At 44.8% G+C, this 115,343-nt stretch carries 112 protein-coding genes, 3 tRNA genes and 3 pseudogenes (2 of these 118 running past the window's edge); 58 read left to right on the forward strand and 60 right to left on the reverse strand.

Translation table 11 applies throughout. The features are described from left to right. The 4 genes from rapA to ACRRS0_RS19320 all read left to right on the forward strand — a co-directional run. Positions 1 to 1,742 carry the 3' portion of an RNA polymerase-associated protein RapA gene (gene rapA / locus ACRRS0_RS19305; RefSeq protein WP_432455961.1) on the forward strand. The gene continues 1,177 nt to the left of window position 1, outside the view, so the window shows 1,742 of its 2,919 coding nt (coding positions 1,178-2,919); its start codon lies off the left edge, out of view; its stop codon occupies positions 1,740 to 1,742. Positions 1,743 to 1,813: 71 nt separating this feature from the next. Beyond that, entirely contained in the window at positions 1,814 to 2,464 is a 651-nt protein-coding gene (locus tag ACRRS0_RS19310; protein ID WP_432455960.1) for a pseudouridine synthase, read from the forward strand. Between the two features lie 64 nt (positions 2,465 to 2,528). Then, entirely contained in the window at positions 2,529 to 3,296 is a 768-nt protein-coding gene (locus ACRRS0_RS19315; protein ID WP_432455959.1) for a DUF3530 family protein, read from the forward strand. 65 nt (positions 3,297 to 3,361) lie between these two features. Further along, entirely contained in the window at positions 3,362 to 4,309 is a 948-nt protein-coding gene (locus tag ACRRS0_RS19320; protein ID WP_432455958.1) for a D-2-hydroxyacid dehydrogenase, read from the forward strand. Between the two features lie 6 nt (positions 4,310 to 4,315). Here ACRRS0_RS19320 and djlA read toward each other — a convergent pair whose 3' ends face one another. Genes djlA through ACRRS0_RS19335 form a run of 3 tightly spaced genes read right to left on the reverse strand, consistent with a single transcriptional unit; the run spans position 4,316 to position 6,792 of the window. Then, entirely contained in the window at positions 4,316 to 5,122 is an 807-nt protein-coding gene (djlA, locus tag ACRRS0_RS19325) for a co-chaperone DjlA (RefSeq protein ID WP_432455957.1), read from the reverse strand. Between the two features lie 9 nt (positions 5,123 to 5,131). Beyond that, positions 5,132 to 5,806, reverse strand: coding sequence for an N-acetylmuramate alpha-1-phosphate uridylyltransferase MurU (gene murU, locus ACRRS0_RS19330; protein WP_432455956.1), 675 nt, complete (start codon positions 5,804 to 5,806; stop codon positions 5,132 to 5,134). After that, positions 5,803 to 6,792, reverse strand: coding sequence for an aminoglycoside phosphotransferase family protein (locus ACRRS0_RS19335; RefSeq protein WP_432455955.1), 990 nt, complete (start codon positions 6,790 to 6,792; stop codon positions 5,803 to 5,805). Before ACRRS0_RS19335 ends, murU begins: the two co-directional genes overlap by 4 nt. Positions 6,793 to 6,940: 148 nt before the next feature. Between ACRRS0_RS19335 and lptD the strand changes: the two genes are divergently transcribed. The 6 genes from lptD (at position 6,941) to ACRRS0_RS19365 (ending at position 13,593) form a co-directional block, all read left to right on the forward strand. Next, positions 6,941 to 9,214: an LPS assembly protein LptD gene (gene lptD / locus ACRRS0_RS19340; RefSeq protein WP_432455954.1), complete on the forward strand. Its 2,274-nt coding sequence runs from the start codon at positions 6,941 to 6,943 to the stop codon at positions 9,212 to 9,214. A 61-nt stretch (positions 9,215 to 9,275) separates the two neighbouring features. Then, positions 9,276 to 10,553 (forward strand): peptidylprolyl isomerase SurA, encoded by a 1,278-nt coding sequence (surA, locus tag ACRRS0_RS19345; protein ID WP_432455953.1) that lies wholly within the window; start codon positions 9,276 to 9,278, stop codon positions 10,551 to 10,553. Further along, a complete protein-coding gene (gene pdxA, locus ACRRS0_RS19350) occupies positions 10,550 to 11,548 on the forward strand; it encodes a 4-hydroxythreonine-4-phosphate dehydrogenase PdxA (protein ID WP_432455952.1) in 999 nt (332 codons plus the stop codon). The genes surA and pdxA overlap by 4 nt, the downstream gene beginning before the upstream one ends. After that, the gene (gene rsmA / locus ACRRS0_RS19355; protein WP_432455951.1) at positions 11,541 to 12,371 is read left to right on the forward strand and encodes a 16S rRNA (adenine(1518)-N(6)/adenine(1519)-N(6))-dimethyltransferase RsmA; all 831 of its coding nucleotides are present in this window, start codon (positions 11,541 to 11,543) and stop codon (positions 12,369 to 12,371) included. The genes pdxA and rsmA overlap by 8 nt, the downstream gene beginning before the upstream one ends. Beyond that, positions 12,364 to 12,747, forward strand: coding sequence for a Co2+/Mg2+ efflux protein ApaG (gene apaG, locus ACRRS0_RS19360; protein WP_432455950.1), 384 nt, complete (start codon positions 12,364 to 12,366; stop codon positions 12,745 to 12,747). The genes rsmA and apaG overlap by 8 nt, the downstream gene beginning before the upstream one ends. 15 nt (positions 12,748 to 12,762) lie before the next feature. Beyond that, positions 12,763 to 13,593 (forward strand): symmetrical bis(5'-nucleosyl)-tetraphosphatase, encoded by an 831-nt coding sequence (locus ACRRS0_RS19365; RefSeq protein WP_432455949.1) that lies wholly within the window; start codon positions 12,763 to 12,765, stop codon positions 13,591 to 13,593. Here the strand turns inward: ACRRS0_RS19365 and folA are convergent. The 6 genes from folA to rplU form a co-directional block, all read right to left on the reverse strand. After that, entirely contained in the window at positions 13,590 to 14,078 is a 489-nt protein-coding gene (gene folA / locus ACRRS0_RS19370; protein WP_432455948.1) for a type 3 dihydrofolate reductase, read from the reverse strand. The two genes, ACRRS0_RS19365 and folA, sit on opposite strands and share 4 nt — an antisense overlap. A 31-nt stretch (positions 14,079 to 14,109) precedes the next feature. Continuing rightward, complete coding sequence (locus ACRRS0_RS19375; protein WP_432455947.1) at positions 14,110 to 14,577, reverse strand: threonine/serine exporter family protein; 468 nt, start codon at positions 14,575 to 14,577, stop codon at positions 14,110 to 14,112. 1 nt (position 14,578) lies between these two features. Beyond that, positions 14,579 to 15,403 carry a threonine/serine ThrE exporter family protein gene (locus ACRRS0_RS19380; RefSeq protein WP_432455946.1) on the reverse strand — a complete coding sequence of 275 codons (825 nt, stop codon included), beginning with the start codon at positions 15,401 to 15,403 and terminating at the stop codon, positions 14,579 to 14,581. A 37-nt stretch (positions 15,404 to 15,440) separates the two neighbouring features. Continuing rightward, the gene (gene cgtA / locus ACRRS0_RS19385; RefSeq protein ID WP_432455945.1) at positions 15,441 to 16,607 is read right to left on the reverse strand and encodes an Obg family GTPase CgtA; all 1,167 of its coding nucleotides are present in this window, start codon (positions 16,605 to 16,607) and stop codon (positions 15,441 to 15,443) included. Positions 16,608 to 16,728: 121 nt separating this feature from the next. Beyond that, the gene (gene rpmA / locus ACRRS0_RS19390) at positions 16,729 to 16,986 is read right to left on the reverse strand and encodes a 50S ribosomal protein L27 (RefSeq protein WP_248712985.1); all 258 of its coding nucleotides are present in this window, start codon (positions 16,984 to 16,986) and stop codon (positions 16,729 to 16,731) included. 18 nt (positions 16,987 to 17,004) lie between these two features. Beyond that, complete coding sequence (gene rplU, locus ACRRS0_RS19395; RefSeq protein WP_248715663.1) at positions 17,005 to 17,316, reverse strand: 50S ribosomal protein L21; 312 nt, start codon at positions 17,314 to 17,316, stop codon at positions 17,005 to 17,007. A gap of 243 nt (positions 17,317 to 17,559) precedes the next feature. On the opposite strand from rplU, the gene ispB reads away from it, so the two are divergent. Then, positions 17,560 to 18,531: an octaprenyl diphosphate synthase gene (gene ispB / locus ACRRS0_RS19400; protein ID WP_432455944.1), complete on the forward strand. Its 972-nt coding sequence runs from the start codon at positions 17,560 to 17,562 to the stop codon at positions 18,529 to 18,531. 67 nt (positions 18,532 to 18,598) lie between these two features. On the opposite strand, the gene ACRRS0_RS19405 is transcribed toward ispB, so the two are convergent. The 11 genes from ACRRS0_RS19405 to ACRRS0_RS19455 all read right to left on the reverse strand — a co-directional run bounded on the left by ACRRS0_RS19405 (position 18,599) and on the right by ACRRS0_RS19455 (position 30,078). Further along, positions 18,599 to 19,894, reverse strand: coding sequence for an adenylosuccinate synthase (locus ACRRS0_RS19405; RefSeq protein ID WP_432455943.1), 1,296 nt, complete (start codon positions 19,892 to 19,894; stop codon positions 18,599 to 18,601). Positions 19,895 to 19,981: 87 nt separating this feature from the next. Next, a complete protein-coding gene (locus ACRRS0_RS19410; RefSeq protein ID WP_432455942.1) occupies positions 19,982 to 20,170 on the reverse strand; it encodes a DUF2065 domain-containing protein in 189 nt (62 codons plus the stop codon). 38 nt (positions 20,171 to 20,208) lie between these two features. Next, positions 20,209 to 21,081, reverse strand: coding sequence for a protease modulator HflC (gene hflC / locus ACRRS0_RS19415; RefSeq protein WP_432455941.1), 873 nt, complete (start codon positions 21,079 to 21,081; stop codon positions 20,209 to 20,211). Positions 21,082 to 21,084: 3 nt separating this feature from the next. Continuing rightward, on the reverse strand, positions 21,085 to 22,272 hold the full coding sequence (hflK, locus tag ACRRS0_RS19420; protein WP_432455940.1) for an FtsH protease activity modulator HflK: 1,188 nt from the start codon (positions 22,270 to 22,272) through the stop codon (positions 21,085 to 21,087). Positions 22,273 to 22,300: 28 nt separating this feature from the next. Next, positions 22,301 to 23,593 carry a ribosome rescue GTPase HflX gene (gene hflX, locus ACRRS0_RS19425; RefSeq protein ID WP_432455939.1) on the reverse strand — a complete coding sequence of 431 codons (1,293 nt, stop codon included), beginning with the start codon at positions 23,591 to 23,593 and terminating at the stop codon, positions 22,301 to 22,303. Between the two features lie 50 nt (positions 23,594 to 23,643). Continuing rightward, complete coding sequence (hfq, locus tag ACRRS0_RS19430) at positions 23,644 to 23,892, reverse strand: RNA chaperone Hfq (RefSeq protein ID WP_432455938.1); 249 nt, start codon at positions 23,890 to 23,892, stop codon at positions 23,644 to 23,646. An 86-nt stretch (positions 23,893 to 23,978) separates the two neighbouring features. After that, positions 23,979 to 24,905 (reverse strand): tRNA (adenosine(37)-N6)-dimethylallyltransferase MiaA, encoded by a 927-nt coding sequence (gene miaA / locus ACRRS0_RS19435; RefSeq protein ID WP_432455937.1) that lies wholly within the window; start codon positions 24,903 to 24,905, stop codon positions 23,979 to 23,981. Beyond that, positions 24,898 to 26,745: a DNA mismatch repair endonuclease MutL gene (mutL, locus tag ACRRS0_RS19440; protein ID WP_432455936.1), complete on the reverse strand. Its 1,848-nt coding sequence runs from the start codon at positions 26,743 to 26,745 to the stop codon at positions 24,898 to 24,900. The genes miaA and mutL overlap by 8 nt, the downstream gene beginning before the upstream one ends. Before the next feature lie 4 nt (positions 26,746 to 26,749). Continuing rightward, positions 26,750 to 28,099 (reverse strand): N-acetylmuramoyl-L-alanine amidase, encoded by a 1,350-nt coding sequence (locus ACRRS0_RS19445; RefSeq protein WP_432455935.1) that lies wholly within the window; start codon positions 28,097 to 28,099, stop codon positions 26,750 to 26,752. Then, the gene (gene tsaE / locus ACRRS0_RS19450; RefSeq protein WP_432455934.1) at positions 28,089 to 28,559 is read right to left on the reverse strand and encodes a tRNA (adenosine(37)-N6)-threonylcarbamoyltransferase complex ATPase subunit type 1 TsaE; all 471 of its coding nucleotides are present in this window, start codon (positions 28,557 to 28,559) and stop codon (positions 28,089 to 28,091) included. Before tsaE ends, ACRRS0_RS19445 begins: the two co-directional genes overlap by 11 nt. Next, positions 28,540 to 30,078, reverse strand: a complete 1,539-nt coding sequence (locus ACRRS0_RS19455) for an NAD(P)H-hydrate dehydratase (RefSeq protein ID WP_432455933.1) — start codon at positions 30,076 to 30,078, stop codon at positions 28,540 to 28,542. Before ACRRS0_RS19455 ends, tsaE begins: the two co-directional genes overlap by 20 nt. Between ACRRS0_RS19455 and queG the strand changes: the two genes are divergently transcribed. Together queG and ppgK are read left to right on the forward strand one after the other, a co-directional pair. Next, positions 30,077 to 31,210: a tRNA epoxyqueuosine(34) reductase QueG gene (queG, locus tag ACRRS0_RS19460; protein WP_432455932.1), complete on the forward strand. Its 1,134-nt coding sequence runs from the start codon at positions 30,077 to 30,079 to the stop codon at positions 31,208 to 31,210. The genes ACRRS0_RS19455 and queG overlap by 2 nt on opposite strands. A 58-nt stretch (positions 31,211 to 31,268) precedes the next feature. Then, complete coding sequence (gene ppgK / locus ACRRS0_RS19465) at positions 31,269 to 32,006, forward strand: polyphosphate--glucose phosphotransferase (RefSeq protein ID WP_432455931.1); 738 nt, start codon at positions 31,269 to 31,271, stop codon at positions 32,004 to 32,006. A 93-nt stretch (positions 32,007 to 32,099) separates the two neighbouring features. Here ppgK and ACRRS0_RS19470 read toward each other — a convergent pair. From ACRRS0_RS19470 to orn, 4 genes are all read right to left on the reverse strand, one after another. Continuing rightward, a tRNA-Gly gene (locus ACRRS0_RS19470) sits at positions 32,100 to 32,175 on the reverse strand. A gap of 465 nt (positions 32,176 to 32,640) precedes the next feature. After that, positions 32,641 to 32,716 (reverse strand) — tRNA-Gly (locus ACRRS0_RS19475). Between the two features lie 216 nt (positions 32,717 to 32,932). After that, positions 32,933 to 33,008: transfer RNA gene (locus ACRRS0_RS19480), tRNA-Gly, on the reverse strand. A 365-nt stretch (positions 33,009 to 33,373) separates the two neighbouring features. After that, positions 33,374 to 33,928 (reverse strand): oligoribonuclease, encoded by a 555-nt coding sequence (orn, locus tag ACRRS0_RS19485; RefSeq protein WP_432455930.1) that lies wholly within the window; start codon positions 33,926 to 33,928, stop codon positions 33,374 to 33,376. A 90-nt stretch (positions 33,929 to 34,018) separates the two neighbouring features. Between orn and rsgA the strand changes: the two genes are divergently transcribed. The 4 genes from rsgA to ACRRS0_RS19505 all read left to right on the forward strand — a co-directional run bounded on the left by rsgA (position 34,019) and on the right by ACRRS0_RS19505 (position 41,085). Then, a complete protein-coding gene (gene rsgA, locus ACRRS0_RS19490) occupies positions 34,019 to 35,068 on the forward strand; it encodes a small ribosomal subunit biogenesis GTPase RsgA (RefSeq protein WP_432455929.1) in 1,050 nt (349 codons plus the stop codon). 12 nt (positions 35,069 to 35,080) lie between these two features. Then, positions 35,081 to 35,932: an archaetidylserine decarboxylase gene (asd, locus tag ACRRS0_RS19495; RefSeq protein WP_432455928.1), complete on the forward strand. Its 852-nt coding sequence runs from the start codon at positions 35,081 to 35,083 to the stop codon at positions 35,930 to 35,932. A 115-nt stretch (positions 35,933 to 36,047) separates the two neighbouring features. Further along, positions 36,048 to 39,335 (forward strand): miniconductance mechanosensitive channel MscM, encoded by a 3,288-nt coding sequence (gene mscM / locus ACRRS0_RS19500; RefSeq protein ID WP_432455927.1) that lies wholly within the window; start codon positions 36,048 to 36,050, stop codon positions 39,333 to 39,335. 346 nt (positions 39,336 to 39,681) lie between these two features. Further along, positions 39,682 to 41,085, forward strand: coding sequence for an SLC13 family permease (locus tag ACRRS0_RS19505; RefSeq protein ID WP_432455926.1), 1,404 nt, complete (start codon positions 39,682 to 39,684; stop codon positions 41,083 to 41,085). 91 nt (positions 41,086 to 41,176) lie between these two features. On the opposite strand, the gene ACRRS0_RS19510 is transcribed toward ACRRS0_RS19505, so the two are convergent. Both ACRRS0_RS19510 and epmA read right to left on the reverse strand, forming a co-directional pair. Continuing rightward, positions 41,177 to 41,524 (reverse strand): hypothetical protein, encoded by a 348-nt coding sequence (locus ACRRS0_RS19510; RefSeq protein ID WP_432455925.1) that lies wholly within the window; start codon positions 41,522 to 41,524, stop codon positions 41,177 to 41,179. A gap of 127 nt (positions 41,525 to 41,651) precedes the next feature. Then, the gene (gene epmA, locus ACRRS0_RS19515) at positions 41,652 to 42,626 is read right to left on the reverse strand and encodes an elongation factor P--(R)-beta-lysine ligase (protein WP_432455924.1); all 975 of its coding nucleotides are present in this window, start codon (positions 42,624 to 42,626) and stop codon (positions 41,652 to 41,654) included. Between the two features lie 196 nt (positions 42,627 to 42,822). On the opposite strand from epmA, the gene frdA reads away from it, so the two are divergent. Genes frdA through frdD form a run of 4 tightly spaced genes read left to right on the forward strand, consistent with a single transcriptional unit; the run spans position 42,823 to position 46,107 of the window. Further along, positions 42,823 to 44,616 (forward strand): fumarate reductase (quinol) flavoprotein subunit, encoded by a 1,794-nt coding sequence (frdA, locus tag ACRRS0_RS19520; RefSeq protein WP_432455923.1) that lies wholly within the window; start codon positions 42,823 to 42,825, stop codon positions 44,614 to 44,616. Position 44,617: 1 nt separating this feature from the next. Next, positions 44,618 to 45,352 carry a succinate dehydrogenase/fumarate reductase iron-sulfur subunit gene (locus ACRRS0_RS19525; protein ID WP_432455922.1) on the forward strand — a complete coding sequence of 245 codons (735 nt, stop codon included), beginning with the start codon at positions 44,618 to 44,620 and terminating at the stop codon, positions 45,350 to 45,352. Positions 45,353 to 45,354: 2 nt separating this feature from the next. Continuing rightward, a complete protein-coding gene (locus ACRRS0_RS19530) occupies positions 45,355 to 45,744 on the forward strand; it encodes a fumarate reductase subunit C (protein WP_432455921.1) in 390 nt (129 codons plus the stop codon). Between the two features lie 9 nt (positions 45,745 to 45,753). Beyond that, complete coding sequence (gene frdD, locus ACRRS0_RS19535) at positions 45,754 to 46,107, forward strand: fumarate reductase subunit FrdD (RefSeq protein WP_432455920.1); 354 nt, start codon at positions 45,754 to 45,756, stop codon at positions 46,105 to 46,107. An 18-nt stretch (positions 46,108 to 46,125) separates the two neighbouring features. On the opposite strand, the gene ACRRS0_RS19540 is transcribed toward frdD, so the two are convergent. After that, on the reverse strand, positions 46,126 to 46,344 hold the full coding sequence (locus ACRRS0_RS19540) for a hypothetical protein (protein ID WP_432455919.1): 219 nt from the start codon (positions 46,342 to 46,344) through the stop codon (positions 46,126 to 46,128). A gap of 355 nt (positions 46,345 to 46,699) precedes the next feature. Beyond that, complete coding sequence (gene efp, locus ACRRS0_RS19545) at positions 46,700 to 47,266, reverse strand: elongation factor P (protein ID WP_432455918.1); 567 nt, start codon at positions 47,264 to 47,266, stop codon at positions 46,700 to 46,702. 34 nt (positions 47,267 to 47,300) lie between these two features. Here efp and epmB point away from each other — a divergent pair, with 34 nt between their 5' ends. Then, complete coding sequence (gene epmB, locus ACRRS0_RS19550; protein WP_432455917.1) at positions 47,301 to 48,323, forward strand: EF-P beta-lysylation protein EpmB; 1,023 nt, start codon at positions 47,301 to 47,303, stop codon at positions 48,321 to 48,323. Positions 48,324 to 48,409: 86 nt separating this feature from the next. Then, complete coding sequence (locus ACRRS0_RS19555) at positions 48,410 to 48,724, forward strand: hypothetical protein (protein WP_432455916.1); 315 nt, start codon at positions 48,410 to 48,412, stop codon at positions 48,722 to 48,724. A 219-nt stretch (positions 48,725 to 48,943) separates the two neighbouring features. On the opposite strand, the gene ACRRS0_RS19560 is transcribed toward ACRRS0_RS19555, so the two are convergent. Continuing rightward, positions 48,944 to 50,848: a putative bifunctional diguanylate cyclase/phosphodiesterase gene (locus ACRRS0_RS19560; RefSeq protein WP_432455915.1), complete on the reverse strand. Its 1,905-nt coding sequence runs from the start codon at positions 50,846 to 50,848 to the stop codon at positions 48,944 to 48,946. Positions 50,849 to 50,859: 11 nt separating this feature from the next. Further along, complete coding sequence (locus ACRRS0_RS19565; RefSeq protein WP_432455914.1) at positions 50,860 to 51,351, reverse strand: molybdopterin-binding oxidoreductase; 492 nt, start codon at positions 51,349 to 51,351, stop codon at positions 50,860 to 50,862. A gap of 288 nt (positions 51,352 to 51,639) precedes the next feature. Between ACRRS0_RS19565 and ACRRS0_RS19570 the strand changes: the two are divergent. Then, a pseudogene (locus tag ACRRS0_RS19570) lies at positions 51,640 to 51,829 on the forward strand (IS3 family transposase); the annotation flags it as partial. Positions 51,830 to 51,906: 77 nt separating this feature from the next. Here ACRRS0_RS19570 and ACRRS0_RS19575 read toward each other — a convergent pair. The 3 genes and pseudogenes from ACRRS0_RS19575 to ACRRS0_RS19585 form a co-directional block, all read right to left on the reverse strand. Beyond that, positions 51,907 to 52,044 (reverse strand): annotated as a pseudogene (locus ACRRS0_RS19575) (hypothetical protein); the annotation flags it as partial. A gap of 330 nt (positions 52,045 to 52,374) precedes the next feature. Further along, on the reverse strand, positions 52,375 to 54,030 hold the full coding sequence (gene groL, locus ACRRS0_RS19580) for a chaperonin GroEL (protein WP_432455913.1): 1,656 nt from the start codon (positions 54,028 to 54,030) through the stop codon (positions 52,375 to 52,377). Positions 54,031 to 54,077: 47 nt separating this feature from the next. Beyond that, positions 54,078 to 54,368: a co-chaperone GroES gene (locus ACRRS0_RS19585; protein WP_432455912.1), complete on the reverse strand. Its 291-nt coding sequence runs from the start codon at positions 54,366 to 54,368 to the stop codon at positions 54,078 to 54,080. A gap of 327 nt (positions 54,369 to 54,695) precedes the next feature. Here ACRRS0_RS19585 and ACRRS0_RS19590 point away from each other — a divergent pair, with 327 nt between their 5' ends. Further along, on the forward strand, positions 54,696 to 54,878 hold the full coding sequence (locus ACRRS0_RS19590; RefSeq protein ID WP_432455911.1) for a hypothetical protein: 183 nt from the start codon (positions 54,696 to 54,698) through the stop codon (positions 54,876 to 54,878). Between the two features lie 55 nt (positions 54,879 to 54,933). Here the strand turns inward: ACRRS0_RS19590 and ACRRS0_RS19595 are convergent, their stop codons facing one another. Then, on the reverse strand, positions 54,934 to 55,416 hold the full coding sequence (locus ACRRS0_RS19595; protein WP_432455910.1) for an FxsA family protein: 483 nt from the start codon (positions 55,414 to 55,416) through the stop codon (positions 54,934 to 54,936). A 408-nt stretch (positions 55,417 to 55,824) separates the two neighbouring features. Here ACRRS0_RS19595 and ACRRS0_RS19600 point away from each other — a divergent pair, with 408 nt between their 5' ends. The 6 genes from ACRRS0_RS19600 to ACRRS0_RS19625 all read left to right on the forward strand — a co-directional run bounded on the left by ACRRS0_RS19600 (position 55,825) and on the right by ACRRS0_RS19625 (position 61,498). Then, positions 55,825 to 57,612 (forward strand): protein-disulfide reductase DsbD, encoded by a 1,788-nt coding sequence (locus ACRRS0_RS19600; protein ID WP_432455909.1) that lies wholly within the window; start codon positions 55,825 to 55,827, stop codon positions 57,610 to 57,612. Between the two features lie 110 nt (positions 57,613 to 57,722). Beyond that, positions 57,723 to 58,499: a substrate-binding periplasmic protein gene (locus ACRRS0_RS19605; RefSeq protein ID WP_432455908.1), complete on the forward strand. Its 777-nt coding sequence runs from the start codon at positions 57,723 to 57,725 to the stop codon at positions 58,497 to 58,499. Between the two features lie 171 nt (positions 58,500 to 58,670). Beyond that, positions 58,671 to 59,567, forward strand: a complete 897-nt coding sequence (locus ACRRS0_RS19610; RefSeq protein WP_432455907.1) for a LysR family transcriptional regulator — start codon at positions 58,671 to 58,673, stop codon at positions 59,565 to 59,567. A 70-nt stretch (positions 59,568 to 59,637) separates the two neighbouring features. Next, on the forward strand, positions 59,638 to 60,012 hold the full coding sequence (locus ACRRS0_RS19615) for a DUF5522 domain-containing protein (RefSeq protein WP_432455906.1): 375 nt from the start codon (positions 59,638 to 59,640) through the stop codon (positions 60,010 to 60,012). A 150-nt stretch (positions 60,013 to 60,162) separates the two neighbouring features. Then, complete coding sequence (locus ACRRS0_RS19620) at positions 60,163 to 60,771, forward strand: LysE family translocator (RefSeq protein WP_432455905.1); 609 nt, start codon at positions 60,163 to 60,165, stop codon at positions 60,769 to 60,771. Positions 60,772 to 60,838: 67 nt separating this feature from the next. Further along, positions 60,839 to 61,498, forward strand: a complete 660-nt coding sequence (locus tag ACRRS0_RS19625; protein WP_432455904.1) for a response regulator — start codon at positions 60,839 to 60,841, stop codon at positions 61,496 to 61,498. 50 nt (positions 61,499 to 61,548) lie between these two features. Here the strand turns inward: ACRRS0_RS19625 and ACRRS0_RS19630 are convergent, their stop codons facing one another. Continuing rightward, on the reverse strand, positions 61,549 to 65,082 hold the full coding sequence (locus ACRRS0_RS19630) for a PAS domain-containing hybrid sensor histidine kinase/response regulator (RefSeq protein WP_432455903.1): 3,534 nt from the start codon (positions 65,080 to 65,082) through the stop codon (positions 61,549 to 61,551). Positions 65,083 to 65,388: 306 nt separating this feature from the next. On the opposite strand from ACRRS0_RS19630, the gene ACRRS0_RS19635 reads away from it, so the two are divergent. The 4 genes from ACRRS0_RS19635 to ACRRS0_RS19650 all read left to right on the forward strand — a co-directional run bounded on the left by ACRRS0_RS19635 (position 65,389) and on the right by ACRRS0_RS19650 (position 70,619). Then, the gene (locus ACRRS0_RS19635) at positions 65,389 to 67,188 is read left to right on the forward strand and encodes a DUF294 nucleotidyltransferase-like domain-containing protein (protein ID WP_432455902.1); all 1,800 of its coding nucleotides are present in this window, start codon (positions 65,389 to 65,391) and stop codon (positions 67,186 to 67,188) included. Between the two features lie 8 nt (positions 67,189 to 67,196). Beyond that, positions 67,197 to 67,829, forward strand: coding sequence for a 3'-5' exonuclease (locus ACRRS0_RS19640; RefSeq protein ID WP_432455901.1), 633 nt, complete (start codon positions 67,197 to 67,199; stop codon positions 67,827 to 67,829). Between the two features lie 194 nt (positions 67,830 to 68,023). Next, positions 68,024 to 69,976, forward strand: coding sequence for an acetate--CoA ligase (acs, locus tag ACRRS0_RS19645; protein WP_432455900.1), 1,953 nt, complete (start codon positions 68,024 to 68,026; stop codon positions 69,974 to 69,976). 277 nt (positions 69,977 to 70,253) lie between these two features. Continuing rightward, positions 70,254 to 70,619, forward strand: a complete 366-nt coding sequence (locus ACRRS0_RS19650; protein ID WP_432455899.1) for a rhodanese-like domain-containing protein — start codon at positions 70,254 to 70,256, stop codon at positions 70,617 to 70,619. A 148-nt stretch (positions 70,620 to 70,767) separates the two neighbouring features. On the opposite strand, the gene ACRRS0_RS19655 is transcribed toward ACRRS0_RS19650, so the two are convergent. Beyond that, a complete protein-coding gene (locus tag ACRRS0_RS19655; RefSeq protein WP_432455898.1) occupies positions 70,768 to 73,947 on the reverse strand; it encodes an efflux RND transporter permease subunit in 3,180 nt (1,059 codons plus the stop codon). 4 nt (positions 73,948 to 73,951) lie between these two features. Then, on the reverse strand, positions 73,952 to 75,190 hold the full coding sequence (locus tag ACRRS0_RS19660) for an efflux RND transporter periplasmic adaptor subunit (protein ID WP_432455897.1): 1,239 nt from the start codon (positions 75,188 to 75,190) through the stop codon (positions 73,952 to 73,954). A 174-nt stretch (positions 75,191 to 75,364) separates the two neighbouring features. On the opposite strand from ACRRS0_RS19660, the gene ACRRS0_RS19665 reads away from it, so the two are divergent. Further along, positions 75,365 to 75,994 carry a TetR/AcrR family transcriptional regulator gene (locus ACRRS0_RS19665; protein ID WP_432455896.1) on the forward strand — a complete coding sequence of 210 codons (630 nt, stop codon included), beginning with the start codon at positions 75,365 to 75,367 and terminating at the stop codon, positions 75,992 to 75,994. Here ACRRS0_RS19665 and ACRRS0_RS19670 read toward each other — a convergent pair. Then, positions 75,991 to 76,839 (reverse strand): AraC family transcriptional regulator, encoded by an 849-nt coding sequence (locus tag ACRRS0_RS19670; protein ID WP_432455895.1) that lies wholly within the window; start codon positions 76,837 to 76,839, stop codon positions 75,991 to 75,993. The genes ACRRS0_RS19665 and ACRRS0_RS19670 overlap by 4 nt on opposite strands. Before the next feature lie 132 nt (positions 76,840 to 76,971). Here ACRRS0_RS19670 and ACRRS0_RS19675 point away from each other — a divergent pair, with 132 nt between their 5' ends. From ACRRS0_RS19675 to ACRRS0_RS19725, 11 genes are all read left to right on the forward strand, one after another. Beyond that, positions 76,972 to 78,357 (forward strand): MATE family efflux transporter, encoded by a 1,386-nt coding sequence (locus ACRRS0_RS19675; RefSeq protein ID WP_432455894.1) that lies wholly within the window; start codon positions 76,972 to 76,974, stop codon positions 78,355 to 78,357. 143 nt (positions 78,358 to 78,500) lie between these two features. After that, positions 78,501 to 78,947 carry a type II 3-dehydroquinate dehydratase gene (gene aroQ, locus ACRRS0_RS19680; RefSeq protein ID WP_432455893.1) on the forward strand — a complete coding sequence of 149 codons (447 nt, stop codon included), beginning with the start codon at positions 78,501 to 78,503 and terminating at the stop codon, positions 78,945 to 78,947. Positions 78,948 to 78,984: 37 nt separating this feature from the next. Beyond that, positions 78,985 to 79,422 carry an acetyl-CoA carboxylase biotin carboxyl carrier protein gene (gene accB, locus ACRRS0_RS19685; protein ID WP_432455892.1) on the forward strand — a complete coding sequence of 146 codons (438 nt, stop codon included), beginning with the start codon at positions 78,985 to 78,987 and terminating at the stop codon, positions 79,420 to 79,422. A 12-nt stretch (positions 79,423 to 79,434) separates the two neighbouring features. Beyond that, the gene (gene accC, locus ACRRS0_RS19690) at positions 79,435 to 80,778 is read left to right on the forward strand and encodes an acetyl-CoA carboxylase biotin carboxylase subunit (RefSeq protein WP_432455891.1); all 1,344 of its coding nucleotides are present in this window, start codon (positions 79,435 to 79,437) and stop codon (positions 80,776 to 80,778) included. Between the two features lie 375 nt (positions 80,779 to 81,153). Then, on the forward strand, positions 81,154 to 81,561 hold the full coding sequence (locus tag ACRRS0_RS19695) for a hypothetical protein (RefSeq protein WP_432455890.1): 408 nt from the start codon (positions 81,154 to 81,156) through the stop codon (positions 81,559 to 81,561). Between the two features lie 98 nt (positions 81,562 to 81,659). Continuing rightward, on the forward strand, positions 81,660 to 82,040 hold the full coding sequence (locus tag ACRRS0_RS19700) for a hypothetical protein (RefSeq protein WP_432455889.1): 381 nt from the start codon (positions 81,660 to 81,662) through the stop codon (positions 82,038 to 82,040). A gap of 83 nt (positions 82,041 to 82,123) precedes the next feature. Beyond that, positions 82,124 to 83,002: a 50S ribosomal protein L11 methyltransferase gene (gene prmA / locus ACRRS0_RS19705; RefSeq protein ID WP_432455888.1), complete on the forward strand. Its 879-nt coding sequence runs from the start codon at positions 82,124 to 82,126 to the stop codon at positions 83,000 to 83,002. Between the two features lie 163 nt (positions 83,003 to 83,165). After that, positions 83,166 to 84,122: a tRNA dihydrouridine synthase DusB gene (gene dusB / locus ACRRS0_RS19710; RefSeq protein ID WP_432455887.1), complete on the forward strand. Its 957-nt coding sequence runs from the start codon at positions 83,166 to 83,168 to the stop codon at positions 84,120 to 84,122. 36 nt (positions 84,123 to 84,158) lie between these two features. Next, positions 84,159 to 84,458: a DNA-binding transcriptional regulator Fis gene (gene fis / locus ACRRS0_RS19715; RefSeq protein WP_016402072.1), complete on the forward strand. Its 300-nt coding sequence runs from the start codon at positions 84,159 to 84,161 to the stop codon at positions 84,456 to 84,458. Between the two features lie 522 nt (positions 84,459 to 84,980). Next, entirely contained in the window at positions 84,981 to 85,535 is a 555-nt protein-coding gene (locus ACRRS0_RS19720; RefSeq protein WP_432455886.1) for an SLATT domain-containing protein, read from the forward strand. A 7-nt stretch (positions 85,536 to 85,542) separates the two neighbouring features. Continuing rightward, positions 85,543 to 86,304, forward strand: coding sequence for a reverse transcriptase domain-containing protein (locus ACRRS0_RS19725; RefSeq protein WP_432455885.1), 762 nt, complete (start codon positions 85,543 to 85,545; stop codon positions 86,302 to 86,304). A 10-nt stretch (positions 86,305 to 86,314) separates the two neighbouring features. Here the strand turns inward: ACRRS0_RS19725 and ACRRS0_RS19730 are convergent, their stop codons facing one another. The 8 genes from ACRRS0_RS19730 to ACRRS0_RS19765 all read right to left on the reverse strand — a co-directional run bounded on the left by ACRRS0_RS19730 (position 86,315) and on the right by ACRRS0_RS19765 (position 94,342). Then, the gene (locus ACRRS0_RS19730; RefSeq protein WP_432452821.1) at positions 86,315 to 87,523 is read right to left on the reverse strand and encodes an IS256 family transposase; all 1,209 of its coding nucleotides are present in this window, start codon (positions 87,521 to 87,523) and stop codon (positions 86,315 to 86,317) included. Positions 87,524 to 88,415: 892 nt separating this feature from the next. After that, positions 88,416 to 89,342, reverse strand: coding sequence for a sce7725 family protein (locus ACRRS0_RS19735; RefSeq protein ID WP_432455884.1), 927 nt, complete (start codon positions 89,340 to 89,342; stop codon positions 88,416 to 88,418). Then, a complete protein-coding gene (locus tag ACRRS0_RS19740) occupies positions 89,308 to 90,186 on the reverse strand; it encodes a sce7726 family protein (protein ID WP_432455883.1) in 879 nt (292 codons plus the stop codon). Before ACRRS0_RS19740 ends, ACRRS0_RS19735 begins: the two co-directional genes overlap by 35 nt. A 114-nt stretch (positions 90,187 to 90,300) precedes the next feature. Then, positions 90,301 to 91,884 (reverse strand): replication endonuclease, encoded by a 1,584-nt coding sequence (locus ACRRS0_RS19745; RefSeq protein ID WP_432455882.1) that lies wholly within the window; start codon positions 91,882 to 91,884, stop codon positions 90,301 to 90,303. After that, a complete protein-coding gene (locus tag ACRRS0_RS19750; protein WP_432455881.1) occupies positions 91,871 to 92,137 on the reverse strand; it encodes a hypothetical protein in 267 nt (88 codons plus the stop codon). The genes ACRRS0_RS19745 and ACRRS0_RS19750 overlap by 14 nt, the downstream gene beginning before the upstream one ends. After that, positions 92,130 to 92,378, reverse strand: coding sequence for a helix-turn-helix transcriptional regulator (locus ACRRS0_RS19755; RefSeq protein ID WP_432455880.1), 249 nt, complete (start codon positions 92,376 to 92,378; stop codon positions 92,130 to 92,132). The genes ACRRS0_RS19750 and ACRRS0_RS19755 overlap by 8 nt, the downstream gene beginning before the upstream one ends. A 99-nt stretch (positions 92,379 to 92,477) precedes the next feature. Further along, a complete protein-coding gene (locus ACRRS0_RS19760) occupies positions 92,478 to 93,473 on the reverse strand; it encodes a hypothetical protein (RefSeq protein ID WP_432455879.1) in 996 nt (331 codons plus the stop codon). Positions 93,474 to 93,517: 44 nt separating this feature from the next. After that, positions 93,518 to 94,342, reverse strand: coding sequence for a hypothetical protein (locus tag ACRRS0_RS19765; RefSeq protein ID WP_432455878.1), 825 nt, complete (start codon positions 94,340 to 94,342; stop codon positions 93,518 to 93,520). Positions 94,343 to 94,538: 196 nt separating this feature from the next. On the opposite strand from ACRRS0_RS19765, the gene ACRRS0_RS19770 reads away from it, so the two are divergent. Beyond that, positions 94,539 to 95,048 (forward strand): type VI secretion system amidase effector protein Tae4, encoded by a 510-nt coding sequence (locus ACRRS0_RS19770; RefSeq protein ID WP_432455877.1) that lies wholly within the window; start codon positions 94,539 to 94,541, stop codon positions 95,046 to 95,048. Positions 95,049 to 95,054: 6 nt separating this feature from the next. Beyond that, on the forward strand, positions 95,055 to 95,273 hold the full coding sequence (locus ACRRS0_RS19775) for a hypothetical protein (RefSeq protein WP_152785735.1): 219 nt from the start codon (positions 95,055 to 95,057) through the stop codon (positions 95,271 to 95,273). Between the two features lie 6 nt (positions 95,274 to 95,279). On the opposite strand, the gene ACRRS0_RS19780 is transcribed toward ACRRS0_RS19775, so the two are convergent. Then, positions 95,280 to 96,476 carry a tyrosine-type recombinase/integrase gene (locus ACRRS0_RS19780; protein WP_432455876.1) on the reverse strand — a complete coding sequence of 399 codons (1,197 nt, stop codon included), beginning with the start codon at positions 96,474 to 96,476 and terminating at the stop codon, positions 95,280 to 95,282. A 127-nt stretch (positions 96,477 to 96,603) separates the two neighbouring features. After that, complete coding sequence (locus tag ACRRS0_RS19785; protein WP_432455875.1) at positions 96,604 to 97,215, reverse strand: hypothetical protein; 612 nt, start codon at positions 97,213 to 97,215, stop codon at positions 96,604 to 96,606. A 202-nt stretch (positions 97,216 to 97,417) separates the two neighbouring features. Here ACRRS0_RS19785 and ACRRS0_RS19790 point away from each other — a divergent pair, with 202 nt between their 5' ends. From ACRRS0_RS19790 to ACRRS0_RS19825, 8 genes and pseudogenes are all read left to right on the forward strand, one after another. Further along, positions 97,418 to 97,900, forward strand: coding sequence for a hypothetical protein (locus ACRRS0_RS19790; RefSeq protein WP_432455874.1), 483 nt, complete (start codon positions 97,418 to 97,420; stop codon positions 97,898 to 97,900). A 1-nt stretch (position 97,901) separates the two neighbouring features. Then, positions 97,902 to 98,417 (forward strand): hypothetical protein, encoded by a 516-nt coding sequence (locus ACRRS0_RS19795; RefSeq protein ID WP_432455873.1) that lies wholly within the window; start codon positions 97,902 to 97,904, stop codon positions 98,415 to 98,417. A gap of 268 nt (positions 98,418 to 98,685) precedes the next feature. After that, positions 98,686 to 99,273: an excalibur calcium-binding domain-containing protein gene (locus ACRRS0_RS19800; protein ID WP_432455872.1), complete on the forward strand. Its 588-nt coding sequence runs from the start codon at positions 98,686 to 98,688 to the stop codon at positions 99,271 to 99,273. Positions 99,274 to 99,404: 131 nt separating this feature from the next. After that, positions 99,405 to 99,836 carry a hypothetical protein gene (locus ACRRS0_RS19805; protein ID WP_432455871.1) on the forward strand — a complete coding sequence of 144 codons (432 nt, stop codon included), beginning with the start codon at positions 99,405 to 99,407 and terminating at the stop codon, positions 99,834 to 99,836. Next, on the forward strand, positions 99,836 to 100,297 hold the full coding sequence (locus ACRRS0_RS19810; protein ID WP_432455870.1) for a hypothetical protein: 462 nt from the start codon (positions 99,836 to 99,838) through the stop codon (positions 100,295 to 100,297). Before ACRRS0_RS19805 ends, ACRRS0_RS19810 begins: the two co-directional genes overlap by 1 nt. Positions 100,298 to 100,699: 402 nt before the next feature. Next, positions 100,700 to 101,691: pseudogene (locus ACRRS0_RS19815) on the forward strand (transposase). Positions 101,692 to 101,931: 240 nt separating this feature from the next. Further along, the gene (locus ACRRS0_RS19820) at positions 101,932 to 102,150 is read left to right on the forward strand and encodes a type I restriction-modification enzyme R subunit C-terminal domain-containing protein (RefSeq protein ID WP_432455869.1); all 219 of its coding nucleotides are present in this window, start codon (positions 101,932 to 101,934) and stop codon (positions 102,148 to 102,150) included. Between the two features lie 237 nt (positions 102,151 to 102,387). After that, positions 102,388 to 103,458: a Fic family protein gene (locus tag ACRRS0_RS19825; RefSeq protein ID WP_432455868.1), complete on the forward strand. Its 1,071-nt coding sequence runs from the start codon at positions 102,388 to 102,390 to the stop codon at positions 103,456 to 103,458. Positions 103,459 to 103,851: 393 nt separating this feature from the next. On the opposite strand, the gene ACRRS0_RS19830 is transcribed toward ACRRS0_RS19825, so the two are convergent. From ACRRS0_RS19830 to ACRRS0_RS19870, 9 genes are all read right to left on the reverse strand, one after another. Continuing rightward, the gene (locus tag ACRRS0_RS19830) at positions 103,852 to 104,418 is read right to left on the reverse strand and encodes a hypothetical protein (RefSeq protein WP_432455867.1); all 567 of its coding nucleotides are present in this window, start codon (positions 104,416 to 104,418) and stop codon (positions 103,852 to 103,854) included. A 39-nt stretch (positions 104,419 to 104,457) separates the two neighbouring features. Then, a complete protein-coding gene (locus ACRRS0_RS19835; RefSeq protein ID WP_432455866.1) occupies positions 104,458 to 104,685 on the reverse strand; it encodes a hypothetical protein in 228 nt (75 codons plus the stop codon). Positions 104,686 to 104,864: 179 nt separating this feature from the next. After that, positions 104,865 to 106,229, reverse strand: a complete 1,365-nt coding sequence (locus ACRRS0_RS19840) for an aminotransferase class III-fold pyridoxal phosphate-dependent enzyme (RefSeq protein WP_432455865.1) — start codon at positions 106,227 to 106,229, stop codon at positions 104,865 to 104,867. Beyond that, entirely contained in the window at positions 106,230 to 106,997 is a 768-nt protein-coding gene (locus tag ACRRS0_RS19845) for a carbon-nitrogen hydrolase family protein (protein ID WP_432455864.1), read from the reverse strand. It abuts the gene before it with no gap. A gap of 28 nt (positions 106,998 to 107,025) precedes the next feature. Then, positions 107,026 to 108,051 (reverse strand): extracellular solute-binding protein, encoded by a 1,026-nt coding sequence (locus ACRRS0_RS19850; RefSeq protein WP_432455863.1) that lies wholly within the window; start codon positions 108,049 to 108,051, stop codon positions 107,026 to 107,028. Between the two features lie 16 nt (positions 108,052 to 108,067). Next, entirely contained in the window at positions 108,068 to 108,886 is an 819-nt protein-coding gene (locus tag ACRRS0_RS19855) for an ABC transporter permease (RefSeq protein ID WP_432456136.1), read from the reverse strand. After that, a complete protein-coding gene (locus tag ACRRS0_RS19860; RefSeq protein ID WP_432455862.1) occupies positions 108,886 to 109,809 on the reverse strand; it encodes an ABC transporter permease in 924 nt (307 codons plus the stop codon). Before ACRRS0_RS19860 ends, ACRRS0_RS19855 begins: the two co-directional genes overlap by 1 nt. Next, positions 109,809 to 110,879 carry an ABC transporter ATP-binding protein gene (locus ACRRS0_RS19865; protein ID WP_432455861.1) on the reverse strand — a complete coding sequence of 357 codons (1,071 nt, stop codon included), beginning with the start codon at positions 110,877 to 110,879 and terminating at the stop codon, positions 109,809 to 109,811. The genes ACRRS0_RS19860 and ACRRS0_RS19865 overlap by 1 nt, the downstream gene beginning before the upstream one ends. Positions 110,880 to 111,082: 203 nt before the next feature. After that, positions 111,083 to 111,886: a helix-turn-helix transcriptional regulator gene (locus ACRRS0_RS19870; RefSeq protein WP_432455860.1), complete on the reverse strand. Its 804-nt coding sequence runs from the start codon at positions 111,884 to 111,886 to the stop codon at positions 111,083 to 111,085. A 165-nt stretch (positions 111,887 to 112,051) separates the two neighbouring features. On the opposite strand from ACRRS0_RS19870, the gene ACRRS0_RS19875 reads away from it, so the two are divergent. Further along, positions 112,052 to 112,261 carry a hypothetical protein gene (locus tag ACRRS0_RS19875; RefSeq protein ID WP_432455859.1) on the forward strand — a complete coding sequence of 70 codons (210 nt, stop codon included), beginning with the start codon at positions 112,052 to 112,054 and terminating at the stop codon, positions 112,259 to 112,261. A 266-nt stretch (positions 112,262 to 112,527) separates the two neighbouring features. Here ACRRS0_RS19875 and ACRRS0_RS19880 read toward each other — a convergent pair whose 3' ends face one another. The 3 genes from ACRRS0_RS19880 to ACRRS0_RS19890 all read right to left on the reverse strand — a co-directional run. After that, a complete protein-coding gene (locus tag ACRRS0_RS19880) occupies positions 112,528 to 113,442 on the reverse strand; it encodes a LysR family transcriptional regulator (RefSeq protein ID WP_432455858.1) in 915 nt (304 codons plus the stop codon). Between the two features lie 152 nt (positions 113,443 to 113,594). After that, positions 113,595 to 114,596, reverse strand: coding sequence for an isoaspartyl peptidase/L-asparaginase family protein (locus ACRRS0_RS19885; RefSeq protein ID WP_432455857.1), 1,002 nt, complete (start codon positions 114,594 to 114,596; stop codon positions 113,595 to 113,597). Between the two features lie 34 nt (positions 114,597 to 114,630). After that, on the reverse strand, positions 114,631 to 115,343 hold the 3' portion of the coding sequence (locus ACRRS0_RS19890; protein WP_432455856.1) for a M55 family metallopeptidase. Its footprint extends 109 nt past the window's final position; only the last 713 of its 822 coding nucleotides appear in the window; its start codon lies off the right edge, out of view — the gene reads right to left on this strand; it ends in the stop codon at positions 114,631 to 114,633.

Raw genomic sequence — 115,343 nt, forward strand, 5'->3', positions numbered from 1 at the left:
CGAGTTACGAACAACAGCAACAAGCACGTGAAGAATTATTACAACACCTACTCGATCGACACGGTACCGGCCGAGTTTTATTTAGAAACACCCGCAGTGCCATGCAAGGTTTTCCGCTACGCCAATTGAGCAGTTACGCCTTAACGCTACCGAGCCAGTATCAAACAGCCCTGAAAGTGCATCAAATGATGCAAAGCAAAGCATCCAATAATGTCATGCAATTAATGTTTCCAGAAGAACTGTACCAACAGTTTGAAGGAGAAGCGGAGGGTGAAGCCAGCTGGACTAAATTTGACCCGCGCATCGATTGGTTACTAGGATTTTTACTGGCACACAAGCAAAAGAAAATCTTGCTGATTTGCGCCAAGGCGGCCACCGCCCTAGCCATTGAAGATGCGGTACGCACCCGAGAAGGGATCCGAGCGACCGTTTTCCATGAAGATATGTCTTTACTGGAACGAGATAAAGCTGCCGCTTACTTCGCGCAAGAGGAGGCGGGAGCCCAACTAATGGTTTGTTCAGAAATTGGTTCTGAAGGCCGTAACTTTCAGTTTGCTCATCATATCGTGTTATTTGATTTACCAATTAACCCTGATTTACTCGAACAACGGATCGGTCGATTAGATCGAATTGGCCAAAAAAATGATATTCAGATCCATGTCCCTTATTTGGCGAAAACGCCTCAGCAAACGCTTTTACGTTGGTATCACGAAGGTTTAAATGCATTCGAGCAAACCTGCCCGGCTGGCGCCGCCATCTACGCCGAATTTGGCGAAAGCTTAAATGCCCTGCTGATACAAAACCAACCGGATGAAGCCGTTCTTGAGCAACTGATTGGTGACTGTGCCAAACGTTATCAAGCAATTAAACAAAAGCTCGATGCAGGACGAGATCGGCTATTGGAAATTCACTCTGGCGGCGGTAGTAAAGCCAACGATTTAGTCGAGAAGATCCAGGCTGCTGAACAAGATCCACACTTTGTCACCTTTAGCTTACGGCTGTTTGATACCGTTGGCATCAACCAAGACGATAAAGGCGAGAATGCTTTGGTCTTGCATGCCAGTGAACAGATGATCGTTCCCTCCATCCAAGGTTTACCTGAAGACGGTTGTACCATTACTTATGATAGAGACACAGCCTTAAGTCGCGATGAAATACAACTCATGTCGTGGGAGCATCCTTTATTGCAAAGCTGTATCGATACCATTTTGGGCGCCGACCTAGGTACCACATCAGTCGCCTTATTAAAGAATCGAGCACTACCGGTAGGTAGCTTATTTGTTGAAGGGATCTTCATTATTGAGACCAGCGCACCTGCGCAGTATCAAATCGAACGTTACTTGCCTGCCACGCCAGTGCGAATTTTGCTGGATAAAAATGGCGGTAATCTTTCAGAAAATGTGAGTTTTGATCAGTTTAATAGTCAGCTTTCGGCGGTAAATCGTCATTTGGCGGCCAAACTAGTCAGTGCATCACAAGCTCAGATCCATCCCTTATTGCACCAAGCCAACGAACTGGCTCAGCAACAGCTAGACCGTATTGTGGCGGATGCCAGCAAGACCATGCAACAAAGCTTAAATACTGAACTAGAACGACTCGAAGCATTAAGCGCCGTAAATCCCAGTATTCGTCAAGATGAACTGGATACGCTACGCGAGCTACGCGACACGGCTGATAATTACCTGCAAAAGGCGCAAGTAAAATTAGATGCTTTACGAGTGATTTTAGTGTCACATAACTAAGCATCATTTCACTGATTTATTCCAAACAAGGCCTCAGGTACACTGAGGCCTTATTTTTTAGAGCCCATGTCATGCCAAACTTTGTTTATCGTCCGCCAATGTCTCCTTATATCAGCATCGTCTATCAAGATGATTCGGTCGTAGTATTTAACAAAGCCAGTGGCTTATTGTCAGTACCAGGTCGAATAGAAAAGGATAGTTTATGGCAACGAGCTCAGCGTGTATGGCCAGAACTCAAGATAGTTCACCGCCTAGATATGGCCACCTCGGGGCTAATTGTAATGGCCCTCGGTAAACCAGCACAAAGCCATTTAAGTCGACAATTTCAACAACGTAAAACAGCGAAGACTTATTACGCAGAAATATTTGGCCACCCCCATACAACTCAGGGAGAAGTCAATCTGCCTTTACGTTGTGACTGGCCCAATCGCCCCAGACAAATGGTTGATCTTGAGCTGGGCAAAGCAGCCCTTACCAAATGGTTTCTATTGGAAAAACGCCAGCACACCTCTCTGGTGGAGTTACAACCTATTACTGGTCGAACTCATCAACTTCGGGTACACATGCAACAGATCGGCTGTCCAATAGTCGGTGATGGTTTTTATGCCAGTGCTAAGGCTATTGCACTTAGCGAACGCTTACATTTACATGCAGCGAAGCTTGGCTTTTTTCACCCCATCACTGAACATTGGCTAGAATTTGACTGTGAACCGCCTTTTTAACTAAAGCTTCAATGGTTTGCTTCCGATATAGGATCAACTCTGTTCAACCTTGGGCTGCAATCAAGTGCGGATCTACAAACTGTTTTGGTTAATCACTGTACTTAGCACCATGGCGTGGGCACAGCCTCAATCTCTGGATTTTTCGCAATGGCCTGTCAAGGGTGAGCTAAAATCACTCACCGTAGAACAACGCCAATTTGTAAGTCTATGGATAGAACAACAGACCCCACAACAGCGAGGAACGGCGATTTTGCTTCCCGACTGGGGGAACTCTCCCAGTAGCGAGGATATGATCGATAGCTTACGCCAAACGCTTCCCTCCTTAGGCTGGCAAACCGGCGCGATTCTTCCACCAGCCCCCCAAGCCAGTCTGATGCAAGACAGTGAACCGCAAGATCAACAAAACACTTACCAACAACAATTAAGCGAAGTCATCGAAGCCGCTCGACAAACCCAAGCTCAGCCATTTGGATTTCAACTGTTGATCGCGCAAGGGGTGATGGGCGCCTGGCTGGTCGAGTTGCTCGCCGAACAGCAATTAAGCCCACCCGATGGGCTTATCTTAATGAGCACCTACTACCCCAACCAAGCCCTAAATCAAAGGCTTGCCAAACAGCTCGCGCGGCTGAGCATTCCGGTACTCGACATCTATGATCCAAATTATAATCAATGGCAATTCGAAGCTGCCCAGCAACGCTTGATTGCCAGCAATAAAAGTCAGAAATTAAACTACCGACAAACACAGCTACCGGTCTCTGCCGAAACCGCACCTAACCATGCCTTACTCACGAAAAGCATTTATGGCTGGTTGAACGCCTTAGGTTGGTACTAGCCAAGCGCTTAAACGCTGGTTAAACTGAACAACAGTTTCCCCATTCACAATATGTTGATTTATCGATGAATATTGTATTTTTAGACCGACAGACCCTAACTGACGATGTAAATTTAAGGCGTCCTCGCTTCCCCCATACTTGGCAAGACTATGCCAGTACCAATCCCGAGCAGCGATTAGCCCATGCGCAACATGCTGATATTTTAATAGTCAACAAAGTAAAACTCGATGCTGCTATTCTTAAGCAGCTTCCCCGCTTAAAATTGATTGCGGTGGCCGCAACTGGCACCAACAATGTAGATTTAGCTGCCGCAGCTCAACAACAGATCATCGTTTCAAATATTCAAGATTATGCCGCCCAGAGCATCGCCGAGCATAGTATTGGCTTGATGTTTAATTTACGTCGCAATATAACCGCCTACCATCAGGCCGTTCAACAGGGACGCTGGCAACAGTCACAGCAGTTCTGCTTTTTTGACTATCCCATTGATAATTTGGCAGGTCAAAAATTGGTGATTATTGGCGCAGGCAACTTAGGTCAAGCCACTGCTAAACTTGCGAAAAGTATCGGTATGGAAGTGATATTTGCCGAACGTAAAAATCAAGCTCCCCGAACCGGAAGGGTTGATTTTATGGACGCCTTGGCCTGCGCAGACGTGCTAAGTATCCACTGTCCTCTCAGTTCCGAAACGGCAGATCTCATCACTCACACCGAATTAGCGTTAATGAAACCCAGCGCATTATTAATTAACACTGCTCGGGGCGGTATCGTGAACGAGGCCGCCTTACTCGAAGCTCTACGCTCCGGAGGCATTGCCGGCGCCGCTTGTGACGTTGTCAGTCAAGAGCCCCCTTCCAGCGACAACCCTTTATTACAAGCCCAGGCGTTAAGCAACTTTATCCTCACGCCACATGTAGGCTGGGCAAGTAGTCAAAGCATGCAAAGCCTGGCCGACCAACTGATTGACAACATAGAAGCCTTCTCCGCAGGTCAGCCTCGCAACCAAGTATAGAGTTATCTAAGCCACTTTCGCTTTGCGTTGTAGCTTAATCACTTCATAGGCACGTTGAATATCTTGAGTTCGCTGCTTAGCCAGCTCCATCATCTCCGGTGGCAGACCTTTTGCTACCAGCTTATCCGGGTGATGCTGGCTCATCAGTTTACGATAAGCGCGCTTCACTTGTTGCTCGCTGTCTTGGTCCGTGACCCCAAGAATTTGGTAGGCTTCGTCTAACTGTTTTGCACTTGACTGCGTCGATTGCTGTTGACCACCGCGACGATGGAAGTTGAGCTCGGCTTCCCAGCGAGAAATCATCGCGTCTAACTCTTGCGCAGAAAAACCTAAGGCATTTGCAACACGTTGCAATAATGCCCGTTCGCTATCATCCACCACACCATCGGCGAACACCCCCTGCAACTGAATTTCCATAAACATTTGCAATAAGTCGCGACGCCCCTGTACCACTTTTACGAAGCGGGCTACCTGTTCTTCTAGCGGAAAACTGGCATCTTTACCTTGCCGAAAAGCATCTTGAGCCTGACGGCGAGCCTCGCCTTGTAGACGCATTTGGTCCATCAAAAAATTGGCGACTTGAATTTCTTGCTGAGTCACCACACCTTTTGACTTAGCGATGTGCCCCAGCACAGCAAAAGTCGAAAACAAAAACTCTTGTTGTACCACTTGGCTATTCGCGCTAGAAAAAACGAAGCCTTGACCCATCGCCTTGTCAAAACGGTGGCCCAGCCACAAACCGAGTAAGGCGCCAAACCAACCACCAAACATCAGACCAAAAAATACTCCTAGGAGCTTTCCCCAAAACCGCATAACTATTCTCTATTTACTTGTTAATTGCTGATCTAACTGCGCCAAACGTTGTGGCGTCCCCACATCAATCCACTGACCAAACTGCTGCTGCCCTGTCACTCGCTTAGCTGCTATTGCCGTCCTCAATAAAGGAGCAAGCGCATGCCTCCCCGGAACCAGTGCCTCAAAAAAACGCTGACGATAAACCGCCACCCCACTAAAGGTCAATTCGGGGCGGTCCACCAAACGTATACCATCAATCGCAAAATCCCCCTTGGGATGATGCTCGGGATTCGCCACTAACACCAAATGTGCATCGGCATCACCAATCTGCAACGACGCAAGCCGCTGGTAATCCCAATCATTCCAAATATCACCGTTAATCACCAGAAAAGGATCTGCTTTTATTAAGGGCAAAGCCTGTAAGATCCCTCCTGCCGTTTCAAGCGCTTGAGGCTCATGACTATATAACAACTGAATCTTCCAGCGTTGGCCATCACCCAATGTTGCCTCAATTTGCTCCCCTAAATAGGCGGTATTGATAATGATCCGCTGAAAACCCACAGCCACTAGTTTTTCAATATGCCATTCAATTAAAGCTTTGCCCGCCACCTTTAACAAGGGCTTGGGACAAGCGTCGGTAAGTGGACGCATCCGCTCACCTCGCCCAGCCGCCAAAATCATTGCAGTATCTAAACCACTCATCGATGAAACCCCTTTGCGATGGGAGCCAACCATTGATTAAATGCTGAAAATTCAGAATAAGTAGCGCTCACCCGCTGGATGTAATCCAAAGTTTGCGGAATCGCTTCACGGTAGCCTTGTTTCCCATCACGGTGGGCTAAACGACAAAATATTCCAAGCGCCTTAAGATGACGTTGTAAGCCCGTCAAATCAAACCAGCGTTGCCATTGCGCCATGCTAATATCTTGATTAATGCTTAAACGGGAGAAAAATGACTGACTCAAGTGTTGCACCATCTCTTCAGGCCAAGCGATGTAGCAATCTCTTAGCAACGACACCACGTCATAACTGAGTGGCCCCAAAACCATATCTTGAAAATCGATCATCACCATTTGCTGCTGATGAAGCATCAAATTTCGACAATGAAAATCACGATGCATCGCAACATAAGGCTGTTCTTGGATGGCGACGCTGAGCTCTTCACAAAGACTCTGCCACTGCGCAGCCGCTTGCCATTCAGTTCCACTAAGCTGTAATTCTTTCGCCACAAACCACTCGGCAAAAATATCCAACTCTCGCTGAATAAAAGTCTGGTCAAAATATTCCAAAGAAGGTAGCTCAGAAGGTTTAAGTGCTTGTAATTGAACGATCAGGTCTAAGGCTTGTCTATAGTATTTGTCGGCACTATCAAGACTTAAGCAATCTTCTAACATGGTGGTGCCGAGATCTTCAATCGCCATAAAACCTTGCTTAAGATCTGCGGCTAGGATCTTAGGAACGGGGAGCTGGTGACGGCTTAGTGCCGACGCTAAATCAACAAATTGTTGGTTTTTTTCGGTAAGAGGAGGCGCATCAACCGCAATGGCGGTAGTGCTTAGATCATAATCAAAACGAAAATAGCGGCGAAAGCTTGCATCACCACTGATCATCGTTAACTGAGGAAGTCCCATGGATAAACTATTAGACAACCATTGTTGTAAAGCTGATTCGCGCACTATATTACTCATATTTCTATATTAAATGACGGCCTTTAAATAGCCGCCCACCGATAAATCCAGTATTATAAGCCGCTAACTTTAACCACAGAATTCATAAAGCACAACGTTGATACTCTCGCTTGGAATTTTAATACGTCAGGGAATGGTCCAAATTCATATGTTGTTAATTAAACGGAATCTGCCACGACTAGGATTGGCAATCTTCTTGCTAAGCCCTAACGCCAAGGCAGAAACCCCGTTAGCGCTGGCTCAGTGCCGAGCTTACATACCGGAACGTACTCAGTCAGGTCCCGTCGACCCCACTGCACCATACGTGATAGCGGCCGACTCACTACATGCAAAGCAAGGTGATAAGGCAAGTTTTACCGGTAACGTTGAATTTTCTCAAGGCCCCAGAGTACTCAAAGCTGATAACACAGTACTCGATGAGCAAGCTCAAACACTGAAGGCCGATGGTAAAATTGAGTTTCAAGATAACTTGGTCAGCGTCAAAAGTGATAGCTTCGATGCAAATTTAAAAAATCATCAGGCGAAACTAAATTCAGCTGAATATCAGTTGTTCGAGCAGCAAGGTCATGGTGAAGCGCATAATTTAATCATCAACGATGAGCAAAACTTATCCTTGGAAAACGCCAGCTACACCGCCTGTCCTCCTGGAGATGTGAGCTGGGAGATCCACGCCGAAAAAATAGATATCGACACCGAAAATCAATGGGCGACAACCAAAAACGCAACGGTAAGATTAATGAACGTCCCCGTTCTTTACTTACCTTACTTCTCCTACCCAATTGGTGGCCAGCGTCATAGCGGCTTTTTATTTCCAAGCATATCAACCTCCACCACCAATGGTATGGATATTTCCACGCCCTATTATTGGAACATTGCACCTAATTTTGATGCCACCATAACTCCGCGAATCATGTCGCGCAGAGGCCTGCAGTTACAATCCGAGTTTCGTTACTTACTTGGCCAGCAAACCGGTATCGTCAACGCTGAGTATATCGCCAACGACCGAGAGTTTGACGACTCGCGTTATTTGTTGCACTGGGATCATCAAGGTCAATGGCGACGCAACTGGCGTTTCAACACTGACTATACCCAGATTAGTGATGACAACTACTTTAACGACTTAGGCGATATTTTAGGTAAGAATAATGAGAATCAACTGCTACAAACTGGGGATGTGGGCTACCACACCCAAAACTGGTACGGCAAACTACGGGTACAAGATTTTCAAGTCTTAGGGGATACCGAGCAGCCGCACACCTTGCTCCCTCAACTGAGTTTTAGTGGCGATTGGGATCTCGACTGGCAAACATTACAATTTGGTTTTGATAGTGAACTAAGTAATTTTTCGCATAGTGATGCTAGCATGTACACCGCCAAGCGACTCCATCTAGAGCCTCATTTGCGCCTGCCTTACGTGGTACCCGAAGGTTTTTTCCAAGCCGACCTCGCCTTAATGCATACCTATTATCAACAAGATAAAGGTAGTAATCCGGACAACAACTACCTAGGTGAAGACATTCGTCGAACCCTACCTAAATTAAGCGTCAAAGCAGGCCTCAATTTTGACCGCAAAACCAGTTGGTACGGTGCGAACTATACTCAAACTCTTGAGCCGGTGGTAAAGTACTTATATATCCCCTATCGAGATCAAAGCGACATTGGTCTATATGACACCGCCAACCTACAACAAGACTATTATGGCCTGTTCCGAGATCAGCGCTATAGCGGGCTAGACCGAATCGCCGATGCCAACCAGTTAACCTTAGGGGTTCATTCTCGGTTCTTATCCGCTGAAAATAAGGAGACCTTACGCTTTAGTCTTGGACAAATCATCTATCTTGATCCAAGCCGCACAACGCTATTACCGGATAGCAAGTCATCCACCAATTCCAGTTCGGCCTTAGCATTTGAAATTGACGCGAATATTCAACAAGACTGGTATGGTCACACCGGCTTACAGATTAATACGCTCGAGGGTAAGCTTAATAAGGCCAATGCCGCTATCGAATGGCGCCCAGAAGTGCAAAAATTAGTTCAATTAAACTACCGCTACTCTCAAGCCGACGAGACAATGCTCAGTGACATAAACCAACTGGGTAGTAAAATTGCGTGGCCACTGCGAGACAATGTTTCTGCTGTTGCCAGCTATTATCGAGACATGAAGCTCGATCGAAGTGTCGAGAGTTATCTAGGACTACAGTTTAATTCCTGCTGCTGGGGGATCCGTCTTACTTACCAACGCAGCTTACAAAGTAATTATGTCGACAATACATCAGGAATTGATCGCGTTGGCGTATTTGACAGCTCCTTCCGCTTAGACTTTGAAATAAAAGGATTAGGTGGCAATGATACTAGCAGTCAAGAAAAAATGTTAGATGGTGGCAACTTTAAATACGGGCGCCCCTTTTACCTCAACAATTAAAACCTTTAGCCCAAATATGATAGAGTAAACGGCGTTTTGCTCGTAGTAATATAGGAACCGAATGAAAAAATTAATTTTGCTTAGCACCTGCATGTTGATGCTCGTGGCTGGCTTAGTTCAGGCGAAAGAACAACTGCTCGATAAGGTTGTTGCTATCGTTAATAATGACGTGATTACTCAAACCCAAGTGGATGAGCTAAGCGCCAAAGTATTACGCAATGCAAAAACCAGCGGACAAACTCTGCCTCCACAAGCAGAATTGCATCAACAAGTGATGGACCGCTTAATTACTGAAAGCTTACAGCTGCAACTCGCAGACAGACTTGGTATCAAGATCAGTGATAGTCAATTAGAAAACACGATTGATAATATTATCCAAGGCGAGAAAAAGACCCGCGACGAGTTTCTACAACAACTCAGCAGTGACGGTGTCAGCTACCAGCAATTTCGCGAAGATATACGCAAAGAAATTATTCTTGGTGAAGTAGGCAGAAGCCAGGTACAACGACGTATCAGCGTCTCTCAACAAGAAATAGATGCCTTAATGAAACTAATTGCCGAGAAAGATAAAGGCAGTATCCGCTACCATGTTGGACACATCCAATTGCGACTTGGAAGTGATGAAGTCAAAACCCAACAGCTGGCGGAAACCATAGTCAAGCAATTAAAAGCTGGAGAAAATTTTAACCAACTAGCAATGACTTATTCTCAAGGTCCAAAAGCTTTAGAAGGCGGTGATTGGGGATGGATGACTCTAGAAGAGATGCCAACTCTGTTTGCAGGCGTGGTTAATAAACAACCTAAAGATACCGTGCTCGGCCCGATCCGTACCGAATCTGGACTACACATTGTGATGGTATTAGATACCGAAGGTCTACAAAAAGTAGAAACCTTAGAGGTAAATGCACGACACATTTTGATTAAGCCATCGATTATTCTAAGTGATAAAAAAGCCCAAAGTTTACTGGCTAAATTACGCCAACAACTAGTAAGCGGAGAAGCTAGTTTTGCCGAATTAGCCAAACAGTATTCAGAAGACCCTGGCTCTGCAGTCCGTGGCGGTGAACTCGGTTGGTCGGACCCAAATGTGTTTGTGCCGGCCTTCCGCGATACAGTCAACCACTTAGCCGTGGGTGAGATTAGCCAACCTTTTCGCTCAACCTTTGGTTGGCATTTATTAGAAGTGCTCGACAAACGCACCACCGATACCACCAATAAAGCCAGCGAAAACCGAGCTTATCAAATGATTTTCAACCGTAAATTCAACGAAGAAACGCAAGCTTGGCAAGATGAGCTTCGTGAAGAAGCCTACGTTGAAATTTTGGATGGTGATTCATGAGCGACGCAATAGCAAGAATTGCGATTACCCCTGGTGAGCCTGCGGGCATTGGCCCTGATTTAGTGCTCGCAATTAGTCAGCGTAGCTGGCCGATGGAGCTAGTCGTTATCGCCGATCCTCGTTTGCTCAAAGAGCGGGCGAAACAATTGGGCATCGAAGTAAGTTTATTGTCCTACCAACCAGAGCAAGCCCCCCAAGCACAGGCGGCTGGAACTTTAACCGTGGCACCCATCGCGATGAGTGTGCCTGCAATTGCCGGCGAACTCAACGAAGCCAATGGACACTATGTATTAAATACCCTTAAATTTGCTTGTGAAGGCAATATGAATAGCCAATTTGCAGCGGTTGTTACTGGCCCGGTGAACAAAGGAATCATTAACAAAGCAGGCGTTTCATTTAGCGGCCATACTGAGTTTTTTGCTCAACAATCAAGTACTGCCGATGTGGTCATGCTGTTGGCCACCGAAGGTTTGCGGGTTGCTCTGGCGACCACTCACCTCCCGCTGGCTTATGTCGCAAAAGCGATAACTCACGAGCGGCTGTACAATATCATCACTATTTTACATCACGATTTACAAACTAAATTTGCGATTAAGCAGCCGAAAATTTTTGTTTGTGGGCTTAATCCGCATGCCGGAGAAGATGGTCATTTAGGTCGTGAAGAATTAGATATCATTATTCCTTTATTAGATGAAATGCGCAGCGAACATGGCATGAATTTAATCGGGCCACTCCCTGCCGATACCTTGTTCCAATCCAAGTATTTGGACGAGGCTGACGCGGTCTTGGCAATGTACCATGACCAAGGCCTACCAGTAATAAAATATAAAGGGTTTGGCAAATCGGTCAACATTACCTTAGGACTCCCCTTTATTCGAACCTCAGTCGATCATGGAACAGCACTTGAGCTGGCGGGCACTGGGCAAGCCGATCATGGAAGTATGCTAACCGCAATCAAACAAGCCATCGATATGGTAGAGCGAGAACATGAATAAACAAGTCCATCAAGGGCACCGCGCCCGTAAACGCTTCGGCCAAAACTTTCTGAATAACGACTCGGTCATCAGCCAAATTGTCGCCACTATCTATCCTCAGCCCGGCGAAAACTTGGTCGAAATTGGTCCTGGCCTAGGCGCCTTAACCGCCCCTGTAGCGAATGCTGCTGGTCAGCTACAAGTGGTAGAGTTGGATCGCGATTTGGCTCAACGCCTGCGCGAGCATCCAACCCTAGCAGAGAAATTGACCATCCATGAAATTGATGCGCTTAAATTCGACTTCATGCAGTTGAGTCGACCCGAGCAAAAGATGCGTATCTTCGGTAACTTGCCCTATAACATTTCTACACCATTAATTTTTCATTTGCTAAGCTTCACTAGCGCCATTTCCGACATGCACTTTATGCTACAAAAAGAAGTGGTAAAACGGATGGCCGCAGGACCTCACTCGAAGGCCTATGGTCGACTCAGTGTCATGACCCAAATACAATGTAAAGTAATGCCAGCCTTGGAAGTACCTCCAGAAGCCTTCATGCCGCCTCCTAAAGTCGACTCGGCGGTCGTTCGCCTAGAGCCTTATGCCAGCACACTTTACCCTCTGAACTCATTAAAAACCCTCGACACAGTCTGTAAAGAGGCCTTTAATCAGCGACGCAAAACAATCCGAAATGCACTCGGCAACCTGTTAAGCCTTGAGCAACTTGAGGCTTTAGGTTTACAACCAAGCTTGCGGCCAGAAAATTTAACTATTCAGCAGTTTTGTGATATTGCTAACTACATAGATAAAGAACAATTATTGCAGGCTAACGACGTTAATGAGTAACACACCTGAATACCAATTAGATATTGAAGTTGAATCTGGATTCTTGCCTGAGCACTCTGCTCCTGAGGAACATAAATTTGCCTTCTATTACACCGTTACCATTCGTAATTGTGGTAGCCAAGCACTTCAGTTAATGCGTCGTTACTGGCTGATCACCGATGGCAATGGCGATGAGAATGAAGTAACGGGAGACGGTGTGGTCGGTAAACAACCACACCTACAACCAGAAAAGTCATTTACTTATACCAGCAGTGCACTACTCGCAACCGAGGTGGGGGTGATGCAGGGCTACTATACCTTGGTGGATCCAGAAGGTAATGAGTTTGAAGCTGAGATCCCAGCTTTTCGCCTGTCCTTACCGAATAAATTACATTAACCAAGGTAAGTTGTTATGGCTACCTATTTTGTTGGTGATATTCAAGGCTGCCTTGATGAACTCAAGGCGCTACTTGAACAAGTCAAATTTTCTAAAAAACGTGATCAGCTATGGTTAGCAGGCGACTTAGTGGCCCGCGGCCCTCAATCCCTAGCCACGCTGCGTTTTGTGAAACAGCTCGGCGATGCAGCACAAATAGTACTGGGCAACCATGACCTACACTTACTCGCCGTGGCAAACGGTATTCACCGCGCCAAGCGACGAGACAAACTACAAGACTTGCTAGAAGCCCCAGACAAAGACGAGTTACTCGATTGGTTAAGAAAACAACCGCTGATAGTGAAACACCCTGAATTTGACTTAGTCATGGTACATGCAGGCATTTATCCAAAGTGGAAAGTTGGTAAGGCCTTAAAGCTCGGCAAAGAGGTACAAAAGAAACTTTCTGGTGATCACTACCTTGAGTTACTACAAAATATGTATAGTAACGAACCAGCTCACTGGAGCGACGAGCTAGTCGGTTATGATCGACTGCGCTACATCATTAATGTCTTCACCCGCATGCGTTACTGTTTTCCAGATGGCAGTCTCGATTTCGCCCTGAAAATTCCACCAAATAAAAATACTAATCCCAACTTAGTCCCTTGGTTTAATCTTCCAGGAAAGCATCTTAAGCACACCCACATTATCTTTGGTCACTGGGCGGCGTTGATGGGAGAAAGCGCTCACCCCTTGGTTGACGGGCTAGATACTGGTTGTGTTTGGGGGAATCATTTAACGATGCTGCGCTGGGAAGACCAGCGCTTTTTCACCCAAGACTGCTTAAACGAGATAAGCAAAGATTAACGCAAACGATGTAAATTTATAAATTCATAGGGGTGTGGATTTTTATCATCTGCCGGATGCTGTTCGCGAGCCATTTCTTGCCATTGATATTGGGTGTAATCAGGGAAATAAGCATCGCCTTCCAAGTCTTTATCAATCAAAGTTAGATATAACTTATCGGCCAATGCTAGGCATTGTTGATAAATATTCGCGCCACCAATAATCATTACTTCCGCTTGATCGGCCACCAATTGAAGCGCGTCTTCAAGTTGATTGACAACTGTCACGCCCTCGATGCTTAAGTGTGGATTACGACTCACCACTATATTCAAACGTCCTGGTAAAGGGCGCCCAATCGACTCATAAGTTAAACGCCCCATCACGACAGGCTTGCCCATTGTGACGGTCTTAAAGTGCTTTAAATCGGCCGGCAAGTGCCATGGCATTTGATTATCTAAGCCTATCACTCGACCCTTTGCCATCGCAGCTATCATTGCAACTTTCACGACTTAACCTTCTCCAAATCTTATAAAATCATTAAACAATAGGGCGCCCTCGATAAATCACCACCGATGGGATCGCGAGACCAAAACTCAAAGCCATTAAAATAAACATGGTTCGTAAACCATTTTCAAGAATGGTTGCTAATAACGGGTCACTATAACCATTACTATATAAACTAATAATGCCAACCATGGTGGTAAACGCATAACTCCCAGGGATCATCGGAATAATTGAAGCCACGGTAAACACTGGTCGAGGAATGATATAGCGTCGTGACCAGTAAACGCCGAGTAAGCCAACACTGGTTGATGCAACTAATGTCGCCCATTCTAAAGGCACCCCCCAATGAATACACAAAGTACGTAAGCTATGCGCAAAAGCACCACCAATCGCGCAAAAGCCAAGCATTCGTGTGGGCACATTAAAGACCATGGCAAAACCAACTGCAGGCACCGAAGCGAAGGCCGCATCTTCAAGCAGTAAGAGTATTAAATCGAGCATCTTATAACCACCCACTCACGCCAGTTGCCCACATCGATAAGGCGATCCCCATTGCAACCCCAAGCGTTAACAAGGACGCAAAAAACCAACGGGATATGCCCATGCTAATGTGACCTTTCACCATATCTGAGACCGCATTAATCAAAGGAAACCCAGGAACCAACAACAACACTGATGCAGCCATCACAGTTTGCGGTTGATTACCAATATCATAACGCACCGCTAAGCCCGCAATTGTGGTAGCAACAAATGCAGTCATACCAAAGTTAAGAATTGGATTATGATGGCGGTGCGCCATCTCTTGACGAAAAGTCATCGCCGCCGCAGAAGCAATAAATGTCATACCAAATACAGACCAATCGCCACCAAATAAATGAGCAAAACAAGCGCAAGAAAGGCCAATCATCAATACAACTAACCAGCGATTATGTTTAAACGGAACCAAGCGTTCTAAACGTTTCACCACATCATCTACATCCAGCAGTTGTTTCTCTGCCATGATGGTAATGCGTTGCACCTCACACACCATATGCATGTTAATGCCCCGATCGTAAACTCGACGCGTGGTCGTGATGCAGCGGCTTTGAGCCAAACCAGTTAAAATCAGGGCATTAGCGGTAATGGCCAACTCAACGCTGTCTAAGCCCAGCGCCTTACCTAAACGAACGATGGTTTCTTCGATCAACTTACTTTCGGCACCATGCTGTTGCATGATCCGGCCAGCCTGCACCGCAACACGACAGATCCTTGTCTGTTGCTCGTGAGTAATAACCCGTTCCGGAGCCTGAACAGGCGCCGGAGGTTTTATAATAAAAGAGCGTAACATCTAACAATCCCAGTAAACCAATTACAAAATGAGTTTACTATGGCTGGTAAATAACCTCTACACCATGATCGTCGTCATCATCATCCCAATCATCATCATCCCAGTCTTCTTGATTAGCCTGGTCAATTTGTTCTTGGTGATAATCATCCCATTGGAACTTCACTTCTTCGCGCTCGGCCATCTCTTCTTCAATCATCGGCAATGTTTCGATGAATTGACCGATAGCTTTACAAAGCTCTTTAGTGCCTTTGCCTTCAAGCGCAGACAAAGAAAACACCTCACCCTGCCAATCAAGTGCTTTAATCACCGACTGACGAATTTCTTCGGCTTCGTCTTCCAACACTAAATCTACTTTGTTGAAGATCAACCAGCGTGGTTTTTCGAATAACTTTTCACTGTATTGCGAGAGCTCATTAATAATGGTTATGGCATTCTCAGCAGGATCACTACCATCGGCCGGCAATACATCAACCATATGCAACAATACCCGACAACGTTCCAAGTGCTTCAGGAAGCGAACCCCTAAACCAGCACCTTCGGCAGCACCTTCGATCAGCCCGGGAATATCGGCAATCACAAATCCGCGATTTTCCGATTGGCGTACCACTCCAAGGTTCGGGATCAGTGTGGTAAATGGATAATCAGCAACTTTAGGTCTTGCCGCAGAGACACTACGAATAAAAGTCGATTTACCAGCATTTGGTAAGCCTAACATCCCCACATCCGCCAACAGCAATAACTCTAATTTGAGGTTGCGAACTTCACCAGGCGTACCGTTGGATTTGCGACGAGGCGCTCGATTGGTACTGCTCTTGAAGCGGGTGTTTCCCAAACCATGAAAACCACCTTTTGCCACCATTAAGCGTTGCTTGTGTTGCGTTAAATCACCTAATAATTCGCCAGTATCTTGATCGCGAGCACGAGAACCAACCGGCACTGGCAATTCTAAATCTTCACCGCGTTTACCGGTACAATTAGAGCCTTGACCATTCTCACCGCGTTCCGCTTTATGAAAACGCTCAAAGCGATAATCGATCAAAGTATTCAAATTTTCGTCAGCGACCAGATAAACACTGCCACCGTCACCACCATCACCACCGTCTGGGCCACCTCGTGGCACATATTTTTCACGGCGAAAACTAATGACGCCATTGCCACCGTCTCCGGCGTCAACCTTGATTACTGCTTCATCTACAAATTTCATAATCTACTCCAGTATTATCGCTAACTATAATGCACCGCATTTAATTCGCGACAGCAATACTTAAGCCTTAGAAAAAAAAGCCCCGCTTATAGCGGGGCTTTAAAAATATTGAGTTGGTTGTTTATTCAGCTACGATGCTAACAAACTTGCGGCTTTTAGCGCCTTTAACCTCAAATTTCACTTTGCCTTCAGCAGTTGCGAAAAGTGTATGGTCTTTACCAATACCAACATTTGAGCCCGCGTGGAATTTAGTACCACGTTGACGAACAATAATACTACCCGCTAAAACAGACTCGCCACCGAAACGTTTAACACCTAGGCGTTTACTTTCTGAATCACGACCGTTACGAGTACTACCACCAGCCTTTTTATGTGCCATGAGTATATTCCTCTAAAATTAACCGTTAATGCCTGTAATGCGAACTTCAGTGAACCACTGACGGTGGCCCTGTTGCTTACGTGAATGCTTACGACGACGGAACTTAACGATTTTAACTTTATCGCCACGACCATGAGATACAACTTCAGCTGTAACTTTGGTACCATCTACATAAGGTGCGCCAACTTGAACATCATCGCCATTAGCAACTAGTAATACGTTATCAAATTCAACTGTTTCACCAGTCTCAACGTCTAGTTTCTCAAGGCGAAGTGTTTGACCTTCGGCCACACGGTGTTGTTTACCACCACTTTGGATAACCGCGTACATTTTTTTCAAACTCCGCTGTACACCTAGTATTTCAAGGTGTATATAATTCTTAACAATGACGGCGGATTCTACGGAAAAAGATCTGTTCTCGCAAGCGGAAAATCAAAAAAGTTTAAAAATCACGCAAGGCCAAGAATTTTACCCAGCTAAAGCTGTGAATAGGCAGGAATTGCGATACTATTGCAACATTATATTATCATCATAAATTGCTGAATCATCGGCATGACAATCTAATAAGACATTATGCAATTGGATGCGATAAAAAAGCTGTCTGAACAAGACATGGCTGCGGTAAACGCACTTATTTTTAAAGAGCTAGAATCAGATGTAGCGCTGATTAACCAAATTTCATTCTATATCGTAAATAGTGGCGGCAAACGGATCCGTCCTTTACTCACCGTATTAGCGGCTAGAGCACTCGGAGACCAGCAACAGCAACATATAAAGTTGGCGGCTATCATCGAGTTTATACATACTTCTACACTGCTTCACGATGATGTTGTGGACGAATCAGAATTGCGGCGCGGTAAAGATACTGCAAATGCTCGATTTGGTAATGCCGCCAGCGTTTTAGTTGGCGACTTCCTTTACTCGCGCTCATTCCAACTAATGACTCAATTGCAAAACTTACAAGTGATGGACATTCTTGCCGACGCAACCAATGTGATTGCCGAAGGAGAAGTCTTACAGCTAATCAATTGCAATGATCCCGACACTGATGAGGCGCGTTATTTTGAAGTGATCTATTGTAAAACAGCCAAGCTATTTGAAGCTGCAACTCGGCTTGCCGCGGTTATCGGTAACCAAGATTCAACCATAGAACTAGCGATGCAAGACTACGGAAAATATCTTGGTACCGCTTTCCAAATTATGGATGATGTCTTGGACTACACCGCTGACAAAGCAGAGATGGGCAAAAATGTTGGTGACGACTTAGCAGAAGGTAAGCCAACACTGCCACTCATTTATGCAATGGAACACGCCAATCCAGCGGATAGAGAGTTAATCGCGAATGCGATTAAACATGGAGGTTCACGCGATCAACTGGAACCGATTTTGCGGATCCTAGATAAGACCAAAGCCTTAGAATATTGTCACTCTCGTGCAGCTGAAGAAGCTCAGAAAGCTATCGACGCCTTAGTGCATATAAATGACGGCGAATATAAGCAAGCCTTAATTAGCCTCGCCAACATTGCAGCTGATCGCGTCGCATAATAAAAAGGGCGACCCACAAACAAAAAAAGCTGCCAATGGCAGCTTTTTTATTCACGATTTGCCTCAACTAAGCAAACGGGTGACGTAGAATCATCGTTTCCAAACGATCAGGACCAGTAGAGATAATATCAACCGGAACTTCCAGTAATTCTTCAATCCGAGCTATATAAGCTAAAGCCGCTTCAGGAAGTTGTTCACGCGCAGTTAAACCGAAAGTATTTTCCGACCAACCAGGCATCGTTTCATAAACAGGAACAGCCACCTCATAACCTTCGGCTGCCATTGGTGGTACTTTGAGCACATCACCGTTTGGCATCTGATAACCAGTACAAATTTTCAATTCAGCTAAGCCGTCAAGCACATCAAGCTTAGTCAGACATAAACCTGAGAGGCTATTAATTTGCACTGCACGACGCATCGCGACGGCATCTAACCAACCGCAGCGACGTTTACGGCCAGTGGTAGCACCAAACTCATGTCCTTTCACACCAAGGTGCTCACCCACATCATCATCAAGCTCGGTAGGGAATGGCCCTGCCCCAACTCGAGTGGTGTAAGCTTTAGTGATACCTAATACATAATCTAAATGACGAGGACCAAAACCGCTGCCCGTGGCTACACCACCCGCTGTGGTATTAGAAGATGTCACATATGGGTAGGTGCCATGATCCACATCGAGTAAAGTCCCTTGAGCACCTTCGAACATTACCGAATCACCACGACGACGCGCCTGATCTAAGAGATCTGCAACATCGGCAACCATAGCAATCAGCACTGGGGCCATCTGAGTCATTTGCTCAAGCACTTCTTCATAACTCACGCTAGGGGCGTCATAGTAATGATTTAATTGGAAGTTATGGTATTCCATCACTTCTTTAAGCTTGCTAGCAAATTGCTCCATGTTGAACAAATCACCAACTCGCAAACCACGACGCGCCACTTTATCTTCGTAAGCGGGACCAATACCTCGGCCGGTGGTTCCGATAGCGTTTTTACCGCGAGCTTTTTCTCGTGCGATATCTAATGCAACATGGTAAGGCAGGATTAATGGACATGCCTCACTAATCACGAGTCGTTCTTTTACCGGAACGCCACGCTCTTCAAGCATCGCCATTTCTTTAAACAGAGCATCTGGAGCCAATACCACGCCGTTGCCAATTACACAGGTAACGTTGTCGCGCAGCACACCAGAAGGTATCAGGTGGAGGACGGTTTTTTCGCCGTCAATAACCAAGGTATGACCCGCATTGTGACCGCCTTGATAGCGAACCACGTAATTTGCTTTGTCAGTAAGTAGATCAACGATCTTACCTTTTCCTTCGTCTCCCCACTGGGAGCCAAGGATAACTACATTCTTTCCCATTGTCTTTTGTCGTCTCAGTTAAAAAGCGATTCTAGCAGAAATCGGACACTCAAGGGGTGCAAAATATACCGATATTAGCTTATTAGGTCAAAGATTGATCACATATATCAGTACGATTGCGGTCCCAACTAAATACAATCCAATTTTTCGGATACTGCTCGCTGGCGATTCAGAAATCATTTTTAATAGATTTTTCCATCGTTTAGGAAACAGTAATGGACCAAGCCCTTCAATTAAACAAACCAGAGCGAGTGCTAATAAAGTGGAATCTTGCATAAGAAAGCCCAGCAATAAACTGGGCCCCCATTCATAGTCTACTGATTAGGTTCTTTCATGTACTGGAAGAATTCACTATTTGGATCTAATACCATCAAGTCTCCTCCATTATCGAAGCTATTACGGTAGGCAGCCATGCTCCGCCAGAATTTATAAAACTCTGGGTTTTTCTGATAAGCATGAGCATAAATCTTGGCGGCTTTTGCATCACCTTCACCACGCATTTCTCGACCCCGCTTATCTGCATCAGCCAGTAACACGTTCACTCTGCGATCCACGTTAGCCCGAATAATCTCAGACTGCTCTTGACCTTGAGAACGATGTTCTTTTGCCACAGCTAAACGCTCTGCTCGCATCCGTTGGTAAATACTGTTACTCACTTCGTCAGGTAAATTGATTTGCTTAATACGTACGTCCGTCACTTCAATACCAATCTCTGAAGAACGCGCCATTTGTTTCAAAGCATCTTCCATTACTTGACCACGTTCGCCAGACACAATATCGCGAATCGTCCGAGCACCAATTTCACTACGTAAACCATTATTAATTTTACGCTTTAGCAAAGACTCAGCTTGTATCACCGAACCGCCAGTAGAGAGATAAAATTTAGAAAAATCTTCAATTCGCCATTTAACATAGGAATCAATGATTAAATCTTTTTTCTCCGAGGTGACAAAACGGTCAGCATTACCATCCAAAGTTTGGATCCGTGAATCCAATACTCTCACCGAATCAATAAACGGAACTTTGAACTGCAAGCCAGGCTCATACACTTTGGTTGCACCATCGTCAGTACGTTTAACTTTCCCGAACTGAATAACAATGCCTCGTTCACCTTCTTTCACAACAAAAATAGATGAGTACGCTACCAACAAGGCCAAAATCACGCCAAAAATAGTAAACTGTTTCATGGCTTAATTTCTCCCCGAATTACTACGGTCGCTGCTTCGAATTGAAGTAGGGCGAGATGGAATAGAGCTACCAGATTCTGAGTTCATCGTTGATGATTTACTCGTATTACCACTAGTGCCAGTACTGGTCGCCGGCTTTTGATTCTGCTCCATTAGTTTATCGATCGGCAAATACAACATGTTGTTATTATTTGAACCATCAATTAATACCTTGTTAGACTTCGCGTAAACTTGCTCCATCGTTTCAAGGTAGAGGCGATGACGCGTCACATCTGGCGCAGCTTCATACTCTGGGAGCAACTGTTCAAAACGAGCAACCTCACCTTGCGCTCTTAACACGATCTGCTCTTGGTAACCTTGCGCTTCTTGTTCAATACGTTGAACTCGGCCACGTGCACGGGGTTCAATTTCCCGTTGATAAGCTTCCGCCTCACGGATAAAGCGCTGCTCATCTTCTTGGGCTGAAATCGCATCATCGAAAGCATCTTTTACTTCCTCCGGCGGACGAGCTGGCAAAAAGTTAACATCAACCACTTGTATACCCAACTTATAAGGTTCGATGATTTTATCAAGTAAAGCCCAAGTCTCACTTCTCACCACTTCACGACCAGTCGTCAAAATATCATCCATGGTCGTATGCCCAATGACATATCGCAGCGCGCTATCGGTGGCTTGCGCTAAGCTATCATCTGGCGAAGTCACGCTAAACAGATAGTTCTTTGGCTCTACGACTCGATATTGCACGTCCATTTCGACCCGTACAACATTCTCATCTTCAGTCAACATAAATCCAGAAGCAGGCAATGAACGAATCGTTTCCACATCCACTGGCAGCACTTCTTGAACAAAAGTTGCTTTCCAATTCAAACCTGGCTGTACTGGGCCGGCTTCATTGTCATACTTACCGAAAGTAAGCTTTACACCACGCTCGGCTTCAGCAATGGTATAAAAGCCGCTGGCAACCCAAATAATACCAAGTATCACCAGAACTACAGCGATCCCAAAACCGCTCACACCACCACTTCCAATTGATGGTTTTTTATTTCCACCGCCAAAAATACCGCCAAACTTACGTGTAAGTTTAGTGATCACTTCATCTAAATCAGGGGGACCCTGATTACCTTTCTTATTGTTATTACCCCAAGGGTCGCGATCACCGCTACCTTTGTTGCCAGGCTCATTCCAGGCCATCTGTGTCTCCAGAAGTTAAAGTAAATGCCTACTCACATTGAGTAATAAAACTATCTAAACTATGGTCAAATTGTTTATCCAAGCGCTGCCATGAAATGGCATCTAATCGGATATCAACAACGATATTTCCAGTATCGTCTAAACGCTCACCTGCTACGCAGTCTAACTGATATAAGCGACTACGCAAGCGGCCTTCACTGGGTGGCAAACGTAAAGTGTGGTTAACCATGTCACCAACTAAACGTTCACTGATCGCCTTATACAATAAAGGCAAACCCTCTCCCGTTAACGCCGATACCCACACTTTCTGAGGTAAGCCTTTTTCGTCGCGTTCAATACGCGGACTCACATCAGCAAGTTGATCAACTTTATTGTATACCTGTAAGAATGGGATCTCACCAGCACCAATTTCGTCTAATACCAGCTCCACTTGTTCAATATTCTCAGCCACTCGTTCATCACTGCAATCGATCACGTGCAACAATAATTGGGCTTCTCGCGTTTCAGTTAATGTCGCTTTAAAAGCCGCAACTAAATCGTGAGGAAGATGACGAATGAAGCCAACTGTATCCGCTAAAATTACCTTCCCAACATCTTCTATCTCAATTTTACGCAATGTTGGGTCAAGCGTCGCAAACAACTGATCTGCTGCATATACCTTAGATTCGGTAATTCGATTAAACAAGGTCGATTTACCAGCATTGGTATAACCCGCCAAAGATACGGTTGGTAGTTCCGCCCGTTGGCGAGCTCGCCGACCTTGCTCACGCTGCTTACCCACTTTATCTAAACGCTGAGTAATTTGTTTAATACGCGCCCGTAGCAAGCGTCGATCAGTTTCAAGTTGCGTTTCACCTGGACCACGCAAACCAATCCCACCTTTTTGACGTTCTAAGTGAGTCCATCCGCGAATCAGACGTGTCGACATATGACGCAATTGGGCCAACTCAACCTGCAACTTACCTTCATGGGTACGTGCTCGCTGAGCAAAAATATCTAAAATGAGGGTGGTACGATCAAGTACCCGAGCCTCGCAAAGATGCTCTAAATTACGTTCTTGTGCGGGCGACAAGGCGTGATTAAAAATAATCACGTCGGCTTGAGCACTTTTTACAATTTCTGCGATTTCTTCGGCTTTCCCCGTCCCCACAAAATATTTGGGATGGGGAGAAACCCGACTACCGGTGATAGTAGCAACCGCATTGACCCCAGCCGAACTGACTAGCATCTTCAGTTCTTCTAGGTCCTCACGCTCATCTTCGTCATTAAAATTAACATGAACTAAGATGGCCTGCTCACCAGCTTCATAACGGTCAAACAAGCTAATTTACTCCTTGGCACTTACCAAGGCTAATAAGCCTCAGCAAATTGCTATTCTTCGTTCTTTGCTTCACTAGGTACAGGACTATGGTGTGGCACTGCGCGTGCAGGAACCACGGTGGAGATAGCATGTTTATATACCATTTGGCTGACAGTGTTTTTCAACAAGATAACAAACTGATCAAATGATTCAACTTGGCCTTGTAACTTAATACCGTTTACTAAATAAATTGAAACGGGAATACGCTCACGTCGTAACGCATTCAAAAATGGGTCTTGTAATGATTGCCCCTTCGCCATGTTATTGTTCCTTTTTTCTTATAAATTAATTGGCACAGATCAAATTCGATTATATACCACTAACTTGGAGCCTTATAGAGACATTTTCAAGTGTCACCGAGTGAATTCGCCATTATTTGGCTATTTTCCGATGCTGCACTTCGTAGCCAAGTTAGAGAAGGCCAGCTTTTTAGCCAGTTCATTTGTTTCTTAGCTAGCTGGCGTGTTGCCACAATACCGCGAAACACCATTTCATCATAATCTATTTCTCCGCTAAGGTATTGCCACATCTGGCGATAACCCACACTACGCATCGACGGCAGACTCAAATCTAAATCGCTTCGTTGCATCAGCCCTTCGACCTCAGCTTCGAAGCCAAGTTCCAACATTAAGTGAAAACGCCGCTCAATGAGTTCGTGCAATTGACTTTTTTCGGTCGGTGCAATGGCAAACTGATGCACCTGAAATGGCAAAGGTGGTAAAGGCATACGATTAATTTCGGTGAGCGACTGACCCGTTAAGCGATAAACCTCAACCGCTCGCATCAAGCGCTGATGGTCATTCACACTAATTCTTGCCGCACTCAGCGGATCATAACTTTGCAACTGTGCATGCAAGGCTTGCCACGAGCTCACCGCAGCCTCTTGTTTAATTTGTTCTCTAAGCTGCAGATCTGCTTCAGGTAAGGGCGCAATACCTTCAACCAATGCTTTGAAATACAACATCGAGCCCCCCACCAATAGCGGAATATTACCGCGTTGATGAATCGCTGCGATCTGAGTCAGAGCATCTTGGCGAAAGTCTGCTGCAGAATAGACTTCGGTAGGATCACAAATATCAATCAAAGCATGAGGTGCCAAGGCTTGCTCGGCCGCCGTAGGCTTCGCCGTACCAATATCCATGCCGCGATAGATAAGTGCCGAATCAACACTGATAAGCTCCATTCCAAACTGTTGATGAAGCTCAATGGCTAAGGCGGTTTTACCGGAAGCCGTTGGCCCCATAAGAGTCACAATCGGTAAACGCTTAATCATGAATAAATCCTGCGATAGTTTTGCTTAAATCAACAGATTGCCAAAATCGCTTCGGTAACCCTTGAGGGTACTCACCGCATAACTGCTGGCAACAGTCCAAGGCTTGTGCCCAAGTAAATTGCTGGGGTTTAAGCTGTAGCTTAATCAAGCCACTCAGTAAGGCTTCTGGCTGTTGCCACTCGTCTTGCGGTAATTGCTGCATCGCTGCCAACAAACGCGGAAGCAACTGAGCAAAATCAGCTTTTCTAAATAACTTGGGAACTTGCGTGACGATAAGCTGAGTACGATTTTGCTGATTTAAGGTAAAGCCTAAACGACCCAATACGCTCTGCTGCTGCACCGCAAGAGCACATAAATCATCGCTCATCGTTAACTTTAAGGGGAGCAATAAAGGTACGCTATCTAAACCTTGTTGCCATTGGCTCAAAGCCTGATTAAAACTGAGGTGCTGTAAACTCGCCCATAAATCAATTAAGCCTAACTGGCTGGCTTGCCGCGCTAATAAATAGCCCTCTTCAATCATATGTAATGGATGAAGGCTTAACTCATTCTGTGGCTTTGTGTTTGTCGCAACAGCGCTGTATTCGGCACTTAACTCAGCGCTACGACTGAGCCAATTCTGATTTGCAGCGACTTGACTCACACTCGGTTTATCGGCTCGTTGTAAATGAGACTGGTAGTGATGGCGATCCTCAGCGACCCGACTCGAATTGGATTCACGCACTTGCACAGGATCTGCACAGCGCTTATTTTCGCTAGCAACAGGGGTTCCTAATGATCGGTGCTCAGTCGCGCTCGCAATGTTAATATCTTGCGGTGATACGGACGAAATTGGGGGGTTCGGAACATGGCTTAAAGCTGAACCCAATACCTGTACAATATAATCATGAACTAAGCGAGCCTGATGAAAACGCACCTCATGTTTAGCCGGGTGCACATTCACATCAACCTGGTCAAGCGGCAATTCAAGATACAACACATAGCAAGCATATTGCTGTTCATCCAGATAACTTGCGAAAGCCTGGCGAATGGCGTGTTGCAATAACTTATCGCGCATCATTCGACCATTTACATAAAAATACTGCTGATCATTTTGGGCTCTCGCAGCCTCAGGTAAACCCAGCCAGCCATGTAAGCGTAGCTGATCATGTTGATTGTCAATATGCAAACAGTGATGACTAAAAGCAGGGCCTATCACCGACGCCACGCGTTTTAATTGTTTATCTAAATTATCAGCGATACGATATTGTCGGGTCAATTTACCGTTGTGCTTCAGGCTTAAAGCAACATCAAAACGGCTCAAAGCTAAGCGTTTTAGTAACTCATCTATGTGCGAAAATTCAGTTTTCTCGGTACGCAAAAACTTCCGACGCGCAGGAGTGTTAAAAAACAAATCTAAAACTTCAACCGAACAGCCCACCGGATGAGCGCAAGGTTGCAAACTAACCTCCATATCACGGCCTGCCGCCTGAGCCTGCCAAGCCTGAGCTTGTTCAGCAGTTCGAGAGCTCAAACTTAAACGTGATACCGAGCTAATACTAGCCAGAGCCTCGCCACGAAAGCCTAAGGTGGCAATGCAACTTAAATCATCCAAACTATCAATTTTACTAGTCGCATGACGGCTTAGCGCTAAACATAACTGTTGTTGCTCAATGCCTGAGCCATTATCACGGATCAAAATCCGTTTCGCCCCCCCTTTATCGATTTCGATCTCGATACGAGTAGCCCCTGCATCTAGGCAGTTCTCGATCAACTCTTTCACGACTGAAGCAGGGCGTTCCACCACTTCTCCAGCCGCAATTTGGTTGGCTAATTGTGCTGGTAATATTTGAATCGGCATCTAATCAACTATTAGGAATGGTCAAAACCTGACCAATTTTGAGCGTATTTGAAGATAACTTATTGGCTTTTTTTAAACCGGCGACGCTGGTCTTATAACGAGCGGCTAATACCGACAAAGATTCACCTTTTTTAACCGTGTGCTTTTTTACACCATAGGTTTTCGCGTACAAAGTTCCAGGTAAAGGTTTCCTCTGATAATACTTTTTAATCCCAGATACAATGGCCTTGGCAAGTTTTTGTTGATGGTTACCAGAGCGCAATAAATTCTCTTCTTTGTGATTCGTAATAAAACCAGCTTCAACCAAAATCGATGGAATGTCGGGCGATTTTAACACCGCCAAACTCGCATGTTCTGGCTTTTTCTTATGTAAAGTAGTGACCTTACCGAGTTGACTTAAGACCTGTGTTGCCACTTGATAAGCGGTATTCATCGAATAATCCATTTGCATGTCAATCAGGGCAAAGTTGAGATGCGCATCATTGTCAGTATTACTCATTAACTCACCAACCCCTCCCAATAAGTCTGATTCTGCTTCGTGATCTTCTAGATGTCTGCCTACCTCACTCTTTGCACGGCGAGTAGATACGACCCATACCGAAGCCCCCTTAGGCTGCGAAGAAGTAAAGCCGTCGGCATGAATAGAGACCAGAAAATCAGCTTTACTCTTACGTGCGATTTGCGAACGTTTATTTAAATTAACGAAGTAGTCCCCTTGGCGAATTAACACGCCCTTCAATCCCGACTCTTTATCAATTAAACGCTGTACTCGCTTAGCAATGGCTAAAGTGACACTTTTTTCATAAGTTTTACGGCGACCAATCGCCCCAGGATCTTCGCCACCATGGCCTGCATCAATCGCAATGATAATGTCTCGATTCCCTTCCAACTGCTGCTGGGTTTTAGTTTTCGAGATCTGCTGTTGTTTCTTTTCTGTGGCGGCGGAACCTACCTTGTCAGGTAAATCAATCACTAAGCGATGGCCATAATTACCCGTTGGTTTAAGCGCAAATACCACCGGCGTAACTGGCTGATTCAGCTCAACAACCAGCCGATAAGCGTCCTTTTCTTTAGGGGTACTCGCTCGAACTTTTTTAACCAATCGACCAGAGATATCGACTTTGCTCAGTTCAACCTTCATTTGGCTATTCTTTAAATCAAGCACCAAACGATCCGGCTTTTTTAAATTAAAGTAGCTAAACTCAGGTGCGGCTGAAAGGTCGAGCACGATCCGAGTATTATCTGGACCACTCCATACCCTAACCCCCGAGACGGAGCTACCTGCGTAGGCCAAGCAACTCACTAAATAGAGACTGAGCCACAACCAGCGACCAGACAAAACATTAAACCGCATCTTGACTCAACTGCTCCACGATACTCTCTCCTTGAACACTGAGGGCCTTCACTTGGACGCAACGCTGCTCCCCCTGATATGCCAACTCAACTAGCAAATCTGGCTCGGGTAAAAAACCAAGCCCTTTCTCTGGCCACTCAACGATACATAAACAATCTTCACCAAAATAATCGCGGATCCCTATAAATTCTAGTTCCTCTGGATCGGCTAAGCGATATAAATCGAAATGGTTGACTCGCCACTCACCCAGTTGATAAGGCTCAACCAGGGTGTAAGTTGGACTTTTTACCTTACCTTGATGCCCTTTACCTTGGACAAAGCCTCGCGTGAGTGTTGTTTTACCTGCGCCAAGATCACCCGCCAGATAAATCACCAAGGCTTGCTCACAAGCTTTCGCGAGGCGGACACCTAAAGCAACCGTCGCTTGTGCGTCATTTAATTCAGTTTGCCAGATTTTCATTACTATTTGGATTCACCAGTTTTCTTATATAAGGCATCAAATCGGAGGCTAACATGCCTCTTTCACCTTGCTCCGCAGCGAAGTCTGCCGCCATGCCATGAATACTAACGCCAAGGCAGGCAATATCAAATAAACCATACTGCCCACTCAATTGCGCAATCAGACCGCCGATGATACCAGACAATACGTCTCCCATCCCCCCCGATGCCATTCCCGGATTACCGAAGGTCGATATTTTTACCTTCTTACCATCACCCGCAATAATAGTACCAGCACCTTTAAGAACACAAACGCCGCCAAAGCGCTGCTGGATCTTCAGTGCAGCGGCAATCCTATCTTGTTCAACCTCCAACACGGAACACTGCAGCAAGCGCGCCGCCTCGCCTGGATGTGGTGTAAGTACCCAGTTGTCCCGCCTTTCAGGCTGCTGTGCTAACAAATTTAAAGCATCTGCATCAACCAATAAATTGCATTTCCGTGCCAAGGCTTCTGTCCATAGAAAACCAGCCCAACGATCTTGCGCGAGGCCCGGTCCAACGACCAAGCTATTTGCTTTGGCTAATAAATCTTTCAGTAATAACCTCTGTTCAAGCTCAACGCCCATCACCATCAATTCGGGTCGCCCCGCCAACATCAACGCAAGATGTTCTGGTTTAGTGAGCACATTGACCAAACCTGCACCAGTGCGCAAACTTGCTTCTGCAGCCAAACGGATTGCCCCCGGCATACCAAGGTTACCCCCCAGCAGAGCTAAGCGACCACATTGGCCTTTGTGTGCCACGCGACTGCGTTTCGTTAATAAAGTCCACAATGGAGCGGGTAAATTTCGTTCCACTCGACTGCGATTCATTTGGGAAAAATCATCTCCAATCCCCAATCCAGCGAACACCAAATCTCCCACATAATCAGCAGATTGGCCGGTAAATAAGCCCTGTTTTAAACCAACGAAACTAATCGTTGCGCTAGCTTTGAGTGCAACGCCAAAAATACGCCCTGTATTAGCACACAAACCGGAAGGAAGATCTAAGGCTAACACTGGTGCAGATAATTGGTTAATCTTCGTCAGCAAGCCTGCAATAGGTTCACGTATTTCACCGGCAAGCCCAGTTCCGAATATACCATCAACAATCACATCACATGGGCCCTCAAAGGCCGCCATAGAGTCGAGCGTTCCACCGACCGCTAACCATGCCTGTCGAGCCAATCGGGCCTCTTCAGGCAAGCGTTCGGCCAAACCAAGTTCAATCAATTGAATTTGTAAATGGGCTTGCTTCGCGAGTCGCGCTAATACATAGGCATCCCCACCATTATTACCGCCACCAGCAAATACCAATAAACGCCGTGCATTGGGCCAACGATGTTGCAGAAATGCAAAAGCTGCTTGCCCTGCACGCTCCATCAGCGTGAACAAACTAAGCCCTTGTTTTATGGCCAATACTGCTTCTTGAGCTTTCACCGCTTCGGCTGACCACAAACTTTGTGGTAAACTTGCGGTAAATAAACCGTGCTTTTGCCCCATGCCCCTACCATCCGAAATAGACCTGAATCAGCTGGTTCAACATATCAAGCTCACTGCTAAATCGCTAGGTTTTCAGCAAATTGGCATTACAGATGTGGATCTTAGTCAACATCATCAACAGCTGGAACGCTGGTTAGAAAAAGGCTACCACGGCGAGATGGATTATTTAGCGCGCAATGTCGAGCTTCGCAAGCATCCTGAGTTATTGCATGAAGGCACTATGCGCATCATTTCAGTTCGTATGGATTATTTGCCTGAACACGCCCAATTTGCCCAAAGTTTAAACCATACCGAACAAGCCTATATCAGCCGTTATGCTTTAGGCCGAGATTATCATAAATTAATGCGTAAACGACTCAATCAGCTGGGCAAGGCCATTAGCCAATATTGCGATAGTGAGCTAAACATGCGTCCCTTTGTCGACTCAGCCCCAGTTCTAGAACGTCAACTCGCCACCAAAGCGGGTTTAGGTTGGACCGGCAAGCATAGCTTACTCATTAATCAGGATGCTGGTTCTTGGTTTTTTTTGGGAGAACTGTTTATCAACCTCCCCCTGCCTTGCGACCAGGCGGTTGAACATCAGTGTGGTGATTGTGTGGCTTGCTTAACCATCTGTCCAACTCAGGCCATCGTCGCGCCCTATCAAGTTGATGCTCGGCGCTGTATATCTTATCTCACCATCGAATATGACGGCGTGATCGATGAAGACTTGCGCCCTCTTATGGGCAATCGAATTTATGGCTGCGACGACTGCCAGCTGGCATGTCCTTGGAATCGCTATGCTCAGCTAAGCCAAGAACCAGACTTTGCCAAGCGGGAACAACTCAACCAACCAGACCTCTTAGCTCTATTCGCATGGACTGAAGCGGAATTCTTAAGCAAAACTGAAGGCTCTGCCATTCGACGCATCGGCCATCAACAATGGCTACGTAACATTGCAATTGCATTAGGTAACGCGCCTTACTCCGAGCAAATATTGCAACAACTACAAAATAAACAAGGCGTCACCGAGCAAGTACAACAACATATCGACTGGGCCATCAAACAACAACAAAACAGGGCTGCCCAAGCCTCCCGCAAAACGGCCAGATTGATCCGTATTGTAGAGAAAGGATTATCTCGTGATGCCTGATGTTTCGCTTATGCAACTTCTGTTACACTTTTTGTAACCCATAGAATGGAAGCAACTCATGCATATACTTGGCGTAGATATTGGTGGCACAGGCATTAAAGCCGCCATCGTAGATTCAAAAACTGGACAGTTAATTAGCCAACGACAGCGAATCACCACACCGCAACCAGCCACACCTCAAGCCGTTGCTGCTTGCATGAAACAAATGGTAGCTTTTTTTAATTGGCAAGGACCCATTGGTTGTGGCTTTCCCGCCACCGTGCATCACGGCGTCGCCCAAACGGCATCAAACATCGACCAGAGCTGGATTGGCACCAATGTTGAGTCGCTATTTACTGAATATACCGATTGCCCCTGCTATGTACTCAACGACGCGGATGCAGCTGGTATGGCTGAAATGGCCTTTGGTGCTGGGATTCAACACCGCGGTGTCGTACTAGTCGTAACGGTAGGCACCGGCATTGGTAGTGCGGTCTTTGTCAATGGTCAGTTACTCCCAAATACTGAATTGGGTCACCTCATTCTCAATCATCAAGTCGCTGAACATTACATCAGTGCACGAGTGCGTGAGACCGAAGATTTGAGCTGGAAAAAATGGGGAAAGCGCTTCGACCTATATTTACAACGCTTAGCATTTTTAATGTCTCCCGATTGCTTCATTATTGGTGGAGGGGCCAGTAAGAAATTTGAAAAATATTCGGCTCAACTCACGGTAAAAGCGGAAGTATTATCGGCCCAAGGACTCAATCAGGCGGGGATTGTAGGAGCTGCAATGTATGCTCTGCATCAACAGTAGCAAACAAGACTGAAACCGACGTTAGCTGAACAACAGAAGCCGTTTTACTCAGGACATAAAAAAGCCCCACATCATCGATGCAGGGCTTTCATTTGGAGCGGCACATCGGGTTCGAACCGATGACCTCAACCTTGGCAAGGTTGCGCTCTACCAACTGAGCTAGTGCCGCTTAAATCTTTACCACTATTTAATATGAGTGAGTATTCAACCAAGGTTGCGCTACTCTTTATTCCCACACTGAGCGAGTGCCGCTTAAATCTTTACCACTATTTAATATGAGTGAGTATTCAACCAAGGTTGCGCTACTCTTTATTCCCACACTGAGCGAGTGCCGCTTAAATCTTTACCACTATTTAATATGAGTGAGTATTCAACCAAGGTTGCGCTACTCTTGATTCCCACACTGAGCGAGTGCTGCTTAAATCTTTATCACTATTTAATATGAGTGAGTATTCAACCAAGGTTGCGCTACTCTTTATTCCCACACTGAGCGAGTGCCGCTTAAATCTTTATCACTATTTAACATGAGTGAGTGTTCAACCAAGGTTGCGCTACTCTTTATCCCACACTGAGCTAGTGCCGCTTAAATCTTTCTTACAGCTTCAATTATCTGTAAATAACTAAAACTTTAAATTGGAGCGGCACATCGGGTTCGAACCGATGACCTCAACCTTGGCAAGGTTGCGCTCTACCAACTGAGCTAGTGCCGCTTAAATCTTTATCACTATTTAATATGAGTGAGTATTCAACCAAGGTTGCGCTACTCTTTATTCCCACACTGAGCTAGTGCCGCTTAAAACTTTATCACTATTTAACATGAGAGAGTGTTCAACCAAGGTTGCGCTACTCTTTATCCCACACTGAGCTAGTGCTGCTTAAATCTTTCTTACCGCTTCAATTATCTGTAAATAACTAAAACTTTAAATTGGAGCGGCACATCGGGTTCGAACCGATGACCTCAACCTTGGCAAGGTTGCGCTCTACCAACTGAGCTAGTGCCGCTTAAATCTTTATCACTAATTAATATGAGTGAGTATTCAACCAAGGTTGCGCTACTCTTTATTCCCACACTGAGCTAGTGCCGCTTAAATCTTTATCACTATTTAATATGAGTGAGTGTTCAACCAAGGTTGCGCTACTCTTTATTCCCACACTGAGCTAGTGCCGCTTAAATCTTTATCACTATTTAATATGAGTGAGTATTCAACCAAGGTTGCGCTACTCTTTATTCCCACACTGAGCTAGTGCTGCCTACATAAAAACGTGAACCGAAACAGTTCATGTCTTTCAGGGCTGCGAATTATACGAGGAAAATTCGCCTTTGCAATAGTTCCTCGGTAAAAAAACAGCCCGAAGCAACTGTTTGCTTAGTTTTCGCCCAGCTTGAAGAAAGTTTTTTGATAATGACGCATTTCAGCAATCGATTCGCGAATATCATCTAAGGCTAAGTGGGTGCCACTTTTGCTAAAACCATCTAAAATCTCAGGTCGCCAACGACGAGCTAATTCTTTGACCGTACTCACATCAATGTTGCGATAATGAAAAAACTTTTCGAGTTCTGGTAAATAGTGATGCATAAAACGGCGATCCTGACCGATACTATTACCGCACATCGGGGATACCCCCTGAGGCACCCATTGTTTAATAAAATCGATGGTTTGCAAGGCAGCTTGCTGTTCATCAATCGTGCTAGCTCGAACTCGTTTAACCAAACCGGAGCCATTGTGAGTATTAGTGCACCATTCGTCCATCCCCGCCAGTACCGCGTCAGATTGGTAAACAGCTATCACTGGCCCTTCGGCAAGGATATTTAATTGAGCATCGGTCACAATACTCGCAATCTCCAAGACACGATCATTCATGGGCTCGAGACCAGTCATCTCCATGTCCACCCAAATTAAATTCTGTTCACTAACAGTCATGTTGCCCCATTATATTTGGAAATATTTTCCGCAAAGCTTTGTTAAGCGGTATCATAGCGATTTATTACCCTTACTTGAATAGCAGTTTTCGTGACCAAGAGAAAGAAACTGAGCCAAGGACAACTTCGACGTGTACGAAGTAACCAACAAAAGCGCTTAAAAAAAGAAGATAATCACCAATGGTTAGATGAGCAATTAGGCTCTCAACAAGAAGGAACGATCATCAGCCGCTTCGGTCAACATGCCGATGTGGAGGCCAACGACGGAGAAATCTTTCGTTGTAATATGCGCCGCTCAATTGATTCTCTGGTAACTGGTGATGAAGTCGTATGGCGCGCCGGAAACGAAGAACAGTCTGGTATTCGAGGGGTCATTGAAGCCCGCCACGAACGACGATCGGTACTCACCCGACCTGATTTTTACGACGGTATCAAAGCCATTGCGTCCAATATCGATCAAGTCGTCATCGTCTCCGCGGTACTACCTGAATTTTCGACGAATATCGTCGACCGTTACCTTGTCGCGGTAGAAGATGTCGGTTTAGAACCCGTTATTTTACTGAACAAGATAGATTTATTAGATCCCGAGCAACAAAAAATCATCCATACGCAACTCGAGAACTATCGGCACTTAGGTTACAAAATAATTTATGCCAGTACCAAGCAAGAACAAGGCTTACAAGAGCTAGCCCAACATTTGGTCAACAAAACTAGTATTTTTGTGGGCCAGTCTGGCGTAGGAAAAAGTTCTTTAGTAAATAGTTTACTACCAGAACAAAGCATTGATACCAAAGAAGTATCCGAACAGTCTGGCTTGGGTCAACACACCACCACGACCGCGCGTTTGTATCACTTAAACTGCGGAGGAAGACTCATCGATTCTCCGGGAGTTCGCGAATTTCAACTGTGGCATTTAGAAAAAGAACGAGTGGCATGGGGATTCATCGAATTTCGTCAATGGTTAAATCAATGTCGTTTTCGAGACTGTAAGCACCAAGGAGATCCCGGTTGCGCTATACAAGAAGCCATAGAATCAGGCAAGATCAAACAACAGCGCTTTGACAGTTACCTACGTTTATTAGAAACAATGGAAAATAATAAGCCGCCTCGAACCATTCCCGGAAACAAATTCAATCAATAACGAGAACTCAGAGTGTTAGATAAAATTAAAGTTGCCGCCCAATACTGCTTCCCACAACATGGATTGTCACGTCTAGTCGGCAAGTTGGCTCAAGCTGAAGCTGGCAAATTTAGTCATTGGCTGATTAAAAAATTTATTAGTCGCTATCAGGTTGATATGCAAGACGCCTTAAACCCCGATCCCGCTAGCTATCCAAGTTTTAATGCCTTTTTTACTCGCCCGCTAAAACCTGACGCTCGTCCCATTGTAGATGGAGCGCAAAACCTTGCACATCCAGTCGATGGTGCAGTGAGTCAACTCGGGCCAATTCAGCATGGCCGAATTATTCAAGCGAAGGGTCATGACTATAGTGCCTGCGAACTACTTGGCGGAAATAAAGCCTTAGCGGAAGAATTTTCTGATGGTGATTTTGCAACCATTTACCTCGCACCAAAAGATTATCATCGTATTCACATGCCCTGCGATGGCAAACTGAGAAGTATGATCTACGTCCCTGGTCAGTTATTCTCAGTCAACCCACTAACTGCCGCCAATGTGCCCAATTTATTCGCCCGTAACGAGCGAGTGGTCGCAATTTTTGACACCGAATTTGGCCCGATGGCGATGGTCTTAGTTGGAGCAACCATTGTTGCCAGCATAGAAACCGTTTGGTCGGGAACCGTCACCCCACCTCGCGGCAAGCAAGTTTTTAGTTGGGATTACCAAGACCAAGACCTTCACTTCGCTAAAGGCGACGAAATGGGACGATTTAAGCTGGGTTCGACGGTCGTCATGTTGTTCGCTAAAGACGCCATCGAATTTGAATCATCACTGGCAGAAAGTATACCAACGGTCATGGGGCGCCATTTCGCCTCCAAAGCCTAAAATAGAAGCCAAAATATGTTTGACCAGTCATCCAGCATATTTTGGCTTTATCCCATTATTTATTCTGATTAAAAACTTAATGCAAGTTCACTTGCTTTAATCTTGGCGACCAAAAATGAATCTAACTGTTGTCACTCGCAGGCTCATCCTATCGATACTATTATTCAGCGTTAACGTGAGTGCAAATATTGGTGGTGATACTCAACTGCAAGGACTGATTAACTCGATAGACGTTCAGCCAAATAACCTCAATAACCAACAGCAACAACTCATATACGAAGAATCCTTAGCCCTATTGCATGAGGGAGACAGCTATCGCGAACAGGCCAAGCGATATCGCGATGTGATCAACAATTTTTCAAGCCTAAGGTCAGCGCTGCAAAATCAACTCAATCACTATCAAGCGCCCGAGTTCGACTTAACGATATTAGATAATAACCAGATTAATCAACAACTAAGTCAATGGCAGAATAAACTCAACCAAACAAATACTCGGATAGACGAACTAAAACAAAATCAGTATCGAATAGATTTAGACGTCAGTGAGAATCACCAGCGTAGTGGACCTCTGAAACAACAGCTTACGAACGTACGCAACAAGTTAGAAAAACTTCAATTTGGTGTACTCAGTGACATTGAAGAAGCACAACGAGTCAAAGCGCAAGTTACCGAGGCCAGTTTAACTGCCCAACTGGCAATGCTTGAATTAGCAGCGCAAAGTGCCAATCACCGCAATGAATTGTTGCAACTTGAAATTACTCTAGCGCAACGTAAACAGGTAGCCGAAAAACGCTTAGTAGAACAGCTCAAGAACCAAATGGCTATCGGGCATCGTGCAGAAACCAAGCGTCTCTCCGCCCAATTAGCTTTTGAAGCACCTGAACTGCTCAAACAGGTTTATGTAAAAGACTTAGTCGCACAAAACCAAAACCTTCAAGCCCAACTGGCCGCACTATTCGAGCAAGGCGAACAAATTGCTCAGCAACAACAAGCCGTGAATGATGAGTTAGAACATATCAAGCTCACCTTCGCCAACTTCAAAGAACAAGTCTCGTGGTTAAAAGTTACCCGTTCCTACGGAGAATATTTACGCGAGCAAATCGCCCGCTTACCCAAGCCAAAGACACTCGCGCCCATAGAGCAACAAATCGTAGACGTGCGGATCAACAAACACCGCCAACAAAATGTCTTGTATAGCCAACGAAATCAAGCAGAGGTAAGCGAACGACAAAAGGTATTAGCGCAGTTGAGCCCTTCCCTACAAGACGTCGTTAATCAACAACTTAGTCTAAATCAACAGCTATCCGACAAGTATCTCTTAGAATTAGACACTCGCCTATTTGAACTCGCTCGTTTAAAACTCGATTATTCCCGCCTCAATGATGAACTGAGTACCATTCACCAAGAAGCTAACCAAGAACTGTTTTGGACCGCGGATGTCAAAGCCATCGATCTTAGTTTTTTTACCGAGCTGCGAGATGCGGTTTTATGGTTACTTCATCCCCAGCAACGCATGCAAGTGGTTCAGGCAATACAACAATTGTCTTGGCTATGGCTAATTTGGTTAAGCACATTAGCTGCCAGCGCAGTCTATGTGGCCTATTTGAAAAAGCATTGGCTAAAAGGTTACCTGCAACGCATCGACTCAAAAACCGGCAATATTACTCGGGATAAATTTGCCTACACCCTCAGTAATATGCTGTTAAGCGCCGCCGTTGCCACGCCTCTCGCTCTATTGATTGGGAGTGTCGGCTTTGCTTTAAGCTATGACTGGCAATATGCCTTTGCTCGTGATTTTGGTAAAGGCTTAATGAGCGTTGCTACGACGCTTTGGTTATTCCATCTGGTGCAACAATTTTGCCAAAAGAATGGCTTACTTAATACCCACTTTAAGTGGCCACTGGTCAACATCAGCCAAGCGATAAACCTGATCCGTCATGTGACCTATATCAGTTTACCGCTCATATTTGTGCTAAAACTATGTATCGTGCAAACCAGCCAACCCGCTTATAGCGCCTTGGCTCGCCTAGCTTTCATCAGTCTACTCATTTGGCTTGCTTATGGCTTTCATCGACTCTATCGCATCAAGTTACCCGTCAACTACCGTTTAGATATTTTTAAGGCGCCACAATTAGCTCAGAGGCTAATTTGGGGAGCCGTCATAAGTATTCCCTTACTCGCCGCATTCGCTGCAGCGGCTGGTTTTTTTGCCACTGCATATACCGTCTATTGGCAAGTCCTTGTGAGTACCATTATCGCCAGTGTGTTCCTTCTAGCCTATTTCCTGAGTCATCGCTGGATGTTATTACAGCGTCGCAGAATTGCCTTCGAACGTGCCAAAGCGCGCCGCGTAGAGATGATCGCACAACGCCTCGCGGACCAGGGTGAAGACGAAAACCTGCAGCTATCGAATGAAGGCGCATTCGATGCAATTGAAGAGCCAGAAATCGACTTAGATACAATTAGCGCACAATCCTTAGGCCTATTACGGGCGGTACTATTACTCGCCTTGATTTTAGTGTTGCTGTGGAGTTGGTCTGAAATGACCAGTGCCTTTTCGTTTTTAGATAACATCACCCTATGGGAAAGCAATACCAGTCGTGCGGGCGTAGCGATGGTTGACCCGATCACGCTACGTTCGTTAGGCTCCGCCTTATTAGTATTTTTATTTGCAACTCTATTAATTCGCAACTTGCCTGGCCTACTAGAGCTCATGGTATTACAGCATTTATCGCTCAGCCCAGGAACTGGCTTCGCCATTACCACCGTGATCAATTACTTAGTCATTCTATTCAGTATTTTCACTGGATTTGGATTATTAGGCATCGAATGGGCGAAACTACAATGGTTAGTGGCCGCACTAACCGTTGGCTTAGGTTTTGGTTTACAAGAAATCTTTGCCAATTTTATATCTGGTTTAATCATCTTATTTGAAAAACCAATCCGCATCGGGGATACCGTCACCATTCGTGAACTCACAGGGAATATTTCAAATATTGAGACTCGCGCAACAACCATTGTTGATTGGGACAGAAAGGAAATTATCGTTCCAAATAAGGCATTCATTACCGAGCAATTTGTTAACTGGTCACTCACCGATCCCATCACCCGCGTGGTATTAACGGTGCAAGTCAAACAAGGTAGCGATAATCAATTAGTTACTCAGCTATTACAAGACGCAGTCAATCATAATAGTCTGGTACTGGCTAACCCAGCTCCCGAAGTTCACTTTACCGAGTATACAGATCATGGAATGAAATATGAGATGCGAGTCTACGTAAGTGAGATGCGTTATCGTTTACCAATGGCTCACGAGTTTTACACTTTGATCAACGACAAGTTTACGACAAATAACATCGATATCGCCTACCCACAATTAGATGTATCTCTCAATAAGCCATAAGTTGTTTGGGTAATGTAGATGCTGTTCATGGCTTCTGACACTCGATTATTCTCGGGTCGATTAACCTTTACTGGTTGTTTTTTCAGCCGTAGCTTACTCATTTTAACAAGACCGACCGATGCCAATAAGCACCAGAATGAATCGCAGAAGAACGCAGTATATATGAGCAATAAGCGCTACCCGAAGGGTTCGGCCAAAAGCGTTTGAGATCTTCACTTAAATAAGGAAGATTGAGAGGTGTTCACTTAGCTCGCTAAGTAAATATACCTGTCATTTCAAATAAGACGCTTTTATCTCGAACAAAAATTGACCTAAAAGATCAACGGCCCCGAGAGATATATAAAGTATGACCTCATCTAAAAATATAAAGCTTGTTGTTTGTTTCATCATCCCACTCATTATTTTAGCGCTCCCCACGAGCCTGATCCCACTACCTGAACTCACCGTGGTTCAACACCGTATCATCGCCATATTCGTGCTAGCAGCCTTATTATGGATTTTTGAACCGGTGCCAGTATTTGCCACTTCACTTCTAATTATTACACTAGAATTAGTGTTGATCTCCAATCAGGGGATCAGTGCCTTCATTACCGATACAGGCCCAAGCCCCATGGGTGATTTATTGCCCTACACGAGCATTTTTGGCGCTTTTTCTTCGCCCATAATCATGTTATTTATGGGCGGATTTTCGCTCGCTATCGCCGCCTCAAAGTTTGAGCTAGATAACAACCTCGCTCGAGTACTACTGAAACCCTTTGGTAAGCGGATCCCTATGATAATGCTTGGGATTATGTTAATCACTGCAGTCTTCAGTATGTTCATGAGCAATACTGCCACTACGGTAATGATGCTTGCGATTGTGGGGCCTATCATTGCCACAGCGCCACGTACCGACTTAGGGATGAAAGGCTTGGTTCTAGCCATTCCTGTTGCCGCTAATACGGGGGGAATAGGCACCCCCATTGGCACACCACCCAATGCCATCGCCCTACAATATATTCCTGAAGGGCAAATCACATTTGCATCTTGGATGGCCTTTGGCATTCCTTTTGTGGTGATCCAGCTGGCAATTGCCTGGGTCATCTTATGTAAACTTTATCCTTCTAAAACAGGGATATTAGAACTCAAGCTAAGCGGTTGTTTTCAACGCAGTGCTCGCGCTTATATTGTTTATAGTACCTTTGCTCTGACCATTTTATTATGGTTAAGCACCGCTTGGCATGGCATGAATAGTTATGTGGTCGCGATTATCCCACTCGCAATATTTACCCTCACCGGTGTGATCGGTAAAGAAGATTTGAAACTGTTCAACTGGGATGTCTTATGGCTGGTTGCAGGCGGTATCGCCATGGGAATGGCCTTGGAAAAAAGTGGTTTAGCATCCAAAATCGCCACCTCTATCGACTTCACGAGTTTGCCAACCTTAGCGGTGATTGTGGTGTTATCACTCATTTGTGTGGTCATGGCCAACTTCATGTCAAATACCGCGACAGCAAACTTAATCATGCCCATTGCTGCAGCAGTAGCCACCAGCTTAAACGGATTAGACGGCGACGCTGGTATTACAACACTGCTAATCATTGTCGCCTTATCAGCCTCACTCGGCATGATGCTTCCGGTTAGTACACCACCAAATGCTTTAGCCTACTCAACTGGCTTTATCGAAACCAAAGACCTAATTAAAGTTGGCGGGATTATTGGAGCAACCGGACTTAGCCTGCTCTACATCGCAATGATGCTGTTCCTGTAATATTAACGCCTCAAACAACGGATTGGTAAAGTTGACGGCTTTTTGGAACAAAAAAGGTGACCGCTTTACCAAGTCCGCGCGCTTTGATTTGTTACATTTTGACCGTAAAACCATTGCAAATTACCTCTAGTTGCCCGTTACCGTTAAAATTGAACTTGAAGTGTTTGCACTCTTCTTGCTCTCCGACTTCACCTTGCTTTATATGCTCAGCCAGCCAAGATGAATCTTTAATCAAATGGCTTCTATCGTATTTTTCGCCTTCGATGAAGGTTTCGATCGTTTGCCATTTAAAGGCAACAACATCAGAAAAGAAAACTTCACGTTGGACTTCTTGCCAATCTTTGAATCTCAGGACTAAATCCCCCTCAACTATATAAATGTCTGGGAATTCAGAATCAGCGGTGGAAAACCCTGAATCGATTATTTCTGCTCGTTCCATGCTCGCTCATTTTTGAAATGTAACAGCATACTTGCACGCTTCTAAAACGCTTAAACAAGTAGATAAGTACCTACCAGAATAAATATTAAACCGATAAGCGGGAATTTAAGTGAATGAGTATATTGAACTAGGCACGCTCAATACTAAAGCTTTGCACCTGCTGGATATGGGTTTGCCCAAACGCTAACATCAACAAACGGTCGATGCCCAGAGCGACACCAGCACAAGCTGGCAAACCAGCTGCTAGGCCCGCTAAAAATCGTTGGTCAAGCTCAGCTTCAGCTAAGCCATTTACTTTTCGATAAGCCTGATCGTTCGCGAAGCGTTCTGCTTGTTCTTGGGCGTCGGTCAACTCATGAAAACCATTGGCTAATTCTATCCCCTTGTAATACAGCTCAAAACGCTCAGCCACTTGCGGATCAGTACTAGATATTTTAGCTAAGGCAGCTTGTGAGGCTGGAAAATGGTATACAAAACAGGGACGCTGCTGCGCAATATGAGGCTCTACGCCGAGACTAAACAACAACTGTAAAATCGTATCGCGTTCAGGTTCTTTAGCCACCAAGTCAGCCACGCCTAATTCTTTCGCCGCCACCATAAATTGAGCGTGCTCAGCCTCCAGAGGATTAAAACCTAAGTGTCGCTCAAAAGCCTGCCGATAGCTTAAGCGCTCACAAGAACCACAGCCTAATACCAACTCCAACAACTGTTCCATTTCATCCATTAACGCGAAATGGTTATAACCAACGCGATACCACTCCAGCATCGTAAATTCAGGGTTATGGTAGCGCCCAGCTTCTTCATTTCGAAATGCCTTGGCAATTTGATAAATACAACCACTCCCCGCAGCCAGCAGACGCTTCATATGAAATTCAGGCGAAGTTTGTAAATATAAAGGCATAGTTTTTGGCGCGGCAGGGCCGCTTAAAGTGGTGCAAAAACTATGTAAATGGATATCACTCACACAGGCTTGACTCAATGCTGGAGTATCCACTTCCATCACCTGACGCTGATAAAAAAAATGTCTTATTTTACTAATAATTTCAGAACGTTGTTTTAATAATTCTACACTTGCAGAGGGTTGCCAAAGAGCTTCAGACATGCAATCTATTCCTAAAATAAGTTATTTTTTGAGCGCCATTTTCTGGCATTTTCGCATCTAAATCGGGAGTTATATCGCAAAAGCCAAATTATCTCCACTGAGCACCCAAAGTAGCGCTACTTTTTGATTTTAGTCAAACGGCAAAAACTCAATAGCTTCACAATCAACTGTAGGCTTATTTCGTATGGAGAAAAGCGTGGAAGTAATCAAAACCGATGTCGCCATTGTTGGCGCTGGGGGAGCAGGCTTAAGAGCTGCGATAGAAGTTGCCGAGCAACACCCCGAATTACAAGTAGCTTTAATTTCTAAAGTATATCCAATGCGCAGTCATACAGTTGCCGCCGAAGGAGGGGCTGCAGGTGTTGCTCAGGATCACGATAGTTTCGATAATCACTTTAACGACACCGTCTCTGGTGGCGATTGGTTATGTGAGCAAGACGTCGTCGATTTTTTCGTTGAACGAGCCCCTAAAGAGCTCACCCAACTGGAACATTGGGGTTGTCCTTGGTCTCGTCGCCCGGATGGGAGCGTCAATGTACGACGTTTCGGTGGCATGAAAATAGAACGCACCTGGTTTGCCGCCGATAAAAGTGGTTTCCATATCCTGCACACCTTATTTCAAACTTCAACCAAATATCCCAGCATTAAACGTTTCGATGAACATTTCGTGCTCGACTTAATTGTTGAAGACGGGCAAGTGAAAGGTGTCATTGCATTGGATATCGCTGAAGGTGTCGCTAAACTCATCCAGGCAAAATCGGTGATCATTGCCACTGGTGGTGCTGGCAGAGTTTATCGTTTCAATACCAATGGCGGGATTGTAACTGGCGACGGTATGGCCTTAGCCTATCGTCATGGCGTGCCGCTACGCGACATGGAATTTGTCCAGTATCACCCAACTGGTTTACCCGGTTCAGGCATCTTAATGACCGAAGGTTGTCGCGGCGAAGGTGGGATCCTTACCAATAAAGATGGTTATCGTTATCTACAAGACTACGGTTTAGGGCCAGAAACACCTGTCGGCGAACCTAAAAACAAGTATATGGAATTAGGCCCTCGAGACCGACTCAGCCAATGTTTTTGGCAAGAAGCACAAAAAGGCCGCACTATCGAAGGACCGAATGGCGACTATGTGAACCTCGATCTCACTCACTTAGGCGAAACTTACCTGCACGAGCGCCTCCCCTTTATCTGTGAACTAGCCAAAGCCTATATGGGTGTTGATCCCGTAAAAGAACCGATCCCGGTTCGCCCAACGGTGCATTACACCATGGGTGGGATTGAAACCAACGGTCGTTGTGCAACCTCCATGAAAGGCCTTTATGCCGCTGGAGAATGTTCTTCGGTTGGTTTACACGGTGCCAATCGTCTGGGCTCAAACTCTCTGACCGAAATCACCGTATTTGGCCAGGTGGCCGGTGAAGAAGCAGCCAAGCATGCAATAAGCAGTGAACATAGCGACAGCAGCAGTTTACTGGTGCAAGCGGAGCAAACGCTCGCCAAGTATCAAGCGCTAAAACAAACTCAAGGAAGTGAAAAACCAACTGATATTCGCAATGAACTAGGCAGAACCATGGAAGCGGGAGTGGGTATTTACCGCACCGAAGAAACCATGCAACAAACTATCGATAAAATTGCAGAATTAAAACAGCGCTACAAAAATATTCAATTAGTGGATGATAGTGAAGTATTTAATACCGAATGGCTGTATGCCATTGAACTGGGTTACTTACTAGACGTAGCTGAAACAATGGCGATATCTGCAATTAATCGGAAAGAAAGTCGTGGATCTCACCAACGGATCGACGGATACGAGCAGCGCGACGATCAAAACTACCTCAAACATACCCTCGCGAAATATCGTGCCGATATGGCACCCGAAATTAGCTATAGCGATGTGAAAATTACCAAGTCAGCTCCCGCGGAACGCGTTTATGGTGCGGCGGCCGATGCCCAAGATGCAGCGAACAAAAAAACGGAGGCAAACTAATATGGCTGAAGTGATGAAAATTAACATTCTTCGGTATCGCCCCGAAACCGATAACGAACCCGTGTGGCAAAGCTATGATGTTCCCTATACTCAGGAAATGTCGGTATTAGAAGCCTTGGCATATATTAAAGATGAATTGGACCCAAGCCTTAGCTATCGCTGGTCTTGCCGAATGGCTATTTGTGGTAGTTGCGGCATGATGGTCAATGGCATTCCAAAGTTAGGCTGCAAAACTTTTTTGCGAGACTACCCCAAAGGAATGAAACTGGAAGCTTTAGCGAACTTCCCAATCGAGCGCGACCTAATCGTTGATATGAGTGACTTCATCGCGAAACTTGAAGCCATTAAACCCTATATTATTAATGACCAAACTCGCGCTATTGAAGATGGTTGCCACAATCAGTCACCCAAACAAGTGGCGCAATATCGTCAATTCTCGATGTGTATCAACTGTGGTTTATGTTATGCCGCCTGCCCTCAATATGGTTTGAATAAATCCTTCACAGGACCTGCCGCTCTAGCGTTATTGCACCGCTATAACCAAGACAGTCGTGATGCAGGTAAAGCTGAACGGATGAAAATTGTAAACGCTGAAGAAGGCGCTTGGGGATGTACTTTTGTGGGTTATTGCTCCCAAGTTTGTCCTAAAGATGTCGATCCCGCAGCAGCCATTCAACTCGGTAAAGTCGACAGTGCGAAAGACTATGTCATTGCCATGTTCAAGCCAGGAGAATAGTCATGACAAAACGTAAACCTTATGAACGTAAGATGGGCGCGACCTGGTGGCTAAAAAATACCTTTCACACTAAATACATCATTCGTGAAGGCTCCAGTTTAGTCATCGCTATCTATAGCTTTGTCTTGTTATTTGGCCTATTTCGCTTAAGCCAAGGCAGCGAAGCCTTCAATGGTTGGTTGGACACCATGAGCCACCCCTTATGGCTAGCATTTCATCTGCTCACGCTGGTATGGACGCTCTACCATAGTGTGACTTGGTTTAGTTTAGCACCTAAAGCTGCAAACCTTTGGCTGGGACAGAAACGAGTACCCGACAGCTGGATCATCTCCAGCTTGTATGCTGGATTAGCCGTCGTCAGCTTAATTGGTTTAATCTTAGTTTTGATATAGGAGACAACAATGAAACGTTCAAACGAACCAGTGTTTTGGGGCATGTTTGGAGCCGGCGGCATGGTTGCAGCTCTGTTCACTCCCATCGCTATTTTAATTACCGGAATACTGGTTCCAATGGGAATCATCCCAGTCGAGCAGTTTTCCTATGAAAGACTACTCGGCTTTTCACAAAACTGGATTGGAGCAGCCGTTATTTGGCTTGTGATTAGTTTACCACTATGGCTATGTATGCACCGCCTCTACCATACCTTACACGACTTTGGTATTCATGCCGGGAACTTGGTTAAGGCGATATTTTACGGAGTGGCTTTTGCTGGCTCGGTAGTCTGTGCAACCTTATTACTACTCGGTTTGTTGTAGAAAAAGCGGGCTAATAATTTAGCCCGCCTTTATATCTCGCTGACAATTGATTTTAAGAGAGGCAATTTCCAAAGCTAACTTTCGTTCTCGCTGCTTGAGCATATCCAACTCAGCTTCCTTACAAGCTAACTGTTCAAATACTCCGGTCGGATAATCACCCGAGTAATTAGCAAAACTGATTTTATTTGAGTACCTTCTATTCACATGGCCAATGGACGAATCAGACACAACTTTCATTAGGTAACCTTTTTATCATTAAAATACCGTGAGTTAATCATTGCAGACAATGCTGAATTACGCAAAGTACAAAATTGATCTAAATCAAAAATATTTTATTCGCAAATTTTTTCAGCTGGCAAAGATAATTTTCTACTAAGAAGCCAGTTTATTTCACTAGATGTATTTATCTTTGAAGGGCATCTAACAGCGCTTAAGGCAAGGTAAATTGTGCGCGGTTCATAAGCTATCAGCAGCAAGCACCACACCGTCCGAAATTTTTTCTAAAGCATTGAATACATTATATTTAAAGAGAAACAAAAAATATAAAAAAAAGGAGCATCAAGCTCCTTTAAATCCAACCTTAAGAAGGCTCTTATTTCACTCGTCCAACATACTCAGCACTACGCGTGTCGACTTTAACCACTTCACCAATTTGAATAAACAAAGGAACTCGCACCACGGCACCCGTACTCAGGGTTGCGGGTTTGCCGCCAGTACCAGCTGTATCGCCTTTAAGGCCAGGATCTGTTTCAGTGACTTCAAGCTCCACAAAATTAGGCGGAGTCACTGCAATAGGGTTTTCATTCCAAGTCGTAATAACGCAAAGATCTTGTTCAACCAACCATTTGGCTGTATCCCCAACCGCTTTTTCGTCAGCCGCAACTTGCTCAAAAGTATCATTATTCATGAAATGCCAAAACTCACCATCGCTGTACAAAAATGCAAGCTCGTGATCCATGACATCGGCGGCTTCCACCGACTCACCTGATTTAAAGGTTTTCTCCAATACTTTTCCGGTTAACAGACGACGCAGTTTAACTCGGTTAAACGCCTGCCCTTTACCGGGTTTGACAAACTCGTTTTCCAAAATTGCATAAGGCTCGCCGTCGAGCATTAATTTTAGCCCGCCGCGGAATTCACTGGTACTATATGACGCCATTTAGTCCTCTACATACAAGGTTATTTCAAATTCAATGCTGCGAATAATAACGCGAAACGACTCAACTGTGCAGGTTAATTGGCAAAAAGAACTTGCAAATGCAGTAACAGATCCCAAACAGCTGTTGCAATACTTAGATCTGGACCCTGAAAATTACCAGCAACACTTCGCTGCACGTAAGTTATTCCCGGTACGAGTCCCCTTGAACTTTGTGAAACGGATGCAAAAAGGTAATCCAGAGGATCCGCTGCTACGTCAGGTTATGCCCTGTAGCGATGAGTTTCTCGACAGTCCAGGATTTAGCATCGATCCTCTCGGAGAACATCAAGCCGCGCTTCCCGGTCTATTACATAAATACACAAGCCGAGTGCTATTTATTGTTCGCGGTGGTTGCGCGATAAACTGCCGCTATTGCTTTCGCCGTCATTTCCCTTATCAAGATAACAGTCCTAACAAAGCAGGTTGGCAACAGGCACTTGAATACATTCGCCAAGATAGCGGAATTAATGAAGTCATTTTTAGTGGGGGCGATCCGCTAATGGCCAACGACCATCAACTGGCTTGGTTAATTAAACAACTAGAACAAATTCCACACCTTAAACGTTTACGGATCCATAGTCGTTTGCCGGTTGTGATCCCTTCTCGCATTACCGATGAATTGGTAACATTACTTGCAAGTTCTCGCTTAAGGTGCATCGTGGTAAGCCACATTAATCACCCCAACGAGCTAAACCAAGAACTCAGCCAAGCATTTTTAAAATTGCACGATGCTGGGATTTGCTTACTCAACCAAGCGGTATTGTTGAACGGGGTGAACAACGATGCGCAAGTCTTAAGTGAGCTAAGCGAAGCCTTATTTGCCGCACATATCATGCCCTACTATTTATTTTTATTGGATAAAGTCTCGGGTGCGGCCCACTTCGACGTTGACCAAGCGCAGGCGATTGCTATTATGCAGCAACTTTATCAAAGACTGCCTGGATTTTTGGTTCCACGACTCGCTCGCGAACAAGCCGGAAAAGCCAGTAAAACACCGATAGACATCGGCTTAGATTAAACAAAAACAGTGCTCGCTTTGTTGAATAGGCACATTTTAGTGCTTCAAGCTAAGCTATATTAAACACCAAGATAGTGATAAAACTCATGGATAAAACCAAGCTCATTAAACAGATCCAGCAAAATTTAAAAGATATTTACCACAAAGCCATTGATGCAGATGAACTGCTTAAGCAACAACAAGAACAAGGAAAAGCAAAGTTTAGCGCCCTCTTTAAAGAAAGTTTATTTAAACTGCAGCATCGGCATTTTCTACCTTATGTTGAAGAGCTTGCCAGTGACTTAGTGTTATTACAAGAATGCGAAGACGACGAACATTTTGTGACTCAGCTTAAACTCATCGTCGCCAAACTCGAACAACTACATAGCTTACTTGCAAAATTTAAATTCCTTACTCATTAGAGCCGTTCGCACTTTTCTGGGCATCATGGTTAGAGACAGAACAAGTTACATGTGCAGCCCCTCGAAATCAGCTAAGTCAGTACTGCTAGTTTTACCTAGGCAAGAAGTTCTAGGGCCACTTAAAATCGCACTTATAACAAGTGGCCCCATAATTTACATGTGATCTGCATGGCTTTAGCTCAATAAACTAGCCATAACAGTAAAACCAATGAGCGAGGCTCAACGGTCTGCCGTAAAATCATCACCTAAGTTAGCTTGAAACCGTTCTGCTGGTGCCCAATCCGCGAAAGCCGCACCTAATACAAAAACGTCTTTGGTTATCGCTTTTAGGTGGGCTAAATGTTGTTCATTATCAACTGCCGATACGATCAACTTCACCCCTAAACGATTCGCAAACAACACTGTCGCGGTCAGTAATGGTTGTTCATCGACAGCGCTTAAAAGCTCAGACATCAGAGACTCCGCTCCCCGTAAATATTGCACCGGAAGATGATTCAGTAATTCAAGAGGACACTCTGCACTGCCAAAGTTGTCTAACGACAAACTCACCCCTATCCGACGTAATTCACGGATCGCTTCCACACTATCCAATAACATATGTTGATTACTATCGATAATATTGATGATCAAGCGATGGGGTAAGATCCGACTCTCAACCAAGACTTTATTCACCAATACTAAAAAATCGTTATGGAGCGTACTGGATGAAATAGAAACCGCTAGCTGCAAGTTAGCACTATACTCATGTTGCCAAAGCTTCAACTGTTGGGTCGCTTCTCGAAGCACCCATGACTCTAAAGCCACCACACAACCACAGGCTTGTGCAAGCTCGAGCAATTCAGTTTGTTTGACCATCCCATAGACTGGGTGCTGCCAACGCACCTGAACTTCAGCACCAACAACCTGCAATTTAGACAAGTCAACGATTGCTTGATAAAACAAACAAAGCTGATGCTGCTCCAATGCCTCTCGTAGCTGACTCAGCAACAATTGTTCTCGCTCTTGAGCTAATTGCATCTCCCCTGCAAAAAACTGCCAAGAACTCCCACGCGACTGCTGCTTTGCCAAATACATCGCGGTATCGGCCTGACCCAGTATCGTTAACCAATCATAGTCATTCTCTAGCGCTAAACTAATGCCGATACTGGTTCCCACAAAACATTCTCGCCCTTTTAAAGACATCGGTTTTTCAATTACTTCAATTAAGCGCTGGGCAAAACCAGCGCTATCCTCTTGCAAACGCACTCGCGTTTGCACAATCGCAAACTCATCGCCTCCCAAGCGGACCGCAAAATCACACTGGCGCATTTGTCCCTGTAAACGCTGCCCGACCAAATTTAAAATCTGATCGCCGTATTGATGACCATAGCTATCGTTAATGCCTTTGAAGCCATTCAAATCCATCACCATAATGGCGTAATCACGACGATTGTTTTCCAAGCTAGTAATAAACTCGCGTAAACCAGCCCGATTAGGCAAACCCGTTAAGATGTCATGATTCGCTAAATAGCGATTCAAATGATTCTCTCGAACAATCCAAATAATCAAGATCGAGCCACAGATCAGTAAAGCACCAATCGAAAAAGACAGAATTAATTGCAACTGCAGTAAGCGAATATCCGTTTTATAATCAAATTCGCTATTACGTTGAAATTCTTTATTCACAAGAGAGTTGAGAGGTGTTGAATAAGACTTCAGGCGCTCCACCAAGCGTCCAAGTTTGGTATTATCGGGAGTAAAGGCTTGCAATAAAGGCTCAATTCGCTGGATCTCTTTAAATAGCTCTCTGACCAACTGAGTGGCATTTTGATCGCTTTGAAATCCGGCAGTTTCCTCGCCTTCCAAAAGCACAGGGATCCGACTCCATAGGATGTCATAACGCAACATCAGCTCATCTTTCTCTATCCCTCCCAAACGATAAAGCCGCAATGCGCTAATAAAGCGCCGGTGTTCGCTTTGCAACTGCACCACTGACCAAGAGGTGGTTGATTTAGGGGACTCTAATAAACGAATAATATGGCGTAGCTGGTAAACACAAACCAATGCGCTCACGATAAACAGCATAATCACCAATGATAGTAAAAAGCTCTTATACTGTTTGGGTAATCGAAGTAACCAATTCACAAGTCAGCAACTCACTTAACAATAATTTTGCGTAATTGCCAAATCATAAAATCATTATATGGCATTTGTAACAGCTCTGGATGCTGATCAATCGGTAACATTAACCATAGCGGGCCTTTCTCGCGCACTCGCATAAGATGTTCGTTATCAGACCAAGCTAAGATTGGATCAAACTGACTGATATCGGAAAAATCAATTTCCACCTCATAGTCATTTAAGGCAACCATGATCAAGCGAGTCGACTCCGCGCCAACAAGCTCAAGTATGTCCGCCACTCGAGGGCCTCGATAATGGTGACGACTTTCAACCCAAGGATTACGCGTCACGATAGAGTATTGCGGTAAGTCCTGTAACATCTTTAAATCAAAATCAGCAGCGCCTTGATTGTTACCTTGTGTAATGGCACCAGCCAGAGTCAATACCGGTGGGCCATTCGGTTTGGCTAAATCAGCAGACACCATCACTGAGTACAACAACATACTTAATGCCATCAGATATCGCATAACTCGTCCTCCTTAACGTGCTTGGTAATGCGCTTACAATATGAACTGTTTTAGCCTGACAATCCACACAGGCCGCAGTCATCGTACCATTGAGTATGGATGAACAATACTCAATAAAAAAGGCAAGCCAGCCCCTACTGAAGATTATTCATTGTTTTCCAGCAAGCGGGAGCAATGCACCACGACACAAAGTAAAATTAGCTAAGGTTAGCGCGAGTTAGGTAAACACTTATGTAAAGAGGCCTTTAAGATGAGTGAGTATAGCACTCAAAGCTGATAGGTAAGTTTGATAACTTATTAAACCAGAACTTAAATCTTGTTACAGCTAAGCAAGTTTGGACAGCACAGGAGAGGCAAGCTATTTAAGCGCAGATGAAACTTGGATGTCCTCGCTCTGGTCATCGATTTGTATTCCCGCCGTGTCGTTGCTGGGCATATTGATAAACGCATGACGATTGACTTGGTGATCTCCTCCATTTTCATTTTTTTAATCATCGCATAGACACTATCGCCAGTTTCCTCCTTGAATAAACGAGTGAAATGGAACTTCGACAAATGGCAATAGCGCGCTACATCTTCTACTTTTAATTCATTCTCAAGGTTATCAACGATGTAATCTATTCCTCTATTTACATATTTGTTTTTAATTTCCACCGGCTCTCCAAGAAAACAGTCTATTAAACTACGACGCACGCGATTAGTGACTTAGCAATATACCGCTAGCAACAAATAGAAAGAAGCGTTTCTTGAAGAAAGCAATACAACAGCAAATAGTATAAAAGGGATCAAATATAAAAGGCTCCCTCAGCAACTGAGTCAATTTATTTGACTTACTCAACATGCTTTAAGATACCTTCTGTTACCCACAGGCCGCTGGGCATTGCTAGTTCATTCTTAAAGCTTTCACTCCAGGGCACCCAGCCTTTGAAAGAGCAAAGACTTAAGAAACAAAAAAGCCCGTAAAGCAATGCCTTACGGGCTTTCTGAAACTTTATGAGTTTCTATGGATAGCTGGCGCTATGATTACATCATGCCGCCCATACCGCCCATTCCACCCATACCGCCCATGCCACCCATATCAGGTGCACCAGCAGCTTTATCTTCAGGCTTATCAGTGATCATGCACTCAGTGGTGATCATTAAGCCTGCAATCGATGCAGCGAATTGAAGGGCACTACGAGTCACTTTAGTTGGGTCAAGAATACCCATTGCTAACATGTCACCATATTCACCAGTACCAGCATTGTAGCCGTAGTTAGCTTCACCTTCTTTCACGTTGTTACATACCACTGATGATTCATCACCTGCGTTATCAACGATTTGACGAAGTGGGGCTTCCATCGCGCGAAGCGCAACACGAATACCAACGTTTTGCTCTTCATTATCACCTTTAAGGTCAATAATTTTAGCCGCAGCTCGAACCAACGCAACACCACCACCGGCAACCACACCTTCTTCAACCGCAGCGCGAGTCGCATGTAGCGCATCTTCAACACGCGCTTTCTTCTCTTTCATTTCAACTTCAGTCGCAGCGCCCACTTTAATCACGGCAACACCGCCAGCAAGTTTAGCAACACGTTCTTGAAGTTTTTCACGGTCGTAGTCAGAAGAGGTATCTTCAATTTGTTGACGAATTTGTACAACACGTCCTTCAATCGCAGCTTCTTCACCTAAACCATCAATAATGGTGGTGTTATCTTTAGTAATCACTACACGCTTAGCGCTACCAAGATCTTCTAAAGTCGCTTTTTCAAGTTCCAAACCAACTTCTTCTGAAATCACTGTACCGTTGGTTAGGATCGCAATGTCTTGTAACATCGCTTTACGACGGTCACCAAACCCAGGGGCTTTTACTGCTGAAACTTTCACAATACCACGCATGTTGTTAACAACTAGTGTGGCTAAGGCTTCGCCTTCAACATCTTCGGCAATAATCAGTAAAGGTTTGCCCGCTTTCGCCAAAGCTTCTAACAATGGAAGTAACTCACGGATGTTAGAAATTTTCTTATCAGCCAATAAAATGTAAGGGCTATCTAGCTCTACGCTGCCATTTTCTTGGTTATTGATGAAGTAAGGAGACAGGTAACCGCGATCGAACTGCATTCCTTCAACAACGTCTAGCTCATCAGTCAGAGCTTGACCTTCTTCTACAGTAATAACGCCTTCTTTACCTACTTTTTCCATTGCTTCTGCAATGATATTACCCACGGTGGTATCAGAGTTAGCAGAGATAGTCCCAACTTGAGCAATCGCCTTAGTATCGGCACAAGGTGCAGACAAGTTTTTAAGCTCAGCCACAGCTGCAACAACAGCTTTGTCGATACCGCGCTTCAGATCCATTGGATTCATACCTGCGGCAACGGCTTTTAGGCCTTCGTTAACGATACACTGCGCAAGTACAGTTGCAGTAGTTGTTCCATCACCAGCGGCATCATTGGCTTGAGAAGCAACTTCTTTCACCATTTGAGCGCCCATGTTTTCAAACTTATCTTCTAGCTCAATTTCTTTTGCAACCGAAACACCATCTTTAGTGATAGTCGGTGCTCCAAAAGATTTGTCTAAAACAACATTACGACCTTTCGGACCTAAAGTTACTTTTACTGCGTCTGCTAGAATGTTTACGCCCGCTAACATTTTGCCGCGAGAATCATTACCAAATAATACGTCTTTAGCTGCCATGATTTTTTCCTAAAATGAGTTCTGTTTTCTCTATCGAAAAAGGGAGATTATTCTACAATTGCAAGAATGTCTGATTCAGACATAATCAATACTTCTTCACCGTCAACTTTCTCAGTTTTAGTGCCGTAGCCTTCGTTAAATATAACGGTGTCACCCACTTTTACATCTAGGGCAAGTAACTCACCATTTTCTAGCATACGACCTTTACCTACAGCGAGTATTTCGCCACGGCTTGATTTTTCTGCTGCAGATCCTGTAAGCACGATGCCACCAGCTGATTTACTTTCTTGATCTTTACGTTTGATGATAACGCGGTCATGCAACGGACGGATATTCATTGCGATCTCTCCTTTAAAAAAACAATCGTGTTTTGTTCATGTATATGTAACTCAGAGTTACAAACTTAATCTTGCAAATAAGATGGGGGTCGTTAGTTGCGCATACAAGGGGGGATAGAAAATTTTTTATTTTTTTATCGAAAAAATATAACTGAAATCAATCTGAAAACATTTTCATCGACAAGTTGTACAAAAAACGCTTGAATTTAAGCTGAAATTTGAGCAGGATCACACCGACTGGTCATACAAAACATCATTTAACACAAAACTATAACAACTTAATAACAACCAGTTCAGTTTATTAGCGTAATAACGGGAGCACTAAGCATGCAGCCAATTTATATTGCCTTCGAGCGTTTAAGCGGTTTCTTTTCTAAAGAAAAAACCGTCTATGTACCTTTTCAAGGTAGCGTAGCAGAAGCGGAAGAACATCTTCGCTCCGACGAGTTTGGTAGTTTTTTGTCAACGAGCATGGGGATGAACCCTAGAGTCGTAACCACTAAACACTAACATCGATTGCTCAACCAAGCATACTCAAAAATAAGGGCTATAAGCCCTTATTTTTTTAATCATCTTTTCTTTCGAACTCACCTTCAATCACATTTCCAGACTTGTCGACATCTTTGATATTGGCTGGCCCCGTTTCTTGTTCTTGCCCAAAGTCTGGTGATTGATTTCTCATGGTTTGCATTTTTAATAGTTGCGATTTCAAAAATCGAGCCGCCAAAGCTGCGCGTAGTGGCGGGAACAATAACAATAAACCGAAGAAATCAGTAATAAATCCCGGCATCACCAACATCACGCCAGCAACAATCAGCATCAGGCCTTCAAACATTTGTTGCGCAGGTGTTTCGCCTCGCTCCATCGCCGCTCGTGCTTGGAAGGCGGTTTGTAAGCCTTGACTACGAACTAAAGAGGCTCCGACGACTGCGGTGAGGATCGTCAATCCAATCGCAGGAAGCGCTCCCATCAAACTACCCACCTTAATTAGTACAAAGATTTCAGCGTATGACAGACCCGCAAATAACAAAAAAATATATAAAAACAAGGGAGAAATCCTCTTCAAATGGCAAAGCACTAAACAATGCTTTATCTGCTAAGACTAAAATATGGGGAGCATCAGCGCAAATTTAAAGGCTGTCTGCTTGATATCGTCAGTGCTATTTATCTTGAATGATACACATTATTACGCTAAGAAATGAATACCTCGAAAAATGAACAAGCCACATTTATAAAACCAATCAGCAAAATGCAACGATTTCGAACAAAATCCTCAGCAAGCAAAAAAATCAGGGTTTGTGTTATTATTTTGTCGCAACTGAGGTCTGTCTATCATGAGTCGTAAAAAAGTACTTCCAAGACCGATGCTCTCGTAAGTATTGATTGAACGGCATACTGATTTTCGGATGACCTTTATAGGGTTGTATATTGATTAGGGAGCGAGAAAAGACCTCACATGGCAAAACGAATTTTTATCATCATACTGGCATTTTACTTCAGCTCTACACTGCATGCCGAAAGTCTGCTTAATCAATTACCAGGACTCAAGCCTTCGGTGACGAGTAATGCAGAAGAATTCTTGCCCGTCGATAGTGCCTTTGCCTTTAATTTTCTAGAACAAGATGGTGGCTTGCAACTTAACTGGCAAGTGGCCCCTCACTACTATCTTTATCAGCGGCAATTTAGCGTGAAGGTCAATGATAAGCCAATCGAGCTCAGTCACTACTTACCTCAAGCACAGCCCTATGATGACCCCTATTTTGGCCAAGTGCAGATTTACCCACAGGATGTGAGCTTCACCATCCCACTCGCACAACTCGGCGATGCCTCTCGCATTGAAGTCAGTTATCAAGGCTGTGCAAAAGCCGGTTTATGTTATCCACCGCAAATCAAAGAAGCCTTTCTTAGCAATCATATCGAGCCATCCACCACAGTTCCTGTAGCGCAAGCAACGCCAAGCCCCTCCGGCCTCAAGGTAAGTGAGCCGATTAGCCAGCAATGGGTATTGGCCGAGCGACTCACCAACAACAACATTTGGTTGAATATATTACTCTTCTTTATTTTGGGGCTCGGTTTAGCATTTACCCCCTGCGTTTTCCCCATGTACCCTATTTTAACTGGGATTATTGCTGGCCCGGGTAAACAACTTAGCACTCAGCGCGCTTTTCGCCTATCTTTGGCGTACGTGCAAGGCATGGCGCTCACCTTTACGAGCTTAGGTTTAGTGGTTGCCAGTGCTGGCCTACAGTTTCAAGCCGCGCTACAACATCCTGCTATTTTGGCTAGTTTAGCATTGTTATTTGTACTATTAGCCCTGTCCATGTTTGGCGTTTTTACCCTACAACTCCCCGGTCGCATCCAACAAAAACTCAACCAGCTCAGCCATCAGCAACAAGCTGGCTCTCTCTCCGGTGCTGCTATCATGGGCATGATATCGGGTTTAGTGGCGTCTCCTTGCACTGCTGCGCCCTTATCAGGGGTTCTCATTTATGTGGCACAAACAGGGGATCTCGCGCTCGGGGCTCTGATCCTTTATAGTTTAAGTCTTGGTATGGGCCTGCCCTTACTGTTACTAGGCGCCAGCAGTGGCAAATTATTACCCAAAGTCGGCGCTTGGATGGTACACGTGAAGACCTTCTTTGGAGTGATGTTATTAGCCGTAGCTATTTTGCTATTGGAACGCTTTATTCCCGAATCACTCGTTCAAGGGCTATGGCTGTTGCTGATTCTCGGGGCCAGTGGCTATTACTACCATCAAAATCGGCTGAGCCCGCTCAGCCCTTGGCAAACACTGCGCCAATTACTGCTTCTTGGTTGCATGCTGATTAGCCTATTGTGGGCCAGCCAAACTTGGTGGCATGAAGCGCCCAATATGCCACAGGGGAAATTTATTCAAGTGGCTAATTTGCAGGAAATGCAACAGCAGCTCGATTTAGCCGCGGCCCAGGCAAAACCAGTACTAGTTGATTTTTATGCTGACTGGTGCACCGCCTGTAAGGCCTTTGAAAAAGAGACTTTTAGTGATCCATTGGTCGCTGCACAGCTCAACAACATGGTATTGCTACAAGCCGATGTCACAACAACCGACGCCACTTCGATCAAATTACTCACACATTACCAAGTATTAGGCTTGCCCACTCTGCTATTATTTAATGCAAGCGGAGAAGAGCTACAGCAAGCGCGCATCACTGGATTTATGAACGCCGAAGCTTTTAATGCGCATTTACTGCTAAACGGCTTATAAATTAAGCTAAATGAGCAGCACAACAGCCCCGTAATGATCCGTAATTGCAGTGCAAGGGCTGTGGCGCTGGCGTAAACCAAAAGGCCGGCGCACAAGTAACAGGATGGTATATGCGCATAAAATTACTCCTTTTGATATGGCTATGCTGTAGCAATATTGCGCTGTCTGTCGCCACTGACAAACCAGGCATGCTACTGGTAACCGAGGAATGGGCTCCGTTTAATTACCAAGAAAATGGCAAACTGGTAGGCTTCTCTACCGAAATAGTAGCAGGCATCCTCAAGCTACTGAACGAAGACTATCAGATCCAACTGCTACCAAGCCTGAGGAGCACCCGCGTCCTTAATTCCCGTCCTCAAACCATGATGTTTTCGCTGTTTCGCACCCCCAGCAGGGAACAGCAATACAAATGGATTGGTCCACTCAGTGACGGCAGCATTTACTTCTATAAGCGCAGAGGCCATCGCATTCCTGTAGACAGTTTAGCCGACCTTAAACGCGTCAAACGTATTGCGACTCGCCATCAAGGCATCATCCCCAGTCTGTTATTAGAGCAGGGCTTCGAGAACCTTGACATGACAGCCACCAGCAGCATGCAGGTGTATCAGAAACTCCTGCTAGGGCGCGCAGATATTGCCATAAGCGATACCGACTTAGGGGTAAGCCATAACATGCGTATGCTGGCCGTCGATATGCGGCGCATCGAGAAAATACCGATTCAGGTATTTCGCTCCGACTTATATATCGCCGCTCACAAAGACCTGCCGGATAGTGAAATTCAGCGCTGGCAAGCCGCTCTGGACACCCTAAAAGCCAACGGTAGTTATCAAGCTATTTTTGATAAGTACATGCAAACAAGCTTAGCAACCTCTCGCCCTACTCAGTGACTGTATATTTATTTTGGCTGATGCCGTCAGGGGGCAGTCAGCTGCTTGCTTGAACAAACCAGGCGCGTGACAAGCAGCCCTAGCGAGCCACTCATTGGCGGAATTCAAGCGCACTATACAGCGAACCGCGAGCCAGTTAAGCTAAGCCCCCATCCCTACTTGAGGCGACCTATGCAACCTGGAAGAATTAATTTAAACCTGCTCAGTGCCTTATATTATCTGTTGCAAGAACAAAGTGTGACTCGTGCAGCCGAAAAAATGCACCTGAGTCAATCAGCCATGAGCAAGCATTTAGCCAAATTACGCGATGTTTTTGGCGATCCCCTATTAGTTCGGGTGCAAGGACAATTACAAACCACGCCTAAGGGCCTTGAATTAAAAGCACAAGTAGCCCCGTTATTAGATTCAGTAGAAAGCCTGTTGCATCAACAAGCCTTTGAGCCCAGCCTTTGCCAACGTACTTTTTGTATTGCAACCTCTGACTATGTCAGCGAACATTTATTACCCAAAGTCTTAAGTAAAATTTACCAGCAAGCCCCCCAACTCAATGTTGAACTATGTAACTGGGACCACACCACCAGCCGTTTATTACATAGCGGTGAAGTTGACCTAGGTTTAACCTTGCCACCACAAGATAGCAGTGAGTTGCACGCCATCACTTTAGGCAGCGATCATCTCGTCTGTTTGATGCATAAACATCATCCTTACCTCGATATCAGTTCGCCCAGCGCAGCCGATTATTGCCGTTATCCACATGCAATCATCACCACTGGCGCCGATAAAAACTCGCAAATCGACCGTTACCTCAATCAACAAGGTTTACAACGGCAAATACAGCTCAAAGCTTCATCGTACTTCGCCACCCTGCAGATCTTAACCGAGACTCGTTTCATTCTAACCATGCCAGCCCAAATTGCTGAGCAGTTAATCAAACAACGTCCGCTAGCGATTGTCGACTTACCTTTTACTGCGAGCGGCTTCGACTACTCACTGATTTGGCACCATCGTAACCATCACGATCCCGCCCATAGCTGGTTTAGGCAGCAACTACACCAAGCAATGACTTAGCCCAGAGAAGCCGTTAAGCTAAAACAAGCCACTGGGCCACATTTATAAGTTAATCGAGTAGAGAACAGATATGAGCCAGCACACTTGTCCCGGCTGTGGACAAGCCCTCAATTGCAGTGCCGACAAAAATTGCTGGTGTATGAAGATGCCCAGTATCTTGCCAGTGAGTGCCGATTTAAGTGAGCAAAGCTGTTATTGCGCCCCTTGTTTGGCTAAAAAACTCAGCCAAAAACTAGACCAATTATGCCAAACCATGCCACACCATGAGTTATTAGCCTTAGCTCAACGCTACCAAAATAATCAAAGCCCGCTACAGCAGCACATCGATTATCAAGAAAAAGACGGATTAATGGTGTTTAGTGCTTGGTATCATCTAAAGCGAGGCAGTTGCTGTGGCAGTGGCTGTAGAAACTGTCCCTATCCTAAGCGCCAACGGCCAAAATAAATACCCAGCCAACACCAACCCTCTAAGCCTCACCAAAGTATTCCAAAATGGAATACTTTAGATAGCAATAATTCCATTTTAATATTTCACTTAAGTTCTTACACTAGCCGCTGTTTCATCTGTAGCTCTTTAATTGCAAGGATTAATCCGGTGTTCGAAGCCTTAAGTGCATTATTATTAATTAACCTACTCGGCATGCTCAGCCCCGGCCCAGATATGGTGATGGTGCTTCGCCACGCGACCCAAAGTAAGCGCCAAGCCAGTCTATGTGCATGTGGTGTGTTATTAGGCTTTAGCATTCACATTTGCTTCGCTATCGCGGGTTTATCACTGCTCATCCAACAATCCCCGCTACTATTTGAAATCCTGCGTTGGAGTGGCGCAGGTTTCTTGATCTTCATCGGTCTTAAAACCCTACTCAGTCGCCCGCAAGGACTTAAAATTGGCAAAGCTTCACAGCCCCAGGCGGGTAAAAAAGTCATCCTGAGTGGCATTGCCTGTAATTTGCTAAATCCTAAAATTCTGGTCTTTGTGGTTAGTGTCTTTAGCCAGTTTATCGGTCGCGAGACCGCGTTTAGCGACAAGTTGATTTTGGCTGCCGCCTTACTACTCGAAACCAGCCTGTTGTGGTGTTTGTTGGTACATTTGTTATCTCATCATCGAGTACAAATGAAACTGCAGCGCTACCAACAATGGGTTAATCGTTTTAGCGGTTCAAGCTTACTCGGGATGGGAACTTTGCTCGGCCTTCACAGTTAACCAGTAAGCAAATTGAATCCACAAGCGCTTGGTGCTATGGTCAAAAAAAAGGCTGAAACACCTGATTATGGACGATACCTACAAGATCATTATTGCGGATGACCACCCCTTGTTTCGTAGTGCGCTGCAGCAGGCGGTGCATACCGCTGTCCCCGATGCACGATTGCTCGAAGCAGAAAACGTAAGTGATTTACTTGAATTGCTCGATAGCCAACGCGAGCCTGACTTATTATTACTCGATTTAAAAATGCCCGGAGCAAATGGTTTTTCGGCATTTACTCATTTACATGGCCAATATCCTGATTTACCGATTGTTGTGATATCTGCCAGTGAAGAAACGAGCGTTGTACAAAAAGCCAAGCAACTTGGGGCGACAGGCTTTATTCCAAAATCGACCCCCTTGCAGCAATTGGTTGCGGCGATCCAACATATTATCGAAGGGGATGATTGGTACCCCGAAGGTATTAGTTTTGCAAAAAGTGCCGAACAAGATCCACTTGCGGAGCGTTTGGCCAGCTTAACGCCTCAGCAATACAAAGTTTTGGTGATGCTCAATGAAGGCTTGCTAAATAAACAAATTGCCTATGAGCTGAATGTCTCTGAAGCGACAATTAAAGCGCACGTGACCGCGATTTTCCGCAAACTCAATGTAAAAAACCGGACTCAAGCCGTGATCGCCCTACAGCAATTAGAACTAGAGCCTAGACCCGAAGATAGCCCTCTTTAAGCCGAAGAGATCACATCCCCCAAATCATCCGACTCGATGATATTCGGGACTTAGGCATTTGGTTTCAGCCAATAGTTGGCTGCGGTTTTACTGTTCAGCAATTGTTGGCATAATTTTTTCAAACGCAAAGGTCGTAGTGGTTTACTTAAGTAAGCAAAGCCTTGAGCGCGCACCCGGTCAATCAAGTCGGTATGACGATCGGCACTAATCACGATGCCATGACAGGACAGCTTCCCTTGATGGATCAGCCGCTGTAGCGCCTCGAGACCCGTTTTATCATGATCAAGATGGTAGTCACTTAGAATCAGCTCAGGGATCCAACCATCGGCAATCAACGCTTCCGCTTCTTCGACCGCTTCACAACACAGCACTTGGTAACCCCAACGACTCAACAAACTTTCCATGCCAACTAAGATCTCGGGCTCATTATCGATGCACAGCACCTTGGCCCCTTGGGTAACATTAATATTGTCATGTTCAACGGGGCTTAATTTGTGGACATTAAGCGCCTCCACAACGGGCACTGTCACATAGAACACCGAGCCTTTGCCGGGGGTTGATTCTACCCCAATCGGAATTTCTAATAATTCAGCAAATCCTTGAGCAATCGCCAAACCAAGACCCAAGCCTTCATCTCTCGCTCGGCCCGATTTATTGAGCTGTTGAAATTCTTCAAAAATTTGCTGCTGCTTGCTTTTCTCGATACCGGGACCGTTATCCCAGACTTCCAAGCGCAGGTAATTACCTTTGCGGCGAGCGCCCAATAGTACTTTCCCTTGAGGGTTGTAACGTAAGGCATTGGTTAAAAAGTTTTGTAAGATCCGCCGCAGCAACTTGCTATCGGTACTCACCGTTAGTCTGCTGGCTTGCAACTTCAACTCAACCCCTTGTTGTTGCGCTAAAGGCAAAAATTCTGCATGAATATGGTCCAGCAAGTGGCCAACCTCAAACTGTTCATTACTCACCTCCACCCGACCCGATTCCAAACGCGAAATATCTAGTAAATCACTAATGATCTCTTCCGCCGAATACAACGACTTATCAATGCTTGCCGCTAAAAATTCAGCTTCTTTACTCATCTCTGATTCCAGTAAGGAACCCACAAATAGTTTGGCCGCGTTCAGCGGTTGCATCAGATCATGGCTGACCGCCGCTAAAAACCGAGACTTGGATTGATTCGCCTGCTCAGCCGACAGTGTTGCCTGTACCAATTGCTGGTTGATCGAAGACAATTGCTGAGTGCGCTGAGCAACTCGCGCCTCCAATATTTCATTGGCCTGCTTGAGCATATCTTCGGCCTGCCTGAAGGTTGTGATATCACTAAAGGTCATCACATAACCACCGTTAGGCATCGGGTTCCCCTGCACCTGAATCACGCGTCCGTCTAAACGGACACGTGAAGAAGTATGGCTGGAGCCACGGCGTAAATGTTCCACCCGCCGCTCAACATGTTCTTCAATATCACCCGGCCCACACAAACCATTAATCGCATTATGACGGATCACCTCTTCAATAGGACGCCCGACCACTAATAGGCCATGAGGAAATTCAAACAATTCGGTATAACGACGATTCCAAGAAACCAACTTCAACTCGATATCAACGATAGCAATCCCTTGGTCGATATGTTCTATCGCCCCCTGCAACAAATGTTTGTTGTATTGCAACAATCCAGATGCTTCTTCAGCGATTGAAGCAAACTCTTCCAGCTGAACTTGCTTCCCCTGTAATACCGAACCAAGCACTAAACGAGCCGAAGAAGAGCCAAATACCCCGCCCAACATCCGCTCCGTTTCAGCAATTAATTCTACTGGGGCCTGTTGGTTAGGGCTCAGTTGCAAGCCTCGAGAAGCCGCGTACTTTTGAAAGCTCTCGTTAACGCGCTGTGTCCCAAGGAAACGAGACGACAGCATGTGCAGCTCTTCAACACTCACCTTCGACTGATAGAGCGCCCCAGCATCATCCGTCTTACCAATTTGCCCCACAAAGCTGCTGGCCTGTAGCCATTCAGAAACCGCCGGACTGGATAATTTAGAGCCGAGTAAATAGGCCAGCAAATTACACACTAAGCTCAGTACAACCCCCCAGTTATTATTCGAGATTAAGGGTTGACCATCCCACTGTGGAGCGGTCAGTCCCTCGACAATACTCTGCATTAGCCACCAATTTGGCCATAGATGCGGCAAACTATCGGTAATATTCAATAAATTGAGCAACCACAACAGCATGCCCACCGATAAACCAGCATACACACCAGTGCGGTTGCCTTCTCGCCAATACAAACCAAAAACCAAGGGGATCGCTAACTGAGCGATTGCGGCAAACGACAAGAAGCCAATATCGGCCAAATTCCCGACCTCTCCAAGGATCAAGAATGCGCCCCAGGCCAATAACAAGATCACTAAGATAGTGGTACGGCGTACGTTTAATAACAACTCACTAAACTGAGCAAAGTTACGTTGACTTAATCCGCCTTGTTTCAGTAATAAGGGCAACACCAGATCGTTGCTTACCATAATCGCTAAGGCGATGGTCGACACCACCACCATACCGCTGGCCGCAGAAGTCCCACCCAAAAAGGCCGCCATCCCAAGGATCTTATGCCCAGCCGCCAGCGGCAGGCTAATCACAAAATTATCGGCAGGAGTTCCCGCAGGCAATAAATAGTCTCCAGCAAAAGCGATCGGCAATACAAAAACCGCCAACAGCAATAAATAAGCGGGAAATAACCAGCGTGCGGTCTGTAGGTCGTTCACCTGATTATTTTCAACCACCGTGACATGAAACTGCCTCGGCAGACAAATTACCGCCGACATAGCCAACAATGTCGCCACCACCAAATCGCTCACATTGGCGATACTCAGTTGCTGCCATTTATTGCCCATTGAGGCGCCTACCGCCTGCTGAGCCTCTACAGGTAAATCCCACAGCAGGCTAATAGCCAACAGCCCGACACAAACAAAGGCCAGCAATTTAATCAAAGACTCGAAGGCGATCGCGACAATAACTCCGCGGTGATGCTCCGTCGCATCAATATGGCGGGTTCCAAACAACATGGTAAAAATCGCCAGCGCGATGCTCACAAACAAGGCAATTTGTGAGCTACTGCCCTCACCGACCGCTTGTCGCATTGGCTCGCCACCAAACAAATCCAAACCCATCACAATGGCCCTCAGCTGCAACGAGATATAGGGCAAAATACCAATGATACAAATTAAGGAAATCACCACAGCCAGAGTTTGCGATTTACCGTAACGGGCGGCAATAAAATCAGCGATGGTGGTAATATGTTCACGCTTGGCAATTAAGATCAGCCGCGCTAACAGCTTCCAGCCAAATAGAAACAACAAGATTGGACCAAGGTAAATAGGAATAAACGATAGCAGGTTTTCGCTGGCTTGCCCCACCGTGCCGTAAAACGTCCAGGAGGTACAGTACACCGCGATCGAAAAGCTATAAAAAGCCGGTTGCCAACGCAGCCGCTCACTCTGGTTTTTATCGGTATAGTAGGCAATGACAAACAAAGCCCCCAAGTAAACCAACGACAGCGGAATCACTAACCAACCTTCGCTTACCATTTCCATCTTGAATCCGTTCCTTGTGACTCGCAGAGATCCTATCTAGCCCTAAAGCTGGCTATCTTTGGTGGTCGATTTTAATTCGACATAAAAGCACTTTTATCACGGCAAAAATGCGACGGCCTCAAAAACCAAACAAATCCCTCACTCATTCCTAACAAGGGGCAGGGGCTGGCGCAAATCGCTATCGCGCCCCCCTTTCAGGCCGCGCTTTAGCATGATTTAGACTAAAGTCGTCTAGGTAAAACTAACAAAAAAAGACATGCTTATCTGTGACCAAGACATAGAGTTATCCTACCCCATGGTGAGGCGATGAGCACAGATTTCAACTTCCAGCACCCACCTTTTGACCAACTAGAGCCTCAGCAACGGCAACTGGTCAGCAGCAATTTAGATATTCATTATTTTCAAAGTCAGCAGAAAATAGTGACTGCTGGCACCGAAGCAAAAGCGCTGTTTATTATTATTAAGGGGCAGGTTGAAGAGCGAGCTGACAACAATGATGAAGTGTTCGCTCACTATACCCATGAAGATTGGTTCGACGTACGCTCACAGTTTGGTGGTTACGCCAAACATGACTACCTCGCCTTAGAGGAAACCCTCTGTTATGCCTTGCCCAGCCGTATTTTTCGTCAGCTAGTCAGCGAAAACAGTGATTTTGGTGATTACTTTCAGCGCGATTTGGCGACTCGCCATCAATTAGTAGAATCCCGTGAAGGCAATAAAAATCTAGCCGAGTTCATTTTAACCTGCATCGATGAGCGTAACGTGCAGCCAGCGGTGGTGATTGAAGGGGAAACCTCACTCCAACAAGCCACTTTTATCATGCGTGAACAAAAACTCGAATCTCTATTAGTTAATCACGATGGTTGCTTCGGTATGTTAACCGGTACTGATTTACTACACGCTGCAGTATTAGTGCAGCAATCGCTGGATACACCAGTTAGCCAGTTAGCTAATTTCAACTTAATTAGTGTCAATAAAGGCGATTTTTTATTTAATGCCATGTTGTTGATGACTCGTAATAACATCGAACGAGTCGTGGTAAAAGATGAGCAAAAAATCATTGGCGTGATGGAAATGTCTCACCTGCTCAGCCTCTTCTCCACTCATTCCCATGTATTAGCCTTACGTATTGCACGAGCCTCAAGCATTGAAGAACTCAGCGAAGCGGCCCTCACTCTCAACCGGCTCGTGGAAAACCTTTGCAATAACGGTATTCGCACCTTATTTGTGATGAAGCTATTGGCCACCATGAATGAACAAATCATTCATCGGGTGTTTGATTTATCCATCGCCCCAGAGCATCACAGCCATGTGTGTTTAATGGTGATGGGGAGTGAAGGGCGCGCAGAGCAAATCATTAAGACCGACCAAGACAACGGTCTGGTGCTCGAAGATGGTTACGATTGGCCGGAAAAACAACAGCAGCTAGAGCAGTTCAGCGATTACCTGCTACAACTAGGTTATCCGCCTTGTCCTGGCAAGATCATGGTCAACAATCCGCAATGGGTACAAAGTCAAAGTCAATGGAGTGAAACCATCGCCAACTGGGTCGAAATTGGCCACGGTGAAGCCATGATGAACATCGCCATTATCTTGGATGCCCATGCCATTGCTGGCAATAAAAGCCTATTACGGCATATGCGTAAAGATTTAATGGCGCAAATGGCCAAACGCAGCGTGACTCTGGCGTTTTTTGCTCAACCGGCCTTAAAATTTCACACGCCACTAACCCTATTTGGCAAGATCAAATCGAAACACGCTGGTTTAGACATCAAGAAAGGCGGCATCTTCCCCATTGTTCATGGCGTGAGAGCTCTCGCCCTAGAGCAATCAGTCATCCCCACCAATACCCTAGAGCGAATTGAATGTTTGGCTCAACTTAAGATCCTAGAAGCCGACATGGCCGCTAATCTCACCGAAGCTCTCTTATTGTTTTTCAAATTACGTATTCAACAGCTATTCCCGATCGACGAAGAGCATGACTATCACACCCTTAAACTGGAACAATTGAATCATAGTCAACGGGATCTATTGCGCCACGGTTTACATGTGGTGAAAAAGTTTAAGCAGCAATTGGCCTTACACTTCAATATCCGCGATTACTAGGCGAAGTAATGCTGCAACGTTTTCTGTATCAGCGTAAATATAAACACAGCGACTTCGCCGAGTTATTTCAACGTTATCGTGGTCAGCAATATGTCGCGCTCGATCTGGAAACCACCAGCTTAGACACCCGCCAAGCCGACATTGTTTCGATAGGTGCGGTACTGATCGATGAAAATAAAATCTTAACTAGTCAGCCCTTCGAAGCGAAGATCCAAGCCACCGATAAACTGGCTGGTGACTCAATTAAAATTCACCTGCTACGTCATCGTGATTTACAGCAAGGTTGTCGTATCGAAGACGCTCTGCCAGCCTTGCTCAAATTTATTGGCCCACGAGCCATCGTGGGTTACAACATCGGCTATGACCAACGCATTCTCAATCGCCATTGTCGACAATTGTACGGTTTTAAATTACTCAATCCACTCATCGATGTGGGCAGAATGTTTGCCGACAAGGTACATGTCGAGCATGTGGGGATCAGTCCCAACCTCGACCTGGAACATATTTGTAATAGCCTGAATATTCCGCTGTCGGGACGTCATCAAGCGATTGACGATGCAATAACCGCCGCGATGATTTATTTACGTTTAACCTACGGCCCCCGCCCCACCATGGCACTCCCCAAGCTAAGGTCTGGTTAGCACCGTGAGCAGGCTCTCAATTATCACCGATAACAATCAGAAGCACTTTGATTAATAAAACATTTCACTATTCTTTACAAATAATTAACCAAAAGTCTAATTGTCGACACGCGACGTCAGTGCGAATCTTATATCAAAATCCGAAACGTCATTGACGATATCCCGCCTCATCATGAGGAAGCAAGGAGAGGAACATGAGTGAACACAAGCTGTACCCAGTTAAAGCAAATATCGCTGAAGACTGCCTACTAGACAATCAACAATACTTAGACATGTACCAACAATCAATTGAACAGCCCGAACTGTTCTGGGGCAAGTACGGTAAAGAACTGCTGGATTGGATCGAACCCTTCAGCAAAGTGAAAAATAGCAGCTTCGATCCCGGACACGTCAGCATTAAATGGTTCGAAGATGGTCTACTAAATGTCAGCGCTAACTGTATCGACCGTCACTTACAACAACGCGGTAACGAAGTCGCAATTATTTGGGAAGGTGATAGCCCAGACGAAGACAGCAAGCTCACCTACCAAGAACTCTATGAGCAAGTCTGCAAATTTTCCAATGCACTAAAAGCCCAAGGCGTAAAAAAAGGTGAAGTGGTTTGCCTATATATGCCAATGGTTCCCGAAGCCGCGGTGGCCATGCTGGCTTGTACCCGAATTGGCGCAGTACATTCCATCGTGTTTGGTGGTTTCTCTCCAGAAGCGCTTGCAGGACGCATTATCGACTCGAATTCAAAATACGTGATTACTGCCGACGAAGGTTTGCGGGGTGGTCGTGGTGTACCTCTCAAAGCAAACGTTGACCAAGCTTTGGAGCACCCCGAGTGTGAGTTTGTGAAAAGCGTGGTGGTCCTCAAACGAACCGGTGCAGAAGTCGGCTGGCACGACAAGCGCGACGTTTGGTGGCACGAAGCCTGCGAAAATCAAGCCGCCGAGTGTCCACCAGAACCCATGAACGCGGAAGATCCTTTATTTATCTTATATACCTCGGGTTCAACGGGTAAGCCCAAAGGCGTACTGCACACCACTGGCGGCTATTTACTGTATGCCACCATGACCTTTAAGTATGTTTTTGATTATCACCCAGGTGACATCTATTGGTGTACCGCCGACGTTGGCTGGATCACAGGTCACAGCTATTTGGTTTATGGCCCGCTTGCCAATGGCGCAACCACCATTTTGTTTGAAGGGGTGCCAAACTACCCAACTTCGGCACGCATGAGCGAAGTCTGCGACAAACATCAGGTAAGTATTTTATACACCGCTCCCACCGCAATCCGGGCCCTAATGGCTCAGGGCGATGCAGCGATCGAAGGCACCAGCCGCAGTAGCCTACGGATTATGGGCTCGGTGGGTGAGCCCATCAACCCAGAGGCTTGGGAGTGGTATTACCGTACCATTGGCGATCAACGCTGCCCAATTGTTGATACTTGGTGGCAAACCGAAACTGGCGGGATCCTAATTACGCCCCTTCCAGGAGCCACCGAACTCAAGCCGGGCTCTGCGACTCGCCCCTTCTTTGGCGTTCAACCTGCTTTGGTCGATAATGAAGGCAATGAGCTGAGCGGTGCCGCCGAAGGAAACTTGATCATCAAAGATAGCTGGCCAGGACAAATGCGCACCGTTTATGGTGATCATGAACGGTTTGAACAAACCTACTTCTCCACATTCCCCGGCACCTATACCACTGGTGATGGCGCGCGCCGCGACGAAGATGGTTATTATTGGATCACTGGTCGGGTCGATGACGTATTAAACGTAAGTGGACACCGAATGGGCACTGCCGAAATTGAAAGTGCCTTGGTCGCGCATCCGAAGATTTCAGAGGCCGCTGTGGTAGGTGTGCCCCACGAAATTAAAGGACAAGGCATCTATGCCTACATCACCCTCATGGCTGGCGAAGAACCCAGCGCCGAGCTACACAAAGAGGTCAAAGCTTGGGTGCGCAAAGAAATTGGGCCAATTGCCACCCCCGATATCCTGCACTGGGCAGAAGCACTACCAAAAACCCGCTCGGGTAAAATTATGCGTCGTATTTTGCGTAAAATTGCCACCAACGAAACCGACTCTTTGGGTGATACTTCAACCTTGGCGGATCCATCGGTGGTTGATAAGTTAATTCAGGAGAAATCGAACGCAGCTTAAACCTAAGTGCGATATTCAGCCGTTTGCATCGACTGCAAACGGCTTTTTTGTTCATAAGAGAAAGCCACAGCGTAGAAACTAGTATTTCTACAAAACAACCTCCTATATTTAAACGGCTCACCACTATCAACCCAAGGCTTGGGATCAAAATCCAGCGGCCAAGCTAAACCTGCTGTAGTGGAACCAGATCAAACTATCCGCGGTCACTTAAGATTAAACTGAAACCAAATCAAAATTGATGTATTTATATAGGACTCACTTCATGGTAGGGAAAAATATGAACAAGACTAAAATTGTGGCAATTCTGCTGCTGTTATCCAGTAGCGTTGTAAGCTTTACCAGCTTAGCCACTGAGCGAGCCGAGCAGGCCTGGCAATACATCACCGATAAACAGGCATTGCTAATTGATGTCCGTAGCCCTCATGAATTCCAACAAGGACACTTAAACGGCGCCCAAAATATGCCTCATCAAACTGTCGCCGCCCATATTGAACAACTCACCACAGACAGAAACCAAGCGATAGTCGTTTATTGTCGCTCAGGAAATCGGGCCAATTACGCCTTACAGGTATTACAACAAATGGGCTACCAGCAAGTGGTCAATGGCGGCGGCCTACAAGAAATGCTGGCTGAAAAGCCCTAACCGGCGTTGCTCGATAACGGCTGGTTGATTCAGTCTAACTTCAGACAATAAACCCGCTGCGCCAGTAAACCATCCTTAAAGATCAGTCGTCCAGTAATAACAAAGGCAGGCGATTTAGCCTGCCTTTAGTGAATGATACAACAAGCGCTTATTTTGCGATCAAATGAGTCTCATCGAATACTGCCGATTGACTATCCACGCTTACCTTAGGTACTCGCCGCGCGAGTAAATAGTAAAATAAGGGGGTGAGTAACAAACCAAATACAGTGACCCCAATCATGCCATAAAATACTGCCACACCAATTGCCTGACGCATCTCAGCCCCTTCTCCAGTAGAATAGACCATCGGCACCACCCCCATAATAAAGGCGATGGATGTCATTAATATTGGCCGCAAGCGCAGGTGAGCCGCTTCCAAGATGGCGTCCATCACCGTACGACCTTGATCCTGCAATTCTTTGGCAAATTCGACAATTAGGATCGCGTTTTTGGTGGCTAAAGCAACCAACACAATTAAACCTATTTGAGTAAAGATATTGTTGTCCCCTCCCGATAACAATACCCCACTAATTGCCGAAAGTAAGGTCATCGGAATAATCAAAATAATGGCCATCGGCAAGCGTAAACTTTCGTATTGCGCGGCTAATACCATAAACACCAACAAAATAACCAAGGGATAAACAAACATCGCGGTATTCCCAGAAAGCTGCTGCTGATAACTTAGCTCGGTCCACTCATAACTCATCCCTATCGGTAGCGTCTCCGCTAAGATTTTCTCAATCGCGGCCTGCGCTTCCCCCGAACTGTAACCCGCTGCCGCACTACCGTTGATTTCAGCAGTGGTATAGGCGTTGTAGTGCATCACCCGATCGGGACCCGTAACCGAGTCTATTGACATAAACGATCCAAGGGGGATCATCACACCATCACGATTACGCAACTTAAGCTGGCTAATCTGCTCTGGCGACTGCCGGAACTGCTCATCGGCTTGCATATTAACCTGATAGGTACGTCCAAATTTATTGAAATCATTCACATAGACCGAGCCCATATAAGCTTGCAAGGTAGTAAAGACCTCATCCAGAGACACTCCCAGCTGCATCGCCTTGGTTCTGTCTAAATCCAACTGTAACTGGGGCACCTTCACCTGATAACTCGAAAATATCCCCGCTAAGGCCGGATCCGCCCAAGCTTTTTGCATCACTTGCATGGTGACATTCGCCAGCGCTTCATAACCTAAGTTGGCGCGATCTTGGATCTGCAACCTAAAACCACCAATGCTGCCTAAACCTTGCACTGGCGGCGGCGGGAAAATCGCAATAAAGGCTTCTTGGATGCCCGCAAATTTTTGATTCAACGCGCCAGCAATCGCATTCGCACTCAAACTCGGATCTTGGCGTTGAGAAAAATCAGTTAAAGGCGTAAACACAATCGCACTATTCGGGCTATTGGTGAAACCATTAATACTTAAACCAGGAAAAGCCACCGCATGCGCAACTCCCGGCTGGGCGAGAACTATGTCTGTCATTTGTTTCACCACGGCTTCGGTGCGCTGTAGTGATGCCGCATCGGGCAATTGAGCAAAGGCAACTAAATATTGCTTATCTTGGCTAGGTACATAACCGGTTGGCGTATTCATAAATTGATAGCCAGTCAACCCGAGCAAAGCCACATAGATAATCCCAACCAGTGCCGCTAAGCGAATAATTTTTTTAATCATCACCGCATAGACGCTGGCACCTTTATCAAACAGTCGATTAAACGGTGCAAAAATCAATTTACCGAACAGACCGTCCATGACCCGAGTCAAACGGTCTTTAGGCTGATCATGCCCTTTCAATAATAAGGCCGACAAGGCAGGACTCAAGGTCAATGAGTTTAGTGCCGAAATAAAGGTCGAAATGGTAATGGTCAAGGCAAATTGCCGATAAAACTGTCCTGTTAAACCAGACATAAAGGCCGTCGGAATAAATACCGCCGCCAAAACCAAAGTGGTCGCGACAATCGGGCCCGTCACTTCCTTCATCGCTTGCTGAGTTGCAGCAACCGGGCTTAAGCCATTGGCAATATTTCGCTGGACATTTTCCACCACGACAATCGCGTCATCTACCACAATACCGATGGCCAGCACTAAACCAAATAAAGACAGCGCGTTTAGCGAAAAACCCAGCAAATGCATGAAGGCAAAAGTTCCCACCAGCGATACCGGTACCGCCACCAAAGGAATAATTGAAGCGCGCCAAGTTTGTAAGAACAAGACCACCACAAACACCACCAGCAACAGAGCTTCAAACAGTGTTTTAACCACCGCCTTAATTGAGCCACGAACAAATACCGTGGGATCATAAACCGTGGCGTAGCTTAAACCCTGCGGAAATCCCTTCGCCAATTCAACCATTCTCGCTCGTACATCTTCCGAAATTTGAATCGCATTGGAACCCGAAGCCTGAAATACCCCAATCGCAATAGCATCCTTATTATCCAACATCGACCCCAGCGCATAGCTACTGGCACCTAATTCCACCCGAGCCACATCTCTTAAGCGGCTAATCTCGCCCTGTTCACCCACTTTGATGATGATGTTTTCAAATTCGTCTACATTGTCTAAGCGCCCCTTCACATTGATTAACAATTGAAAGTCAGACTCGCCGCTGGGTTGTGCTCCTAAACTGCCTGCTGCAGCTTGTTGGTTTTGCTGACGAATCGCGGTGATAATTAGGCTGGGGTTTAAACCTAAAGCCGCCACTTTATTGGGATCGAGCCAAACTCTTAAACTGTATTCTCCAGCACCGAATAGACGAACCGCGCCCACTCCTTCGATGCGCGCCAGCTCATCTCGAACATTTAATGCCGCATAATTAGATAAATAGAGTAAGTCATAACGTTCATCTGGCGAAGTCAGGTGAACGACCATGGTCAGATCAGGCGAAGACTTTTCGGTGGTGATCCCTAAACGTTGCACCACTTCTGGCAAACGCGGGGTGGCTCGGTCAACCCGACTTTGCACTTGGGCTTGCGCCTGTTCGACATCACTGCCAATGGCAAAAGTCACAGTGAGGGTCATTCGGCCATCGGAGGTGGCTTGAGAAGACATATACAGCATGTTTTCCACACCGTTAATTTCTTGCTCCAGCGGAGAGGCGACAGTGTCAGCAATCACCTTCGGATTGGCACCAGGATAATTGGCCGTCACCACCACCGTAGGCGGTACAACTTCCGGATATTCAGTAATTGGCAATTGCCACACCGCAATAGCGCCCGCAATAAACACCAATAACGATAACACCGCCGCAAATATCGGTCGTTTGATAAAAAACTGAGAAAACATGGGGCTATCCTTGCTGAGCAGAAATATCAGGATTTGAACTTAAGCGTTGATACTGTTGCTGAAATAAACGCTGAGAGTCATGCAGGGTGGAGAGCACCGCTTCACTAGCCATGCTACGCGCCACCGGAGTGACCTGCATTTGTGGGCGAACTCGTTGTAAACCATTTACCACGATCCGCTCTGAGCCCGACAAACCTTGGCTGACGATTCGTAAGCCATTGATCTCTTCGCCCAGAACCACTGGACGATACTGCACCACATTGTGCTCATCTAACACCAATACAAACTGATTGTTTAAATCAGTGCCCACCGCTCTATCATCGATCAATGTTGCCTGATAACTACTGCTGCCTGCGATCCGTAAACGGGTATACATGCCCGGTAATAACGCGCCATCTGGATTCGCAAAACGAGCTCGCAAACGGATCGTACCAGTGTTTTGACTCAACGCATTATCAATAAAGTCAATCTGCCCTAGATGACTAAATTGAGACTCATTCGCCAAAGCCATTTGCACCACCGCGACACTATCTGCGTTTCCAGCTCGTGGTAAGACACCCGTTAACTGTTGATACTTAAGAAAGCTCTGTTCATCCACATCAAAGTAAGCATACATATGCTGGGTGGAGACAATACGTGTGAGTGACGTTTCACCCAAATTGACATAGTTGCCTGCCGTAATAAGAGCATTCGAAACGCGCCCCGAAATCGGCGCACGCACGTCACAAAAGGCGAGGTCTAGGCGCGCTCTTGATAAAGCAGCATTAATCGAGGCCACCGACGCAGCGCCTTGCTCTTGAGCAGAAAACCGACTGTCGAGCAATTCATCGGCTATCGCTTGTTGACGACTCAAGGCCTGCGCTCGCTGGTAGTTTTTCTTGGCTAAGGCAAAACTACTTTTAGCGCTGGCCAATTCGGCCTCTAAGCGAGCCACTTCTGCTGCAAAGACACGGGCATCAATTTTAAATAACACCTCGCCCTTTTTCACCACACTACCTTCCGTAAATAACACCTGCTCGATATAGCCAGAAACCCGTGGCATCACCATTACGGTTTGCGGCGCTTGCAGACGACCGGTATATAAGTCTGTTTCGGTAATTTTCTCTAGCAACACCTTAGCCACCTCAACAGAGGGTGGTGGAGGTGCAACATCACCTGCGGCCTCAGACTTTCCACATGCGACGAGGCTAATACTAAGTACGCCCATGCAGAACAATTTGACTAAATCGAAAACAGAAGCCATGGCAGGTCCCTCAAATAATAAATGTGGTGAGATAAATCCCTTTTGTACTGCTCGGTATAATAGTATTGAAACGTGACCGGGTTCAAGCTGTTTTTTGTACCGAGTGGTATTTAATTGTTTGAACCGCTTAAAGTGGTAAGATGAGAACGATTAATAAAAACTTAAGGATCATTGATGTCATTGAAATGTTGTGGCAATCCAGGTCGCCCCCGTAATTTTGACCCGGCGAAAGCTTTAGCCGCTGCACTACAAGTGTTCTGGGAAAAAGGTTATGAAGGCGCATCCTTAAATGAATTAACTCAGGCCATGGGGATTAACAAACCCAGTATGTACGCCACTTTTGGTAATAAAGAACAGCTTTTTTTTAAAGCCATCGAACTTTATGAGCAGCGGCCTAACGCCTATTTCTATCCGGCCTTAGCAAAAGCAACCGCTTATCAGGTGGCTGAACATATATTGCGGGGTGCTATCACCAACCTTAGCGACCCCACACAACCTCAGGGTTGCGTTGTCATACAAGCGGCCCTGTCTTGTGGACAATCAGCCAATAGCATTAAAGAAGCCCTCAAAGATCGACGTAACCAAGCAGGAGCAGCCTTATTACAACGGCTTCAACGAGCCCAACAAGAACAAGACTTAAGGGCCGACGCGAGCCCCGAAGCATTAGCGCACTATTTAGCAACAGTACTACAAGGTTTGAACGTACATGCCACCAACGGTGCCAGCATCCAACAACTAGAACTAATTGCAAAACTCACACTGGCAACCTTTCAAAACGCCACTCGAGATCCTGCTACAGACTAAGTATTCGCTTGTTTATCACGACGATAACGTCCTGGAGAAATAGCAAAGTACTTTTTGAAGCGATGTGCAAAGGCAAAACCATCTTGATAACCCAGTTGACTCGCGATGACCTCTATCGACCAATTGCTCTCACGCAATAGATATCGAGCATGCTCCAAACGCAAGCGGGTTAAATATTGCTTAGGGCTGGTTTGAAATTCTTGTTGGAATAAACGATAACAATGGGCTTCTGATACCGACAAACGCTGCGCCATATCAGTCACCGACCAAGGGTAATGTAGCGAAGAACGCAGCTGTTGCTCTAAGTTATGCAAAGGATTGGGCGCTTCGCCCTTTAGTGGTTTAAGTAACTGCAATAAATAACGCTTGAGTAGCTGAGTTAAGGCGGCCTCAACCAAAGGATCGGCCTGTTGTTTTACTTCTTCATCCAGTAATAGCTTTAAACACTGATCGATACTTTGGCCAGAATCTATTTGTATTACTTTCGCTTGCGGTGGGAAACGATACCAACTCAGATCAGCCGAAAATAATAACCAATTATGTCGCCAAAAGTGACTCGCCAGGCTAATCGAATAATGTGCTCCCGCTGGTAACAATAGCATTTCATTCGGACCGATCCGCTGCTGGCCTTGCGGGGTATGCAGGCGTCCGGCCCCCGCCATCGATAACACCAACAAATGCTCCTTGGGTGCCCGCCGACTCACAAAATATTCCCCACGAAGATAAGAAACCCCCGCTAAACTCACCTGTAATTCAGCCAACTCCGAAAATCGTTCGGTGGTGAGGAAGCGCTCGACACAACGCGGGCCGATGTCGAGCTTGTCTTGCCAATGACGAAGATTCATAAATGATAGTTTTAAACATATTATGGATAGCTTCAATTATGTGTCATGCGGAGCAAATAAGATAGGATCCTGCCGTCTATCGTTACTTGCTAGATAGCTTCAATCAGATGAAGCTCACGTTTTGAGGTTTTTATGCACACATCTCCCAATTCATTAAATCGCGCTTGGTTAGAGCAGTTTTGGCGTCTCGCTTGGCCGATTTCGCTACAAGCGGTATTGCTCAGCTTATTAAGCTTAGTCGATGTGCTCATGGTAGCGACCATCGGAGACGCCGAAGTGGCTGCGGTGGGTTATGCTGGCCGCGCTTTTTTTGTTGCGATTATTATTTTAAACGGTTTCTCTACCGCCTGTGCCACACTCAGTGCCCAGCATTGGGGCTCAAAAAACTGGCCCGCCATTGGCCGAACCGTAGCGCTGTCGTTTTACGCAGGATTACTGTTTACCGCTATCGCTCTTGGCCTCATGCTGCTAAGCCCAACAACCATTATGCAATGGGGAAGCAGCGATGCCCAGCTCATCGCAATTGGTGCCGATTACATTCAAGTCACCGCGCTGATGCTGTTATTTACCTTACCGGTCACTCTCGTTGAATCCGCCTTGCGGGCGAGCGGAAACACCAAACTGCCACTGTACATTAGTATGTTTGCGGTCGTGACTAATATCGCATTAAATCAAATATTTATCTTCGGTTTAGGGCCAATTCCAGCAATGGGCGTTGTCGGCGCAGGGATCGCCACAGTTGTCGCTCGAGCATTACAACTATTGATTCTGTCGGTTATTTTAAAGTTACAAGACCACCCGCTACTAAAGGTGAGTTTCATCGGCTTCTGGCAACTCCATAAAACCGAATGGCTCAACTATGCCAAACTGGCGGTCCCCTTAGTTATCAATTTTGGTATTTGGTCGATTGGGGTATTTGTTTATGCCACCTTATATGGGCAACTGGGAACAAATGCTCTAGCAGCGATGAGTTTAATTGGCCCGATTGAAGGGATCGCAATTTCTTGCTTTATTGGCTTTTCAGCTGCCTGCTCGATCATGATTGGCAATAAATTAGGTGTAAACCAATTTACTCAAGCATGGAAAGATGCTCGCGCGTCGCTCATCGTAAGCCCTATTGCAGCGATGGGAATTGGCGTGCTGGTATGGTTACTAAGCTATCCATTACTCAACTTATTTGGAGCCCTAGAAAGTGACACCCTAAACTTGGCTCGACAGTTAATATTAATACTCGCGACAACCACCTGGATCCGTATATTTAATATGGTGTTAATTAATGGGATCCTGCGTAGTGGTGGCGACAATGGATTTTGTCTGATGTCCGATACATTTTGCCAATGGGGCGTGGGCTTAATGGCCACATCTATTGCCATTTTAGTGTTTGATGTTAGCCTGTTAACCGCCTATTGCATCGCTCTAAGTGAAGAAGTTTGTAAGGCTCTCCTGTGTTTTTGGCGGATGAATCAGAAAAAATGGTTGCGCAACCTAACTACCGGTTCATTTGCCGAAACGAACTGATTAGACCAGAAAAATGCTGCCATTTTCTGCGAAAACACTATAATCATCGAAAATTAGAGTTAGTTAGCATATTTATTTTCAAAAAATGTGCTAATCTTTCTTAAATTACCAGTTCCATAACTTAAGTAGAATTTTCAACGAAAATGTCTAACAAATTCTCTATTTTGCTGCTCAATGGCCCAAATCTAAACTTACTCGGAAAACGAGAGCCAGAAATTTATGGCCGACAAACTTTAGACGATATTGTGCAGCTCTTACGTACCCAAGCCGAAGCGCAGGGTGCCAGCCTTGATGATTTTCAGTCCAATACTGAAGGCGAACTAATTAACCGGATCCATCAAGCCATGGGAGAAGTTGATTTTATCTTAATCAACCCTGCGGCGTTTACCCATACCAGTGTAGCACTACGTGATGCCTTGCTCGGTGTAAACATCCCATTTATAGAAATCCATCTATCTAACGTGCATGCACGTGAGCCCTTTCGCCATCATTCTTATCTTGCTGATAAGGCCGAAGGCGTGATCTGTGGTCTAGGTAGCCAAGGATACCAATTTGCTTTAACTGCTGCGCTCGCCCAGTTGCAGCAGTAGCCATTTAATTAACCTAATACGATAAAAGAGAGCCCCTATGGATATTCGCAAGATTAAAAAATTAATCGAATTAGTAGAAGAGTCAGGTGTTGCCGAATTAGAAATTACCGAAGGTGAAGAATCGGTACGCATTAGCCGCAATTTTAGTGGTGCTGCGCAACAAACAATCTATGCGCCAGCCCCCGTAGCCGCGCCAGTTTCCGCACCAAGCGCAGCCCCAGCAGAAAAAGAAGCCTCATCAGGTCATCAACTGCTATCGCCTATGGTTGGCACTTTTTACCGCTCGTCTTCTCCAGAAGCACAACCATTTGTACAAGAAGGTCAGCAAGTGAATGTGGGTGACACACTTTGCATTATTGAAGCGATGAAGATGATGAATCAAATCGACTCTGACAAAGCCGGTGTTGTGAAGGCGATATTAGTTGAAGACGGTAATCCTGTTGAGTTTGATGAACCGCTATTCATCATCGAATAAAGAGGCATTTGTATGCTAGATAAAGTTGTTATCGCTAACCGTGGTGAAATTGCCCTACGGATTTTGCGCGCCTGTAAAGAGCTCGGTATTAAGACTGTTGCCGTGCACTCAACCGCAGACCGCGATTTAAAGCACGTCTTATTAGCCGATGAATCCATTTGTATTGGTAAACCCGCTGCAAGTGAAAGTTACTTAGATATTCCACGCATTATTGCCGCAGCTGAAGTCACCGATGCAGTCGCAATTCACCCGGGTTATGGTTTTCTATCAGAGAATGCCGAATTCTCTGAAATCGTCGAGAAAAGTGGTTTCATTTTTATTGGCCCCACAGCTGAGACCATCCGCATGATGGGTGATAAGGTTGAAGCGATTAAGGCGATGAAAAAAGCTGGTGTTCCCTGTGTACCTGGCTCAGACGGCCCGCTTAGTGAAGATGAAAAGAAAAATATTCAAATCGCCAAGCGAATTGGTTACCCAGTAATCATTAAAGCCGCTGGTGGTGGTGGTGGTCGTGGTATGCGCGTGGTTCATCAAGAAAGTGAATTAGTGCAAAGCATTGCGATGACCAAAGCTGAAGCCGGAGCCGCCTTTAATAATGATATCGTCTACATGGAAAAATACTTGGAAAATCCTCGCCATGTAGAGGTTCAAGTATTATCCGACGGTCAAGGCAACGCAATTCACTTAGGTGAACGAGACTGTTCGATGCAACGCCGTCACCAGAAAGTCGTAGAAGAAGCACCAGCGCCGGGTATTACCGAAGACATGCGGCGCTACATTGGTGAACGTTGTACCCGTGCTTGTTTAGAAATTAACTATCGTGGTGCTGGTACTTTTGAATTCTTATATGAGAATGGTGAGTTCTACTTCATCGAGATGAATACCCGTATTCAGGTTGAACACCCCGTCACCGAGATGGTGACAGGCATCGACTTAATTAAAGAACAACTGCGGATTGCAGCAGGTCAACCGCTGTCCTTTAGTCAAGATCAGGTGAAAATTACGGGTCACGCCATCGAATGTCGGATTAATGCCGAAGATCCAGTAAGCTTCATTCCTTCACCGGGTCGCATTAACCGCTTCCATCCTCCGGGTGGCATGGGGATCCGTTGGGACTCTCACGTATATGCCGGTTACTCAGTGCCGCCTTATTACGACTCAATGATTGGTAAGTTGATTACCTACGGCGAGAATCGTGATATTGCGATTGCACGCATGAAAAATGCCTTATCGGAGTTAGTTATCGATGGTATAAAAACCAACGTGCCTTTACAGCAAAAAATCATGCAAGACGAAAATTTCCAATTTGGTGGTGCCAACATCCACTACCTTGAGAAAAAACTCGGTCTTCAGTAAGCGTAAACGAATAGAAAATAACAAGCCCTCGAATTAATACGGGGGCTTTTTTTTGCCAAATTCCCCCTTAAAAACATAAACTTTGATCCCATTAAAAATCGATTTACGTTGATTATATGCTGGTTATCCAAGCTTTGAACCATTGACTATTAGCTAAATAAACCAAGCCATCGGGTATACATATCGCGTGGCTAAACACTCGAGCTGCGTCGCATAAGTGTAAGGCAATTGTTACACTCAGGTTAAGCGTTATGGCATTTGTAAACGGCGGCATCTATATTTATGGCTTACACTAAGAATGCGGTAACTCAAATTGAGTGGCGCATAGATTATTGATGTTTTTATTACTGAATCAAGGACTGATAGCTTTAGGTCATGATTATTAAGCCAATATACGAAATACTGCCAAGCCTTTACCTGACTGCTGGCTCAGGTTCAGTGATCTGGCTAGACTCTACCCTTGGAATCGCAGGCGGTATATTGCTATTTTGTTTGGGGGCCATCGTTTGGGTAATGCGCTCCAACTGCCGCCGTTTAGATGAGGTAACCACTCTCTCGAAACGCATCACTCTGCCAGAGTCTTTATACGAGTTTACCCCCTTCTTTTTAATTGGTATCGCCTTAAGTCTTATTTCCAGCCAACAGCATATTTGGGCCTATATTCTTGCCGTATTTTGCTTATATCGCGGCACACAACTACTGTATCTGCGACATCGCTATCGCAGCTACGCTTGGCAGAAAGCCCAAAGCAGCTCAGTCGCAAATAAAAGAGCACAACCATAAATGAAGCAAATTTTACAACCAAGAACTGCGTACGACCCTTTTCTTTGGGAAGTACTAATATTTAAGTAAGTGTATCAACCAACAGATAGGAGTGTTCAATGCTACCCAAAGTTATATACGAATTACTTCCTAGCGGCTATTTATCTGCTGGTACCGGGTCGATCTTATTGCTAGACCCATGGTTAGCCAATCTTGGCGGTGCAATACTATTTGCCATGGGCGCTCTCATTTGGGTGATACGCTCAAATTATCGGCGAGACGACCGCGACCGCAAATCATTTATTACTAAACATAAAGTACTGCCAGAAGCGCTCTACGAATTCATCCCCTTTGCCTATTTAGCAAGCGCAGTATTGCTACTCAGTCTACTCTCTAATACTCCTTCGCTATTTTTAGCGCTCGTAGCCTGTTATCGGGGCCTGCAATTGCTTTATAAGCGCTCACAGTATCGAAACCATAGACTAAGCAGAGCCAATTAGACTGAGGCACCCACACAATTTTTAGATGCTAAGCACAATCTAACGCAGTACACTGGCCGGCTAATCGACTAGAGGAGCGGACGATGCCTTGGATCCAGCTAAAAATTAACGCCACAAAAGACAGTGCCGAACAGATCGGCGACTTATTAATGGAGACCGGCTGCCAAGCCGTCACCTTTTTAGACCGTCATGACACCCCTGTATTTGAGCCCCTATTAGGAGAAACACCACTTTGGGGCGATACCGACGTGCAAGGCTTGTATGATGCATCCGCCGACATGGCACCAGTTCTCGACTTTTTGCGTCAAGCCAAAGTCGTGGATGACAACAACTACAAACTCGACCAACTTGAGGATAAAGATTGGGAGCGCGAGTGGATGAAAGACTTCCACCCGATGCAGTTTGGCGAACGCCTATGGGTATGCCCAAGCTGGACCGATGTGCCCGATCCCAAGGCCGTTAATGTGCTGCTAGACCCTGGACTTGCCTTTGGTACAGGCACCCACCCCACCACTGCTCTCTGTTTAAAATGGCTCGACCAGCTCGATCTCAGTGGTAAAACCGTGGTCGACTTTGGTTGCGGTAGTGGCATCCTCGCCATTGCAGCCATCAAACTAGGTGCCGAGCGGGTGGTTGGCATCGACATTGATCCTCAAGCGCTGCTGGCCAGTAAAGATAACGCCGAGCGTAATGCTGTGGCCGAAAAACTCGAACTTTACCTGCCCAAAGATCAACCCAGCGACTTTAAAGCCGACATAGTGGTGGCTAATATTCTCGCTGGGCCACTCAAAGAACTTTCGGATATCATTCTTGCCTACTTAAAACCGAAGGGCAGCATTGCGCTCTCAGGCATCTTAGAAGAACAAAGCGAAGCGGTATTAGCAGCCTACCAAACACAATGTGATATGGATGCCGTTGTTCTTGATCAAGAATGGTGTCGTTTAAGCGGAATAAAGCGCTAAGTTCACCTTTTATGTGGTAGGTTCCTCGTTTTACCGAGCTTCCTGCCATATTATCCAACTAAAAATCCAGCTTTTTTTTTAAGAAATGTTCAAATAATAGCCTTTTCAGCGTGCTCAAAAAGTCGTAAACTACGCCGCCCTGAGATTGAGAAGAACGCGAGTCATGAGAATAGGTCGTTATCAACTGGACAATCCGGTGATATTAGCACCCATGGCTGGCATTACCGATCAACCCTTTAGGCGTTTGTGTTGGCGCCTAGGCGCGGGGCTTACGGTTTCAGAGATGTTGTCGAGTAACCCTCGGGTATGGAACAGCAAAAAATCGCTGAACCGAATGGTTCACCTAGATGAATGCGGCATACGCAGTATTCAGATAGCTGGAGCGGATCCAGAATTGATGGCGCTAGCTGCCCAGCACAATGTGGCAAATGGTGCGCAAATTATTGACATCAACATGGGTTGCCCAGCAAAGAAAGTAAATAAAAAATTAGCTGGCTCGGCGTTGTTACAGCAACCCGAACTAGTCGCAAAAATCCTTAATGCTGTTGTACAGGCCGTTGATGTACCAGTGACCTTAAAAATCCGTACTGGATGGTCACCCGAACATCGCAATGCTTTGGCGATTGCCAAACTTGCAGAGGCGGCGGGAATTCAAGCCCTAGCAATTCATGGTCGGACGCGAGCATGTATGTATAAAGGTTTGGCTGAATACGACACCATAAAAGCAGTAAAACAAGAAGTCTCGATACCTATTGTGGCAAATGGCGACATCACCACACCGGAGCAAGCCAAGCATGTCTTGGATTACACTGGCGCGGACGCCATCATGATCGGTCGTGGAGCTCAAGGTAACCCTTGGCTTTTCAGAGAAATTAACCACTACTTAACCAGTGGCGAGCACTTAAGTGCTCCTGCGGTTGAAGAAGTGAAGGAAGTCATGCTTCACCACTTAGACAACCTATATTCGTTTTATGGGGAGTACCAAGGGGTTCGTATCGCCCGCAAACATGTGGGCTGGTACTTGAAGCAAATCGCGGACACGGACAAGTTTCGTTGTCAGTTTAACCAGCTTGAATCAGCCCTGGCACAAACGTCCGCAATTGAGCAGTTTTTCGAATAATTGTTGATCATTAATTAAATAAAAAGAGCGTCAAGTATGTTTGATTCAAATACCACCACAAACACACTTTCTACTATGACTAGCAGTGCTACGAGTACTGAAGTGAAAGAACGTCCATTGCGCGATTCTGTTGAGCAAGCTTTGCGCAACTACTTTGCCCAGTTAAATGGCGAAGATGTGTCTGAATTGTACGAATTAGTACTATCTGAAGTTGAAGCCCCGTTGCTTGACGTAGTTATGCAATATACCCGCGGCAACCAGACCCGTGCTTCAATCATGTTAGGTATCAACCGCGGTACTTTACGCAAAAAACTAAAAAAATACGGCATGAACTAAACACCCGTTCATAAGCTATTGATTAAAAAGCCAAAGTGGTTAATTTCACTTTGGCTTTTTTGTGTTTGCTACACACGGAAAAATATGTAAAAACAATACTACTTACTGAGATCCACCTTAAGAGGCAGTTTGTGAAACTTTTAGCTCTATGTGAAAACACCAAATTGCAACCATTATGCATAGGAGCCTAACTTTGGTTTAAACACCAATTGCGGTAAGCCAATAATGTTATTCATTTAATGAAATATAAATCTGTTGTTACTCACTACAAACTAGCAAAGTAATAAACGCCATCAATCCCACAAGCCCAACTGAAATAACAAAAGTCCGAGTTCGAGCCATTGTACGCAACCAAACGAACTGCTAACATCGACTTGCCCTGCGGTGTGTAATTTACAATCCTCAATGAGGTGATTCTAATCATGAAGCGAAACTCGCTTATTTCCTATGTGGAGTAGCCCCAAGTTGTTTTAGGGGCGTTAACGGTCTTAAAGTTTTCCCGCAGGGCTTTTTGAGGATTACATGGATAAAGATAGTATTTGGTGGACCAGAAAGTCTTGGATCAATGCCGAAAGTAGACTTCTTCGCTACGCAAATTGGTCAAATATATCCCTTTTTTGGTACTCTCTTTGTGGTGTTTTCGCCTCAGTTTTACTACTGGGAGAAGAGCAGCCAAACGTAATTTCCAAAGTCTTTATTTGCTTTTCAGTTTTTGTTTTCTGCGCATCTTTGTTTACATCTTTAGGGCGATATAACGAACGAGCACGAAAATTCAAGAGTGGCTATATAGCACTACAATCTCTTTATCTAGAAGTAAAAGAACAAACTAAGTTAAATAATGACGACGCTGCTAGATATAGTAAAATCCTTGAATCTTGTGAAAACTGCTCTTGGATTGACTTTCTTAATGCTAAAGTTGAAGCTTACAATAATGCAAAAGATAAATCTTTTTTAAGTATAGATGTTAACAATAAAGATAAGGTTGTTTTCTATCTAATGAAAACTCTTAATATTTTCACATTAGCTTCTATATTGATGGCCCCTGCAGCTATAATATTTATATCTATATACAGGTAGTGTCTTAATGCTCGTAACCATATCGGAAGTATTCACACCTGATAATCTAAGAGATATTTACATCTCTAACTTTTCACAATCAAAAGTCACTGGAATTGACAATTTATTGCCGAAGCACTTTGCTAAAAAACAAAGCAAGGAAATAAACACTATAATTTCCAAAGTATTTATTGAGAATTATGCATTTTCAAGATATAGAGAAAAACTGATCTCAAAAGGCGCGAATAAATATCCTAGGCAAATTGCGATCCCAACACTAAGAGACCGGATTGTTTTAAAAGCTATAAACAACTATTTACAAAGGAATTTTTCCCACCTCCTACAAATACAAGTCCCTCAGCAGGCCACTAGAGACGTAAAACTAGCTTTAGATACAAACACCTATGAAACAGTTATAAAAATCGACATCAAAGACTTTTACCCTACCATTGAGCATCATCATTTAGAAAATCACCTTAAAAATTTGGGCGTTGAGAAAGAAGTCATAACTCTAATCAGGAGTGCGGTCACTACTGGATTTAGTAAAAACCAAGTATGTCACTCAGGGGTTCCACAAGGACTATCCATCTCTAACATTTTGGCCGAAATTTATATGTTAGACATAGATAAAGCTTTGAAGAAAGAAGATATTTTTTATAAAAGGTATGTTGATGATGTCCTCATTTTCTGCCGAGAAGATGAGTCAGGTAAAATTTACGACAAATATGTAGAAGAAACGAAATTAATAGGCCTAAAAACGCATGACGACCCTGTAAATAATTCTGTGTAACTGCTTTGGGTTACAAGTAATCAGTAAGTCGGTCTTCAAACATAATCATAAAGCGATTGAGAGCCTGTCGCCAGTTTCTTATTGGCATCGACCAGCGTTTCGATGCATCCATAATTGCAAGATAGACAACTTTCCTCGCTGATTCATCCGTGGGGAATAGCTTACGCTTCTTTGTCGCTTTGCGTATCACACTGTTCAAGGACTCTATCGCATTCGTCGTGTAAATGGCTTTACGAATGTCCTGAGGGTAGCTGAACAATGTATTTAAATTATCCCAATGCGCTGTCCAAGAGCGGCTTATCTGTGGGTATTTATCATCCCACTGGTCACCAAATTGTTCGAGGGCCAGAAGCGCTTCTTCCTCGGTATTCGACTGGTAAATACCTTTGAGATCTGCCGTTACAGCCTTGTAGTCTTTCCAAGGGACATACTTCATTGAATTGCGCACCATGTGGACGATACAGAGCTGTATTTGGGTTTTTGGGAATACGGCATTAATAGCATCTGGAAAGCCCTTCAAGCCATCAACACAAGCGATAAGAATGTCGTTGATACCTCGAGTCTGGAGTTCAGTGAGAACGCTGAGCCAGAACTTCGCACCTTCCGTTTCAGATATCCACATCCCTAAAAGTTCTTTCTGACCTTCGATATTTACGCCCAGAGCCAAGTAAATCGCCTTATTGACGAGCTGTTTGTTTTGGCGGATTTTCACCACGATGCAATCAAGGTAGACGATGGGATAGACTGCATCCAGTGGCCGTGATTGCCATTCAACAACCTGCTCTAGAACTGAGTCGGTAACTTTAGATATGAGGCTTGCAGAGACATCAGCATCGTACATTTCTTTGAACGTAGCGACGATTTCACGAGTTGTCATGCCTTTGGCGTAAAGGCTTAATATCTTGTCATCCATCGATTGAAATCGAGTTTGATGCTTACGAACAAGCTTCGGTTCAAACGAGGCATCTCGGTCTCGAGGTACATCCAGTTCAATCTCACCATCGTCGGTGATCAAGGTCTTGGATGAATAACCATTACGACTATTCTTATCGGGCTTTTCAGCGTGTTTCTGATAACCGAGGTGGTCATCAAGCTCAGCATTTAACGCTGTCTCAACAGTCACCTTGGTTAACATTTTACGAAAGTCATCTAGATCTGAAGGGGTCTTGATTGACTTAGCGGCTTCACGAGCAAATGCTTCGAGAACTTTCTTATCCATGTTGCTTATCCTTAGCCTGTTCAGGCCTAATTATAAGCAATTACACAATTTAATTTACAGGCTCCGCATGACACCGACCCTAGTTCAGATAAGACAATTGTAAAGCCTATATCTAGTGAGTTCTCCTACCTTGGTTACGTCTATAACCCAAAAAAATACGCTGGTGATGTAAGTATTTCAATAAGAGAAATAAGTAAAAAAAGGTTTCAAGATTCTATCGCCGCACTATTTACCTCGTATTCAAACGCGGGGAGAAAACGCTCTAAAGCATTACTTTTCTGGAAACTAAATTTAAGGATTACCGGTTGTATCGCAAACAATAAATGCAAAGGGTGGCTGTTCTTTTTCTCAGAAATTGATGATATGAGAATGCTCTTCGAATTAGATTGTATGATAAAAAAGCTATGCTATAGACATCGAATCGAATACAAGGGCATAAAAAAACTTACAAGAGCCATCCACGAAATAAAGCACAATAAATGGAGTAACAATTACTTCCCAAATTTTGATTCATATAATGACAAAAGCATGAAGGAAGTCGTCTCATATGATAGAGGCATTCCCATGCACAAACTAAAGCTGTCTGACCAAGACATTATCACTGCGTTTTGGGGTATAATTAATCGAGAGGTTAAATCCATGGAAACAGATATAGCCACAATATCTTAAACCATGAACATTTTAGAGCATAAACTCTGATAATCGAATTTCATATATTCCAAATTTGTTCATTTTCTTGCCATCTTTCCACTCCGTACTTATGCACTAGCACTAATTAATTAAATTTCCATCAATAATGCTAACATCATTAACTACCATTATGGTTAACGGGATAAGCCTGAATTCGTCGAAAACAACGAACCCAAGTTTAGACTTGTATTAAGAAGTGGCTCTATAGAAAGCTCGATATTGACTCTATATGGTGCATTATCGAATATTCTTTTACTGGCCCCAAGTTTGGATAATGCCTACGAGCGTGCAAATCTAGGAACGCTTGAAAACCTTCAGTGGTTTGGTTTAAAGCGGGCGTTGAGTTAGCGAATTGAATTAGCTCATCAAGCGCCTCCAAAAACTTAGTTCCCGTATTAGTCGTTGTTCCACTATCAGTTGTAGAGACACTATGCTTGATCAACATCACATTGTTTTGGGATGGATCTATATAAGTTATATGGATCGCAACCGCTCGAGCTGGTCCACCAGACTCACTATACGGCTCTCCTACTACTTGGTAATCGCCAAAACCAATTGCATTTGAAACTTGTGAATACGTCACATGCTCATCAGAATAAACAGATGGTAATGGAGGATAGTCCGCGTTTCGACCTTGAGCGTTGAAGGAGTCTTTTATCTTAACTAAACGAGGAAGACTTCCAATAAAACGCTGGGTCGTATTCGAAGATTCTCGTACCGAGTTCACTTTCGAAGAGGCGGTGATACTTGAAACATCAAACGTAGGTTCATCTTTAAAATATGTAGAGAATAATAACAGGTCAGATGAAAGTTGCGTTGCAAGCTTATACGCTGCGCCAAAATTCGCTTGGCTAAATGCAACACACGGCAAAAAATCTAATTGTTTTTTCACTAAGTCTGAGTAGAAGTCAATGCTATCGTGAGCAACCAACTCTCCAACCAATGGGTTAATGATAACCATCGGCGTAATGTTAGAACCATTTAACGCTTTAATCGTTCTAACCAAATCATTTTTGTTTTCTTTTAAAGGTTCAATGATAGGAATTACTTTACTTGCATTTAAACGCTGTACAGTTTTCCTTAAAGCAGCCAACTCATGACGCTTTCCTCGCATAAACGGATAATACATTAGCCATCTCTGTTGATGAATCAGTCATCAATAATACAAGACTATTTTTTTCTTGTCTGCTTAGTTGATAACTAACACCTACATTTTTTAAGGATTTTGGTAGCTTATTTATAAAGCTGTGATCGTTGCTACGAAATAGCTTAATACTATCGTTGAAAATTGTTTGAGCACCTTGCTTTGATAAAGAGAAATAGGCTTGCTTACAGTATTCATAAACACTTGTATTCGGCATTTCGGGAAGCCCCCCAAAAACCTTCTCAGCAACATACGTATACTCTGCCTTGCGCAAAGTATCAAAAGTCATACTATAATCAAACTCTGTGCTTAAAGGCGCGTCCGCAATGACCCTCAACTGATTCCTTTTCGTAAGCTCTATAATACCAAAATGAGGAAATTCATTATGCATTTCAACTATATGTTGTAGGTGAGACTTGTGTGTTACTACATAGGTCTTATCATATGCTCTCAAGTAAGATTTAATCTGCTCTTTCAACCTAACAAGTGAATCAAATTCAGTTTTGATTTCGTAACATGTTGAATACCCGTTAATGATCAAGCAATCGGCAATATTACCTCCAGTTCGCACCTCGCTCATCATAGAAGTTGTTTTCATTGAGTGACGGCCAAGTAGAATCTTATTTACAATTTCATTTTTAACTACATACTCATTTCTATAGTTTTTAATGAGGAGTTCATAAGCACGATTGTAAAAGTCGGCCATTCCTCTAGCATTTAAAAGCTCAGGAAAATCCTCACAAATATATGAGAAATGGTCAAAGTTCCCGTTTATAACTCTTTTTAACTCCGAGCTATTAAACAGTTTAGACAATGCTCTAAATTTCATATGTACTTTATAACACCATTTCCACTATTCTGCCTCGCCCACCGTCACAACGGTTGGCATCCTAGAATCAATTTTGTCACTTATCAAGTATCTCCCAAATTTCGGTACACTTATTTACAGAACTCCAAGTAAAGCCGAAGAGCTAGAGCCCCTAAGCACCTGCCATTCAAAATGGCGGGTGACAATTTCTAAGCCTTGGTAAAGCACACCTTTAAGTCTCTTCACAAATACATCGCCATAGGCGTTAGTTTTGCACTCGCCTGTTTCGGTATCTACGGTTTGCTGGTAGTAAACCCTTAATGGCCTGTTAGCTAACTTGCACCACACGCCGCCCATTACTTTAGTAAACGCTTTCCAATTGGCGGTATCTGCGGCTTTAAAGGCTTGCTGAATGGTTTCATCGAACTGGCATACTTTCTTTAGCCTACGAAGCTCTCGCCATACGGTGACCGATGCCCCGCCCACTTGTTGAAACTGCCTTATGCGCCAGCAAGCAGCCCACGCGTTAACCCTAGCGGCTGCCTCTATCGGTTCTTCACCATGTACGCCACTTTCTAGTGATTTACCGTTAATGTTCTTAGAAACATACTTAGCTAAGTAACCGGCCGCACTGCCTTTGTTCGGGTCTATTTCTACCGCTTTAAAGCGGTGTAAGTCTGCGCCCTTTTCATCACCATCTTCTTCAAAGGCATAGTGGCGGTAAATCTCTAACATGCGTTGCTTTTGTTCGGGGGCAATAAATACCAGTAAGTGCCAATGGGGTGTACCGTCATGGTGTGGCTCGGCCACTCTAATGCCATAGGGTTTAATATTGTCTCTATCGAGTTGAGCGCGAATTTTGGCATAGATATCGCGTAAGTATTGTTGACCATCTTTAGGCAGCGAACCATCCCACTTGGAATTACAGTGGCCGGTTGTGCCATAGCTAGAATGAAACTTTGAAGGGCACGTTAACGTTAAGAACAAACCAATATGCTTATGCTCTTCAGCTAACTCCTGAAAGCCCCTCGCCCTTACCATTAACTCTTGTCTGCGGATTTCGGGATTAGATACGTTTAAGTCTGATAGCTCTTTTAAGCTGTAGCACTGACCTGCATCATTTATCACAAAGGAGCTAGACATAAGCTTGTCTTGATAGGCCAATTGCGCGGTTCGGCGGTTAAGAGTGATGTTGCTGCAATAGATTTGCTTTCTTTTATTCACTAGCCCTATGTGTTGCGCAGTGGCCTCGATATCTTGATTCAGTTTCTGGCGTAGCTTTCTAAGCCACCAAGCACTGCTTTTGGTTCGATTGATAGCCCCTTTGTAAGGATCGCTTTTGGTGTCGGTAGTATCAAAGTCACCCTTCAGCAGAATACGCGGGGTTGGAGGCTCAATGCCTTTACCCCTTATGTAAGCGGCTATATCTTCATAGGCAGCTTTAGGTGAATCACTTAAGCGTGTAAGCCTTGTGCAGTTATCGGCCTTTTCAGTGGCTTTTTTTCTTAAGTCTTCTTCACACAAATCTAAGTTTAAGCTTATGGGTTTAGCGCCAATGGCTTTGGCTACGTTATCGCGAGTATCGCGGATGCCGATATTGGCATCTCGCTTAGTAGGCGCAGCATGATACTGCGCCATAAGTGGCATTCGAAACTCTGTAGGAAAGCTGGCTAATATACGCAAAACATACGCTTTATCATCTTGCTCAGGTACGGGCATTAAACACCTCCCAGCCTTTGGTGCTAATGCGGTATTGCAGCCATTGAATGCCGCAATGGTAAACCGAAGAGAAAGTAATCAAACCTAAGTCCTTTAAGCGATTAAAGGTGCGTTTATCAAATTGCTTAGATAGGCGCTTACAGGTCTTTTCTCTTACATGCTCACCTTCGGGCGTTACGTAAAAATTGATGCACGCGCCGTTAGCAAAATCACTCAGCATTCTTAAGGCTTCATTAGTAACTGAACTAGACATGAGCAACACCTCCCAGCTGACCTAAATGCTCTAGGCGTTGAAAGCTGCATAGCCATGCGTCTAAGTCTTCGCGTAAATAGCGAACTGCGCGGCCAATTTTAATGAAAGGGGGTGCTGGGGTGTGGTTGTCACGGTTGCCGCTCATACGCGCTTGACGCAGGTAAGAACGGCTCATGCCTATATAGATAGATGTTTCTTGTTCGGTTAGTACTCGTTTATCTGTTTCTCTAAGGTTAATCATCTTTGTAGCTCCTGATACATTTAAAGTTCAGGAGCAGTGTTGCTTAGTGAAAAGGCCGAATTAGCGCAGCGATAATTGCGATAAGTGCAGCGATAATTTTTAGTTAGAAATTATCCGTTTTTTAAGTTTACTAAGTGCAGTTGCCAATGAAGAGAACTTCATAGTTTGACGATTTAAGCCTGCCCGACTGACCCAAAGCAGCTCAGTAGCAGATACATCGAGAAGAATATTGTACTTATCAAATTGGCGCTCACCTTCATCTTTAGCGAACTCATTTTCCAAGGTACGCCAAACCCCTTTATGCGAGGTATCACCACCAGCAATAAGTATGTTGTACAACACTTCATGTAAATCATTATTAAACGTTAAAGTGTTTGTTTGCTCAGGCTCAATAGCTTGGATTTGTTCGACAGCAAATGGCTGCTCGACTTCTGGCGATCCAAACAGTTGTGCCTCTATCTTTCTAAGGGAAGCTAAACTAATGCCTAGCTCACTACGTTGAAAGGTGAAACCTATTTCGCTAAGCATCAACTCAGGTGTTAACTCTGCGTCTTCTTTGCTCTTGGTAATATCAGCTTCGTATTTAAGAACATGCTCGTCTTCTGGGTCGAAATCTTTTCGTAATGAAGCTAACCCTTTCATTGCCCCGAAAAACATCTCTTTGCCCTGCGCCTTTAGCCTCTGATCTGAAGCCCTTTCAACAAAGTAAGGATAAACGCGTAAGTGCGGGTACTCCGAAAATTCAGAAGGTCGCCCCCATTCTGCAACCAAGTTATTCGGATAACTAACCTGAAATGGATACACTTCAGAAACAAGTTCAACCCCAGCACTGGCAGTGGCTCGTCCGAAATATACTTGGGACTTTCCAGAGTCGATTATATTAGAAGCAGACTTAGCCGGGATGCCCATCCAACCGCGATAGTTGTAAACACCTATCCCTCGGAAACGCCCCTCAACCACAGCACCAATAATGCTTTTAGTGGCCTTTGTATAACACGCAAACTCAAGCTCACTTGGATTGGTATGTAGGGAAACATCAGACTCGGTTAACTTGGAAAAACGCCCCACTTCCGACAACAACACAAACTTTTCCAAAACAACTCCTTTATGTACAACCCAACTTTAGGAAATAAAAATGCTCATTCTGCCCCCTTGCTTTCGGTTTCTGCCTTTTCTAGCTCATGAATTGGCCGATATGAAAGTACTTCTCCCTCAGCTGAAACGTCATACGCCCCTGAATTTGTTAACACATACTGAACGTCATTGTGAGAGTGCACTCTCAAACCTACCAATTCCTCACCATCACTAGTTAAAAGTCTGCGACAACCTAAAGTGCGTTTTTCTATTTCTCTAGATTGACAAATTGGTTCACTTATCAATTTTTTCCCTTCTGATTGACCCGCTAACATTCCCAAGGACATGATCAACCAAATAATCGACATGCCGACAATCAAATAAATAATCAATCCAATAATTGCTACCCACCCCGTCACAAAGCCTATGATTGCAGCAACCAGCGCACTCCTAGTTGAACTAGAGATAGAAGACACAAAGCTTCGAACTTTAAAAGCTGGAAATGGGGATATACTAATCAACCGAACGAGTAACGGCACAACCGCAAAAGCAAAGCCGGCTATTAAAGCCGGCTCAAGTATGAACAGGTCAGCAGATATCATTCTAATCAGATTAAGTATTCCACCAGTCGAGCCTTCCACTGCGTAATAAAGCGACTCATCAGCACCTAAGGTCACAGGAGCGTTCTCAAAGCCAATCGTAGCTAAGTAGCTTTTTCTATAGCTTAATCCAAAGAAGTGACTATAAGCCGCAAGAAGGCCAAGTAGCCCAGTGCCTATGAGCCACGGCGAAAGAAATTTCTTTTTTGTTGCGACTTCTTCGACACTTTTATCTGAAACTGCAGCCTTAACCACAGTGTCACCTGCAGAGATATCCAAATCTTTACCCATAGGTAATCCTTACCATACAATCCAAACAACAGATATTTACTATAAACTCAATTAAATCTCTAGTGAATTGTAATTTATACTATTTTATATCTTATATATTTTATTTGTGCTATTTATCATTATGCGATTTTTCAATAGAAGCCCAACCCCATTAATGATAGATTGGTCATTTTATACAGGCACATAAGGATGATTAATGCCTAGCTTCGATACAATTTGGAAAAGCTTCCCAGACAAAAGCCTCATCAAAGCAAGATGCCAAAACAAACAGGCTACTAGCTCTAAACCTTTCGGAAACTATTGTGCAATAATGTTGAGTGACGCACTGATTAAAGCAGGTGTTTCAACCGCAAATAGCAAAACAAAAACCTGTTGGTCTCATTCTGGTATGAAACATATTCTTCTCGCCGAAGAAATGGCTCACTGGCTAAAGAGATCTCAGTTTAGTTGGCTAGGAAAGTTAGAAAAAATCACTCCTGCTACATTCCAAGATGATTTAGATGGTCGAACGGGAATCATTTTCTTCAAAGATTATTGGCAGCGTGGCAATGAGTCTTTTGAAAGACGTAGTGGCGATCATATAGACCTATGGAACAAGGACGAAATAACCAGTTCTTCGATGTTTACAAGAAGCATACTTGAGTTCTTAGGCCGGGTAAGTGACTTTAATGAATCTCGTGAGATTTGGTTTTGGGAGGTTAAGTAAATCAATATGAAGACTGTACTTATCTATATAGCACTAGCGATTCTTAACTTTATCGCCAACTTTGCTATTTTCAACTACTCGTTTAACTCTCAAGCAACACCTTTCTTACTCGAAGAGCAAAGGGTTGATAGCGCAATGTTGTCATTACAAACAACAATACCTGCCTATATCGCATCTGCGATTATGACTGCCATAATTTTCTATTGGGTAGCTAAAAAAAGATAACACCTTTTATGATAAGTGCCACGAAGTAAACAGTTTATTCAAACAAGGAGATATAGCCTCACTTATCATCGCAAGATCTTTTAACACCTCTATAGTTTTAATAGTGTGGCCTAATAGGTGGTCGGCAATATGTGGATGCACACCTAAATCATTCAATTTAGTTGCCATAGTTCGGCGTAAGTCGTGCAAAGTCCATGGCTCTTTATGCCCTAGTTGCTTCCATTGCTTACGACCAAACTGACTTACTGGTTCTGAGCGCTTTAATCCACCTAGCACATAGCCTGTTCGCTGCGTAGAGAATTTAAGTTCTAGTAACCAAGGCAGCAATGCTTGAGTGATAGGCCGCATTATCTTCTCAGCGGTTTTGCTATTGGCTTTGGGGACTGTCCACACCAAGTTATCGAAATCCCATTCATCCCACGTCGACATTCTCACTTCTTGAGTTCGCGCACCAAAAATCACTAACAGCAGAATCAAGTTGCGGTAGTAGTCGGGAAACTTATCTGATTTGGTATGCTCGATAAGGCTAAACAGCTCATCTTCTGTAAGCACCCTGTCCTTTTTGGCTTGCTTCTTACCCACATCGGAAATGATTAAATCATCCAGAGCATGACTTTCAACAAACCCGCGCTTGCGGCAAAACACCAAAGATTGTTTACAACCTTGAAAAACCAACCCCGCAGCAACAGGCGCAGGCTTGCGCTTACCCTGTCCCTTTCTGATCCGGTCAAAGCAAGAACACCACATCGCAGTCGATACCATTTCAACAGGTAGCGAACCAATATAAGGGTATATATGGCGTTTGAATTGGGCGCGATGTTTCTCATAATTTTTGCGGTGCTCTTCGGCGTATTCCACCAGCCAGTATTCGAGGGCATCTTCCACGGTGATCGGCTTTTCGCGTTTCTCTTTGGCAAGCTGGATTTCAATGGCGGGATCGGCATTATTATTTAGCCACTCTCGACAATCATCACGCTTCTCTCGCGCTTGCTTAATTGAGGTGTCTGGATAAGTACCCAAAGTCACCCATTTTGGATTAGATTTTCGCCCACCTAACCGGTAACGATACACCCAAGAAATTTTTCCACTGGCTGAAATTCTGGCCGACAAGCCTGCCCCATCAGCCACCACTTTTTGGCCGTCATAAGGCTTGCCGTTGACCGACTTTAGAAACTTATCTGAGAGCTTATTTATGGCTGACATATCAATGTTTGCTACACACGCTGCTACACACATTTCATTGCTTGACGATAATCCGCAATGAACACCCATGAATCAAAATGTAGCAAAGTGATTTAAAATCAGCAAGTTACAATTACCTCTATGAATTTCAGTGAACAGCAGAAAACACTATTCTTATAATACACTTTTCTTTCTGGCTGAGTTCAGATTGTTCGCAGCCATGAAAACTATCCAGATCTCTTTCGGCAGAAGCTTTACCTTGCCACACTCCCGCTGCTGGAAGCAGAAGCAACAACCAAAATAAACAAATTAAGCCATATGGAAAAATGGACCCAAAAAAAGCCCCTATAGCAGGGAAAATAACGTAGCTTTCAAATTGCTCATAAAACCCTTTTCTTTCAATGAAGGAAACCAAAGAGTTTTTCATTGGATTCCGGAACCCATACATGAGAGCAAAAAACGAAATAAACCCCACGCCCCCAGAGATAACCAAGAACCACACATTATTATTAAGATACTTATATGCATTTGAAACAACAATAAACATGAAAACAAACGCACCAACTAAATGGTCTTGAATTGAGCGTGGGAAAAAATCACTGTTAACTCCAAACCCATCTAAGTAGCTATAATGATAAAAATACCCCATCAAATAGAGCACTGGCACTGAAATGGTCATTAGGCCAACAATACGATTTAACGTAAATAGCCTCAAAATAGGATGCTTACCCTGTTCAGCGGCCTTAACTTCAACTTCCATGTATTCGCCTAATCTACAGAACAGCTATTGATATATAAAATGATAAATCATGTTAAGGCATTGAAGCAATTGGACATACCTCGATATGGTTAACAAAAGTAAATTATTCGAACCCTCACGACTTTGTTAACGCTATTTCTTGCACCAAAGCTGCCTCAGCAATATACTGACTTTACTATCAGTAATCAGTCAAGGAATGACGGTGCGAAAACAACTAAAAAATTTCAGTCCAAGTGAAATACTCATCACTGCTGATGATGCCCGACTTATACTCAAGTTTATTTTTAAGCCTTCTGAGCACTCAATAATTGATCAGCTTCCAATGAACCATAGAGAACTGAATCTAGCTCAAGGTCTATTGGTTGAAGCTATTGATGCTTCGTACTCCATTGGATATGTCGAGGCTTTGTTTAGAAGTACCGCAAATCCCTCAGCTAAAGCCTTTAGCATAATGAGAAAGTTTGCTAAATCATCGAAAAAGCATTGGTATAAACATGCTACGTCCACAGACCTACTAAGCATCAAAATTTATGACTTTGTCGTGAACGAATTAGCAAGAAGGTTTAAAAGCTTGCTAGCCATTTACTTAGTAAAAAAAGTAGATACAAACGAAAAAAACCTCCCGTTAACGGCATTTCTCGATTACAAGATTCCTGCTAACCATTTACCAAAACTGTGGAGTTAATATGTCTATAAAATCAAAAATAACTGCACTGGTAACAACGGTTGCATTGTGCTCAATAGGTTTAGCTCTATATTCATTATCGGTGATGAGTACATATCAACTCATCATGTGCTCTACAGGTGAACAAGGATTTCGCGCCCCTCCAAGCGCTTGTGACGTTTACCTAAAGCAATTTAGATACAATGAGCAGGGCGTTAACGATTTAGCCGAAGGTGGATTAGACCCAATACTCAACCTTGATGGAAACCTTAAGTACGATATAGCTCAAGCATTTATCAATGAAGGACTAGAGGTAGATGCCGGTAATAGCTACCTACCCTCACCTCACAACACTCTAACTCCATTACAGATAAATGTAATAACGAAGAATGTCGCTAACCTTAAATTTCTGTTAAGTAATGGCGCAAGCGTAGAGTCGTCACTAGACCTAGTTAACTCATTGATGATGAAAGACTCTGACCCAACTCTAGTAGAAATAAAGAAACTACTAAGCGATTCAACTAACGTGAACAGCTAGTTGCTTGGTGGGGCGATTAAGAGGCCAATATGAAACAAACAGTTGGCCTTTGACCATTTTTCTTAGCTAAAGCAGAAGTGGATATTTTTTGTGTCATTTGGCAATCCTTAGCATACTTCAACAGACGCAACTGTTTACTTGAGACTCAATTAGACATGCTAACAATATGAAAATAAACAACAAGAGTGAAGCAAGTTGATACAAATCATGATAATTAACTTAAGTATCTATATAGAATGTATTATTGCTCTTAGGATGCGGGGTAAATATGGAAAAAGGCATACTGAAAAAATGGGATAACATCAAAGGATTTGGTTTCATATCCGTAACCGGTGAGCCCAAAGATGTGTTTATCCATATATCATCTTTAAAATTAATGCCCAGAAAACCGCGTGTCGGCGATACGATTCTGTTTCAAATAGAACATCAACCCAATGGAAAAACCAAAGCCTACAACTGCAGTATTCAAGGGCTTCCCCCCACAAGCTCCAATAAGCCTTATAACCATTCACAGCAAAGGAAGATAGATCGCAATAAAAAGCCAAGTGTATTGACAATATTGATCCCTGCTCTTGCGGTTATAGGTGCTATTTTTCTGTATCAAATATTTGCTCCTCAATACTCGACTACTGAGAGCCCATCACTTCTCCCCAATATAGAAAGTTCTGCATTTGAGAACTCTTCAAGCTTTTCTACCAGTAGCAACTTTAGCTGTGAAGGAAAAACGCATTGCAGCCAAATGAATTCATGTGAGGAAGCCAAATTTTACTTAGCAAACTGCCCTAATACTAAAATGGACGGTGATGGCGATGGGGTACCGTGCGAGCGACAGCACTGTACTTCTTTCTGGAATTGAGATTAAGGTCTTCACGCTTAGCAGGTGAAGGTAGGCTTATCGAAATAACTATGTAGCGTAGCCTCTACCTCTTCTTATTAATAATGACTTAATTATCACTTAAGATTTATGGATTAAGATGGAGTTTAGATGTGTCTGAAATAAAAACAGAAATAAAAGTTCAAATCATTAAGTTGATTGAGATTGCATACAATAAAAATGATGGTCTTACAGGTAAACTGTTAGCGAGCTCTGGTAGGTTCTCTATGTCTCTAGATCGTGATGGCGTATTGCAACTCTCTGGGAAAGCAGGAGCAGCTAGAATAAATATAGCCAAAGAGATGTCTAGCATGGGGCTGGATTTTCACTATGCGTCTTTGTATTTCTCTCCAAGGGAAAATGGCGATATCGTATACACGGGCACTGTAGGCTCACCAAAGATAGGTAGTATAGAGATTGTGAGTTCACTAAACATCGAACAGCTTATTTTGAAATGCTCTGGCTTACTTTGTATTGCCGCAAGATTTCTCAAAAACCCTTATTCCAAAATTGATTCAAGCCTAAAAGCTAGCGGGGCTTATTAGTGAAAAAAACACTCGTATTATTAATCCTCTGCTCAGCGTTAAGTGCTCAAGCTGGTGAACTTCAAAAAGCTTTTGAAAGCTTTACCAACAATGAAAAAAACTATCAGAAGTACCTAGGTGAACACCCAAGGGAAATCATTGCGACTGCAAAGTTACAGCCTAATGAAGAGATCATGCGAGATACAGCCGCCTTTCCAAATGGACTTTTACTTGGTGAAAATGCCTACATGGAGAAAATCACAGATAATAAAGGTTGTTTGGTAGTAATGGGAACGCTAAAAGATTCACCCGATGAAATTGCCGACTATTCCGTTGAATACCTTAAGCAAGGCTCTGATTGGATTATCTCTGACTTCAAACTACGCTACTACTTTGAAGGCCGACCTCGCTTTCTTAAAGAAGCTTTGTGTGATCCAGAAGAAATAGCCGATGCTTGGTTTAGCTCACTGGATGAAGATTAAACCGGGGTCATAAAGACAAAAACTATCGCTTCCTTATCAGGGATCAGTATACGCACTCCCAAAAACGCCTTTCTTTACCGTGAGTGTAAATAGATGCGGTGCCTGCAATGTCTTCTAGCTTTTTCCGTTTTATTTCGGGAATACTTTTTAAAGCGTTGGCGTACAACTCCCAGTTGTAAGTTGTAATTTGATAACCCACTCTACCGTTTTATAGGTGCCTCGACCTGCAAATATCTGAAAAACGATACGATGCTAATGAGCTTATCCAACAAACTCGCCATCGTTCATCTGCGCGATGTATCGTAACGTTCTATAAACTAGAAACAAGACACCCACCCCAACTAACGAAATGCTTTTAATAGTCTAAACTATCAATAGTCATTTGTTTGGGGAGTTATCATCATGCCTCAGTCAAGACGCTCGCAAGGAGCTTATCGGATACTCCCTACTATCATTGTGTTTCCCGTTGTGTTCGACGGGCGTTTCTGTGTGGCGAAGACAAGGTAAGTGGTAAAAGCTATGAGCACCGCCGCCAGTGGGTCGAGGATTATCTACTCAAATTGGCGTCGGTGTTCGCCATTGATGTTTGTGCTTATGCTGTCATGAGTAATCATACCCACCTCGTGCTACATGTTAATCCGCAACAAGCAGAAGCCTGATCAATGGATGAAGTCTTAGAACGCTGGCATAGCTTGCATCAGGGCACCTTACTGACTCAGATGTATCTCAACCTTGAGTTACGACCGCAGTTAAGTGAGGTGCAACTGCAAGCCATCAGCGCCACCGCTGAAGTGTATCGGACTCGCCTGTATGACTTAAGCTGGTTTATGCGCCATTTAAACGAACACATTGCGCGAGCCGCCAATCAAGAAGACCAATGTACCGGTCGTTTTTGGGAAGGACGCTTTAAATCCCAAGCGCTTTTGGATGAAGCCGCCCTCATGGCGTGTATGGCTTACGTAGACTTAAACCCCATCAGAGCCAAGATGGCAAGTACACCAGAGGACTCGGCCCATACCAGCGTACAGCGACGAGCAAAAGCCGCTCAGCTAAAACAAGCCCAGGCAACAAACCTGTTTCCCTTTGTGGGTAACCCAAGAGAGCCGATGCCCCAAGGCTTACCCTTTGAGCTGAAAGACTACCTTGAGTTAGTCGATATGACCGGACGCATGGTAAGAGAAGATAAACGGGGTTACATCGACAGTGGAGAAAGTTCCATAATCCAACGCTTAGGGATAAATGAAGCACAGTGGCTGACTTTAAGCGGTGAGTTTGAACGGCACTTTTCTGGGGCTGTTGGTCAAGAGCGCTTGCTCAGGGAATACCATCAGCATATGGGGCATCAACGAACGACCGGTTTAAGTTGCAGCAAACGTTTGCTAAACCGCGCTTAAGCGCGAGCTTACTTTCGAACCACCCTCAATCATCAGTCTTGTATGGGGGGATACCTTGCCTTGCTGAGACGCACATTGGCCCAGAAATTATCAAACCGAGTCACCTACGGTGAATTTAGCCGTTAATCGGCATGACAATCGCCTCAGAACTAAATGATTGTAGTGGTGTTCACTTCACCAACGCTGTTACTGTATTTATGGTTTTTAATATGGATGTCCGTGCTCTTTTTCGTGCTCTTTATGCAACGCATTTATAGCGAACATAGCTGGAACCCCGTTCAGCGACAATGGCTAGCGTGTTTGGCTAAACAGTTAGTACACGAAGCCATTGTAGACAAAGACTTTGTAAACCAATACTTTGCCGACCACGGCGGCGCTAAAGGCCTGAACCGCATACTCAACGATCAGCTAGACACCATACTCGATGAGCTAAATGAGTACCTTTGGCAAGCCAGCTAGTAACTCACTAAGGGGCTTCTACAAGTTTTAACGACTTATATAGTCTTTGGCCGTTTACTATATAGGTTTTGGCGACATGTATAGTGTTCAGCTGTTTACTATATAGGTTCTGGCAACATGCATAGTGATTGGCTATTTACTATATACGTTTTGACAATATATATAATAATAGCCAAAATCTATACATATCAACGAATGAACGCTAAATCTGGCGCTGAACCTACAACGAGGATCAACATGTACCCAATAGAAAGCTTGCCTCTACCAGAGCCAGAAAGGCTTGAGACCAGAGTTGTGCTCAAAAAGCTGGCAACCGCTCATCGTTACCTAGCAGAATTAAAAGGCGTGGCAGCAAGTATTCCTAATGAGAATATTCTGATCAGCACCCTAACGATGCAAGAAGCAAAAGACAGCTCAGCCGTTGAAAATATTATCACCACCCATGATGAGTTATTTAAAGCAGAGCTTATATCTGAACAAACCAGCATCGCAGCAAAAGAAGTGCGCGATTACTCTGCAGCACTACGACAGAGCTTCACCATGGTGCGTCAGCACAAATTATTACGGCTAAGTGATATTTTAGAGGTACAACTTGCCCTCGAAAAAAATCGAGCAGGATTTCGAAAAGTACCAGGAACGGCACTAAAAAATTCGGCTACCGGGGAAGTTATCTATACGCCGCCGCAAGATGCTAATCAAGTACAGGCTTTGATGGAAAACTTAGTTAACTACATCAATGACGATGAATGCTGCGAGTTAGACCCATTAGTCAAAATGGCGCTCATCCACCATCAGTTTGAGAGTATCCACCCTTTCTATGATGGCAATGGTCGCACCGGGCGCATCATCAATATTCTCTACTTGGTAGCAAAAGGTTTATTAGATCTGCCCGTGCTTTACCTAAGTCGTTACATTATTCAAAACAAGGCTGATTACTATCGTCACTTGCAAACGGTTCGCGAAGACAATAATTGGGAACCATGGTTGCTGTTTATCCTTGAAGGCATAGCCCAAACCGCGCAACAAACCATCGCCCTAATTGAACAAATTAAACTGCAAATGGCACAGGTAAAACACAATATGCGCACTCAGTTGCCAAATATCTATCGCCAAGAGCTGTTAAACAACATTTTTAGCCACCCCTACACCAAAATCGACTTTGTCATGCAAGACCTTAGCGTAAGCCGCATCACCGCAACTAAATACCTCGAACAACTGGTTGAGCATAGCTTTTTAGTCAAAGCAAAAATCGGGCGCAGCAATTACTATATCAACCAACCCTTATTTGCCTTGTTTGCGGTAAATTAGCGCTTAAGCAAAAGCAGAATAAAAGGGGTCAGAGTCTGAGGGCTCCCCACGAATAATTACATAAAATCAGGTGTTTATTTTCTAAGCTAGGGAACATTCACAGCATTTAGTGATCAGATCTATCGCCAAACATCACTAAGCGCTAAACACCATGAATGCTCAGCACGTTTTATCAAACTGCCTTCAACTCGTCACCCCAAGCATGCATAAAGTGCGTCGCTCTAGCCTTCTTGCAACGCTTCAAAGCATAATGGGAGGAGCGGCTTTTTCTGTTACTAGCATCGGCGTAACTTGGCAGGGAAAGCCTTTGAAAAGCACCGTATTAAGCGGGTTGACCGTTTATGTAGTAACCCTTATCTATATGCTGAAACCGACTTTAGTTCAGCAGCAGAGCTATAGATTGAGCTGTTTAATAATCGCAAGTAAGTCAAAAGGTTTGTTAAGCTGAGGCTCTTTTAGAAAAGCGATTAACTCTTCAGAATTAAGCGCATCAATATCATTCGCTAGCTCTTCGGGTTTAAAATTCTGTTTTATTTGTAGCCACTCTTCGAGTTGCTTTTTATCTTCAGTTTGAGCCGCATATTCAACGAGTGAAAGGGAGTATCCATCGACCTGCACTTGAGTACAACGCTCCATCGCTTCGTGGCTGGCAATGAGTAGTACGACCTTTTTACTTTCTGATGGTAAGTCTGCAAACCATTTGCTGGTTAGCTTATCTACTTCTATCTGGCTTCTACGGCCTTCTCTGCAAATCTCAGTTTTAGCATTTAAGGCTTGGTACTTAAGCTCCAAATCTTTTGCTAGATCTTCATTGCTTGTAAGCAAAGACGCAGAGGTAGCAGCCGCTGAAAACGTAAGAGTTAAGCACATTGTTAATAATTTAAGCCTATAGTGCATTGTATACGCACTCCCAAAAACGTCTTTCTTTACCGTGAGTGTAAATAGATGCGATGCCTGCAATGTCTTCTAGCTTTTTCCGTTTTATTTCGGGAATACTTTTTAAAGCGTTGGCGTACAACTCCCAGTTGTAATTTGATAACCCGTAGAGATCAACTCTACCGTTTTATAGGTGCCTCGACCTGCAAATATCTGAAAAAACGGTACAATGCTAATGAGCTTATCCAACAAACTCGCCATCTCAACGGTATCGTTCATCTGCGCGATGTATTGTAGCGTTCTATCGTTAGGCTCAAAGCCCTGCAAATGACAAAAACTTCCCTTATTCATAAGGCCGCCATAAATTAATTGTCAACCCTATCAGTAGCTCACCTCCCAATCAATTTAAATGTGTCTGACGATTTAGTTTTGCTTTATCTTGTGAGGTGGCAGCAAAACGATTGGATATACCTCTATATGGTTAACATAGCAGGGCACCCTATGATGCCCTGCAATTTATTAGCCCCCATCTATATGCTAGAACTCACTTCAATGATGCTTTCTCGCAAGATGTCATAAATGCTAGCAATGATCTTCTCATCAAGAATTAGCGGTGGCGAGAGGATCAGACAATTGCCCAGAGGACGGGCGATAAGACCGCGCTTCTGGGCCGCCTGCGCTACTTTCATTCCCACCATCTCCTGCTCTGCAAATGGCGTTTTATTCGCTTTATCTTTAATAAATTCGATGCCAATCATGAAGTGGCTACCACGAACTTCGCCGACCAGCTCAAGGCTCGCTAATTCTTTTAGTGAATGCTCAAATAGCTTGCCTGTTACTCGAACTTGCTCTGGGATCCGTTGCTGCTCCATCAGTGCGATGTTTGCCAATCCGGCCGCAGCGGCTGCAGGATGACCGGAATATGTCATACCGTGTAAAAAGGTCTCGCCTGGCCGAGAAATCACCTCATGAATTTCATCGGAAATAATCGTCGCCGACAAGGGCTGGTAACCAGACGTTAAACCTTTTGCGGTGGTAATGATGTCTGGCGTAATACCAAACACATCCTTAGATGCGAAAAAGTGACCCAGTCGACCAAAGGCGGTCACCACTTCATCGGAAATATATTTAATATCGTTTGCTGCACATACTTCTGCCATACGCACATGATAACCGTCTGGCGCGGTGATCACCCCCCCCGCCCCCATAATCGGCTCCGCAATAAATGCTGCTATATTTTCGGCGCCGATGTCGTGAATATTCACTTTAAGATCGGTGATCAAGCTGTCAAGGAATTCGGCTTCAGTCATGTCACCGCCTTCCTTCCAAAAATGCGGGCATTTAATATGATGAACTAACTCCGAAGCACTGTCCCAGCCCTTACTGTAAGCGGGCGTGGTCATCGCCATTGATAGGTGCGTAGACCCATGATAGGCACCGATGCGACTGAGTACTTTTTTCTTGTTCGGGCGACCGAGGCGATTATTGTAGTGATGCAGCATCCGAATAGCGGAATCATTGGCAACAGAACCTGAGTTGGCGAAATACACATGGTTAAGATGACCGGGGGCAAGTTCGGCAACTTTCGCGGCTAATTTTGCGGCTGTCGGGTGGGTAAAATTGTAGAAAGTCGAGTAGTAATCCAGGGTATTAAGCTGCTCGCTAATCGCATCGATAATTTCTTTACGCTTGTGCCCAACATTCACACACCACAAGCCGCCAATCCCGTCGATGAGCTGGTTTCCGTCACTTTCTTTAACGTAATACCCTTCTGCCTCAGTAATCACCGTCAACGAGTCTTGGTCTTTTAAGCTATTTAGATCGGCAAAAGACTGGATCAAGTGTTCATCTGCAGCCAGAACTGCCTTTCTGTCTGTCGGTAGATTAATTGTCATTTATATAACCTCTAGGTAATCTTCAAGCTGTGTCGAGTTGGCATTCATCGCAGCTTTAATTGGGCTGAGATCGGTGATAAACAGAGTCTCGGTCGATCCGGCCATCGCTATCGGCTGTGAATCTGAGCCAACAATCAAAGACAGGCCTGCGTACTGCAGTCCCTGCTCGATTCCGCAGTAATTTGCATAAACGATGGTGAGTCCCATTTCTGCCGCTCTGGCTGGAACCAAGGTTCGGGACACGTGTTCGAATCCCATCGGGTTTGCTGTCGGAACTAAAATAAGCGTAACGCCTTGCTCAGCTAAAGCCCGGCAATGCTGTGGAAACTCAATGTCGTAACAAATCAGCAATGCAACTTTTTGTCCGTTCCAGTCAAAAGTTTGATAAGCCTCTCCTGCGGTAAAGCTTTGCTTTTCCATTTCGCCAAACAGCTGAATTTTTCGATAATGAGCCAGAATTTTCCCTTTTTGGTCGAAACAACTGGCTGAGTTATAAACCTTATTTCCGCTGGCTTCGGCCCAACCCAGAGTCAGACCACAACTATATTTTTGGGTCAGTTCAGACAATGTTTCGATCCAGATGCCATCGACCGTTTGTGCCAACGGTCGATGTAAGTCAGGCTGGTTGTAACCGGGGAAATAAAGCTCAGGGAATACAAGCATCTCGGCTCCGCCTTTGGCGGCGACTGAAAGACAATTTTCTACAGTCGAAAATCCTTTTTCGATATCGCCGTTGATAGGTAAACTCTGACAAAGACCAATTCTCATGGTTGATTCCCTTATTACTTTTAATTATTTATTTCTTTAAACGAGTCCAGATAGCGTCGTACATCTCTTGTACTTTTTGATCGCAGACTTGGATAAACACCCCTTTAGAGCCTTTCGGCGGGTTAGATTCGGGTGAGTTTTTCACCGCATCAGAGAGATAAGGCGTGGTCCCTTTTACTCCAGAAGAATATTGCGCATAATTTGTCACAGCGGCCGCGTTTTCCGGCTCAAGTAAGAAGTTCATAAACTTCAGCGCATTGTCGCGATTCGGGGCATCTTTCAGCAGCACGACGTTGTCCATCCAGACAATGTAGCCTTCTTTGGGAAATGCATATTCAATGTTTGCGCCTTCGGCTCTAGCTCTGGCGGAAAATCCAGACCAGATCATACCGACCGCAGCATCACCGGAAACCAGTACATCTTTCGCCACATCGGAACCAAAAGATGCCCAGTCTTTCTTGGCTTTGTTGACTAACTGGCTTAACTGTTTTAACTGGGATTTATCGGTACTACATTGCGGAATACCGAGGTGTAAGGAAGCAAGAGTGAGGGTTTCTCCTGCGGTATCGAGAACATTAATTTTGCCTTTCAGTGCTTCGGGTGGCTCAAAGATAAGTGCCGTTGAATCGATAGGGCCTTGGTAAACATCTCGATTCACTGAAAATGAGGTGGTTCCCCACTGATAAGGAATAGAGCTTTTCCTTCCGGGATCAAAAGAAACCTCAAGCCACTGCTTATCGATATTGCTAAAGTTAGGCAATTCCTCTGGTTTAAAGGTGTCGAGCATCCCTTCACCTTGCATAATTTTAACCATGTAATCGCCTGGTACCGCGACATCATAGCTGCCTAATTTCCCAGCTTTAAGTGAGGCCAATAAGGCTTCATTGCTGTCGAAGGTGTCCATCGTTACTTCGACATCATATTCTTTTGAGAACTTGTCCAATAATTCCTGAGGAATATACTCAAACCAATGGTAAATCGATAATTTTCCGGCTGCTTGCACATTCGCAGAAAGTGCCAGCAATAACATAGATGCAATCGTTGTTTTTTTCATAAGTCTTTCTTCCCTGTTAAGATTTTGATGTTTTTTCTGGTCCTGTGCGTCCAATAAACCAGGACAGAGCAACCAGAATCACCGATACGCCGAGCATGAGTGTGGAAATGGCCATAATATTTGGCTTAATTCCCTGTTTAACCGAGCCAAAAATGGCCGTTGGCAGGGTTTCTACGCCCGCACCTTTTACAAAATTGGTAATCAAAAAGTCGTCTAAAGAGATAATGAAGGCCAGTAGAAATCCAGACAAAATACCGGGCATCATCATCGGCAAAAGTATTTTAGTGAACGCCTCTTTGGGAGTTGCGTATAAATCCATTGCAGCCTGTTCATACATCGAAGGAATACTCTGCATCCGGGCAGAAATAGGCAAATAAGCGAAAGGAATGCAAAACACAATATGAGCGAGAAGGATCGTGAGTAAGCCTCCTTTAAAGCCAATTGCTGAAAAGAAAACCAAGCTAGCCACTGCGGTAACGACTTCTGGCACCATCAGCGGTAGGTTAATCAAAGCAAAACCGGCTATTTTGCCTCTAAATTTGCCTGCTCTTGTCATGGCAACGGCGGCGGCCAATGCAATCATGGTTGCAACACTTGCAGCACAGATAGCAATTACAATTGAATTAATTGCCGCCATTTTGAATTTAGGTGCTTCTGGGCCGGTAAAAACTTCCCGGTACCAATTCAACGACACGCCTCCCCAATTGGTTATGGAAGGGGATGCATTGAACGAATAAATCGCAACGATAACCAGCGGTGCATAAAGAATCACTAGGCAAACAAGGGTGATTTCCCGAAAGCCTGCGAATCGTTTTAAATCCGTCATTCCTTTCATCACTTCTGCTCCTGTTTATACTGACTTCTGGCGTAAATAATAAGAACCACCATCACGATGGTTAATAGAATTATCGAAATTGCTGCACCAAAGGGCCAATTGCCTGCCGCACCTTTGAACTGCTCTTCAATGAGAGAGCCGATCATGAAGTTTTTTGCGCCGCCCAAGAGGTCCGGTGCTAAAAAGGCCCCCAAAGATGGAACAAATACTAGGATGCAACCTGCAATGATCCCCGGTTTTACGACCGGGAGAATGATCAGTCGCAATGTGGTCCAAGCACCGGCATATAGATCTGCTGCGGCTTCGGATAAGCTGAAATCATAACGCTCTACAGACGCGTAAATCGGAAGTACCATAAACGGCAGATAGCTATAAAATAGTCCTAGCTGCACTGCGAAATCGGTGTTGATTAAGCCCAAAGGCTCCGATATCAGCCCACTCCAAAGTAAAAACTCGTTCAAAGGTCCGCTGTCTCTAATCAGAAACTTCATTGATACGGTGCGGATCAGCAAGTTTACCCAGTACGGAATGGTGATTAGAAACAGCCATACCGGTCTCGACTTTTCGTTACGGGTGGCGATAAACCATGCGGTAGGAAAGCCGATGATCAAACACAGAAAGGTGGCTATCGCGGCCTGTTGTATCGAACGGAAAAAGATATTGATATAGGTCCATTCGATGGTGGGTGGTTCATCACCAAACAACCCTCGGTCGAGGAAAAATTGGTCATAGGACGCGATGGAAAAATCCCACAGCACGCCACCGCGAAACTCTTTAGTAAGAAAGGAGTAAACACCGATTAAAATCACTGGGATCAATAAAAAGATACCGATCATCACCCAGCTTGGAAGCATAAGGCGTAAGGCCTTACCTTTATATATATTTGAAGAGAGGTTAGCGCCTAAAGACGCACCAGCAGCCATTAGTCAATCAACAGGCTTGCAGCACCTGCCTCCAGCTTTAAGCCGACCAATTGACCAACCGCAGGAATTGCCAACGCTGCAGAGTTTTGCATTCGAATGGTCATCTCCTCGCCATCAATCAATTTTAGCTGCACATGGGTGTCGGTTCCCAGATAGATTTGAGCCGTAACCGCGCCTTGTAAATCACTTTGCTCTGCTGAACACAAGCTGATTCGCTCCGGCCTAACAGATAAATGTCCGCTCCCCTGACCCACTTTGGCAGCCGCAGGACAAGAAAATGAATGCCCTCCAGGCAGGATGATCTGTGCAGTTCCATTGGTAACCGATTGCACCTCAACATCCAAAAGATTCGTTTCACCGATAAAATCAGCCACAAACCGATTAACGGGTACTTCATAAACCTCTTTTGGTGTTCCGACCTGCTGAACATGTCCGTTCGACATCACAGCAATGCGATCCGACATCGTTAATGCCTCTTCTTGATCATGAGTCACAAACACAAAAGCAATACCAGTTTCCCGTTGGATCTCTTTGAGCTGAACACGCACAGCCTGACGTAACTTCAGATCGAGAGCCGAGAGAGGTTCATCAAGAAGCAATATTTTAGGGCGAGGCGCCAGAGCACGGGCCAAAGCGACCCGTTGCTGTTGGCCACCAGATAATTGGGTAGGTTTACGATCGGCATATTCGGCCAGTTGAACCAGCTTCAACATGTCATCTGCTCGGCGAACGGCCTCTCGTCGATCCCAGCCACTACACAACAGACCAAACATCACATTCTGTTCTACCGTCATATGCGGAAACAGAGCGTATTGTTGAAAAACCGTATTAACCGGGCGTTGATGCGCTTGCAAACCAGTAAGGTCTTTATTATGCAGGCGAATGCTCCCCTCACTGACATCTTCGAAGCCAGCGATACACCTTAATAAAGTTGTTTTTCCGCAGCCGGATGGTCCAAGCAAGGTAAAGAACTCGTTTTCCCGTATATCGAGAGAAACGCCATGTAAAGCAGTGAAGGATCCATAGCGCTTAACCACATTATCAATCCCCACCGATACATTGTGTGCCATCGTTAATTATCCCCTTGATACCCCTTAGATTCATGTTTTAACGATATAGCAACTGAATTTAGGGGTATATAACCCTAGAGGGTTATGAAACATATTGAGCAAACATTAAACAGTGGTAACTCAATGAGGAAAGGACTGACGGATATGGCTAGCAAACGAAGGAACAAGCACCACTCACCATCAAGTGGCATGAATATTGGAGTCTAAAGGGTTGAAATAACCGGCATTAACAATGCAAACAATTCCGCTTGTGAACTAATTTTGCATTTAGAGTACAGTTGTTTACGAAATACTTTCACGGTCTCTTTACTGATACTGAGGTTGAGAGAGATGGATAACGATGAATGCCCCTGTAATATATAGAAGGCAACTTCTGCTTGGCGAGGACTAAGTGTGATGCGATACTGGCTTGTCATTGCATCGCGAAGACGCTCGGTGACAGGAGGTAAGACAACATTTTTACCCTCTTTGGGCTGATAGCCTTTCCAATGTTGTGAACATAGCGCAGACAATACGTTTTCAAGTGATTTTATATACTTTAACTCGACTTTACTATACGGGATCCCTCGTACTTTATCCCTTCCAAAACAAGCCGTTAAAGTCGATTCATGCCCAAGCCGGGCAAGTAAAGCAAATTCATCGATCAGAGTGGTTTGATTATAATATTCACTGAAATAACTAGTATGTTTAAACTGATCTGGCGCAAGATCAAAAATATTATGGATACCCGTTTGAATACCTCTGCATACAACATGATAAAACGGATCCAACATGTAGGCACCGCTTAAATAATGGGTCTGCATTTTTTCGTATACTTGTGGATTATTTGACTCTCTGTAGAGCTCTTCTGGAGTATGGTCCTTGTGGTATACAATGATGATAAGGTTGTCAAAATTAACCAACTTACCTACAAAATGACTCAGCGCCTCAGGAAAACTAGCACTACCTAAAGAACAGACTAAGTCAGCCAGTGCTTTATCATGCTTGGCACCAAATATCTTGCTCATATTTAGTCTTCTCCTGAAATGCCTTCGCCACTATTTAAGCATACTATGCTGGAGTTATATCCCCCCAAGATTGCATGTTTTATGACTTTTTAACGAGTTTACAGCTTATGTAACCAGCAACAAACATAGAGTTGATGTGATTAGCCCTAATCATAGAGCCAAGCGATGGCTGCCAACACTATTGAGTCAAATTCTCAGTTCGGTAGAAAACGCCGCAACAACATCATCGAAGAACTGGCTCAACTTGTCGCTCACAATAGTACTTCTGGCAATCAGAAAGCGGTTCAATCTAACATCAAAAAAGCTTACCAAGCAGTTCTCGGTGTAAATCAAACCATTGCACGAAGCCAAGGAAGTGACGACCTTACGATTTAAACTCAGGAATACAATTAAGCTGACCATCATCGCCATATGATCTCAGCCATTGGTGACCACACGCTTATATTAAAAATCACTGCAATAGATGTGGCTGAATGATTTCCCGCAAGAATATACGACAAGCCCAGCAGTAAATACCGTTGCAAGAAGACCTGCCGGAACACTTCACGGATGATGAGTTGAGCGAAGTAAGTCGGTGACGCCTATGACACGAAAGCCGCTTTCCAGCCAAGCGTCATTTCCACTTGGCAAATTGAAAAACCTTAACTGGCAAGTTCTAATACGCTAGCTAAGGCTTGCTGTGCCACCAATTGGCACTGCATTTTGAGTTGCTGTTTCAACTTAAGCGTAGCGGGAGATTGCGGGCTCCCCACACGGCTAAGAAACATCACTTCAAAGGGTAAGGCTTGCGCTATTGGTACAATCTTTAATTTTTGTTCATAACAGCGGGCAGTGAACACATCCACGATCCCAACCCCTCCGCCTGATAACACCATGTCAGCAATCACCGAATAGGTTTTCACGTGTAGTGCCGAACGCGGGGTAAGTTTTTTATCATCGAGGGCACGATGCAATACTCGACCTAAGGGGTCATCACGTTGCATCATGATTAAGTCATGTTCACACAACCAAGATAAACTGACCACTGGAGGCGAAGGCATCTCCTCGGGCAATACCGCAACCATCACCGACTGAAACAAGGGCTCAGCAAACAGCTTCGGTGCCACATGCTGGCCAAATACCAGCGCAAAATCTAATTCCTTCGAGAGTACCAATTGGCTGAGCGCGGCAAAATGCTCGGTTACTAAGTTAACCTGCACCGCATGATCTTGCTTACAAAAGGCAACCATACTGGGTGCAACCACCATTTGACCAAAAGCATGCGCTGCACCAATTTTGACCGTCTGCACCTTATTTTTGCGCAATGACAGTGCTAATTCAGAAATTGATTGTAGCTTATCGTAAACCTGTTCAATTTCGGGCAACAACATCTGCCCTTCTTCCGTCATGCGCATCCCTTGGGCATGCCGCTCAAACAAGCTGAAGCCCAATTGCTGTTCGGTATGATTCAAGATGCGACTCACATTGGGCTGAGAGACATTAAGTAAACGGGCTGCCCCGCTAATAGTTCCAGCCTGAACAATAGCCTGAAAAATTTCAATTTGGCGTAATCTCATATTGCTTTACCCTCAACGGCAGGGAATACCACTCACAATCAATGGTTTGTTAAAGCAATAATTAGACCGATAAAACGTGATTTTGTTATTAATACGACACGCGATTAAAGGCGGAATATCCGGCTTCGAGATATTCAAGGCCCTTAAATAAGCTAGCTTTCAGGATCGCCATAGATCCCTACTTTCGGTAAGCCACCAACATAACCATAGCCACGATACATCCCCTCACTATTAAACGGTAAGGCGATGTTGCCAGCAGCATCAACCGCGATCATCCCGCCACTTCCATCCAGTTTAAGTAATTTATCCATCACCACTCGCTGCGTTGCCTCAGCCAAAGACAAATCCGCATATTCCATCAAGGCCGACACATCATAGGCGGCAACAGCTCGCATAAATGCTTCTCCGGTACCGGTACTGGAAACCGCCACCGTTTGATTGTTTGCATAACACCCCGCCCCCACGATTGGTGAATCGCCGATCCGCCCAAGCATTTTATTGGTCATGCCCCCAGTGGAGGTTGCCGCTGCGAGATTTCCCTTGGCATCAATCGCCACGGCTCCCACCGTACCGTATTTCTTATCTGGGTCTAAAGGCTCATCATGATCGTCCAAACCACGAATAGGGCTCTCACTGAGCCGCTGACCATCATGATCTAAAGCGATTTGATATGTATCGCTGGCTTGCACTCGAATGAGCTGTTGCAAGCGCTCATCTGTAGAAAAAAAGTTTTCGTCGACCATTGCCAGACCTTGCGCGGCGGCGAAGTCTTCTGCACCTTGAGCGCTCAGCAGCAGGTGAGGACTGTGTTCCATCACCGCCCTCGCGGCTAAAATAGGATGACGAATACGCGCCACACCACACACCGCTCCGGCTTGCAGATTTCGTCCATCCATCACACAAGCGTCTAGTTCATGGGTTTGCTGATGGGTAAACACCGAGCCGTAACCGGCATTAAATAAGGGATCTTCTTCCAGTAAACGCACCGCTTCAGTCACTGCATCGAGCGCGCTACAGCCCGCTGCGAGTATGGCTTGTCCGGCGGCTACTATCTGCGCCAGCGACTGCCGATAGGTTTGCTCTTTTTGCGAGCTCATGCTGTTACGCGATAAAGCGCCTGCGCCACCATGGATAACAATCACTGGTGTTGTCATACCGTCTTCCTCAACCTTGTCATTTCTACTTCAACTAATTTTGGCTGCTTGCCATATACGAAAACGCACTCAGTAAGCTCACTAGCTCGCCCATTGAATCACTGGTAAATGACACCGTGCGCGCATCCAACATTTTAACTCCAGGAACTAAACTAAATAGATCGGCAAATACCGGTCTGCTAGTCGCCAACTCCAAACAATAAGGAGCAGATAGCCGTGAGGTCTGACTTGAATTAGCCTCGATAACCGCTAACCGAGCCTGTTCACGGATCAAGGCTTGGGCGGTTTGCGGGCTCAACGAGTCCGCAGCGGTACTTGAAATCATCCGTTTCACGCAAGCGTAATGGGCCGTGGGATAATACTGTTGGACCCATGTTTGTAGCTGATCATCGCCACTCACTAACCACAGCGGTGTATTATGCTCAGCCGCAGCAGCGGCATAGATATCGGCCTCAGCCATCGCTTCACCGTTGATCTTAAGCTGATAAAAAGCGCGACCATTGATGGTATGCGCCAATACGCCAGCCTGACCTGCGCCGCTATGAAAACCAATGAAAAAAGCGCCATCATAGTGATGCCGTTCCAGTCCGTCAACCATCGAGAGTGGCCGTGGTTTACTCTGCACTAATCGAGCGCGAGCATCGATCTGGGCAGCCCGCAAATTTGTCATACTGGCGTGACTATCAGCCACCACCACTTCGCTGGCCCCACCGTCAAATGCGCCAGCAATCGCCGCATTCACTTCTT

This window comes from Agarivorans sp. QJM3NY_29 (genome assembly GCF_050870835.2).
In the GTDB taxonomy this organism is placed as follows: domain Bacteria; phylum Pseudomonadota; class Gammaproteobacteria; order Enterobacterales; family Celerinatantimonadaceae; genus Agarivorans.

What these genes read in the sequence shown, in the direction of transcription:
- ACRRS0_RS19650 (WP_432455899.1), top strand. Translation starts at nt 70,254, where the DNA reads ATGAACAAGACTAAAATTGTGGCAATTCTGCTGCTGTTATCCAGTAGC.
- ACRRS0_RS19510 (WP_432455925.1), bottom strand. Translation starts at nt 41,524, where the DNA reads ATGGAACGAGCAGAAATAATCGATTCAGGGTTTTCCACCGCTGATTCT.
- ACRRS0_RS19740 (WP_432455883.1), bottom strand. Translation starts at nt 90,186, where the DNA reads ATGAAATTTAGAGCATTGTCTAAACTGTTTAATAGCTCGGAGTTAAAA.
- ACRRS0_RS19845 (WP_432455864.1), bottom strand. Translation starts at nt 106,997, where the DNA reads ATGAGAATTGGTCTTTGTCAGAGTTTACCTATCAACGGCGATATCGAA.
- hflC (WP_432455941.1), bottom strand. Translation starts at nt 21,081, where the DNA reads ATGAAACAGTTTACTATTTTTGGCGTGATTTTGGCCTTGTTGGTAGCG.
- ispB (WP_432455944.1), top strand. Translation starts at nt 17,560, where the DNA reads ATGCAATTGGATGCGATAAAAAAGCTGTCTGAACAAGACATGGCTGCG.
- acs (WP_432455900.1), top strand. Translation starts at nt 68,024, where the DNA reads ATGAGTGAACACAAGCTGTACCCAGTTAAAGCAAATATCGCTGAAGAC.
- ACRRS0_RS19600 (WP_432455909.1), top strand. Translation starts at nt 55,825, where the DNA reads ATGGCAAAACGAATTTTTATCATCATACTGGCATTTTACTTCAGCTCT.
- murU (WP_432455956.1), bottom strand. Translation starts at nt 5,806, where the DNA reads ATGAGTGGTTTAGATACTGCAATGATTTTGGCGGCTGGGCGAGGTGAG.
- mscM (WP_432455927.1), top strand. Translation starts at nt 36,048, where the DNA reads ATGAATCTAACTGTTGTCACTCGCAGGCTCATCCTATCGATACTATTA.
- fis (WP_016402072.1), top strand. Translation starts at nt 84,159, where the DNA reads ATGTTTGATTCAAATACCACCACAAACACACTTTCTACTATGACTAGC.
- ACRRS0_RS19625 (WP_432455904.1), top strand. Translation starts at nt 60,839, where the DNA reads ATGGACGATACCTACAAGATCATTATTGCGGATGACCACCCCTTGTTT.
- pdxA (WP_432455952.1), top strand. Translation starts at nt 10,550, where the DNA reads ATGAGCGACGCAATAGCAAGAATTGCGATTACCCCTGGTGAGCCTGCG.
- groL (WP_432455913.1), bottom strand. Translation starts at nt 54,030, where the DNA reads ATGGCAGCTAAAGACGTATTATTTGGTAATGATTCTCGCGGCAAAATG.
- ACRRS0_RS19820 (WP_432455869.1), top strand. Translation starts at nt 101,932, where the DNA reads ATGCAACGCATTTATAGCGAACATAGCTGGAACCCCGTTCAGCGACAA.
- ACRRS0_RS19585 (WP_432455912.1), bottom strand. Translation starts at nt 54,368, where the DNA reads ATGAATATCCGTCCGTTGCATGACCGCGTTATCATCAAACGTAAAGAT.
- lptD (WP_432455954.1), top strand. Translation starts at nt 6,941, where the DNA reads ATGTTGTTAATTAAACGGAATCTGCCACGACTAGGATTGGCAATCTTC.
- hfq (WP_432455938.1), bottom strand. Translation starts at nt 23,892, where the DNA reads ATGGCGAAGGGGCAATCATTACAAGACCCATTTTTGAATGCGTTACGA.
- frdD (WP_432455920.1), top strand. Translation starts at nt 45,754, where the DNA reads ATGAAACGTTCAAACGAACCAGTGTTTTGGGGCATGTTTGGAGCCGGC.
- rpmA (WP_248712985.1), bottom strand. Translation starts at nt 16,986, where the DNA reads ATGGCACATAAAAAGGCTGGTGGTAGTACTCGTAACGGTCGTGATTCA.
- hflK (WP_432455940.1), bottom strand. Translation starts at nt 22,272, where the DNA reads ATGGCCTGGAATGAGCCTGGCAACAAAGGTAGCGGTGATCGCGACCCT.
- ACRRS0_RS19775 (WP_152785735.1), top strand. Translation starts at nt 95,055, where the DNA reads ATGAAGACTGTACTTATCTATATAGCACTAGCGATTCTTAACTTTATC.
- ACRRS0_RS19630 (WP_432455903.1), bottom strand. Translation starts at nt 65,082, where the DNA reads ATGGAAATGGTAAGCGAAGGTTGGTTAGTGATTCCGCTGTCGTTGGTT.
- ACRRS0_RS19755 (WP_432455880.1), bottom strand. Translation starts at nt 92,378, where the DNA reads ATGATTAACCTTAGAGAAACAGATAAACGAGTACTAACCGAACAAGAA.
- ACRRS0_RS19870 (WP_432455860.1), bottom strand. Translation starts at nt 111,886, where the DNA reads ATGAGCAAGATATTTGGTGCCAAGCATGATAAAGCACTGGCTGACTTA.
- cgtA (WP_432455945.1), bottom strand. Translation starts at nt 16,607, where the DNA reads ATGAAATTTGTAGATGAAGCAGTAATCAAGGTTGACGCCGGAGACGGT.
- epmB (WP_432455917.1), top strand. Translation starts at nt 47,301, where the DNA reads ATGCTGCGAATAATAACGCGAAACGACTCAACTGTGCAGGTTAATTGG.
- aroQ (WP_432455893.1), top strand. Translation starts at nt 78,501, where the DNA reads ATGTCTAACAAATTCTCTATTTTGCTGCTCAATGGCCCAAATCTAAAC.
- ppgK (WP_432455931.1), top strand. Translation starts at nt 31,269, where the DNA reads ATGCATATACTTGGCGTAGATATTGGTGGCACAGGCATTAAAGCCGCC.
- ACRRS0_RS19800 (WP_432455872.1), top strand. Translation starts at nt 98,686, where the DNA reads ATGGAAAAAGGCATACTGAAAAAATGGGATAACATCAAAGGATTTGGT.
- ACRRS0_RS19405 (WP_432455943.1), bottom strand. Translation starts at nt 19,894, where the DNA reads ATGGGAAAGAATGTAGTTATCCTTGGCTCCCAGTGGGGAGACGAAGGA.
- ACRRS0_RS19855 (WP_432456136.1), bottom strand. Translation starts at nt 108,886, where the DNA reads ATGAAAGGAATGACGGATTTAAAACGATTCGCAGGCTTTCGGGAAATC.
- ACRRS0_RS19525 (WP_432455922.1), top strand. Translation starts at nt 44,618, where the DNA reads ATGGCTGAAGTGATGAAAATTAACATTCTTCGGTATCGCCCCGAAACC.
- ACRRS0_RS19310 (WP_432455960.1), top strand. Translation starts at nt 1,814, where the DNA reads ATGCCAAACTTTGTTTATCGTCCGCCAATGTCTCCTTATATCAGCATC.
- ACRRS0_RS19785 (WP_432455875.1), bottom strand. Translation starts at nt 97,215, where the DNA reads ATGGAAGTTGAAGTTAAGGCCGCTGAACAGGGTAAGCATCCTATTTTG.
- rsmA (WP_432455951.1), top strand. Translation starts at nt 11,541, where the DNA reads ATGAATAAACAAGTCCATCAAGGGCACCGCGCCCGTAAACGCTTCGGC.
- ACRRS0_RS19635 (WP_432455902.1), top strand. Translation starts at nt 65,389, where the DNA reads ATGAGCACAGATTTCAACTTCCAGCACCCACCTTTTGACCAACTAGAG.
- efp (WP_432455918.1), bottom strand. Translation starts at nt 47,266, where the DNA reads ATGGCGTCATATAGTACCAGTGAATTCCGCGGCGGGCTAAAATTAATG.
- ACRRS0_RS19655 (WP_432455898.1), bottom strand. Translation starts at nt 73,947, where the DNA reads ATGTTTTCTCAGTTTTTTATCAAACGACCGATATTTGCGGCGGTGTTA.
- ACRRS0_RS19745 (WP_432455882.1), bottom strand. Translation starts at nt 91,884, where the DNA reads ATGCCCGTACCTGAGCAAGATGATAAAGCGTATGTTTTGCGTATATTA.
- rplU (WP_248715663.1), bottom strand. Translation starts at nt 17,316, where the DNA reads ATGTACGCGGTTATCCAAAGTGGTGGTAAACAACACCGTGTGGCCGAA.
- ACRRS0_RS19410 (WP_432455942.1), bottom strand. Translation starts at nt 20,170, where the DNA reads ATGCAAGATTCCACTTTATTAGCACTCGCTCTGGTTTGTTTAATTGAA.
- ACRRS0_RS19860 (WP_432455862.1), bottom strand. Translation starts at nt 109,809, where the DNA reads ATGGCTGCTGGTGCGTCTTTAGGCGCTAACCTCTCTTCAAATATATAT.
- ACRRS0_RS19530 (WP_432455921.1), top strand. Translation starts at nt 45,355, where the DNA reads ATGACAAAACGTAAACCTTATGAACGTAAGATGGGCGCGACCTGGTGG.
- ACRRS0_RS19875 (WP_432455859.1), top strand. Translation starts at nt 112,052, where the DNA reads ATGGCTGCCAACACTATTGAGTCAAATTCTCAGTTCGGTAGAAAACGC.
- ACRRS0_RS19885 (WP_432455857.1), bottom strand. Translation starts at nt 114,596, where the DNA reads ATGACAACACCAGTGATTGTTATCCATGGTGGCGCAGGCGCTTTATCG.
- ACRRS0_RS19750 (WP_432455881.1), bottom strand. Translation starts at nt 92,137, where the DNA reads ATGTCTAGTTCAGTTACTAATGAAGCCTTAAGAATGCTGAGTGATTTT.
- ACRRS0_RS19375 (WP_432455947.1), bottom strand. Translation starts at nt 14,577, where the DNA reads ATGCTCGATTTAATACTCTTACTGCTTGAAGATGCGGCCTTCGCTTCG.
- ACRRS0_RS19825 (WP_432455868.1), top strand. Translation starts at nt 102,388, where the DNA reads ATGTACCCAATAGAAAGCTTGCCTCTACCAGAGCCAGAAAGGCTTGAG.
- ACRRS0_RS19720 (WP_432455886.1), top strand. Translation starts at nt 84,981, where the DNA reads ATGGATAAAGATAGTATTTGGTGGACCAGAAAGTCTTGGATCAATGCC.
- ACRRS0_RS19565 (WP_432455914.1), bottom strand. Translation starts at nt 51,351, where the DNA reads ATGCGATATCTGATGGCATTAAGTATGTTGTTGTACTCAGTGATGGTG.
- dusB (WP_432455887.1), top strand. Translation starts at nt 83,166, where the DNA reads ATGAGAATAGGTCGTTATCAACTGGACAATCCGGTGATATTAGCACCC.
- ACRRS0_RS19335 (WP_432455955.1), bottom strand. Translation starts at nt 6,792, where the DNA reads ATGAGTAATATAGTGCGCGAATCAGCTTTACAACAATGGTTGTCTAAT.
- ACRRS0_RS19610 (WP_432455907.1), top strand. Translation starts at nt 58,671, where the DNA reads ATGCAACCTGGAAGAATTAATTTAAACCTGCTCAGTGCCTTATATTAT.
- ACRRS0_RS19590 (WP_432455911.1), top strand. Translation starts at nt 54,696, where the DNA reads ATGCAGCCAATTTATATTGCCTTCGAGCGTTTAAGCGGTTTCTTTTCT.
- ACRRS0_RS19700 (WP_432455889.1), top strand. Translation starts at nt 81,660, where the DNA reads ATGCTACCCAAAGTTATATACGAATTACTTCCTAGCGGCTATTTATCT.
- prmA (WP_432455888.1), top strand. Translation starts at nt 82,124, where the DNA reads ATGCCTTGGATCCAGCTAAAAATTAACGCCACAAAAGACAGTGCCGAA.
- ACRRS0_RS19735 (WP_432455884.1), bottom strand. Translation starts at nt 89,342, where the DNA reads ATGTATTATCCGTTTATGCGAGGAAAGCGTCATGAGTTGGCTGCTTTA.
- ACRRS0_RS19455 (WP_432455933.1), bottom strand. Translation starts at nt 30,078, where the DNA reads ATGGGGCAAAAGCACGGTTTATTTACCGCAAGTTTACCACAAAGTTTG.
- epmA (WP_432455924.1), bottom strand. Translation starts at nt 42,626, where the DNA reads ATGTCTGAAGCTCTTTGGCAACCCTCTGCAAGTGTAGAATTATTAAAA.
- ACRRS0_RS19795 (WP_432455873.1), top strand. Translation starts at nt 97,902, where the DNA reads ATGTCTATAAAATCAAAAATAACTGCACTGGTAACAACGGTTGCATTG.
- accB (WP_432455892.1), top strand. Translation starts at nt 78,985, where the DNA reads ATGGATATTCGCAAGATTAAAAAATTAATCGAATTAGTAGAAGAGTCA.
- ACRRS0_RS19780 (WP_432455876.1), bottom strand. Translation starts at nt 96,476, where the DNA reads ATGTCAGCCATAAATAAGCTCTCAGATAAGTTTCTAAAGTCGGTCAAC.
- accC (WP_432455891.1), top strand. Translation starts at nt 79,435, where the DNA reads ATGCTAGATAAAGTTGTTATCGCTAACCGTGGTGAAATTGCCCTACGG.
- ACRRS0_RS19665 (WP_432455896.1), top strand. Translation starts at nt 75,365, where the DNA reads ATGTCATTGAAATGTTGTGGCAATCCAGGTCGCCCCCGTAATTTTGAC.
- queG (WP_432455932.1), top strand. Translation starts at nt 30,077, where the DNA reads ATGCCCCTACCATCCGAAATAGACCTGAATCAGCTGGTTCAACATATC.
- ACRRS0_RS19865 (WP_432455861.1), bottom strand. Translation starts at nt 110,879, where the DNA reads ATGGCACACAATGTATCGGTGGGGATTGATAATGTGGTTAAGCGCTAT.
- ACRRS0_RS19615 (WP_432455906.1), top strand. Translation starts at nt 59,638, where the DNA reads ATGAGCCAGCACACTTGTCCCGGCTGTGGACAAGCCCTCAATTGCAGT.
- ACRRS0_RS19880 (WP_432455858.1), bottom strand. Translation starts at nt 113,442, where the DNA reads ATGAGATTACGCCAAATTGAAATTTTTCAGGCTATTGTTCAGGCTGGA.
- ACRRS0_RS19695 (WP_432455890.1), top strand. Translation starts at nt 81,154, where the DNA reads ATGATTATTAAGCCAATATACGAAATACTGCCAAGCCTTTACCTGACT.
- orn (WP_432455930.1), bottom strand. Translation starts at nt 33,928, where the DNA reads ATGACTGTTAGTGAACAGAATTTAATTTGGGTGGACATGGAGATGACT.
- ACRRS0_RS19675 (WP_432455894.1), top strand. Translation starts at nt 76,972, where the DNA reads ATGCACACATCTCCCAATTCATTAAATCGCGCTTGGTTAGAGCAGTTT.
- ACRRS0_RS19840 (WP_432455865.1), bottom strand. Translation starts at nt 106,229, where the DNA reads ATGACAATTAATCTACCGACAGACAGAAAGGCAGTTCTGGCTGCAGAT.
- ACRRS0_RS19835 (WP_432455866.1), bottom strand. Translation starts at nt 104,685, where the DNA reads ATGAATAAGGGAAGTTTTTGTCATTTGCAGGGCTTTGAGCCTAACGAT.
- ACRRS0_RS19445 (WP_432455935.1), bottom strand. Translation starts at nt 28,099, where the DNA reads ATGCGGTTTAATGTTTTGTCTGGTCGCTGGTTGTGGCTCAGTCTCTAT.
- ACRRS0_RS19670 (WP_432455895.1), bottom strand. Translation starts at nt 76,839, where the DNA reads ATGAATCTTCGTCATTGGCAAGACAAGCTCGACATCGGCCCGCGTTGT.
- ACRRS0_RS19605 (WP_432455908.1), top strand. Translation starts at nt 57,723, where the DNA reads ATGCGCATAAAATTACTCCTTTTGATATGGCTATGCTGTAGCAATATT.
- ACRRS0_RS19380 (WP_432455946.1), bottom strand. Translation starts at nt 15,403, where the DNA reads ATGTTACGCTCTTTTATTATAAAACCTCCGGCGCCTGTTCAGGCTCCG.
- ACRRS0_RS19365 (WP_432455949.1), top strand. Translation starts at nt 12,763, where the DNA reads ATGGCTACCTATTTTGTTGGTGATATTCAAGGCTGCCTTGATGAACTC.
- ACRRS0_RS19320 (WP_432455958.1), top strand. Translation starts at nt 3,362, where the DNA reads ATGAATATTGTATTTTTAGACCGACAGACCCTAACTGACGATGTAAAT.
- ACRRS0_RS19770 (WP_432455877.1), top strand. Translation starts at nt 94,539, where the DNA reads ATGCCTAGCTTCGATACAATTTGGAAAAGCTTCCCAGACAAAAGCCTC.
- miaA (WP_432455937.1), bottom strand. Translation starts at nt 24,905, where the DNA reads ATGATTAAGCGTTTACCGATTGTGACTCTTATGGGGCCAACGGCTTCC.
- tsaE (WP_432455934.1), bottom strand. Translation starts at nt 28,559, where the DNA reads ATGAAAATCTGGCAAACTGAATTAAATGACGCACAAGCGACGGTTGCT.
- mutL (WP_432455936.1), bottom strand. Translation starts at nt 26,745, where the DNA reads ATGCCGATTCAAATATTACCAGCACAATTAGCCAACCAAATTGCGGCT.
- ACRRS0_RS19850 (WP_432455863.1), bottom strand. Translation starts at nt 108,051, where the DNA reads ATGAAAAAAACAACGATTGCATCTATGTTATTGCTGGCACTTTCTGCG.
- ACRRS0_RS19765 (WP_432455878.1), bottom strand. Translation starts at nt 94,342, where the DNA reads ATGGGTAAAGATTTGGATATCTCTGCAGGTGACACTGTGGTTAAGGCT.
- ACRRS0_RS19640 (WP_432455901.1), top strand. Translation starts at nt 67,197, where the DNA reads ATGCTGCAACGTTTTCTGTATCAGCGTAAATATAAACACAGCGACTTC.
- apaG (WP_432455950.1), top strand. Translation starts at nt 12,364, where the DNA reads ATGAGTAACACACCTGAATACCAATTAGATATTGAAGTTGAATCTGGA.
- ACRRS0_RS19725 (WP_432455885.1), top strand. Translation starts at nt 85,543, where the DNA reads ATGCTCGTAACCATATCGGAAGTATTCACACCTGATAATCTAAGAGAT.
- ACRRS0_RS19540 (WP_432455919.1), bottom strand. Translation starts at nt 46,344, where the DNA reads ATGAAAGTTGTGTCTGATTCGTCCATTGGCCATGTGAATAGAAGGTAC.
- ACRRS0_RS19555 (WP_432455916.1), top strand. Translation starts at nt 48,410, where the DNA reads ATGGATAAAACCAAGCTCATTAAACAGATCCAGCAAAATTTAAAAGAT.
- ACRRS0_RS19730 (WP_432452821.1), bottom strand. Translation starts at nt 87,523, where the DNA reads ATGGATAAGAAAGTTCTCGAAGCATTTGCTCGTGAAGCCGCTAAGTCA.
- ACRRS0_RS19505 (WP_432455926.1), top strand. Translation starts at nt 39,682, where the DNA reads ATGACCTCATCTAAAAATATAAAGCTTGTTGTTTGTTTCATCATCCCA.
- ACRRS0_RS19660 (WP_432455897.1), bottom strand. Translation starts at nt 75,190, where the DNA reads ATGGCTTCTGTTTTCGATTTAGTCAAATTGTTCTGCATGGGCGTACTT.
- djlA (WP_432455957.1), bottom strand. Translation starts at nt 5,122, where the DNA reads ATGCGGTTTTGGGGAAAGCTCCTAGGAGTATTTTTTGGTCTGATGTTT.
- surA (WP_432455953.1), top strand. Translation starts at nt 9,276, where the DNA reads ATGAAAAAATTAATTTTGCTTAGCACCTGCATGTTGATGCTCGTGGCT.